General features: G+C 34.4%; 111 protein-coding genes and 3 pseudogenes (1 of these 114 only partly in view). 51 read left to right on the top strand and 63 right to left on the bottom strand.

Annotation, left to right across the window (positions count from 1 at the left end):
• The 6 genes from EKL95_RS10830 to EKL95_RS10855 all read left to right on the top strand — a co-directional run.
• Positions 1-168: the 3' portion of a LamG-like jellyroll fold domain-containing protein gene (locus EKL95_RS10830; protein WP_126462993.1), read on the top strand. It extends 735 nt beyond the left edge of the window; the window shows 168 of its 903 coding nt (coding positions 736-903); its start codon lies off the left edge, out of view; it ends in the stop codon at positions 166-168.
• Positions 169-241: 73 nt separating this feature from the next.
• A complete protein-coding gene (locus tag EKL95_RS10835) occupies positions 242-1,630 on the top strand; it encodes a glucoamylase family protein (protein ID WP_126462991.1) in 1,389 nt (462 codons plus the stop codon).
• Between the two features lie 3 nt (positions 1,631-1,633).
• Positions 1,634-1,894, top strand: a complete 261-nt coding sequence (locus tag EKL95_RS15230; protein WP_233584073.1) for a hypothetical protein — start codon at positions 1,634-1,636, stop codon at positions 1,892-1,894.
• Positions 1,884-4,184, top strand: a complete 2,301-nt coding sequence (gene bglX / locus EKL95_RS10845; protein ID WP_126564213.1) for a beta-glucosidase BglX — start codon at positions 1,884-1,886, stop codon at positions 4,182-4,184. The genes EKL95_RS15230 and bglX overlap by 11 nt, the downstream gene beginning before the upstream one ends.
• A 141-nt stretch (positions 4,185-4,325) precedes the next feature.
• The gene (locus tag EKL95_RS10850; RefSeq protein ID WP_126564214.1) at positions 4,326-6,422 is read left to right on the top strand and encodes a glycoside hydrolase family 97 protein; all 2,097 of its coding nucleotides are present in this window, start codon (positions 4,326-4,328) and stop codon (positions 6,420-6,422) included.
• A 140-nt stretch (positions 6,423-6,562) separates the two neighbouring features.
• A complete protein-coding gene (locus tag EKL95_RS10855; RefSeq protein WP_126564215.1) occupies positions 6,563-7,942 on the top strand; it encodes a M28 family peptidase in 1,380 nt (459 codons plus the stop codon).
• Between the two features lie 42 nt (positions 7,943-7,984).
• Here the strand turns inward: EKL95_RS10855 and EKL95_RS10860 are convergent, their stop codons facing one another.
• The 4 genes from EKL95_RS10860 to EKL95_RS10875 all read right to left on the bottom strand — a co-directional run bounded on the left by EKL95_RS10860 (position 7,985) and on the right by EKL95_RS10875 (position 12,268).
• Positions 7,985-9,061 carry a PAS domain-containing sensor histidine kinase gene (locus EKL95_RS10860; protein ID WP_233589417.1) on the bottom strand — a complete coding sequence of 359 codons (1,077 nt, stop codon included), beginning with the start codon at positions 9,059-9,061 and terminating at the stop codon, positions 7,985-7,987.
• Positions 9,062-9,939: 878 nt separating this feature from the next.
• A complete protein-coding gene (locus EKL95_RS10865; RefSeq protein WP_126553591.1) occupies positions 9,940-10,782 on the bottom strand; it encodes a hypothetical protein in 843 nt (280 codons plus the stop codon).
• Positions 10,783-10,800: 18 nt separating this feature from the next.
• Positions 10,801-11,619, bottom strand: a complete 819-nt coding sequence (gene kdsA / locus EKL95_RS10870) for a 3-deoxy-8-phosphooctulonate synthase (RefSeq protein WP_126564217.1) — start codon at positions 11,617-11,619, stop codon at positions 10,801-10,803.
• Between the two features lie 196 nt (positions 11,620-11,815).
• Entirely contained in the window at positions 11,816-12,268 is a 453-nt protein-coding gene (locus EKL95_RS10875) for a 2-dehydro-3-deoxyphosphooctonate aldolase (protein ID WP_126462977.1), read from the bottom strand.
• Positions 12,269-12,460: 192 nt separating this feature from the next.
• On the opposite strand from EKL95_RS10875, the gene EKL95_RS10880 reads away from it, so the two are divergent.
• Both EKL95_RS10880 and EKL95_RS10885 read left to right on the top strand, forming a co-directional pair.
• Entirely contained in the window at positions 12,461-13,021 is a 561-nt protein-coding gene (locus tag EKL95_RS10880; protein ID WP_126452492.1) for a YeeE/YedE family protein, read from the top strand.
• A 37-nt stretch (positions 13,022-13,058) separates the two neighbouring features.
• Positions 13,059-13,475, top strand: coding sequence for a DUF6691 family protein (locus EKL95_RS10885; RefSeq protein WP_126553595.1), 417 nt, complete (start codon positions 13,059-13,061; stop codon positions 13,473-13,475).
• A gap of 44 nt (positions 13,476-13,519) precedes the next feature.
• On the opposite strand, the gene EKL95_RS10890 is transcribed toward EKL95_RS10885, so the two are convergent.
• From EKL95_RS10890 to prmA, 4 genes are all read right to left on the bottom strand, one after another.
• The gene (locus EKL95_RS10890; RefSeq protein WP_126553597.1) at positions 13,520-14,191 is read right to left on the bottom strand and encodes a lysoplasmalogenase; all 672 of its coding nucleotides are present in this window, start codon (positions 14,189-14,191) and stop codon (positions 13,520-13,522) included.
• A 7-nt stretch (positions 14,192-14,198) separates the two neighbouring features.
• The gene (locus EKL95_RS10895; protein ID WP_126562431.1) at positions 14,199-15,470 is read right to left on the bottom strand and encodes a sterol desaturase family protein; all 1,272 of its coding nucleotides are present in this window, start codon (positions 15,468-15,470) and stop codon (positions 14,199-14,201) included.
• 92 nt (positions 15,471-15,562) lie between these two features.
• The gene (locus tag EKL95_RS10900) at positions 15,563-15,838 is read right to left on the bottom strand and encodes an ATP-dependent Clp protease adaptor ClpS (RefSeq protein ID WP_126564218.1); all 276 of its coding nucleotides are present in this window, start codon (positions 15,836-15,838) and stop codon (positions 15,563-15,565) included.
• A 42-nt stretch (positions 15,839-15,880) separates the two neighbouring features.
• Complete coding sequence (prmA, locus tag EKL95_RS10905; protein ID WP_126564219.1) at positions 15,881-16,714, bottom strand: 50S ribosomal protein L11 methyltransferase; 834 nt, start codon at positions 16,712-16,714, stop codon at positions 15,881-15,883.
• 95 nt (positions 16,715-16,809) lie between these two features.
• Here prmA and EKL95_RS10910 point away from each other — a divergent pair, with 95 nt between their 5' ends.
• Entirely contained in the window at positions 16,810-18,033 is a 1,224-nt protein-coding gene (locus tag EKL95_RS10910; protein ID WP_126562428.1) for a porin, read from the top strand.
• A gap of 51 nt (positions 18,034-18,084) precedes the next feature.
• Here EKL95_RS10910 and tpiA read toward each other — a convergent pair whose 3' ends face one another.
• From tpiA to EKL95_RS10935, 5 genes and pseudogenes are all read right to left on the bottom strand, one after another.
• A complete protein-coding gene (gene tpiA, locus EKL95_RS10915; RefSeq protein ID WP_126462964.1) occupies positions 18,085-18,837 on the bottom strand; it encodes a triose-phosphate isomerase in 753 nt (250 codons plus the stop codon).
• Between the two features lie 86 nt (positions 18,838-18,923).
• On the bottom strand, positions 18,924-19,418 hold the full coding sequence (locus EKL95_RS10920; RefSeq protein ID WP_126553605.1) for a TlpA family protein disulfide reductase: 495 nt from the start codon (positions 19,416-19,418) through the stop codon (positions 18,924-18,926).
• 264 nt (positions 19,419-19,682) lie between these two features.
• Positions 19,683-20,306, bottom strand: a pseudogene (locus EKL95_RS10925) (ABC transporter permease); the annotation flags it as partial.
• A gap of 72 nt (positions 20,307-20,378) precedes the next feature.
• Positions 20,379-21,479: a BT_3928 family protein gene (locus tag EKL95_RS10930; RefSeq protein ID WP_126553607.1), complete on the bottom strand. Its 1,101-nt coding sequence runs from the start codon at positions 21,477-21,479 to the stop codon at positions 20,379-20,381.
• 104 nt (positions 21,480-21,583) lie between these two features.
• The gene (locus tag EKL95_RS10935) at positions 21,584-22,129 is read right to left on the bottom strand and encodes a DUF1599 domain-containing protein (protein WP_126553609.1); all 546 of its coding nucleotides are present in this window, start codon (positions 22,127-22,129) and stop codon (positions 21,584-21,586) included.
• 109 nt (positions 22,130-22,238) lie between these two features.
• Here EKL95_RS10935 and folP point away from each other — a divergent pair, with 109 nt between their 5' ends.
• Both folP and EKL95_RS15065 read left to right on the top strand, forming a co-directional pair.
• Positions 22,239-23,063 (top strand): dihydropteroate synthase, encoded by an 825-nt coding sequence (gene folP, locus EKL95_RS10940; RefSeq protein ID WP_126564220.1) that lies wholly within the window; start codon positions 22,239-22,241, stop codon positions 23,061-23,063.
• A 2-nt stretch (positions 23,064-23,065) separates the two neighbouring features.
• The gene (locus EKL95_RS15065) at positions 23,066-23,254 is read left to right on the top strand and encodes a hypothetical protein (protein WP_199736827.1); all 189 of its coding nucleotides are present in this window, start codon (positions 23,066-23,068) and stop codon (positions 23,252-23,254) included.
• A 469-nt stretch (positions 23,255-23,723) separates the two neighbouring features.
• Here the strand turns inward: EKL95_RS15065 and rlmH are convergent, their stop codons facing one another.
• From rlmH to EKL95_RS10960, 3 genes and pseudogenes are all read right to left on the bottom strand, one after another.
• Positions 23,724-24,197, bottom strand: a complete 474-nt coding sequence (gene rlmH / locus EKL95_RS10950) for a 23S rRNA (pseudouridine(1915)-N(3))-methyltransferase RlmH (protein WP_126462955.1) — start codon at positions 24,195-24,197, stop codon at positions 23,724-23,726.
• Positions 24,198-24,408: 211 nt separating this feature from the next.
• Positions 24,409-24,831, bottom strand: a pseudogene (locus EKL95_RS15465) (CIA30 family protein).
• Positions 24,832-24,939: 108 nt separating this feature from the next.
• Positions 24,940-25,374: a hypothetical protein gene (locus EKL95_RS10960; protein ID WP_126553613.1), complete on the bottom strand. Its 435-nt coding sequence runs from the start codon at positions 25,372-25,374 to the stop codon at positions 24,940-24,942.
• A gap of 285 nt (positions 25,375-25,659) precedes the next feature.
• Here EKL95_RS10960 and nadC point away from each other — a divergent pair, with 285 nt between their 5' ends.
• From nadC to priA, 4 genes are all read left to right on the top strand, one after another.
• Positions 25,660-26,517, top strand: coding sequence for a carboxylating nicotinate-nucleotide diphosphorylase (nadC, locus tag EKL95_RS10965; RefSeq protein ID WP_126564221.1), 858 nt, complete (start codon positions 25,660-25,662; stop codon positions 26,515-26,517).
• Positions 26,514-27,422, top strand: a complete 909-nt coding sequence (locus EKL95_RS10970) for a YihY/virulence factor BrkB family protein (RefSeq protein WP_126462949.1) — start codon at positions 26,514-26,516, stop codon at positions 27,420-27,422. The genes nadC and EKL95_RS10970 overlap by 4 nt, the downstream gene beginning before the upstream one ends.
• Before the next feature lie 101 nt (positions 27,423-27,523).
• Positions 27,524-27,952 carry a DUF2147 domain-containing protein gene (locus EKL95_RS10975; protein WP_126553617.1) on the top strand — a complete coding sequence of 143 codons (429 nt, stop codon included), beginning with the start codon at positions 27,524-27,526 and terminating at the stop codon, positions 27,950-27,952.
• 77 nt (positions 27,953-28,029) lie between these two features.
• Complete coding sequence (gene priA, locus EKL95_RS10980) at positions 28,030-30,510, top strand: primosomal protein N' (RefSeq protein ID WP_126562413.1); 2,481 nt, start codon at positions 28,030-28,032, stop codon at positions 30,508-30,510.
• 10 nt (positions 30,511-30,520) lie between these two features.
• On the opposite strand, the gene EKL95_RS10985 is transcribed toward priA, so the two are convergent.
• The gene (locus EKL95_RS10985; RefSeq protein WP_126553621.1) at positions 30,521-31,216 is read right to left on the bottom strand and encodes a LytR/AlgR family response regulator transcription factor; all 696 of its coding nucleotides are present in this window, start codon (positions 31,214-31,216) and stop codon (positions 30,521-30,523) included.
• 166 nt (positions 31,217-31,382) lie between these two features.
• Between EKL95_RS10985 and rpsF the strand changes: the two genes are divergently transcribed.
• The 6 genes from rpsF to ligA all read left to right on the top strand — a co-directional run bounded on the left by rpsF (position 31,383) and on the right by ligA (position 38,471).
• Positions 31,383-31,724, top strand: a complete 342-nt coding sequence (gene rpsF, locus EKL95_RS10990; RefSeq protein WP_035671622.1) for a 30S ribosomal protein S6 — start codon at positions 31,383-31,385, stop codon at positions 31,722-31,724.
• 5 nt (positions 31,725-31,729) lie between these two features.
• Positions 31,730-32,026 carry a 30S ribosomal protein S18 gene (gene rpsR / locus EKL95_RS10995; RefSeq protein WP_007138295.1) on the top strand — a complete coding sequence of 99 codons (297 nt, stop codon included), beginning with the start codon at positions 31,730-31,732 and terminating at the stop codon, positions 32,024-32,026.
• A 66-nt stretch (positions 32,027-32,092) separates the two neighbouring features.
• Positions 32,093-32,536 carry a 50S ribosomal protein L9 gene (rplI, locus tag EKL95_RS11000; RefSeq protein WP_126462941.1) on the top strand — a complete coding sequence of 148 codons (444 nt, stop codon included), beginning with the start codon at positions 32,093-32,095 and terminating at the stop codon, positions 32,534-32,536.
• Positions 32,537-32,630: 94 nt separating this feature from the next.
• Positions 32,631-35,795, top strand: coding sequence for a carboxypeptidase regulatory-like domain-containing protein (locus tag EKL95_RS11005; protein WP_126564222.1), 3,165 nt, complete (start codon positions 32,631-32,633; stop codon positions 35,793-35,795).
• 110 nt (positions 35,796-35,905) lie between these two features.
• A complete protein-coding gene (locus tag EKL95_RS11010) occupies positions 35,906-36,379 on the top strand; it encodes a DUF6495 family protein (protein WP_126452452.1) in 474 nt (157 codons plus the stop codon).
• Positions 36,380-36,452: 73 nt separating this feature from the next.
• Positions 36,453-38,471: an NAD-dependent DNA ligase LigA gene (gene ligA / locus EKL95_RS11015; protein ID WP_126564259.1), complete on the top strand. Its 2,019-nt coding sequence runs from the start codon at positions 36,453-36,455 to the stop codon at positions 38,469-38,471.
• A 268-nt stretch (positions 38,472-38,739) separates the two neighbouring features.
• Here the strand turns inward: ligA and EKL95_RS11020 are convergent, their stop codons facing one another.
• Positions 38,740-39,651 (bottom strand): bifunctional metallophosphatase/5'-nucleotidase, encoded by a 912-nt coding sequence (locus EKL95_RS11020; protein WP_126462937.1) that lies wholly within the window; start codon positions 39,649-39,651, stop codon positions 38,740-38,742.
• Positions 39,652-39,790: 139 nt separating this feature from the next.
• Positions 39,791-40,600: a 5'-nucleotidase C-terminal domain-containing protein gene (locus EKL95_RS11025; RefSeq protein WP_126564223.1), complete on the bottom strand. Its 810-nt coding sequence runs from the start codon at positions 40,598-40,600 to the stop codon at positions 39,791-39,793.
• Positions 40,601-40,647: 47 nt separating this feature from the next.
• On the opposite strand from EKL95_RS11025, the gene EKL95_RS11030 reads away from it, so the two are divergent.
• The 12 genes from EKL95_RS11030 to EKL95_RS11085 all read left to right on the top strand — a co-directional run bounded on the left by EKL95_RS11030 (position 40,648) and on the right by EKL95_RS11085 (position 52,632).
• A complete protein-coding gene (locus tag EKL95_RS11030) occupies positions 40,648-41,166 on the top strand; it encodes a DUF6913 domain-containing protein (RefSeq protein ID WP_126452446.1) in 519 nt (172 codons plus the stop codon).
• Between the two features lie 6 nt (positions 41,167-41,172).
• A complete protein-coding gene (gene dapA / locus EKL95_RS11035; protein ID WP_126462933.1) occupies positions 41,173-42,054 on the top strand; it encodes a 4-hydroxy-tetrahydrodipicolinate synthase in 882 nt (293 codons plus the stop codon).
• Between the two features lie 175 nt (positions 42,055-42,229).
• Positions 42,230-43,030, top strand: coding sequence for an outer membrane protein assembly factor BamD (locus EKL95_RS11040; RefSeq protein ID WP_126462931.1), 801 nt, complete (start codon positions 42,230-42,232; stop codon positions 43,028-43,030).
• Positions 43,031-43,038: 8 nt separating this feature from the next.
• Positions 43,039-43,356, top strand: a complete 318-nt coding sequence (locus tag EKL95_RS11045) for a DNA-directed RNA polymerase subunit omega (RefSeq protein ID WP_026709525.1) — start codon at positions 43,039-43,041, stop codon at positions 43,354-43,356.
• 8 nt (positions 43,357-43,364) lie between these two features.
• Positions 43,365-44,582, top strand: coding sequence for a bifunctional phosphopantothenoylcysteine decarboxylase/phosphopantothenate--cysteine ligase CoaBC (gene coaBC, locus EKL95_RS11050; protein WP_126564224.1), 1,218 nt, complete (start codon positions 43,365-43,367; stop codon positions 44,580-44,582).
• A gap of 69 nt (positions 44,583-44,651) precedes the next feature.
• Entirely contained in the window at positions 44,652-45,536 is an 885-nt protein-coding gene (locus EKL95_RS11055; protein WP_126562406.1) for a DUF4835 family protein, read from the top strand.
• A 52-nt stretch (positions 45,537-45,588) separates the two neighbouring features.
• Entirely contained in the window at positions 45,589-47,241 is a 1,653-nt protein-coding gene (recN, locus tag EKL95_RS11060; protein ID WP_126562403.1) for a DNA repair protein RecN, read from the top strand.
• A 109-nt stretch (positions 47,242-47,350) separates the two neighbouring features.
• Entirely contained in the window at positions 47,351-48,541 is a 1,191-nt protein-coding gene (gene fabV / locus EKL95_RS11065) for an enoyl-ACP reductase FabV (protein WP_126462923.1), read from the top strand.
• Between the two features lie 128 nt (positions 48,542-48,669).
• Positions 48,670-49,671 (top strand): glycosyltransferase, encoded by a 1,002-nt coding sequence (locus EKL95_RS11070; protein WP_126452432.1) that lies wholly within the window; start codon positions 48,670-48,672, stop codon positions 49,669-49,671.
• A gap of 1 nt (position 49,672) precedes the next feature.
• Positions 49,673-50,257: a dephospho-CoA kinase gene (coaE, locus tag EKL95_RS11075; RefSeq protein ID WP_126462921.1), complete on the top strand. Its 585-nt coding sequence runs from the start codon at positions 49,673-49,675 to the stop codon at positions 50,255-50,257.
• Between the two features lie 71 nt (positions 50,258-50,328).
• Complete coding sequence (locus EKL95_RS11080; RefSeq protein ID WP_126462919.1) at positions 50,329-51,912, top strand: sensor histidine kinase; 1,584 nt, start codon at positions 50,329-50,331, stop codon at positions 51,910-51,912.
• Between the two features lie 3 nt (positions 51,913-51,915).
• Positions 51,916-52,632, top strand: coding sequence for a response regulator transcription factor (locus tag EKL95_RS11085; protein ID WP_126452426.1), 717 nt, complete (start codon positions 51,916-51,918; stop codon positions 52,630-52,632).
• 48 nt (positions 52,633-52,680) lie between these two features.
• Here the strand turns inward: EKL95_RS11085 and EKL95_RS11090 are convergent, their stop codons facing one another.
• The 8 genes from EKL95_RS11090 to EKL95_RS11125 all read right to left on the bottom strand — a co-directional run bounded on the left by EKL95_RS11090 (position 52,681) and on the right by EKL95_RS11125 (position 60,897).
• A complete protein-coding gene (locus tag EKL95_RS11090; RefSeq protein ID WP_126462918.1) occupies positions 52,681-53,421 on the bottom strand; it encodes an acyl-[acyl-carrier-protein] thioesterase in 741 nt (246 codons plus the stop codon).
• 191 nt (positions 53,422-53,612) lie between these two features.
• Positions 53,613-54,530 carry a tRNA (adenosine(37)-N6)-dimethylallyltransferase MiaA gene (miaA, locus tag EKL95_RS11095; protein WP_126462916.1) on the bottom strand — a complete coding sequence of 306 codons (918 nt, stop codon included), beginning with the start codon at positions 54,528-54,530 and terminating at the stop codon, positions 53,613-53,615.
• 158 nt (positions 54,531-54,688) lie between these two features.
• Positions 54,689-55,519, bottom strand: a complete 831-nt coding sequence (locus EKL95_RS11100) for an ion transporter (RefSeq protein ID WP_126553639.1) — start codon at positions 55,517-55,519, stop codon at positions 54,689-54,691.
• Between the two features lie 27 nt (positions 55,520-55,546).
• A complete protein-coding gene (locus EKL95_RS11105) occupies positions 55,547-56,908 on the bottom strand; it encodes an exonuclease domain-containing protein (protein ID WP_126564225.1) in 1,362 nt (453 codons plus the stop codon).
• Between the two features lie 118 nt (positions 56,909-57,026).
• Positions 57,027-57,680: a YggS family pyridoxal phosphate-dependent enzyme gene (locus EKL95_RS11110; protein WP_126553643.1), complete on the bottom strand. Its 654-nt coding sequence runs from the start codon at positions 57,678-57,680 to the stop codon at positions 57,027-57,029.
• 23 nt (positions 57,681-57,703) lie between these two features.
• Positions 57,704-58,924: a DUF1015 domain-containing protein gene (locus EKL95_RS11115; RefSeq protein WP_126462905.1), complete on the bottom strand. Its 1,221-nt coding sequence runs from the start codon at positions 58,922-58,924 to the stop codon at positions 57,704-57,706.
• A 79-nt stretch (positions 58,925-59,003) separates the two neighbouring features.
• On the bottom strand, positions 59,004-59,891 hold the full coding sequence (locus EKL95_RS11120; protein ID WP_126553648.1) for a 3-hydroxyacyl-CoA dehydrogenase family protein: 888 nt from the start codon (positions 59,889-59,891) through the stop codon (positions 59,004-59,006).
• Between the two features lie 40 nt (positions 59,892-59,931).
• Entirely contained in the window at positions 59,932-60,897 is a 966-nt protein-coding gene (locus EKL95_RS11125) for a Gfo/Idh/MocA family protein (RefSeq protein WP_126462899.1), read from the bottom strand.
• A 144-nt stretch (positions 60,898-61,041) separates the two neighbouring features.
• Here EKL95_RS11125 and EKL95_RS11130 point away from each other — a divergent pair, with 144 nt between their 5' ends.
• The gene (locus EKL95_RS11130; protein WP_126462896.1) at positions 61,042-61,683 is read left to right on the top strand and encodes a protein-L-isoaspartate(D-aspartate) O-methyltransferase; all 642 of its coding nucleotides are present in this window, start codon (positions 61,042-61,044) and stop codon (positions 61,681-61,683) included.
• Between the two features lie 27 nt (positions 61,684-61,710).
• Here the strand turns inward: EKL95_RS11130 and EKL95_RS11135 are convergent, their stop codons facing one another.
• The 3 genes from EKL95_RS11135 to EKL95_RS11145 all read right to left on the bottom strand — a co-directional run bounded on the left by EKL95_RS11135 (position 61,711) and on the right by EKL95_RS11145 (position 63,822).
• Positions 61,711-62,760: a Fic family protein gene (locus EKL95_RS11135; protein ID WP_126462893.1), complete on the bottom strand. Its 1,050-nt coding sequence runs from the start codon at positions 62,758-62,760 to the stop codon at positions 61,711-61,713.
• Positions 62,761-62,846: 86 nt separating this feature from the next.
• Positions 62,847-63,299 carry an SsrA-binding protein SmpB gene (gene smpB, locus EKL95_RS11140; protein ID WP_091204586.1) on the bottom strand — a complete coding sequence of 151 codons (453 nt, stop codon included), beginning with the start codon at positions 63,297-63,299 and terminating at the stop codon, positions 62,847-62,849.
• Positions 63,300-63,339: 40 nt separating this feature from the next.
• Entirely contained in the window at positions 63,340-63,822 is a 483-nt protein-coding gene (locus EKL95_RS11145; RefSeq protein WP_126462890.1) for a SixA phosphatase family protein, read from the bottom strand.
• A 49-nt stretch (positions 63,823-63,871) separates the two neighbouring features.
• Between EKL95_RS11145 and EKL95_RS11150 the strand changes: the two genes are divergently transcribed.
• Complete coding sequence (locus EKL95_RS11150) at positions 63,872-64,102, top strand: VF530 family DNA-binding protein (protein ID WP_126553652.1); 231 nt, start codon at positions 63,872-63,874, stop codon at positions 64,100-64,102.
• Between the two features lie 2 nt (positions 64,103-64,104).
• On the opposite strand, the gene EKL95_RS11155 is transcribed toward EKL95_RS11150, so the two are convergent.
• The 3 genes from EKL95_RS11155 to EKL95_RS11165 form a co-directional block, all read right to left on the bottom strand.
• Positions 64,105-64,656 carry a DUF3575 domain-containing protein gene (locus EKL95_RS11155; protein WP_126564226.1) on the bottom strand — a complete coding sequence of 184 codons (552 nt, stop codon included), beginning with the start codon at positions 64,654-64,656 and terminating at the stop codon, positions 64,105-64,107.
• A 139-nt stretch (positions 64,657-64,795) separates the two neighbouring features.
• Positions 64,796-65,347 (bottom strand): GNAT family N-acetyltransferase, encoded by a 552-nt coding sequence (locus EKL95_RS11160; protein WP_126564227.1) that lies wholly within the window; start codon positions 65,345-65,347, stop codon positions 64,796-64,798.
• Between the two features lie 10 nt (positions 65,348-65,357).
• Positions 65,358-66,209, bottom strand: a complete 852-nt coding sequence (locus EKL95_RS11165; protein ID WP_126553656.1) for an aldose 1-epimerase family protein — start codon at positions 66,207-66,209, stop codon at positions 65,358-65,360.
• Between the two features lie 173 nt (positions 66,210-66,382).
• Here EKL95_RS11165 and EKL95_RS11170 point away from each other — a divergent pair, with 173 nt between their 5' ends.
• A complete protein-coding gene (locus EKL95_RS11170) occupies positions 66,383-68,650 on the top strand; it encodes a M1 family metallopeptidase (protein WP_126564228.1) in 2,268 nt (755 codons plus the stop codon).
• Positions 68,651-68,860: 210 nt separating this feature from the next.
• Here EKL95_RS11170 and EKL95_RS11175 read toward each other — a convergent pair whose 3' ends face one another.
• Complete coding sequence (locus tag EKL95_RS11175; protein ID WP_126564229.1) at positions 68,861-69,901, bottom strand: agmatine/peptidylarginine deiminase; 1,041 nt, start codon at positions 69,899-69,901, stop codon at positions 68,861-68,863.
• Positions 69,902-70,086: 185 nt separating this feature from the next.
• On the opposite strand from EKL95_RS11175, the gene EKL95_RS11180 reads away from it, so the two are divergent.
• Positions 70,087-71,613, top strand: a complete 1,527-nt coding sequence (locus tag EKL95_RS11180) for a choice-of-anchor I family protein (protein WP_126564230.1) — start codon at positions 70,087-70,089, stop codon at positions 71,611-71,613.
• A gap of 74 nt (positions 71,614-71,687) precedes the next feature.
• Here the strand turns inward: EKL95_RS11180 and EKL95_RS11185 are convergent, their stop codons facing one another.
• Entirely contained in the window at positions 71,688-72,575 is an 888-nt protein-coding gene (locus EKL95_RS11185) for a carbon-nitrogen hydrolase (protein WP_126462866.1), read from the bottom strand.
• A gap of 327 nt (positions 72,576-72,902) precedes the next feature.
• Between EKL95_RS11185 and EKL95_RS11190 the strand changes: the two genes are divergently transcribed.
• Positions 72,903-73,184 carry a hypothetical protein gene (locus EKL95_RS11190; RefSeq protein WP_126452385.1) on the top strand — a complete coding sequence of 94 codons (282 nt, stop codon included), beginning with the start codon at positions 72,903-72,905 and terminating at the stop codon, positions 73,182-73,184.
• A gap of 133 nt (positions 73,185-73,317) precedes the next feature.
• Here EKL95_RS11190 and EKL95_RS11195 read toward each other — a convergent pair whose 3' ends face one another.
• Entirely contained in the window at positions 73,318-74,187 is an 870-nt protein-coding gene (locus EKL95_RS11195; protein ID WP_126564231.1) for a DUF808 domain-containing protein, read from the bottom strand.
• Between the two features lie 201 nt (positions 74,188-74,388).
• Between EKL95_RS11195 and EKL95_RS11200 the strand changes: the two genes are divergently transcribed.
• Positions 74,389-74,856, top strand: coding sequence for an OsmC family protein (locus EKL95_RS11200; RefSeq protein ID WP_126564232.1), 468 nt, complete (start codon positions 74,389-74,391; stop codon positions 74,854-74,856).
• A 155-nt stretch (positions 74,857-75,011) separates the two neighbouring features.
• Here the strand turns inward: EKL95_RS11200 and clpB are convergent, their stop codons facing one another.
• A complete protein-coding gene (clpB, locus tag EKL95_RS11205; RefSeq protein ID WP_126564233.1) occupies positions 75,012-77,606 on the bottom strand; it encodes an ATP-dependent chaperone ClpB in 2,595 nt (864 codons plus the stop codon).
• 143 nt (positions 77,607-77,749) lie between these two features.
• Here clpB and ytxJ point away from each other — a divergent pair, with 143 nt between their 5' ends.
• Positions 77,750-78,139: a bacillithiol system redox-active protein YtxJ gene (gene ytxJ / locus EKL95_RS11210; protein ID WP_126564234.1), complete on the top strand. Its 390-nt coding sequence runs from the start codon at positions 77,750-77,752 to the stop codon at positions 78,137-78,139.
• A 104-nt stretch (positions 78,140-78,243) separates the two neighbouring features.
• Here ytxJ and argH read toward each other — a convergent pair whose 3' ends face one another.
• From argH to fahA, 13 genes are all read right to left on the bottom strand, one after another.
• Positions 78,244-79,524, bottom strand: coding sequence for an argininosuccinate lyase (argH, locus tag EKL95_RS11215; protein ID WP_126564235.1), 1,281 nt, complete (start codon positions 79,522-79,524; stop codon positions 78,244-78,246).
• A 58-nt stretch (positions 79,525-79,582) separates the two neighbouring features.
• On the bottom strand, positions 79,583-80,650 hold the full coding sequence (locus tag EKL95_RS11220; RefSeq protein WP_126562372.1) for a M20 family metallo-hydrolase: 1,068 nt from the start codon (positions 80,648-80,650) through the stop codon (positions 79,583-79,585).
• 87 nt (positions 80,651-80,737) lie between these two features.
• Positions 80,738-81,541 (bottom strand): acetylglutamate kinase, encoded by an 804-nt coding sequence (gene argB, locus EKL95_RS11225; protein ID WP_126564236.1) that lies wholly within the window; start codon positions 81,539-81,541, stop codon positions 80,738-80,740.
• 25 nt (positions 81,542-81,566) lie between these two features.
• On the bottom strand, positions 81,567-82,514 hold the full coding sequence (locus tag EKL95_RS11230) for an N-acetylornithine carbamoyltransferase (protein WP_126564237.1): 948 nt from the start codon (positions 82,512-82,514) through the stop codon (positions 81,567-81,569).
• A gap of 95 nt (positions 82,515-82,609) precedes the next feature.
• Positions 82,610-83,371 (bottom strand): glutamate 5-kinase, encoded by a 762-nt coding sequence (gene proB / locus EKL95_RS11235; RefSeq protein WP_126564238.1) that lies wholly within the window; start codon positions 83,369-83,371, stop codon positions 82,610-82,612.
• A 45-nt stretch (positions 83,372-83,416) separates the two neighbouring features.
• Complete coding sequence (locus EKL95_RS11240; protein ID WP_126564239.1) at positions 83,417-84,613, bottom strand: glutamate-5-semialdehyde dehydrogenase; 1,197 nt, start codon at positions 84,611-84,613, stop codon at positions 83,417-83,419.
• 2 nt (positions 84,614-84,615) lie between these two features.
• The gene (locus EKL95_RS11245) at positions 84,616-85,755 is read right to left on the bottom strand and encodes an aspartate aminotransferase family protein (RefSeq protein ID WP_126564240.1); all 1,140 of its coding nucleotides are present in this window, start codon (positions 85,753-85,755) and stop codon (positions 84,616-84,618) included.
• 119 nt (positions 85,756-85,874) lie between these two features.
• Positions 85,875-86,852: an N-acetyl-gamma-glutamyl-phosphate reductase gene (gene argC, locus EKL95_RS11250; protein ID WP_126562359.1), complete on the bottom strand. Its 978-nt coding sequence runs from the start codon at positions 86,850-86,852 to the stop codon at positions 85,875-85,877.
• Between the two features lie 223 nt (positions 86,853-87,075).
• Entirely contained in the window at positions 87,076-88,269 is a 1,194-nt protein-coding gene (locus EKL95_RS11255; protein ID WP_126564241.1) for an argininosuccinate synthase, read from the bottom strand.
• 132 nt (positions 88,270-88,401) lie between these two features.
• Positions 88,402-89,019: a GNAT family N-acetyltransferase gene (locus EKL95_RS11260; protein ID WP_126462824.1), complete on the bottom strand. Its 618-nt coding sequence runs from the start codon at positions 89,017-89,019 to the stop codon at positions 88,402-88,404.
• 471 nt (positions 89,020-89,490) lie between these two features.
• A complete protein-coding gene (locus EKL95_RS15380; protein WP_143392182.1) occupies positions 89,491-89,679 on the bottom strand; it encodes a hypothetical protein in 189 nt (62 codons plus the stop codon).
• 125 nt (positions 89,680-89,804) lie between these two features.
• Positions 89,805-90,098, bottom strand: coding sequence for a hypothetical protein (locus EKL95_RS15385; RefSeq protein WP_317125164.1), 294 nt, complete (start codon positions 90,096-90,098; stop codon positions 89,805-89,807).
• Between the two features lie 219 nt (positions 90,099-90,317).
• Positions 90,318-91,601, bottom strand: a complete 1,284-nt coding sequence (gene fahA, locus EKL95_RS11270; protein ID WP_126462821.1) for a fumarylacetoacetase — start codon at positions 91,599-91,601, stop codon at positions 90,318-90,320.
• Positions 91,602-91,710: 109 nt separating this feature from the next.
• Here fahA and glyA point away from each other — a divergent pair, with 109 nt between their 5' ends.
• From glyA to EKL95_RS11305, 7 genes are all read left to right on the top strand, one after another.
• A complete protein-coding gene (glyA, locus tag EKL95_RS11275; protein WP_126553685.1) occupies positions 91,711-92,985 on the top strand; it encodes a serine hydroxymethyltransferase in 1,275 nt (424 codons plus the stop codon).
• A 124-nt stretch (positions 92,986-93,109) separates the two neighbouring features.
• The gene (locus EKL95_RS11280) at positions 93,110-93,703 is read left to right on the top strand and encodes a tRNA-(ms[2]io[6]A)-hydroxylase (protein WP_126462815.1); all 594 of its coding nucleotides are present in this window, start codon (positions 93,110-93,112) and stop codon (positions 93,701-93,703) included.
• Positions 93,704-93,899: 196 nt separating this feature from the next.
• Entirely contained in the window at positions 93,900-94,460 is a 561-nt protein-coding gene (locus EKL95_RS11285; protein ID WP_126462812.1) for a helix-turn-helix domain-containing protein, read from the top strand.
• Between the two features lie 29 nt (positions 94,461-94,489).
• Positions 94,490-94,942 carry a response regulator gene (locus EKL95_RS11290; protein WP_233588557.1) on the top strand — a complete coding sequence of 151 codons (453 nt, stop codon included), beginning with the start codon at positions 94,490-94,492 and terminating at the stop codon, positions 94,940-94,942.
• Positions 94,943-94,952: 10 nt separating this feature from the next.
• Positions 94,953-96,749 (top strand): ATP-binding protein, encoded by a 1,797-nt coding sequence (locus EKL95_RS11295; RefSeq protein ID WP_126564242.1) that lies wholly within the window; start codon positions 94,953-94,955, stop codon positions 96,747-96,749.
• Between the two features lie 20 nt (positions 96,750-96,769).
• Entirely contained in the window at positions 96,770-97,267 is a 498-nt protein-coding gene (locus tag EKL95_RS11300; RefSeq protein WP_126462807.1) for a GNAT family N-acetyltransferase, read from the top strand.
• Between the two features lie 319 nt (positions 97,268-97,586).
• Positions 97,587-98,015: a DoxX family protein gene (locus tag EKL95_RS11305; protein ID WP_126564243.1), complete on the top strand. Its 429-nt coding sequence runs from the start codon at positions 97,587-97,589 to the stop codon at positions 98,013-98,015.
• Between the two features lie 77 nt (positions 98,016-98,092).
• Here EKL95_RS11305 and katG read toward each other — a convergent pair whose 3' ends face one another.
• Positions 98,093-100,345, bottom strand: a complete 2,253-nt coding sequence (gene katG / locus EKL95_RS11310; RefSeq protein WP_126564244.1) for a catalase/peroxidase HPI — start codon at positions 100,343-100,345, stop codon at positions 98,093-98,095.
• Between the two features lie 400 nt (positions 100,346-100,745).
• Here katG and EKL95_RS11315 point away from each other — a divergent pair, with 400 nt between their 5' ends.
• The gene (locus EKL95_RS11315; RefSeq protein WP_126462796.1) at positions 100,746-101,192 is read left to right on the top strand and encodes a tellurite resistance TerB family protein; all 447 of its coding nucleotides are present in this window, start codon (positions 100,746-100,748) and stop codon (positions 101,190-101,192) included.
• Positions 101,193-101,626: 434 nt separating this feature from the next.
• Here EKL95_RS11315 and EKL95_RS11320 read toward each other — a convergent pair whose 3' ends face one another.
• The 12 genes from EKL95_RS11320 to EKL95_RS11375 all read right to left on the bottom strand — a co-directional run bounded on the left by EKL95_RS11320 (position 101,627) and on the right by EKL95_RS11375 (position 113,049).
• The gene (locus tag EKL95_RS11320; RefSeq protein WP_126564245.1) at positions 101,627-103,057 is read right to left on the bottom strand and encodes an OprD family outer membrane porin; all 1,431 of its coding nucleotides are present in this window, start codon (positions 103,055-103,057) and stop codon (positions 101,627-101,629) included.
• A gap of 136 nt (positions 103,058-103,193) precedes the next feature.
• The gene (locus EKL95_RS11325) at positions 103,194-104,888 is read right to left on the bottom strand and encodes a bifunctional metallophosphatase/5'-nucleotidase (protein WP_126564246.1); all 1,695 of its coding nucleotides are present in this window, start codon (positions 104,886-104,888) and stop codon (positions 103,194-103,196) included.
• 85 nt (positions 104,889-104,973) lie between these two features.
• Complete coding sequence (locus EKL95_RS11330) at positions 104,974-105,399, bottom strand: DsrE family protein (RefSeq protein WP_126462786.1); 426 nt, start codon at positions 105,397-105,399, stop codon at positions 104,974-104,976.
• Positions 105,396-106,487, bottom strand: coding sequence for a c-type cytochrome (locus EKL95_RS11335; RefSeq protein ID WP_199736829.1), 1,092 nt, complete (start codon positions 106,485-106,487; stop codon positions 105,396-105,398). The genes EKL95_RS11330 and EKL95_RS11335 overlap by 4 nt, the downstream gene beginning before the upstream one ends.
• Positions 106,488-106,493: 6 nt before the next feature.
• On the bottom strand, positions 106,494-106,991 hold the full coding sequence (locus EKL95_RS11340; RefSeq protein ID WP_126462783.1) for a DUF6691 family protein: 498 nt from the start codon (positions 106,989-106,991) through the stop codon (positions 106,494-106,496).
• 10 nt (positions 106,992-107,001) lie between these two features.
• Positions 107,002-107,565 carry a YeeE/YedE family protein gene (locus EKL95_RS11345; RefSeq protein WP_126463080.1) on the bottom strand — a complete coding sequence of 188 codons (564 nt, stop codon included), beginning with the start codon at positions 107,563-107,565 and terminating at the stop codon, positions 107,002-107,004.
• 102 nt (positions 107,566-107,667) lie between these two features.
• Positions 107,668-108,237, bottom strand: coding sequence for a TlpA family protein disulfide reductase (locus tag EKL95_RS11350; protein WP_126553699.1), 570 nt, complete (start codon positions 108,235-108,237; stop codon positions 107,668-107,670).
• Positions 108,238-108,297: 60 nt separating this feature from the next.
• A complete protein-coding gene (locus EKL95_RS11355; RefSeq protein ID WP_126564247.1) occupies positions 108,298-109,512 on the bottom strand; it encodes an MFS transporter in 1,215 nt (404 codons plus the stop codon).
• 67 nt (positions 109,513-109,579) lie between these two features.
• Entirely contained in the window at positions 109,580-109,888 is a 309-nt protein-coding gene (locus EKL95_RS11360) for a DUF202 domain-containing protein (protein WP_126462775.1), read from the bottom strand.
• A 276-nt stretch (positions 109,889-110,164) separates the two neighbouring features.
• Positions 110,165-110,482 (bottom strand): rhodanese-like domain-containing protein, encoded by a 318-nt coding sequence (locus tag EKL95_RS11365; RefSeq protein ID WP_126562570.1) that lies wholly within the window; start codon positions 110,480-110,482, stop codon positions 110,165-110,167.
• Between the two features lie 11 nt (positions 110,483-110,493).
• Positions 110,494-111,894 (bottom strand): MBL fold metallo-hydrolase, encoded by a 1,401-nt coding sequence (locus EKL95_RS11370; protein WP_126462769.1) that lies wholly within the window; start codon positions 111,892-111,894, stop codon positions 110,494-110,496.
• 357 nt (positions 111,895-112,251) lie between these two features.
• Entirely contained in the window at positions 112,252-113,049 is a 798-nt protein-coding gene (locus EKL95_RS11375) for a sulfite exporter TauE/SafE family protein (RefSeq protein WP_126564248.1), read from the bottom strand.
• Between the two features lie 965 nt (positions 113,050-114,014).
• On the opposite strand from EKL95_RS11375, the pseudogene EKL95_RS11385 reads away from it, so the two are divergent.
• From EKL95_RS11385 to EKL95_RS11395, 3 genes and pseudogenes are all read left to right on the top strand, one after another.
• Positions 114,015-114,257 (top strand): annotated as a pseudogene (locus EKL95_RS11385) (DUF6952 family protein); the annotation flags it as partial.
• A gap of 186 nt (positions 114,258-114,443) precedes the next feature.
• Positions 114,444-114,941 carry a thiol peroxidase gene (gene tpx, locus EKL95_RS11390; protein ID WP_126462763.1) on the top strand — a complete coding sequence of 166 codons (498 nt, stop codon included), beginning with the start codon at positions 114,444-114,446 and terminating at the stop codon, positions 114,939-114,941.
• Between the two features lie 10 nt (positions 114,942-114,951).
• Entirely contained in the window at positions 114,952-115,326 is a 375-nt protein-coding gene (locus EKL95_RS11395; protein WP_126462760.1) for a diacylglycerol kinase family protein, read from the top strand.
• The last annotated feature ends 17 nt before the right edge of the window (positions 115,327-115,343 follow it).

Below are 115,343 nucleotides of genomic sequence, written 5' to 3' on the forward strand. Positions count from 1 at the left end.
AAGTTCATTATTGGTGGATTCCAGCAACATTTAGGTGCTCCATGGAACGCTCCAGATGGTTGGATGTTGAATTACACCGGTTTAATGGATGAGTTTAGAATTTATAACGCAGCTCTTTCTGACAATGAAGTTGTCGCTTTATATAAATTAGAAAAAGACAACAGATAAAAGACTATTAACCCCTAGATTTCTAAAACTAGGGGTTTATTTTAAAACTATTAATCCTATTATTTTTATTAAAATGAAGATTTCCCTGAGTTTACTATTTTGTATTAGTTTTTTTATTTCCTGCTCTTCCTCAACTCCGGAGAGTAACGGAGGTACTGGAACTCCATTGCCAACAACTCCTGTTACTCCAACAGTTCCTTTGACGGATATTGAGGTTATGGATCAGGTTCAAAAAGATGCCATCAAGTATTTTTGGGAGTATGCAGAGCCTAATTCTAAACTGGCAAGAGAACGGTATTATACCAATGATCCTGGTTTTGAAGCTAATATTGTCACCACGGGAGGTTCCGGTTTTGGGTTAATGTCAATAATAGTAGGTATTGAACGCGGTTTTGTAAATCGGTCAGAAGCAGTTTCACGTCTTACAACTGCTATGAATTTTCTCGAAAAAGCAGAACGTTTTCACGGTGCTTGGCCCCATTGGATGGATGGTTCAACCGGAAAAGTAATTCCATTTGGAACAAAAGATAATGGAGGTGATTTAGTAGAGACATCTTTCCTTTGTCAAGGATTATTAAGCATCAGAGAATATTTTAAAAATGGTTCTGCCTCAGAAAAAGAATTAGCTGCAAAAGCCGATGCACTTTGGAAAGGAGTAGAATGGGATTGGTATACCAAAGGAGAAAACGCCCTTTACTGGCATTGGTCTCCGCAATACGGTTGGGAAATGAATTTTAAATTAGAAGGATACAACGAATGTTTGATTACCTATGTTTTGGGTGCTGCTTCGCCTACGCATCCTATTTCGGAACAGGCCTATCATCAGGCTTGGGCCAGAAATGGAGGCATTACAAATGGAGGATCACAATATGGAATTCCTGTGATTTTCAATTATAACGGAGCTTCAGGAAATGTAGGGCCTTTGTTCTGGGCGCAATATTCTTATTTAGGATTAGATCCCACTACATTGAAGGATCAATATGCCGATTATTGGGCATTGACCCAAAATCATTCTAAAATCATCAATCAATATTGCATTGCTAATCCACGTCAATGGAAAGGTTATTCAGATAAATGTTGGGGATTAACGGCTAGTTATTCCCGTAACAGTGATGGTTCTACAGGATATTCAGCACACCAGCCTAACAATGATTTAGGGGTAATTACGCCTACGGCTGCCCTGTCTTCGTTTCCTTTTACACCAGTAGAGTCCATGAAGTTTCTTCATTATTTATACGATGAAAAAAGAACAGAATATGTTGGAATAGCAGGGCCTTATGATGCCTTTTCCCCGCATTATAACTGGGTAACGCCAAGATATTTAGCCATTGATCAAGGTACAATTGCACCTATGATTGAAAATCACCGTTCCGGTTTATTATGGAAATTATTTATGAACGCTCCGGAAATTAAACCAGGTTTGACAAAATTGGGCTTTAATTCTACAAAATATAATTTTTAAAGAATGATGAAAGGTCTAATTTTAATGCTCGCCTTTTTAATGTCATGGAATTCTTTTTCTCAAACTGAGAGGAGGGGGAAAATTAAAACGGAAGTCGTTAAAAATTACGAACTAAATTACGTTTTGCACATTCCAAAGAACTCCAATGTGGAATTAACCATTTTTGATAATGCAAACCACGACAGTTGGTCGCGCGTGTATGACAACCAAGAAATTTATGATTGGATGTTCCAACAAACAAAAAACAGACAAAATGAAAATTAAACTTATTATATTACTTTTTGGAATTTCTCTTTTTGGCTACAGCCAAAAAAAGACAACTAAAAAGAACGTTAAAATTAAACCGAAAACAGAATTCGTTTCAGAGTTACTTTCTAAAATGACTTTGGAAGAAAAAATAGGGCAATTAAATTTACCTACTTCGGGAGATATTACCACGGGTCAGGCCAACAGTTCCAATGTCGCGAAGAATATCGAAGAAGGTAAAGTGGGTGGTTTATTCAACATCAAATCAGTTCAAAAAATATATGAAGTTCAAAAGATCTCGGTCGAAAAAAGCCGATTGAAAATTCCGTTGCTTTTTGGGATGGACGTCATTCACGGGTATGAAACGACCTTTCCTATTCCGCTTGGATTGTCTTGTACATGGGATATGAAACTGATAGAAAGAAGTGCCCAAATTGCGGCACAAGAAGCCAGTGCTGATGGAATCAACTGGACTTTCTCCCCAATGGTTGATATTTCCCGCGATCCTCGCTGGGGAAGAGTTTCCGAAGGTTCGGGTGAAGATCCGTTTTTGGGAAGCCAAATTGCAAAAGCAATGGTCCAAGGGTATCAGGGAGATGATTTGTCCCTTAATAATACCATTTTGGCTTGTGTCAAACATTTTGCTTTATACGGCGCGCCCGAAGCAGGACGTGATTACAATACGGTTGACATGAGTCGAATCAGGATGTACAATGATTATTTTCCACCTTACAAAGCCGCTGTTGATGCGGGTGTAGGTTCTGTAATGGCTTCTTTCAACGAAGTAGACGGGATTCCTGCTACCGGAAACAAATGGTTAATGACTGATGTGTTGCGTAAGCAATGGGGTTTCAAAGGATTTGTAGTAACTGATTTTACAGGAATTCCGGAAATGATAGATCATGGAATGGGGGATTTGCAAACGGTTTCAGCCTTGGCATTAAATGCTGGGATTGAAATGGATATGGTGGGTGAAGGCTTCCTTACGACTCTAAAGAAATCAGTGGAGGAAGGAAAAGTTAGCGTCGAACAAATCGATAACGCCGTGCGTCTTATTTTGAATGCCAAATATGATCTGGGATTGTTTGATGATCCGTATCGTTACACAGATGCTAAAAGAGCAAAAAAGGAAATTTTTACAGCAAGCAACAGAGCCGAAGCCAGAAAAACAGCTGCTCAATCTTTAGTTTTATTAAAAAATCAAAATCAGTTGCTTCCTTTGAAAAAGTCTGGGACGATTGCCTTAATCGGACCCTTGGCTGATGCCAAAGAAAATATGGCTGGAACCTGGAGTGTAGCCACAAATCAGGATAAATCCATTTCACTTTTGACAGGAATCAAAGAAGTGGTTGGGAATTCGACCAAAGTGCTTTACGCCAAAGGAAGCAATCTGGATTATGATGCCGCTTTCGAGGAAAAAGCAACTATGTTTGGCAAAACCTTACATCGCGATGACAGAACTACCGAAGAATTATTGGAGGAAGCCTTGAAAATTGCGAATCAATCGGATGTAATTGTTGCCGCACTTGGAGAATCAGCAGAAATGTCCGGAGAAAGCAGTAGCAGAACGAACTTAGAAATTCCACAAGCGCAAAAAGACTTATTACAAGCCTTATTGAAAACGGGAAAACCGGTGGTTTTGGTTTTATTTACTGGCCGTCCATTGGTTTTGGTTCAGGAAAACGAAACCGTTCCTGCTATTTTGAATACTTGGTTTGCCGGTAGTGAAGCAGGCAGTGCAATTGCTGATGTTTTGTTTGGCGATGAAAATCCTTCGGGAAAATTGACTACTACTTTCCCTAGAAGTGTAGGGCAGGTACCTATTTATTACAACCAAAAAAATACAGGAAGACCTTTAGGGAACAAAGAAGGGAAGTTCGAAAAATTCAGATCGAATTATATCGACGAAAGAAATGAACCTTTATATCCTTTTGGATTTGGATTGAGTTACACCACTTTTGAGTATTCGAATTTGAGGATATCAGCAGATAAAATGAGTTTCATCGAGAAATTAAATGTGACTGTTGATGTCACCAATACCGGAAATTTTGATGGTAAGGAAGTCGTTCAATTATATATAAGAGATTTAGTAGGTTCAGTTACAAGACCGCTAAAAGAATTGAAAGGATTCCAAAAAATAGCAATTAAAAAAGGAGAAAAGCAAACAGTTACTTTCGAAATTTCCCTAGAAGAATTGAAATTTTATAATTCGGATTTGAAGTTTATTGCAGAACCGGGAACTTTTCAAGTTTTTGTAGGAACAGATTCGAACACGGACCGGAAAGTTAGTTTTGAGTTGATTAAATAGATTTGGTTTATTTATTTATGATCGGCCCTTCAGTATTTGTACTGAAGGGTTTTTTTAAACAAAATAATGGTATTTGTTACATGTGAGACTGTGATACACGACTATTTTATTTACTTTTATCAATTCAAAAAATCATTCAAAATGAAATATTTCTTTTCTCTTTTTCTACTCTTTATGTTCAGTTTTGGACATGCCCAAACCGTTCAGTCTCCATCTGGCACTATAGCTCTAAATTTTAAATTAGCAGGAAATGGTCAACCGGCATATTCTGTAAATTACAAAAATAAAGCAGTTGTTTTAGAAAGTCTTTTAGGCATAAAATTAAAGGAAAAACCGGATCTCGACACTAATTTTGAAATTCTGACTTCAAAAACTTCAAGTTTCAGCGAATCTTGGAAACCCGTTTTAGGGGAACAAACTAGTATTCAAAATCAGTATAATGAGCTTAATGTTTCGCTGATTAACAAGGAAACTAAGGTGAAAATTAACATTATTTTTAGAGTTTTTGATGAAGGTGTAGCTTTCAGATACGATTTTCCAAGACAAGCGGAGTTGAATTATTTCATCATTTCGGATGAGGTTACGCAATTCAATTTGACCGAAAATAATAAAGTATTCTGGATTCCAGGAGATTTTGACAGTAATGAATACGAATACAATGAAACTAAGTTTTCTGAAATTGATAACAGCAAAATCAATATGAATAATGGAATTGGAGTAAAATCTATTCCGGGAAAATATATGGTTCAAACACCTTTGATGATGAAAGCACCATCAGGTTTGTATCTCAATATTTTTGAAGCTGCGGTTGTCAATTATCCGGTCATGCACCTGAATGCTGATGTGACAAATTACAAATTGAAAGCCGAATTAGTTCCTAACGCTATTGGTGACAAAGCGTATTTGCAAACACCCTGTGTGTCACCTTGGAGAACAATCATGATTAGCGATGATGCCAGAGATATTGTGGCTTCTAAAATGATTTTGAACCTCAATGAACCGTCAAAATTAGACGATACGTCTTGGATCAAACCTATGAAATATGTTGGAATTTGGTGGGAAATGCATGTTGGGAAATCAACTTGGGATTATGCTGGTTCTCAAAATGCCACTAATTTTGCAGATGCCCCAAAAGCTTCAGGAAAACATGGCGCTACCACGGAAAACACGAAAAGATACATTGATTTTGCCGCAAAAAATGGTTTCGGTGGGGTACTTGTTGAAGGTTGGAATGTAGGTTGGGAAGATTGGAACGGAAACTGGAAAGAGGAAGTTTTTGATTTTACCACTCCGTATCCGGATTTTGATATTGCTGCAATTTCGGCTTATGCCAAAGCAAAAAATGTACAGATGATCATGCATCATGAAACATCGGGTTCTGTCAGTAATTATGAAAGACACTTGGATCGTGCTTTTGATTTGATGAAAAAATACGAATATCCGGCGGTAAAAACCGGTTATGTGGGTAAAATTATTCCGCGTGGCGAATTTCATGACGGGCAATCTATGGTGAATCATTTCAATTTTGTTGTTAGACGTGCCGCGGATTACAAGATTATGATTAATTCCCACGAATCATCAAGACCTACCGGTTACGGAAGAACATATCCTAATTATATCGCTGCCGAAGCGGCTCGCGGGAATGAATTCAATGCTTGGAGCGTAGGAAATCCACCTATGCATGAAACTATTTTGCCGTTTACCAGACAACTGGGCGGACCTATGGATTATACACCGGGCATATTTGAAATTAAAATGAGTTATTATGATAAAAATAAAACGGAGCAGGTACACACGACTTTAGCCAAGCAACTGGCTTTGTATGTAACGATGTATTCTCCGTTGCAAATGGCGGCCGATTTATTAGAAAATTACGAGAAATATCCGGATGCTTTTCAGTTTGTCAAAGACGTTGAAACGGATTGGGATGAAAGTAAGTATTTAGAAGCTGAACCAGGCGATTACGTTACGGTTGCTCGAAAAACAAAAGGAAAGGAAACCTGGTTTTTGGGTGCAATAACAGATGAGAATGCCAGAAAATCAGAAATTAAATTAGATTTCCTGACCAAAGGAATGAAATACAAAGCCATCATTTATGAAGATGCTAAAGATGCCGATTGGAAAAAGAATCCTATCGCTTATAAAATAAGAACGATAACAGTAACCAGCAAATCAAAAATCAAATTGAATTTAGCTCCCGGAGGTGGAACGGCAATCAGTTTTGAACCAATAAAATAAATAGGATATCCTGCAAGAAAATATAACTTGCAGGATTTTTTTTGAATCTAGCATAAAATATTCAGTAAGAATTACGAAATTGCGACGGCAACCAAAACCAAAATTATAAAGAAGAATACCCAAAAAAGCCCAAATTTATTATGAAAAAATCAATTGTTTTAGCCGCACTTTTCTTTGGTGGAATTACTGCTTTTGCGCAAGCTAAGGAGGAACAAATGTTAAAAGAAATTTACAAATTATCCTTAACCAATGCCAAATGTTATCCTTGGCTGGACCATTTATCCAATACCATTGGATCCCGATTATCAGGTTCTATAGGAGCTGAAAAAGCAGTTTTGTATACCAAAGCACAATTAGAAACCCTGGGTTTAGATAAAGTCTATCTCCAGGAAGTAATGGTGCCAAAATGGGTTCGTGGCGAAAAAGAAATCGCATATTTACAAGTAGGAAAACAAAAAATTAATTTCCCCATTTGCGCGCTGGGAGGTTCAGTGGCCACTCCAAAAAAAGGAGTACAAGCAACTATAATTGAAGTAAACAGCCTGGAAGAATTAACCGTATTAGGGGAAGCAAAAGTAAAAGGAAAAATCATTTTCTTCAACAGAGCGATGAATCCTGAATTTATCGAAACTTTCAAAGCCTATGGGAGTTGTGTTGACCAAAGATCATCAGGAGCCAGAGAAGCTGGAAAACTCGGCGCTTTAGCTGTAATTGTAAGATCCATGAATTTGCGATTGGATGATTTACCGCATACCGGTGCAACTAATTATGGAGAAATTTCCAAAGAACAACGAATTCCAGCTGCTGCCATTAGTACAAATGGAGCCGAACTGTTGAGCAAAAGTTTAAAACAAAATCCAAATTCGCTATTCTATTTCAAACAATCTTGTGAAACATTTGATGATGTTTTATCCTACAATGTGGTTGGTGAAATAACGGGTTCTGAACATCCTGAAAGGATAATGGTCGTTGGCGGCCACCTTGATTCCTGGGATTTAGGAGACGGATCTCATGATGATGGTGCTGGATGTGTTCAAAGTATGGAGGTATTAAATATCTTCAAAAACATTGGGTATAAACCTAAAAATACGTTGCGTGTGGTATTGTTTATGAATGAAGAAAACGGAGTTCGAGGCGGCAAAGAATATGAAGTACAGTCCAATAAAAATAATGAAAACCATATTTTTGCTTTAGAAAGCGATTCGGGAGGATTTTCCCCAAGAGGATTTTCAATTGATGCTGATGAAGCAAATTTTAACAAAATCAGTAGTTGGGCAACGTTATTTGAACCATACCTAATCCACAAATTTGTAAAAGGACATTCCGGTGTTGATATTGGTCCGCTGCAATCCAATCATATCGTAAAGGTGGGATTGCAACCGGATTCACAACGTTATTTTGATTACCATCATGCCGCTAATGACACTTTTGATGCTGTCAATAAAAGAGAGTTAGAACTGGGAGCTGCAGCTATGGCTTCCTTACTTTATCTGGTGGATCAGAATGGTATAGTAAAATAAAAAAACTTTAATTTGAAGGTGCTAAAATCATTTTTATTTTTTTCAATATTTGAAGGAAATAGTGAATTTAGCGCCCTCATTTATTTTACTCTCAACCGCAATTCGGCCACCTAAGCTCGTAATGTGATTATAAACTAAATAGAGTCCTATGCCGTTACTGTCGCTATTGCTATGAAATTTTTCGTACAATCCAAAAATCTTATCCTGCACTTTATCCATATCAAAACCAAGTCCATTATCAGAAAAAATTAATTGATTTACTCCATTGACTTTTTTTGAGTGGATAGTTATAACTGGTACATGATGTAGTTTTGCATATTTAATCGAATTAGTCAATAAATTTAAAAAAATACTTTTGATGTACGCTTTGTTAAAAGTTACATTTTCAAAAGCTGAAAAGTCGATATTAATTTCTGCTTTTGAATCTTGGACTAAAGAATTTATCGAGATCAAGACTTCGTTGAGTGCTTCATTTAGGTTTATTTTTTCTATTTGAGTGTTAATGTTTTCATTATCAATTAATTCATCAATCGAATCGTTTAAAGTTTGTTTTAAATTTTCACTGGTCAATTTAAGAGTGCTGATCAATTCCAGTGTTTCCGGATCATGAATTTTAGTACTGTCTATCAAACTGAAGACCGAAAGCATATTGTTAATGGGAGACTTTAAATCATGGGATGTTTTATGTGACAAAACCGTGAGCTCCTTATTAATTTGGGTAAGATTGGCAAGAAGTAAATTGCGTTCTTCTTCGATTCTTTTTTTATGGGTAATGTTTTTGGCAATCGCATACACTAATCTTTCGGACTCGACAGGCATCGATGTCCAGGACAGCCATATAATTTCCCCGGTTTTTGTTAAATACCGATTTTCAAAATTCAAAAGAGGCTTGTTTTTATATACTTTTTCTCTGGTTTCAATAGTAATTTTAAGGTCAGATGCATACACAAAACTACTGATGGGTCTAGCATACAATTCCTCTTCTGAAAATCCTAATAATTTTGAAACAGCCGGATTTATTCTTCTAAAATAGCCGTCAAATCCCGCAATACATATAAAATCAGCAGATATATTAAAAAAATTATCAAAGTTATATGCCCCATGTGAATCAGTATTCATCTTTGTTACATTCATTATATTTATTAATCTAAAAAGTTTTTTTTAAAGCATCAGTGTCCAGACTCTTTTTGATTTTTGTTGTCTGATATAAAAAATTATATTATAAGAAAAGTCATATCTTTCCTAATTTTGCAGTTGATATAATTTCTTCTGATAAAGCGGCATAATAATTTTTTGAAACAATTGGTTGTGGTGTCTCCTGGTCTCGACTTAGCATCATAAAAGAAAATAATTAAAACTTAAAGTGTAAAAAAACAAGCACAATTAACAAATAAAATCCAATTTTTTTTAAAATAGTTTTAAAATTAAAATGGTTAGTGTTTTCCTCTGAATTTAGTGCTGAATTTTTCATTTAATGTAAATTAGGTTATACATGCAAATTTAGAAATAGTAATTAGTCTGGCTATAGGTGTTTTTACGTGATTTTAATTAAGTTTGAAGGGTATTTACTATTCAAGTTTTGGATAGATAAAATTTTTATTATTATGGAAGAAAATAGTACACCACATTTAGCTAATAATATGTTATAATTAACCCGTTGGGTGCAATTAATATTTGATGATAATTTTCGTCAGTTCGAGTGATCCCGCTTTTGGGCGGGATTATATCGAGAACTAGAAAATTAGTATTAAAAACGGTTCTCGATACACGTCACTTCGAGTGCGAAGCGTATTGAGAAGTTTTGTTCCGTTTTACTACACAAAAAACACTCGAACTGACGTTTTGAATAATTGCACCCAACGGCTTATAATTAAAGAAATACGCTAAACAATTTCAATTAAATCAAAACACATCACGATCATTCAAATAAAATTTTGGTAAACAAAAGAAGGCTGTCATATCCAGACAGCCTCGTTTTTTTATTGTGTGTAAAGTATTTATATTTTGAATATTCCTCCTACAGCAATAATTCTCTGAAAAAAGAAAAAATCTTGTGAAGCACTGTCTTCGGTGCTTTGTGTAGTTCGAATGTCTTGCATGTTAATATACCCTCCTTTGAGTTCTCCTTGGATATAAAAATGTTTAAAAAAAGTAACATTCAATCCTGCTTTCAAAGAAGTTCCATACCCTGAAACATGAAAATCATCATGACGATCTTTTCCTAATAAAGTGGTGTTAGTTTTTGGATATAAGAGACCAAAACCAACTCCTTCGGTTAAATTAACTTGAATTTTATCCGTATTTCTAATTTTGAATAATGACGAGATATCATCATGTCGAGAAAACTCAGTATTCACATAATTTAAACCATCGGTATGTTCATATTTGAGAAATTTTGCTGTCAAAAGAACTTGATTATTGGCTAATAGCTCATCATAAGATCCCGGATTGGGATAATGCCCATTGATCGTTACCGCCTTGTCTTGTAGCATTACATATTTCATGTGATCTACACCTATAGCAACGCTGTAGTGGTCACTTATGAAATACCCCATTCTGAAATTAGTTTGAGGAATAGTCATTTTTGCTGGATTGATATAATCTACATGCCACCCTTTTGGTTTGTCCTGCGCTTGGACATTTTCTAAGGTAAAATTGTAATCTTTACCTCGAAAGGTTATGTCCGACTTGGAGTAAGTATCTCTGTTTCCTCCCCATGAGATAAAAAATTTTCCTTTGTTATGAGTTGTATATTTAGTTTGAATTTCTGTAATTTCCTGTGCAATTATACTATTGGTAAATAAAATAATAAGGGATGCGTAATATAAAAGATATTTCAATATATATGGTGCCTAAATTTAAAATGTGTGTATTGTTTTTCTGATGGCAACTAACTTGGTCATTAAGGATTCAAAATAATCCAAATGCAACATATTAGCACCATCGCTTTTTGCATTGGCAGGATCAAAATGGGTTTCTATAAAGATTCCATCTACGCCTACAGCAATACCAGCTTTGGCAATGGTTTCAATCATATCAGGTCTTCCACCAGTTACACCAACCGTTTGGTTGGGTTGCTGTAGTGAGTGCGTCACATCAAGAACAGTTGTAGCATATTGTTGCATTGTAGGAATTCCTCTAAAATCAACAATCATGTCCTGGTAGCCAAACATCGTTCCTCTATCGGTAATCATCACTTTTTCATTGTTACAATCCAATACTTTTTGAACCGCATGTTTCATGCTTTCCGGACTCATGAATTGTCCTTTTTTCAAGTTGACTACTTTTCCGGTATTGGCAGCAGCCATTACTAAATCCGTTTGACGCACTAAAAAAGCTGGAATTTGCAATACATCAACATATTGAGAAGCCATATCCGCATCTTCATTTGTATGAATATCCGTAACGGTAGGAACTTTAAATGTTTCCGAAACTTTTCTGAGGATTTTCAATGCTTTTTCGTCACCGATTCCTGAAAAACTGTCAATTCTAGATCGGTTTGCTTTCTTGAAGGAACCTTTGAAAACGAAAGGAATTTGTAAATTATCAGTAATACCAACTAGTTTTTCGGCAATTCGCATCGCCATTTCTTCCCCCTCAATGGCGCAAGGCCCAGCTAACAAAAAGAAATTGCCACTACCAGTATATTTGATTTGTGGAATATGTTGTAAGTTCATAGTATGATTTTTTAAAGGTGCAAAGGTAGTTATGATTTACGATTTCCAATTTACGTTTTCCAATTAATTTATCGCATTAACTTTTTTTTGGGAGCTTTTTCCTGCTGTACGTTGCAATCTCCCTGAAAAACGGGAGGATTTTCACTTCCATCAGGGCTAAGGATTTGGTTTATAGGGACTTTTGGGATTTTAAAAACTATTTTTTTTTCAATGTAAGTCCCACCGGAACCATCAATATTCCTTTTTCATAGATGTTCAGGTAGAGTAGTAGCGGTTCTTTCTGACCGTTCCATTTTAATTCATAAATGTCCAGAAATCCAGCACCCATGTCACTTCTTTTGGTTGGAAACGGACAGCAACTTTCTTGTTTGGTATACGTTATTTTTTCACCATTTGGTCCCGCTAATGCGTTCAAAAACCGTTCTTGGTTGATCGTTTCGTTTTTAGTGTTATTAAAGAATATATTGATGGGATAATCCTTATCATATCCATATTTTTTGTTTGTACTGTACTGAGTAATCACAAAAGTATAGTCTTGTGAGAGCAATAAATCGGGAGCATTATCGTCCGTGTTTTTCAAAGTAGATTGTGTACTTATACAAGAAGTAGTACCTATTAGCAAAGCAATAAAAAGGATCGATTTTTTCATATTTAAGGTAGATTTATAATGTCAAAATTTAAACGGCACTTTTAATTGCAAGGAAGTACTTCGAGACAAATATAACCAGAACTTCAGACCTTATTGCGAGTTCCCTGAATAATTTACAAGTGTCTATTGTGGAATATAACATTTGTCTTAAAATCTCGTAAAATGCTTCTTATCTTTGTACAAAAAAACAATATGGATATTATTTTTAAAACCTGGTCTTGGTCTGTTTCCGGTTTTTTGATCGGCTTGATTATGCTGGCACTTATTTATTTCGGAAAGTCTTTTGGAATGTCTTCTAATTTGCGTTCGCTTTGTTCGATGGCTGGTTTAGGAAAACGAGTTTCTTTTTTTGATTTTGACTGGAAAGCACAACGCTGGAATTTAGTGGTTGTTCTTGGCGCAATGTTAGGTGGTTTTGTTGCCGTTCATTTTATGAGTGATGCTTCAAATGTAACTATTAATCCCAAAACAATTGAACAATTAGCACAACTTGGTATCGATGCCCCAAACGGAAAATTAATGCCGGATGCGCTTTTTGGAATCTCCATTTTAGAATCCCCAAAGCATATTTTTATACTGCTTATTGGTGGTGTTTTGGTAGGTTTTGGCTCTCGTTATGCAGGAGGTTGTACTTCCGGACATGCCATTTCAGGCTTGAGTAATTTACAAATTCCTTCGTTGAAAGCCGTAATTGGATTCTTCATTGGTGGATTGATAATGGCGCATTTTTTATTGCCATTAATTGTAAAGTAGATAAGCAATCATTGACTCATAATATAAAATAAAAAGAATGAAAAATATACTAAAATATCTATTGGTTGGATTTGTTTTCGGAATTGTTTTGACTAAATCTGAAGCCGTTTCCTGGTATCGCATTTATGAAATGTTTCAATTTCAGTCGTTTCACATGTACGGAATTATTTCGGTGGCTATCTTGACGGGAATTATTGGCATTCAAATCATTAAACGAAACAATATAAAAGACATCAAGGGAGAATCTATAGAAATTCCGGATAAAGAAAAAGGCTCTGCCAGATACTGGATTGGCGGATTGTTTTTTGGATTGGGTTGGGCATTGGTAGGTTCTTGTCCGGGACCAATATTCATCTTGCTTGGGGCTGGTTTTTGGACCATTTTGATAGTGCTTTTCGGGTCTCTTTTCGGGACCTATCTATATGGACTATTGAAAAATAAATTACCTCATTAATCGAAAAACACTTGACATCAAAATAGCATTCTCTTGTGGGAATGCTATTTTTTTTTGTTTAATTTTAAAATGCCGGAAACAATCAAATATTGCGCAAGTAAATAGGTTGCCATAATCAGAAAGGAGCTGTATTGCAATGGCGCATAGAATTTATCAAAGGCCAAAAGACTATCTGAAGCTACAAAAACAGTAGCGCCAATTAATATATAGCTGTTGGCAGGTTTTTGCCAGTTTAAAAAACCCTTGAGCGCAAATAACAACATAATTGAAATAGTAAGGGCATATAATAGAACAGGAATTTTTAAGTCCCCTAAACTTGGCAATAAAAGCAACATCATTACGATTAAATAAACTACGATTACTGTAACTCCTACCCAGAAAATAATTTTACTATTCTTTAAATAAATTTTCAATTGTTTGTTAAATAGTATGATATACGAAATGTGCGAAAGTAGAAAGGCAATCAGCCCTGCAATAAAATACAACTCTCCTTTGTCAGCAAACATCAAAATAATGTCCCCTATCCACGACAAAGTCAAAGCAGTTATAAGAACTTTTTTAGTACTAAATCTTTCGTGTAAATAAACTGTCAGAATTAAAAACGGCAATAAAAATGGTTTCAAAAACCAAGCTATAGTTTCCCAACCAAAAAGAATTAGCAATAGATAAACAAGACTAAACCCAATAAAACTCTTTACTTTAATGTTGTGTTTCATATTTTTTTTAAGATTGAACGGTAATCATGGCATCTTTTTCAAAATTAGTGCTGACAAAATATACCGTTACTGCCAAGGATAAAAGGAGATAACCACCAATAATATAACTCGCAAAAGGAAAAAGTTGATTCATTCCAAACCAATCGCCAAAATAGAAAATTAGTCCAATTCCAAAAACAAAACGGATACTTTCCCAGAAGATGGAAATTTTGCGGGTATCCATTAATTCCGTGTAACTGTAAACGGTCAGGAAGATGAATGCGCCGTAAATAAATACATTTGGCAACCCTATCACCACGATAGAATTATACATATAACTAATAAGTAACAACGTTATAATTGCTTGAAATAAGGACCAGTACATTAGTTTTTTAGAATGTTGAACGCCGTATTTTTCAAAATCATATACATTGGTAATTTTGACAACGGGATATTTTTCTTCAAAATTTTCCGGACGCCAGCCTGTTGGTTTAAACCAAATGATAAACTTATCTTTCCAGTTTTCGGCGCGCCAAGCATCTGTAATCAATAGCCATAAATGCTGAAAATTTATCCGGATCGGATTCCAGGTTCTGGCTGGTCTTGTGATTCCAAAAACAGGTGGAACGCTTTCTAATTCCGCTTGAAAAGTACCAAACAATTTATCCCAAATGATGAATATTTGCGAATGGTTCTTGTCCATGTATTCTGGATTGATGGCATGATGCACCCTATGATGGGATGGTGAAACCAATATCCTTTCCAGAAAACCAATTTTCTTGATGTGCTTAGTATGGTACCAAAATTGAAGGAATAAATGAATTGGTAAGGTTATCGCAATCACTTTGGAGGGAACTCCTAAAAGTGCGGCTGGAATCAATAAAAAGGTAAACAGATTTACAAAACTGGAAACGGGCTGGCGTAGGGCACAGGCCAAATTGAATTCTTCACTGCTATGATGTATAGCATGTTTGTTCCATAAAAAGTTAATTTGATGCGACAAACGATGACTCCAATAGCCATAAAAATCAATAGCTATAAATCCAATAAAATAGGTTAAAAAGGTAGCTTCAAGATTGAATAAAGCTATTTTAGATACGATCCAATCGTAAGAAACCAGTGTGATACTAAGTCCTAAAACATCTTTTAGGGAGTTGACCATTCCAGAGCTCACGCTTGAAACAGCATCCATATTAGGTGCGGTATCTTCCCCTTTGTAATGCCCATAAATTTTTTCGATGCTAATTAATATCAAAAAAATGGGCATTACAAAAACTAAAATTTTACCATATTCTTCCATAAGAACACTTTTTTTATTCAAATATAGAATAAAAGAGAATGTTTTTTAATTATTCACAGTAATTTATTTGTCAAAGGGAATTTTTATTATTCTTAAATTATTTCTGCATTTAATCCTGCTTCTAATAATTGCGTGCATTGTGGTTTTAATTTGTCGTAAGGTCCTGTTTTTACAGTACATTTTCCGTTATAATGTACGATTAATGAACATTGTTCTGCTTGTTCCGGTGTGTGATTGCATACGCGAATTAAGGTGTCAATGACATGGTCAAATGTATTTACATCGTCATTGTAAACGATGATTTCGCTGTCCAGTCGGGTGGCTTCTTTGACTAGGACTCTTTCTCTTACTTTTTCTTTAGTACTCATTTTGTAGGTTTTTGTACTTTCGTAATTAATAAAAAAATAATACTAATTTACATATTTTAAAGATACCCAATTGTTTCTTTCAAATTTTTTAACATAAGTTAGTCCTTTTTCGGTACAAGAAGTGTCTATAAATGGAATGTCTTCCTGATAGAAACCGCTTAAAAGTAGCGTTCCATTAGGGTTTAAACTGTCTACATAACTCTGTATATCGTTCAACAAAATATTCCTATTGATGTTGGCTATAATCAAATCGTATTTTTTACCTTCTAATAAAGAGGCTTCCCCTTCGTAAACGGTAATGTGTTTGCAGTTATTACGTGCTGCATTTTCTATAGAATTCAAGTAACACCAATTGTCAATATCAATAGCATCAATTGGTTGCGCTCCTTTCATTTCGGCAAGAATTGCTAATATTGCTGTCCCACATCCCATATCGAGCGTTTTCATCCCGGTTACATCTATTTCTAATAAATGTTGAATCATCATGTGAGTGGTCTCATGGTGCCCTGTTCCAAAACTCATTTTTGGTTCAATTATAATATCAAATTCGGCATCTGTTTTTGGATGGAATGGTGCTCGTACATGACAGTTTCCGTCGACATCAATGGCTTCAAAATTCTTTTCCCATTCCTCATTCCAGTTGACTTGTTCGATTTCTTCAAATGTATAATCAATCGTAAATTCTTCGGATTGTAAAATATGGATATCCGCTAAGATGGTTTCATTCCATAAATCCTTTTGCACAAAAGCTGAAATCCCGGTTTCAGTTTCTGTAAAACTCTCAAAAGCTCTTTCTCCCAATTCCGCGATTAAGATTTCAGACCCCAATTCTTTAGGTTCAATAGTAAAATGGTACGCTATATAAATATTTGACATGCTTGTTTTTTTTGCAAAGGTAACAATCGCATATTAAAGAGTATTTGTAAATCAAATTTTATTTTACATTTGTACCCAAAACACAGTAGTACACCATGAAAAAAATAATTTTATTTTGGATCTTTGTAAGTTGCATTTCCAGCAATGCGCAGGTGAATATCAAGCAAAGCAAACAAGATAATGACTTAAGATTATCGGCGCTTCCGTACTATAGTTTTGGTAAAGGAATTGGAATCACTTCTCCGGATAGTTTATACCAATTGAATATTCGGTTCCGAATGCAAAATAGGGTGACTTATATTGAAAATGAAGATGAAAAAAGGGGATATGACGGACAAATCCGAAGATTACGTTTGCGATTTGACGGATATGTGGGAAATCCAAAATTTTTATATGCAGTTCAATTGTCATTTGCTCCGGGCGATGTTGGTGAAATTAGAGAAGGTGAGAACATAAATATTATCAGAGATGCAGTTGTTTTTTACAGACCTAATAGACACTGGAATATCAGTTTTGGACAAACAAAATTACCAGGAAATCGCCAACGTGTGAATTCTTCAGGCGGATTACAGTTAACGGACCGATCGATTAACAATGCCAGATTTACAATTGACAGGGATTTTGGTTTTCAAGTTCACAATATGAATGAATTTCGGGATAAATTTTCCTATAATTTCAAAACAGCTATTTCAACAGGAGAAGGTCGAAATATCACGGGGAATACAGATGAAGGTGTTGCCTTAACAGGGAAGGTAGAGTTGTTACCGTTTGGGGCATTTTCAAGAGACGGAACCTATTTTGAAGGGGATATTGTAAGAGAAAAAAAGCCGAAATTAATGCTTTCGGGTGCTTTTCAGCAAAATAATCATGCCAAAAGAACCCAAGGTCAATTAGGAAATGATTTATTTGAAGCTCGCACTATGAAATCAGTGATGCTTGATGTTTTGATTAAATACAACGGATGGGCCGCTATGTCAAGTTATATGTCCAGAATTACTCCAAGAAATGCAGTTACAATAAATCCGGATGATATTTCACAATCTAATTTTGCTTACGTTGGTAACGGATTTGATCATCAATTGAGTTATAATTTGTTATCAAATTATGAGATTATCGGACGGTATTCTACTCAAAAAGTGGGCGAGGACATTAAGCTTTTAGCACCAAACACAAAACAGTATACCATTGGTTTGACGAAATATATTTGGGAACACACTTTTAAATTGCAAACGGAATTGACTTTTGATACCCTACATTATTTTGACGGTAATACAAAGAACAACTGGCACCTGCGTTTTCAGGTTGAAATAGGAATATAAAAAAAACGGTAAAATGAATCACCGCTTTTTTATGACGTTTAAAATTGAAATTTAGATAGCCTTTACAATTGCTACAAAATCATCAGCTTTTAGTGCGGCACCCCCAATGAGGCCTCCATCTACATCTGGTTTTGAGAAAATTTCTTTAGCATTATCCGGTTTCACGCTTCCTCCATATAGGATAGATACGTTTTCAGCAATATCGCTTCCAAAAGCTTTACGAACGGTTTCTCTTATAAATTCATGCATTTCCTGTGCTTGCTCCGGAGAAGCTGTTTCTCCTGTTCCTATTGCCCAAACTGGCTCATAGGCTAAAACGATACTGTCCCAGTCTTTAGCCTCAATATGAAATAAACCATCTCGCAATTGGTTTTCAACTACATTAAAATGATTTTTTGATTGGCGGTCTTTTAATTCTTCACCAAAACAAAAAATAACTCTTATGTCATGTTCCAAAGCCGTATTTACTTTATTCGCAATTAAAGCATCTGTTTCCTGAAAAATGGCTCTGCGTTCGGAGTGTCCTAAAATGACAATGTCTACACCTACACTTTTTAACATATCTGCCGAAATTTCACCCGTGAAAGCACCGCTTTCTGCTTGATGAACGTTTTGTGCAGCAACATCTATATTGGTAAATTCTAAATGATCTACAGCAGAAGCCAGGTTTACAAATGTTGGCGCTACAATTATTTGCACAGCAGTATCTGTAGGGATTTTTGCTATTAATTCATTTAATAAATCTTCTGTTTGCTCTGCATTTTTATGCATTTTCCAGTTTCCTGCAACAATCTTCTTTCTCATTTTGTCGTGTTATATTTAGTTTTTGGTTTCGTTTTTTGAAGTTTTTCAAATGATAAGAACTGCATCTCAAATGGTGTTTGAATGCTTTATTTTAAATTTTCTAAAGTCTCGTTAATCGTGTCAAAATCAGTTTCAATAGCGCGGTATAAAGCAATTTTTCCGGTTTTGTCCACAATGATATATCTTGGAATCCAATCTAGGTCAATGGCTTTTGCAAATACACCTCCCATTTGGTCATTTGCCATGAAATGATCTCCTTTCAATTCGTGTTTTTCAATTCCAACTTTCCATTTATCGGCAGTTTTGTCCATTGAAATAAATAAATAAGCAACATCAGGATTGTTCACTTGTAATTCTTTGATTTTTGGCATTGCTTTGACACAATCCCCACACCAAGAAGCCCAAACTTCAATTACTATGGTTTTGCCTTCGTGTTTTTTTAAAACATCCTGAAAAGCAACCTGACTTCCGTCAGTGGCTAGTAGGGTTTCAGACAAAGCCGTTTTAGAAAATTCAGTTTTTCCCTCTTTTGCGCAAGAAAAGGTTACAATAGATATTAGAAGTAATAGTATTTGTTTCATTATAGAGTTGTTTTTTAAACAAAGTTAAAACAAACAATTGGATTGAGTTGTGCAGAATACCATATTTTGAAAGCGGAATTCAAAAATGCTTCAGCAATATCGTTATAGTTGATGAGATTTAGACAACATCAAACCTGTTGTTACTTTGGAAATGCTATTTCTTGTCAAAATACAGTGATTATCCCAGTCTTATTTTGGGATCTAAATATGCATATACAAAATCCATTGAATATAACTTCCTTCATCGAAATTATGTACTTCTTATAGGCTTCCGGGCATATTAAACTGCGTTTATTTTTGTAATACAAATCCAAAGAGCCTGGCAAATAGGATTGCACTGAAAAAGGAAGGAATGCTCATCCCTAAAGTACTGATTAAAGCAATTAGGCGATCGATCCAGGTATCTTTGTATAAGGCAGAAATAATACCAAAAACAATTCCAAAAACAATAGCGATACCTATGGCAAATATGGCTAATACGGCTGTGCTTGGCAATGTATGTCCAATAATTTGAGAAATTTTTTTTCCGCTTTTTTGAAAACTTTCTCTTAAATAGGGGGTTTTCAAAACCAATTCATTTGTACCAATTCCCAAAAGGGGTACCACATTGTATTTTCCCTCGCTCAGAAAAGTATAATCGGATTGGGTATCACTGTGCAAAGAAATAGGCAACAGGTCATTCAGATAATACAAGTATTGAGTAGCAATAGGTTTATCAAAACCATATTTCTTTTTTACAATGGCCAGTTGTTCTGAATTTTCATTTTGATCCAGCATCATGCGTGCAGGATCCCCAGGCAAAACAGTAAACAAAAATAATATCACTGTAAACACTCCAAAAAGAGTAAGCAGTGCAGATCCAATTTTACTAAGAAAACATTTTAACATAAATGCTTTTAATGGGTAAAAATAATTAGCGGTTAAAGTTCTGTAATACCGTAAATCAGAACCGTCCTATTCTTATAATCTTAAGTCTTTGACGTCGTTATGATGAAGTTTTTGTGTGATTGTTCCTTTCTCGAGCAATACAATACTTGGATTGGCTCTTTCAATTGTTTTTAATGTGATTGCATCACAAAAATAAAAGTCAAATGTCAATCCATATTGTTTTTTTGCTGCAGCGATCTCTTCCGGTAAGGAAGATGTCATTCCAATTACCTTATATCCTTTTGTTTTTGCATCTAAATACAGTTTTTCCATTTTGCCCATTCCCGCTTTATCGGCATTCACTAAATTATAGGCTACAATCAACATCAATTTTGGCTCTCGCAAGAACTGATCTTTATAATCCGAACCGTCTTTTTCCATCGTGAAGTCATGAATAGGAGGAACATATCCTTCTGTGATGACTTTGTCTTTTCGGTCTACAAATACGGCGCCTTCAGGAATCGACATTAGGTCTTTTTCGGTAAATTCTTTGTCTACACCATTCACTTTGTATATAAACACCATTTCTACCACTGATTTATCAGCGCCATCAGGGATTTGCATTCCTTGTTGAATATTATTTCCTACCTTGAATGGTCTAAAATCTATTAATGGCAAATGGTTTAAAACGATAACGCCCATAAAGGCTGATAAAACGATACTGGCATAAATAATTATGTTTTGAACGGTAGTTCTAAATAAGGGTTGGATTAATTTTTTGTTAAAGAACAATACCAGAATAAAGAACAACAACACAATATCCTTTGTAAACGATTGCCATGGTGTTAGTTTTAGCGCATCGCCAAAACAGCCACAATCTTTTACTACATTGAAATAAGCGGAATAAAAAGTTAGGAAGGTAAACATTACAATCAAAACCAATAAACTCCAAACCGTGACTTTAGTCTTGTATCCAATGAGTAACATAATCCCCAAAACCACTTCAAGAATCACTAAAAACAGGGCGATTCCCAGTGCAAACGGAACAAAAAAGGGCATGTTGAATACGGGTTCACTGAAATACTCTGCCAATTTATAAGAAAAACCAACAGGGTCATTCAGTTTGATTAATCCGGAGATTATGAATAGGATTCCCACGAAAATTCTAGAAAATTGAGTAATTATATTTTTCATATGAAGATAATATTTGTTTTTTAATGGAATACGGTATCGCCATTCTGGATTACAGTTTGTGATTTTGGAATCCCAGTGATTTCATGTTTAGTTATTGCTTTTTATTATTTATTTCCAAAACCCATTAGAATCAAGGCAAAAACCGAATAATTTATCATGTCCTGATAATTAGCATCGATTCCTTCAGAAACTAATGTTTTTCCTTTGTTGTCTTCAATTTGTTTGACACGAAGTAATTTTTGCAAAATTAAATCTGTTAGTGAACTCACACGCATTTCGCGCCAAGCTTCCCCATAATCATGATTTTTGTCTTCCATTAATTCCTTGGTTAGTTTGATTTTGGCATCGTATAATTTGGTTGCCTTTTCCACACTTAAATCAGGCTGATCTGCAACGCCTAATTCCAATTGAATCAACGCCATGAGAGCATAATTGATGATCCCAATGAATTCACCCGTTTCATCTTCATCAATTTTGCGGATTTCATTTTCTTGTAAACTTCGGATTCTTTGGGCCTTAATATAGATTTGATCCGTTAATGAAGGCAGTCTCAAAATGCGCCAAGCACATCCGTAATCTTTCATTTTGTTGATATACAGTGCCCGACAAGTCGCAATCACAGCATCATATTCCTTTGAAGTATTCTTCATTATTGGTGTATATTTGTATTCAAATTTTTTCAAAAATAAGAATAATTTTTTTGAATGCAGAATGAAGGGTAAATAATGTTGAAAGTAGTAGTTTTAAAACTAAAAAAGAATGACAATTAATTGTAAAGGAATACTCATTGATCTATCAACTCCCAAAGTAATGGGAATTTTGAATGTGACACCCAACTCTTTTTTTGATGGAGGAAAGTATAAGAATGAAACCGAAATCCTTTCTCATACTGAAAAAATGCTGCTTGATGGCGCAACTTTTATAGATGTAGGTACTTATTCGAGCAAACCAAATGCAGAATTCGTTTCGGAACAAGATGAAATTTCCAGAATTGTTCCTGTTATTGATTTGATTCTAAAGCAGTTTCCAGAAACAATAATCTCTATTGATACCTTTAGAAGCGAAGTAGCAAAAGCATCGATTGAAAGTGGTGCGGCTATCATCAATGATATTGCAGCCGGAAATCTAGACGACAAAATGCTGGAGATAATTGCAAAATACAATGTTCCGTATATTATGATGCACATGCGAGGCAATCCGCAAACGATGCAAACACTTACGGATTACGATGATATTGTAAAAGAAATGGTGTTCTATTTTTCTGAAAAAGTAGCTATGGCCAGAAGTTTTGGAATCAATGATTTAATTATCGATCCGGGCTTTGGCTTTGCCAAAACAATAGCACAAAATTATGAAGTTTTTCAAAAAATGGACTTGTTTAACATCTTGAAATTACCACTTCTTGTGGGAGTTTCCAGAAAATCCATGATTTATAAAACCCTAGATACTTCAATCGAAAATGCATTAAATGGAACTACAGTTTTAAATACTTTGGCATTGACCAAAGGCGCAAAAATCCTTCGTGTTCACGATGTAAAAGAAGCTGTGGAATGCGTTACATTATTCAATAAAATCAATTTATAACGATGAAATATTTTATGTTGATTGTTCTTTTTACTCTTTTTTCCTGTGGAAATAAAGAAGCGGTTTTATTGCCAAAATCAAATATTTCAATTGTCAAAGTGGTAGAGGATCTTTCGCCAATCTATATTTTTTTTAGAACAAAAGACTTGGATACGCTGGCTGAAGTAAACCGTAAAAACAGTATTATTTAGACCAATTGGATTCTCAATGTAGACAAACGTTAACCGTTACGACTTGCAATTCCGGATATTATGAGGTTGCAGCAAAAAAGCGTGAAGAAAAAGCACACAAGAATGAAAAAGCCGAGAATTATTATTCATATGCTAATACAATCGGAAAAAATTTAGTTTTTATACCTTTTACCAATGTGTTTTATAAACTGGAAAAACCAATTGGAACCATCATATTTTCAATAAGAATAATGAGATTTTAATTGAGAATCAAGTTTTCAAAAAAGAAAAGCTTCAAGATTTAATTAATACTGTTTTACCCAAAGACGTTGCAACTACTTTTTTATTTAGGTTTGATGAAAATTTAAGCTTTGGAAGTTATATACAAAACAAAATTTTTATTGAAAGTTTAAAAGTACAAATGAAAAGTAATCAAGAATTTATTTACTAAACTTTAAACTTTAAAAAAAGAACACTTCAAACGAAATAATTACTGATGATGATACGGTTCGTTTTTCAAGATCGTGAATCCACGATACAATTGTTCGATAAAGAACAACCGAACCATCTGATGCGAAAAAGTCATTAAAGACAACGATATTTTTCCTTGTGCTTTAGCATAAACCGTATCCGAAAACCCATAAGGACCGCCAATAACAAAAACTAAAGTCTTTACTCCGGAATTCATTTTCTTTTGTAATTCTTCTGAGAAGCCAACGCTGGAAAAATTTTTCCCGTTTTCATCCAACAAAATAAGTTGGTCCGTTGGTGTGATTTTTGCTAAAATTAATTCGCCTTCCTTCTCTTTTTGTTGACTTTCCGATAAGTTTTTTACGTTCTTGATATCAGGAATAATATCTAAATCGAATTTAATGTAAAAAGACAAACGCTTGGTGTAATCGTCGATCAAGGATTGTAGCGCTTTGTTATCAGTTTTACCGATAGCAATCAATTTGATGTTCATTTTTGTTAGATTTCAGAGATGCAAAGATAGAAAAATTAGCAGTTTTAAATTACATTCTCTTTAATGGAAATTAATAATCTGATTTTTAAATTTATAAAATTACGAAAGCTAAGATGCTATTTATTTTACCTCAATGCGATCAATTAGCAATTGAAATGACTCTTCTTTCTTATTGCCTATCAGGAAAGCATTTTCCTCTAATTTAGAACCGTCAATGATTAGGCTGATCTAATTTTCGTCCTCTGAAAGCTGGATACAACTGGGTGAATGGAATTTCAATTGTTTGCCAATCAGTGGTAGTTTGAAAAGGGAATACACACGAATGTGGGTCTGTACGATTTATCTTCACTCTAAATTGGTATTGTTTGCCGTCTCCTTTAATGTGGATGCAATATGTTTAGCAGGTTTTAGATACATTGGTTCAAAAACATATTTCACAGCACAAAATCCGCCATTGTTTTCTAATGAAACAGTACCTTCAAAGGTTCCCTTTCCATTTGAGTTCTAAATAAGATGTACTTTTGGATATTCCTCCCATCACAGCATCATTTACAATTTTCCAATTGCTTAGATCGCTATTTAAATTAAAATCAAAAATTAGTACAGGTGTCATTGTTGGTTGGTATTGTAACATCTTTTCGCTGAACAAATTACTATCACGCGGTAGGATTCAAAAACTAAAACGGGCCTAAACACTTGGGGATTTGCGCCCATTTTTTATTTTTGAGGAGCATTCAAATTCCTATTTAGGCAACGGAGCACCCACAGCAATATCACAGCGGTGATTGGTTTGTCCGTGTGGCGGATTCATTCCTTCAGCCGTAGGAGTTCCCTGGTCTTGCGTTGTTGCAGTTGAGACTGTATTAGCCTGAACAGGCGCGTTTTGTTGTGGCGTAGCAGAAGCATTTGTAGCAGCCGGGGAGTTCAAAGGAGCACCAACGGCTATATCACATCGGTGACCAGGTTGACCATGAGCTGGATTTGCGCCAGTGGCAACAGCAGTAGGATCCGTATTTTGTTGTTGCTGAGTGGTAGTTTGCGATTGGTTCTGCATTTGTCTGCCAACTTCAGTAAAAGGAACGATATTTGTCGGAGTAGTATTTTGTATGTCTACTTCCTTTTTACAAGAAATAAAAAGTAGTGACGATACAAAAAGCAGGCTAAAATAAGATTTCATAAAATAGTGATTTAGTTACTAAATCCAAATATAGGATTTTAAATAGTACTGCCCTAAATAAACAATTGATTTATGGGTTTAAATAGCTAGAGCGCCTAAAGTCAATGTGTAAAGCTGTAATTGCGTATGGTAACTGTGTTGTTTTCTACAATTAGATCTTTAATATGTCTAGTTTTTTTCTTGATAAAATAGATTCATTTGTTTCTTTATCCAAAGAAGCCAACTCTCAAATTTTCAAATCCACAAAATATATGCTACTTTAGCATTCCATAAATTTTCTATAAAATGATTAGCGAAGCACAATTCAATAACGAGTTACAAATACTAATACAAAACGCCATTAGGGAGGATGTGGGCCCTGGAGATTATAGCTCTTTGGCTTGTATTCCGGCATCGGCCACAGGAAAAGCAAAATTATTGGTAAAAGAAGACGGTATTATTGCAGGCGTGGCTTTTGCCAAAATGATTTTTGAGTATGTAGACCCTAATTTACAAATAGAGACTTTTATTAAGGACGGAACTTCAGTAAAAAAAGGAGATGTTGTTTTTCATGTTTCGGGAAGTTCACAATCTATTTTAAAATCAGAACGTGTAGTTTTGAATTCAATGCAAAGAATGTCAGCTATAGCAACTAAAACCAAAGAATACGTTCGTTTAGTAACAGGGCTAAATACAAAAATTCTCGATACCCGCAAAACAACACCGGGATTCAGGGCCTGTGAGAAATGGGCAGTCAAAATTGGTGGCGGTGAAAACCACCGGTATGCTTTGTATGATATGATAATGCTCAAGGACAATCATAATGATTTTGCAGGCGGAATTACCTTGGCCATTGCCAAAACCAAAGCCTACCTCAAGGAAAATAATCTGGATCTTAAAATCATTGTCGAAGCCAGAAGTTTAGCTGAAATAAAAGAAATTCTCGAAAGTGAAGGAATATCCCGGATTTTGATTGATAATTTTAATTATGAGGATACGATAAAAGCAGTAGCTTTGATTGGGGATAAATGCCGGACTGAATCTTCCGGAAATATAAATGAAAATACCATTCGCAAGTATGCAGAATGTGGAGTAGATTATATTTCGTCAGGTTCCTTGACGCATTCCGTTTACAACATGGATTTGAGTTTAAAAGCAATATGAGTAAAGAGATAGAGGTTAAGCTCGAAAAAATCCCGATAATTCGCAATCTGGTTCATGTGCTAAAAAAGATCAAGCTTCCTTGGCTAGAAGGCTTGTCCTTATACGATTTGTTAGAACTTTACGGACTTGGGATTGTGGAGAGTGCGGTAACCTATCATGCCAGTGCAATTGCATTTAGTTTTTTCATGGCCTTATTTCCTTTTGCGCTGTTCATCTTAAATCTTATTCCTTACATACCTATTGAAGGTTTTCAGAATGATTTTCTTCAATTTGTAAAGGATGGAGTTCCGCCCAATACCTATGATGCTATTTATAAAATCATCAATGATATTCTTAATAACAGCCACTCAGGATTAGTTTCCTATGGGTTTTTGCTCTCCATTTTATTAATGGCAAATGGATTAAATGGAATTCTGGGAGGTTTTGAATCTTCCCGACACGTCCTGATCAAACGAGGGTTTATCCGTCAGTATTTAGTCGCATTAGGAATGTCATTATTGCTGTCTTTACTTTTAATTGTAACGGTTGCAATAATTGTTGTTTTTGAGGTATTTATACAGAAAACAGTATTTAGCGATCAGCTGCAACTAATTATTTTAGGACGCTATGCATTCGTGATTTTGATGATTTTAGCTACTACTTCTATACTTTTTAAGTTTGGAACTAAGTATTATAAAAACAGAGCTTTTATCTCTATTGGCTCTGTATTTACAACAATATTGATTCTGCTGGATTCATACGGTTTTGGAATTTGGGTCACAAAATTTTCACAATACAATGAATTATATGGCTCAATAGGAACATTATTGGTTTTGATGTTTTATATTTGGATCAACTGCATGATATTACTGTTGGGTTTTGAATTGAATGCCACAGTAAATAAACTGAAAGCAAAAAAAATATAATTTTTAAACCAAAATAGTCTCAAAATCAAGGGTTATTTCCTGCTATTCGTTTCTTGCCATGACAGGATTTTCAAGGCTATCAGGGCTCTAAAAAGAAAAAGATGAAAAATACAATTACAATTCTGGTATTATTTATTTCGATGGCCTTTTATGGACAAACGCATAGCGTTATCGGAAAATGGAAAACCATTGATGACGAAACAGGCAAAGCCAAATCAATAGTCGAAATCTACGAACGTTCCGGTAAAATTTACGGAAAAATCGTTGACATATTAGATACCGAAAAGAAAAAAAGTGTATGTACAGCATGTTCCGGTGATGAAAAAAATAAGCCTATTATGGGGCTTGTGATTATCAAAGGCCTTACTAAAGATGGTAAAGAATACAATTCAGGAAAAATTTTGGATCCAACTACGGGGAAGCTCTACAAATGTTCTTTGGTTTTGAATGGTACTGATAAACTGAACGTTCGAGGATATATTGGTGTGGCCTTATTTGGAAGAACACAAACTTGGAACAGAGTAAAATAAGTGTGAAATTAGGAGTTATGGGTTCAAAGTAAAAATTCAACACATCACTCAAATTGATAACTCATAATTGATTATAAATGTATTTTGCAGAAGTAATTTTACCTCTTTCCTTAGCTAAAACATTCACGTATAGCGTTTCCGAAACGGAGTTTTTATACATCAAAAAAGGAATGCGGGTAGCTGTTCCTTTTGGGAAAAGTAAAATTTTTACGGCTTTAGTTATTGAAACTCATCAAAACAAACCAGAGTTGTATGATGCGAAGGAAATCCATCAAATTCTGGATGAAAAGCCCATCGTAACTGAAATCCAGATTGCACATTGGCAGTGGATCGCTTCCTATTATATGTGTGCCATTGGAGATGTGTATCGTGGTGCCATGCCAAGTGCTCTTTTGCTGGAAAGCGAAACCCTGATTTCTCAAAAAACGAATTTATTTGTGGATACCAATCTTCTTTCGGATGATGAGTTCCTGGTTTACGAAGCTTTGCAACAGCAGAATTCGCTAAAAATTCAAGATATTATTGCTATTTTAAACAAGAAAAATATCTTTCCTGTTATTCAAAAACTAGTTGATAAGAACATCTTGGTGCTTCAGGAAGAAATACAGGAAAGCTACAAACCTAAATTAGTTCGCTACGTGCGGCTGCACCCTAAATACGAATCCAATCAAGGCTTAAGCGAATTACTTGAGACGCTGAAAAATGCCAACAAACAAAAGGAAATCGTAATGCACTATTTTCAATTGAGCGCAACGCAAAAGTCCCAAGGCGAGGCCGAAAGGAACGGAGCTAAACCCATTACCGTAAAAAAATTAGTTGAGCAAGCTAATTCTTCTTCGGCAATTGTTAAAGCTTTAATCGAGAAAGAAATATTCGAAGATTATTTTTTGCAGGAAGACAGAGTACATTTCAACGGAAAAATTCGTGATGAAGAATTACAGTTGAGTCAGGCGCAACAAGCTGCTTTCGAAGAAATTAAAGATCGTTTTATTCTAAAAGAAGTCTGTTTATTACACGGAGTAACATCCAGTGGAAAAACGGAAATTTACATCAAACTCATCGAAGAATATTTGGCAACGGGAAAACAAATCCTGTATTTACTGCCTGAAATTGCCTTGACGACTCAATTAGTAGGTCGATTAAGAAGTTATTTTGGAAATAAAGTAGCGGTTTTTCATTCGAAATATAACAATAATGAACGGATTGAGGTGTGGAATCAAGTTTTGCAAAATTCTGAGAAAGCGCAAGTGGTAATTGGAGCGAGGTCCGCTTTGTTTTTGCCTTTTCATAATTTAGGGTTCATAATTGTAGATGAAGAACACGAGCAAACCTTCAAGCAGGCAGATCCGGCTCCGCGGTATCACGCCCGGGATGCGGCTATAGTTTTAGCACATTCCCACAAGGCAAAAGTGCTTTTGGGTTCGGCTACGCCAAGTATAGAAACGTATTTTAATGCCAAATCAGATAAATTTGGTCTGGTCGAAATTTCGGAACGTTTCGGGAATGTCAGGATGCCCAATATTGAATTGGTGGATTTGAAAGACAAATACTTTCGAAAAAAAATGACAGGACATTTTAGTGACGTTTTAATTGAAGAAATTACAAACGCGTTGTCTTTAGGAGAGCAAGTGATTTTGTTTCAAAACCGCAGAGGATATTCTCCTGTAATTGAATGTATCACTTGCGGTCATGTACCTCAATGCCAACAGTGCGACGTAAGTTTGACCTATCACAAGCATAAAAACCAGTTGCGTTGTCATTATTGTGGATACACCATGGCTAAACCTACACATTGTCACGAATGTTCTAGTGTTGATTTGACTACAAAAGGCTTTGGAACCGAACAAATTGAACAAGAATTACTGTCTATTTTTCCAAATTCAAAAATAGGGAGAATGGATCAGGATACGACCCGAGGAAAATTTGGTTTCGAAAAAATCATTGATAGTTTTAAGAACAGAGAAATGGACATATTAGTAGGAACCCAAATGCTGGCCAAAGGGTTGGATTTTGACAACGTGAGTTTAGTGGGAATCATGAATGCGGACAATATGTTGTATCATCCTGATTTTAGAGCTTTTGAGAGAAGTTTTCAGATGATGACTCAAGTTGCCGGTAGAGCAGGACGTTCTCAAAAACAAGGGAAAGTGATCATACAAACCTACAATCCCAATCACAATACAATACAACAAGTGACTAAGAACGATTATTTTGGAATGTATAACGAACAATTGTATGACCGACAAATTTATAAATATCCACCGTATTTCAGGCTTATAAAACTAACGCTAAAACAACGTGATTTTGATAAGTTAAAGGAAGGTGCTATGTGGCTGTATCAAGTGATAAGTCAAAACTTAAATATGCCAGTATTGGGTCCGGAAGAACCAGCTATCAGCAGGATTAGAAACGAATACATTCGTATGATTATTATCAAAATACCTCAAAATGTGTCTATTGGGAACACAAAAAAAACGATTCAGAAAATGCTAAATAGTTTTGAGGCTGTTGCTCAGTTCAGAGCTATAAAAGTAACTTCAAATGTAGATTTTTATTGATAAATGGAAATTAAGAAAAGGAAAGGGCTCGTACTAAATCTTCTTTTTTGTGTCGGCTTAAAGGAATTTTTGTCATCCCAATTTCGGCATATTTGCTATTGAAGCGCTCTACTTTATCGATATTAATAATATAGGACTTATGAACTCTGATAAATTTATCTTTTGACAGATCATTTTCAAAAGATTTCATTGTAGAGAGTACCAGATTAGTGTCCTCTTCAGTAACGACTCTGACATAATCTCCAAAGGCTTCAATCCATTTTATTTTAGAAGTGAAAATTTTCAATTTTTTCAAATTACTTTTAATGAAAATATGCTCGCCTTCATTTTCTTTATTTTCTTTTTTAAGTAAATGAAAATCAATAGCTCTTTTTACAGAGGCGTTAAATCGATCAATTGCGATTGGTTTTTGAAGGTAGTCTGTTGCGTCATAATCAAACGCTTTCATGGCGTATTCTGCCTTGGAAGTAATGAAAATAATTTGGGGTTTTACTTTTAAGCCATCTAGAAAATCAAAACCACTGATGACAGGCATTTCTATGTCTAGAAATATTAAGTCTACATTGTGAATAGCCATGCAACTTTTTGCTTCTATAGCGTTAGAAAAATCCCCTATTAGGTGTAAATTTTGATTATTATTAACTAACTTTGCAATAATTATCCTCTGGATAGAACTATCATCAACTACAACACAGTTTAGTTTCATAAAATTTCAGTATTAGATATGGTTGAGTAAATTTACTACTTTTTTATTTAGAAATAAAAATAATATCATCGATTTTTTTAAATTTAGAGCAAAAAAACGAAATAAGGTTTGTGAGATAAGAAATATTGATTACTTTTGCACCCAAATAACAAATAAATATATATTTATGAATCATTATGAAACTGTTTTCATTTTAAATCCCGTTTTATCTGAAGTTCAGGTAAAGGAAACAGTAAGCAAATTTGAAGATTTTCTTACTAGTAGAGGAGCAGAAATGGTGTCGAAAGAAGACTGGGGCCTTAAAAAAATGGCGTACGAAATTCAAAACAAAAAAAGTGGTTTTTACCATTTATTCGAATTCAAAGTAGCAGGAGAAGTCCTTATTGCTTTTGAAACTGAATTTAGACGTGATGAAAGAGTAATGCGTTTCTTGACTGTAAGTCTTGACAAACACGCTATTTCTTGGGCTGAAAGAAGAAGAACTAAATTAAAATCTACAAAAGCTTAATTATCATGGCTACACTACAACAATCGGCTTCAGGAAAAAAAGACGGAGATATCAGATATCTTACGCCTTTAAATATAGAAACAAACAAAACTAAAAAGTATTGTCGTTTCAAAAAATCAGGTATCAAATATATTGATTATAAAGATGCTGATTTCTTATTGAAATTTGTTAATGAGCAAGGAAAAATACTTCCTCGTCGTTTAACAGGAACTTCATTGAAGTACCAAAGAAAAGTGTCTGTTGCTGTAAAAAGAGCACGTCACTTAGCATTAATGCCATATGTGGCTGATTTACTAAAATAATAAAAAATTAACAGTTGTTGGTTTTCTGAAATACGAAACCTAACTTCTATATAAAAGGACAACAACATGGAACTTATTTTAAGACAAGACGTTCAAAATTTAGGATTTAAAGATGATATCGTTTCTGTAAAAAACGGATACGGACGTAATTTTCTAATTCCACAAGGACACGCTCATTTAGCAACATCTTCTGCAAAGAAAGTATTAGCTGAAAACCTAAAACAAAGAGCTCATAAAGAAGCTAAAGTAGTTAATGATGCAAAAACATTGGCTGAAGCATTGAAAGCTATCGAAATTAAAATCTTTGCAAAAGCAGGTGGTGAAAAATTATTCGGTTCAATCACGAATATTGATATCGCTGAAGCTTTAGCTAAAGGTGGACAACAAATTGATAGAAAATTCATCACAAGCGGAATTGTTAAACGTACTGGTAAATATACTGCCAACGTTCGTTTGCACAGAGATGTAATAGTTGAATTGGATTATGAAATTGTTGCTGAAAAAGCATAAATTTGTTAACATATTGTTAATAAATCATTAAAATCACTCTTAGGAGTGATTTTTTTTTGTTTATTTTTGCACCCAAAATAACACATTTACACAAATGAAAAAAATCATTACTTTATTATTAATTTTATGTAGTTTCAGTGCTGTCATTGGGCAAACTACAACTTCTAGCATCAAAGGGATTGTGCGAGGTTCAGGCAATGAGACGCTTCCTGGAGCGACGGTTCAGGCAATACATATTCCAACAGGTTCTAAGTATTCTGCGTTATCTAATGCGGATGGAAGAATCAGTATGTTGAATATGAGAATTGGTGGTCCTTACAAAATTGTCGTATCCTATGTAGGATATAGAAGTGAAGAATATAATGATGTTTACCTTGATTTAGGTAAAGTATTCAGTTTAGATGTTGTCTTGAAAGATGAAAGTCAGAAATTAGCGGAAGTAAAAGTAGTTGGTTCTAAAAATAGAGTTTTTCAAAGTGGAAGAACTGGTGCAGAAACCACTATCGGTAGAAGAGAATTATCAGCGCTGCCTTCAATTTCTAGATCAGCTGATGATTTTACCCGTTTAGAACCAACAGCAAGTGGAGGCTCTTTTGGAGGTAGAAACGATCAATACAATAGTTACTCGCTTAATGGTGCAGTTTTTAATAATCCTTTTGGATTAGATGCAGCAACTCCGGGTGGACAAACTGGCTCTCAGCCTATTTCATTGGATGCAATCGAACAAATTCAAGTTGCCACTGCTCCTTATGATGTTACATTATCTGGTTTTACTGGAGCTTCTGTAAATGCAGTCACTAAATCAGGGTCAAATGAATTCCATGGTACTGCCTATAGTTTTTATAGAAATCAGGATATGACAGGTAATAAAATTAAAGGAGAAAAAATATTTGTGCCCTCATTAGAGCAAACACAAACCGGTTTTAGTCTTGGTGGTCCAATTGTTAAAAACAAATTGTTTTTCTTTACCAATTTTGAAATTGATAAAAGAAGCGATTCAGGATCAAATTTTGTTGCTAATGATGGAAATGGAACTACTGGAGTGAATGAATCCAGAGTATTAGAAACTGATTTAATGCATGTATCTACTGAGTTAGGAAAGCTAGGTTATAATACGGGAGCTTATCAAGGATTTACACATAATTCTAATTCAAGTAAAGGAATTGTAAAGTTGGATTGGAATATTAATGACAACCATAAACTAGCTGTTATTTATAATTTTTTAGATGCTTCAAAAGATAAGCCTGCACATCCTACCGCTATTATTCGTAGAGGAATTGATGTAAATACGTTACAATTTGAAAATTCAGGGTACCAAATTAACAACCAAATTAGCTCTTTTTTAGTAGAATTAAATTCTAAATTTAGTGAGACGGTTTCTAATAAATTACAAGCAGGTTATACTCATTTTAATGATTTTAGAAATCCTTTTTCTACTCCTGCGCCTGTAATTACAATTACTAAAGATGGTTCGCCTTACATTATAGCAGGTCATGAGCCTTTCTCTATCAATAATAAATTAGATCAAAAAGTAATTCAAATTACTGATAATTTAAATATTGTCAGAGGAAATCATACCTATACAGTAGGCTTCTCATTCGAAAAGTTCATTTTCAAAAATTCATTTAACCTAAAAGGGTATGGTTTTGATGTTTTTGGAAGTACAAATATGGCAGGTTTTGATGCGAATATTGCAAATGGTTATTACAGCACTGCAATAAAAAACGCACAAACAACTTTTGATACAAAAAATGCATTGAAAGACGGTGTTGATGGGGGTTGGAATTTAGCTGAAACGACAGTAGGACAATTAGCTTTTTACGTTCAGGATGAATGGAATATCAGTGATAATTTCAAATTAATCTATGGATTAAGAGCTGATAAACCATTGTATTTCAATACATCTGAATTAGCTCAAAAATTTATTGACACAGATAATTCAGAAGGATATTTGCCAAATATTGATTATTACAACCCAGCTGATGGAAGTATAAAGAATTTTGATTCAACTAAATTACCTAATAATAATTTACTTTGGTCGCCAAGAGTTGGCTTCAATTGGGATATTAATGGAGATAAAAAACAACAGTTACGCGGAGGTACTGGAATCTTTACCGGTAAGCTTCCTTTTGTATGGATTGGAAATCAAGTAGGTGGTATAGACCCATTTTTCTATCAAGTAGTAGACGAAGATTTTAAATTTCCACAGGTTTGGAGAACGAGTTTAGGATTTGATCACAAATTCGAAAATGATTATATTGTAACCATAGACATGTCTTATAATAAAGATTTAAATGGGGTTCATATACAAAATTGGGGATTAAAAAGACCAACAAGTCAATTGACAGGTGTTGATAATAGAGCAATATACGGTAGTGCGGATTATGGTACTTGGACAGATTATGGTTTTCCGGCGAGAACTAATGGATATGTATTGACGAATACCAATAAAGGAAGTGCATTCAACTCTTCTATCAAAGTACAAAAGACTTTTGACAATGGATTGTTCGCAAGTTTAGCTTACAACTATTTGAAGTCACAGGATGTTAATTCTATTGAAGCAGAAATTACGGGTGATGCTTTTGCTTTTAATCCGGCTTTGGGGAATGTGAATGATGCGGTTTTATCTGATTCTAAGTATGGCGATACGCACCGTTTTATAGGCGTAGCTTCAAAAAAATGGAAGTACGGTACTAATGACAAATGGGCCACTACTGTATCGACTTTCTTTGAATACGCACAAGGAGGCCGTTTTAATTATACGTATGGTGGAGATATTAACAATGATGGGGCAACTGGAAATGATTTAATTTATATACCAACTTCAGCCGAAATAAGTACTATGCTATTTACAGGAGGAGTTAGTCAAGGTGCCGCATTTGATGCCTTTATCAAGCAGGATAACTATTTGAGTGATAGAAGAGGTCAGTACGCAGCGCGTTATGGTGCGCTGTCTCCATGGAGAGGAAAATGGGATTTTAAAATAATGCAAGATTATAATTTTAAAATTTCTTCAGCTTCTAATAAAACGAATACCATTCAATTTAGTATTGATGTACTGAACTTGGGTAATTTTATTAATTCGGATTGGGGATTGGTTCAAGTACCAACAAGTGTACAGCCAATTGGAGTATCTGTTGATAAAACTACAAAAATACCAACCTATACTTTTAACGGTACTCAAACCAAAACCTTCAACTATGATGCAAGTTTATTATCAAGATGGCAGGCACAGTTTGGAATTAGATATATTTTCTAAAAAAAGATAAAAATATAGATTAAATTTGCCCTCTCGTTTGAGAGGGCTTTTTTTGTTTTATAAATTCAAAAAACAGCTAAAAAACAAAAGTTAAATATTAAAACGCAATAATGAAATACTCAAGATTAACAAAAGAACAATTTGAGGAATTGAATCAGGAATTCAGTACTTTTTTAGCAACGCAGACTATCGATAAAGCCGAGTGGGATAAAATAAAAGCAGAAAAACCGGAAGTTGCCGAACAAGAATTAGATGTGTTTTCTGATTTGGTTTGGGAAGGAGTACTTTCAAAAGCAACCTACTTAGAACATTTTTCTAAAAATCATATTTTCCTTTTTCATTGTTTTGATACTCATGTGCAATCAATTGTCTTGAAATCTTTAGTTCCAGAAACTGATTTCTTGACCAAACAAGGATTGCAATGGCTTAGCGATAATATGTTTACGGATACTATTGAAATGAAAGTGGGTAAAAAAGAGTTTACAGAAGAACGAAATTCTTCAATTTTTGAATTAATACAGCAAGGTTCGTTTTTGAGTGATGGTCTATTGTACCAACAAATAAATACTATTATAGCATCGTAATTGTATTGCTATTTATTTTTAATTGGTTATTTTAGTACACTTTTTCAAAACTAAAATGGCCAATTTATTTTCTATGGATATTCAGAATACAATTCAAAAATTAAGGGAGGAATTAAATCAGCACAACTATAATTATTATGTGTTAGATAATGCAATAATTTCTGATTATGACTTTGATTTGAAATTAAAAAAACTACAAGAACTTGAAGGCCAGTATCCGGAATATTTTGATGAGAATTCACCTTCGCAACGAGTTGGGGGAACAATAACAAAAAACTTCCAAACCGTTCCGCATGAATATAGAATGTATTCTTTGGATAATTCCTATTCCAAAGAAGAATTAATCGATTGGGAAAAACGTGTTCAGAAGGTTTTAGGAGATGTTCCATTAGAATATACCTGTGAATTAAAATATGATGGAGCTTCTATCAGTATTACTTATGAAAACGGAAAATTAAAACGCGCCGTTACTCGTGGCGATGGTTTTCAAGGGGATGATGTGACTAATAATATTAAAACCATAAAATCAATTCCGCTTAAGTTGAAAGGAAATTTCCCTGCTACATTTGACGTTCGCGGTGAAATCATTTTGCCTTTTGCCGGTTTCGAAAAAATGAATCAGGAACTAATAGAAATTGGAGAAACTCCCTATTCAAATCCTCGAAATACGGCTTCAGGAAGTCTAAAATTGCAAGATAGTGCTGAAGTGGCAAAACGACCTTTGGATTGTTTGTTGTATTTTTTAATTGGCAATAATTTGCCTTTTAAATCGCAATTTGAAGGATTAGAAACGGCAAGAAATTGGGGTTTTAAAGCACCCAAAGAAGCAAAACTGGCTCATAATCTAGAAGAAGTTTTTGAATTCATTAATCATTGGGACACTCATAGACATACTCTTCCTTATGAAACGGATGGCGTAGTAGTTAAAATAAATTCTTTTCATTATCAAGAGGAACTGGGTTTTACTGCTAAATCGCCTCGTTGGGCCATCGCTTATAAATTCAAATCAGAACAAGTTTCAACAAAATTAAATTCTATTTCGTATCAGGTAGGACGCACTGGTTCTATAACTCCCGTGGCTAACCTTGAACCCGTTCAATTAGCTGGAACCATTGTAAAAAGGGCTTCTTTACACAATGCAGATCAAATAGAAAAGCTAGATATTCGTGAAGGAGATACTGTTTTTGTAGAAAAAGGAGGAGAGATTATTCCCAAAATTATAGCAGTCGATTTAACAAAACGATCCGATGTCTCGGAGCCTACAAAATACATTAGCCATTGCCCGGAATGCAATACAAAATTAGTGAGAAGTGAAGGTGAAGCCAATCATTATTGTCCAAATTTTTATGGTTGCCCACCGCAGATCATTGGAAGAATTCAGCATTTTATTTCTAGAAAAGCCATGGATATTGAAGGTCTTGGCGGAGAAACGATAGCTTTACTTTTTAATAATGGATTAGTGCATAATTATGCCGATTTGTATGAATTGACGGTAGATCAGATTTTACCATTGGAGCGAATGGCACAAAAATCGGCTGAAAATTTAGTGAATGGTGTTGCTAATTCGAAAAATATTCCTTTCGAACGCGTTTTGTTCGCACTTGGAATTCGCTTTGTAGGAGAAACAGTAGCGAAGAAATTGGCTAAACATTATAAAAACATTGATACCTTGGGTCAGGCGACTTTGATGGATTTGATTTTAGTGGATGAAATTGGAGACCGAATTGCACAAAGCGTAATTGATTTTTTCGAAAATCAAGAAAATAGAAGTATCATTGAGAGAATAAAAAAACATGGTGTACAATTTGAAATTTTTGAAAAAATAAATCCAAATGCTACCGAAAAACTTTCGGGCAAAACGTTTGTTGTTTCAGGAGTATTTGAGAAATTTTCCAGAGACGATTTGAAAAAAGCAATTGAAGATAATGGAGGAAAAGTGGGAAGTTCCATTTCGGCAAAAACGGATTATGTTATAGCTGGCGATAATATGGGACCCGCTAAATTAGACAAAGCCAATAAATTAAATGTTTCAATAATTTCGGAAGATGATTTTATCACTTTAATTCATAGTTCTACTACAGAGACTGATTAAAAATATATTTTTTTGCATGAATATTAATTGTCTGTTTTTTGATGTATTGTTTGAAATTCTTGTAAAGGTGTTTTTACACAGTAATGTTCTATGTTATTAAATAATTGGTCTTATTTATAGCACGCTAATCTGTTTTTATAAATTTGGAATTAATGCCCAAAGTTTAAATCCGGACTTAAAAATAAACAATGAATAGAATAACGGTTGGTTTTGTTCAAAAAATAATTGGTATAAAATGGTTTAATTTCATCGAAAAAATCGATTACAGTTACACTATGATCGATTTTCCTTCAAAAGCTTTTGCTTTATTGTTATCCAAATAAAAATCAATTCTACCCAGATTTATACCATAGCAACCTACCTGATTTACTAAAACTTCTTTGCCTACAAGATTTTTTATAACCGTTGGTTTGTCCAGAAAAGTATGGGTATGTCCACCAATAATCAAATCTATATCCTGAGTCAGCTCGGCCAATTTTAAATCAGATATTTTGGCAGGTTCGTCTCTGTATTTATACCCTAAATGAGACAAACAAATTATGATATCACATTGCTGTTCTTTCTTTAAAATCCGAACCATATCTTGAGCCGTTTCAATCGGATCATTGTACACCGTTTCCTTATACATTGCCTTGTCTACTAAGCCAGCAAGCTCTATCCCGAGTCCAAAAACACCTACTTTTATTCCGTTTTTGTTGAATATTTTATAGGGTTTTACAAAACCATCCATCACCGTGTTTTTAAAATCATAATTGGCAGATAGGAACTCAAATTTAGCGTGTGGCATTTGCGCATGCAAACCTTCTACACCATTGTCAAAATCATGATTCCCTATTGCAGAAGCGTCGTACTCCATCATGCTCATCAATTTGAATTCTAATTCACCTCCGTAATAATTAAAATAAGGGGTTCCCTGAAAAATATCGCCTGCATCCAGCAATAATACATTTGGATTTTCTTTCCGAATCGTTTCAATCAAAGCGGCTCTTCGGGCCACACCGCCCATATTAGCATTTCTGGGATGATCTGCTGGGAAAGGATCAATATAACTGTGTACATCATTGGTGTGTAAAATTGTTAGTTGTTTGGTTTTAGACCACTCAAAACTGCTCAAGGATACACCTAAACCTAATAAAGCTGATCCAGCAGCTGTTTTCTCAATAAATTCTCTTCTTTTCATTTTATATTTTTTTGGAGCTATTTCCCGCTTTTCGTTGCAATCTTTTTTATCGTTAAAAAACGATAAAAAAGGATTTTCACTTTAATCGGGGCTATGCTTTATGTTTTCAAAATTACTTTGGATTGTTTATTACCCTTTTTTATTCAACCGTAATCCGAACATCATTTATCACAGGAATAGTATCCACTTCTTTAAAATAATCAATCAGTATATTTCGTAGTTTGTACTCTAAATCAAATTTTTGAACTCCTTTTTTAAAGAAATTCATATTGTCACCACCATTTGATAAATAATCATTGGTTCCTACATAATAAATAGTTTCTTGCTGAACAGGGTTTCCTTGAACCAATATATTTTTTGGAAGATTGTTTTTGTCAATAGTAAAGGTTAATCCAGCTAATGGATGCGGTTTTTTTTCAGCAATAAGATAGGAAACGATTTCAAGGATTTGTTCTCCTTTTAGCGCAATAACGACCAGACTGTTTTCAAAAGGCATAATTTCAAAAGCCGTTCGGGCGGTGACATTCCCTTTTGGAAGTATAGAGCGAATCCCTCCGCTATTCAGTAAACAAATGTCGATATTCTTTTTTTCTCTAGCTTGAAACACAACATTACCTCGTTTTAACGAGACATCGGCCATCAGATTACCAATTGTAGTTTGCCATTTTCCAGAACTCTTGTCTAATGTTTCCGGACAATACGCAAGGACACTATCTAAATCTTTATTGATGTGTTCCCGATACGGTTTGATGAAATTTTCAATTTGCAGGGCTTGTTTTCCTATGGGGTCTGTAGTAGAGACTTGATTTTCTTTTTCAGTGACAGGAATTCGTTTTCCTTCAATTTTAGTAACATAGTAATTTTGTTTGCTGCACGAAGCAACAAATAAAAATGTTAAGAATATAACAAAAAGTTTAGAAACGTCGTTATACTTTTTTAGATTTACCATTTTAAATGCAACTTAATTAATTAATTTTGTAATCAAGTAAAAGTACTATGTTTTTAAATTATATAAAGAATTTTTTTGTAAAAAAAACATTAAAAAACAGCTTTCAGAATTTAAAAAGTAATGGATCTGTGGCTGGTGTGCAAACAATTGGTTTAGTCGTTGATACTACTGGTTTTGCTGAGACTGAATTGCTGGTAAAGGAAATTTTATCCTATGGAATTTTGCCTGAAAACATCAAAATTATTGTTTATAACGATAAATTAAAACAAATTAGCGAAAAAAAATATCCTATATTTAGTGCTCGAGATCTCAATTGGAAAGGACAAATTGCATCCACGGAGGTTAATGCTTTTAGCAATGAAAAATTCGATTTATTAATAAGCTATTACGATATAGAAAAAGCAATTTTATTGCAAGTTACCCATAATTCAAAAGCACAATTCAAGGTTGGTTTTTCATCCATAGACCAAAGATTAAATCATTTCATGATTAAAACAGAGGTTAATAGTTACCGTATTTTTTCAAGTGAGTTATTCAAATATTTAAAATTATTAAACAAAATATAAAATAATATGCAATTATTAATAGGAACAGGTGTTGCTCTTGTAACTCCTTTTAAACAAGATTTTTCAATAGATACCGAAGCTTTAAAAAGAATTGTACATTTTTCTATCGATGGAGGAATTGAATATTTGGTAGTATTGGGTACCACTGCAGAAAATGCAACTTTGTCTCCAGAGGAAAAAGAATTGGTCATCCGTACTGTAATCGAAGCTAATAATGGCACTTTGCCCTTAGTGCTTGGAGTAGGAGGTAATAATACCTTAAAAGTTGTTGAAGAGTTAAAAACAAGAGATTTAACTGCGTTTACGGCAATACTTTCCGTTTCTCCGTACTATAACAAACCGACTCAGGAAGGGATTTACCAGCATTTCAAGGCTGTTGCTGAAGCCTCTCCCATTCCAGTGATTTTATATAATGTTCCGGGAAGAACGGCAAGTAATATGTTGCCTTCGACTGTTTTGCGTTTGGCAAATGATTTCGAAAATATCGTAGCCATAAAGGAAGCAGCAGGAGATCTTGTTCAGGCAATGCAATTATTGAAAAACAAACCAAAAGATTTTCTTGTAATTTCTGGTGATGATATGATAGCTTTACCAATGGTTTTAGCAGGTGGAGCAGGTGTGATATCAGTTATTGGTCAAGGTTTCCCTAAAGAATTTTCTGAAATGATTCGATTGGGCTTAAACAGAAAGACAGATGAAGCGTTCAAAACACAGTATCTTTTATCAGATTGTATTGACATGATTTTTGAGCAGGGAAATCCAGCAGGAATCAAACAAGTCTTTCTGTCACTAGGGATTTCTGAAAATACAGTGCGTTTGCCACTGGTAAAAGTAGATGATTCACTAGCAAATAGAATTGATCAGTTTGTAAAAAAAATGAATAAATAAGGATGAAAAAGTAGCATTTTTTTAAACAAAAAATATATTTTGAAGTCGCTAAATTAATAACTAAATTTGCCACCGAAACTTCGGTATGATTTGGTAGGTTGTTTCAGCCAAAGGAATCATGAAAAAAGTAAAAAAATGAAATCAAAGATTCACGAAATCTAAAAAACAATATTAAATGTTGAGTAAAAAAATAATATCTCTATTGCTTCTTGTAGTTTTTTTTAGTTCTTGTAACGAATACCAAAGAGCACTAAAAACCGAAGATGTAGCTGTCAAGTTTGAAATGGCGACTAAATTATACGATACAGGAAAATTTTCTAAAGCAATTCGTATTTTTGAGCAGATTGGCCCAGCATACAGAGGAAAGCCTCAAGCAGAAAAATTGTTTTATATGTTTGCGCAATCCTATTACAAGACAAAGCAATATTATTTAGCAGGATATCAATTTGAAAGCTTTGTTTCAGGATATCCTAAAAGTGAAAAAATACAAGAAGCAGCTTATTTAGGGGCAAAAAGTTACTCTATGCTTTCTCCTTCTTATAGTCTAGATCAAACGGACACGAACAAAGCATTGGATAAATTACAACTGTTTATTGATAGTTATCCAAACTCAGAATATATGGCTGACGCCAATAGTTCCGTTAAAGTGCTTAGCGAGAAAATACAAAAAAAAGTATTTGAAAATGCTAAAGGATACCATACGATTTCTGATTTCAAATCAGCGATAATTGCTTTAGATAATTTTGTTGCAGATTATCCAGGAACACCACTAAAAGAGGACGCATTGTTTTTTAAATTAGATTCAGCTTACCAACTGGCAATAAATAGTGTTCCTGCAAAAATGGAAGAACGTTTGAATGTTGCAAAAACAGCGCAAGCAAATTTGATAAAATTTAATGCTGAAACGAAATATATAAAAGTAGCGAACCAAATGTTAGCTCAAATAGAAAAAGATTTACAAAAATTTACTAAATAAATAAAGTCATGGATTTAAAAAAGACGAATGCTCCAGTAAATACAATAACATATAATAAAACTGTTATTGAAGAACCTACTGGTAATGTGTATGAAGCAATAACCATTATGGCTAAAAGAGCAAACCAAATCAATTCAGAAATTAAAAAAGAATTGACAGAGAAATTAGAAGAGTTTGCAACATATAATGATAGTCTTGAAGAAGTTTTTGAAAACAAAGAACAAATTGAGGTTTCAAAATTTTACGAAAAACTGCCTAAACCACACGCTTTAGCAGTTCAAGAATGGTTAGATGGTAAAATTTACCACAGAGACTCTAATAAATAATAAATGCTATGTCAGTTTTAAACGGTAAGAAAATTTTACTAGGAATTTCTGGTGGAATTGCAGCCTATAAAACCGCTTCATTAGTACGACTTTTCATAAAAGCAGGTGCACATGTCCAAGTGATAATGACACCTGCTTCTAAGGATTTTGTAACCTCTCTTACATTATCTACGTTATCCAAAAATCCGGTTTATTCTAGTTTTTATAACCAAGACAATGAAGATGAAAAATGGAACAATCATGTTGAATTGGCACTTTGGGCTGATTTGATGATTATTGCGCCAGCTACAGCAAATACATTGTCTAAAATGACAAATGGTATTTGTGATAATCTATTGATTGCAGCCTATTTATCCGCAAAATGTCCCGTGTATTTTGCTCCTGCAATGGATTTAGATATGTACAAACATCCTTCAACTATTGCTAATTTTTCCTCTTTGACACAATTTGGTAATACAATAATTCCTGCCGAAACAGGCGAATTGGCAAGTGGATTGTCCGGAGAAGGTAGAATGGCGGAACCAGAGAATATCGTGGCTTTTATTGAGGCGGATTTAAACAATAAATTACCTCTTAAAGGGAAAAAAATATTAATTACTGCGGGTCCTACTTATGAAGCAATCGATCCCGTGCGTTTTATAGGAAATCATTCTTCGGGTAAAATGGGTTTTGATATAGCAATTAGCGCTGCTAATCTAGGTGCTTCAGTAATTTTAGTAAGTGGACCAACACATTTTACAGTTTCAAATTCCTTGATTGAAGTTATTAATGTAGTCTCTGCCGAAGAGATGTATCTAGCCTGCCACCAGAGGTACGCTGATGTAGATGTTGCCATTGCAGCAGCAGCAGTTGCGGATTATAAGCCCAAGAATGTAGCTAAACAAAAAATTAAAAAGGCAGCTGATAATTTTGTAATTGAACTCGAGAAAACCAAGGATATTTTAGCTTCTTTGGGAACGCTGAAGAAAAATCAGTTTCTGATTGGTTTTGCTTTAGAAACAGAAAATGAAATCGAAAATGCAAAGCTGAAAATTCAGAAAAAAAACTTAGATTTGATCGTTTTGAATTCCCTTCAAGATCAGGGTGCCGGTTTTGGAAAACCAACGAATAAAGTTACTTTTATAGACCAGTTTTTTAATCTTGAACCAATGGAATTAAAATCGAAAGAGGCTGTTGCGGATGATATACTAAATAAAGTAATAGCGCATTTTGAAAAACTAAGGTAGTGCATGACAATCTATAAGTAAATAACGGTTGTGATTTATAGTGATAGATAAAAAAACAGAAATCTACAGATGAATAAAATATTTACTTTTGTGCTGCTTTTTATTTTTGGAGGTGTCCAAGCACAACAATTGAATTGTACTGTAACGGTTGATGCACAGCGATTGAGTGTTACCAATCAACAAGTTTTTAAAACCTTGCAAACCTCGATCAGTGAGTTTGTAAACAAAACAGATTGGACTGGTCAAACAGTGAAGCAAAATGAAAAAATTAATTGCTCAATTTATATTACTGTTTCTGCTAATAATTCCGATCAATTTATAGCCACCATCCAGGTACAATCATCCCGTCCGGTTTTTAATTCATCGTACACTTCACCAGTTTTAAATTATAACGACAAAGATTTTAGTTTTCGGTATACTGAGTTTGAAAATTTAATTTTTAACCCTACCAGTTTTGATTCTAATTTAGTTTCGGTTCTTTCTTTTTACAGTTATGTCATTTTAGGAATGGATGCGGATACTTTTGTGATGGAATCCGGAAATCCTTATTTTGAAACTGCTCAGAATATTTTAAATGTAGCACAGCAAGGAGGATCAAAAGGATGGAGTCAGGCCGATGGAAATCAAAACCGTTATTTTTTGATAAATGATATTTTATCCCCGGCATTCAAACAAGTTCGGCAAACGATGTTTGAGTACCATTCCGGATTAGATTTGATGAATCAGGATTTAAAAGAGGCTAAAGAAAAAATAAAAGGATCTTTAATTGATTTAGCTAAGTTAAATGCTTCAAGACCTAATGCGTTTTTAACCCGTGTCTTTTTTGATGCTAAATCAGATGAAATTGTAGCTGTATTTTCAGGTGGTCCTAGTATCACAATTTCAGATTTAGTTGATAATCTAAATAAAATTTCTCCTTTGAATTCTAGCAAATGGGCACTGATACACTATTAATTAGCGGCCAGATTTTAATTTAATCCCCGGTTCCAATAAAAAAAACAAATAAATGATAACGTCACTTTCGATAAAAAACTATGCTTTAATAGAAAAATTGACAATCGATTTTTCAAAAGGTTTCTCAACAATCACTGGAGAAACTGGTGCAGGAAAATCAATAATTTTAGGTGCATTGGGGCTTGTTTTAGGAAAAAGAGCCGATTTGACTTCTCTAAAAAACAAAGAAGAAAAGTGTATTATTGAGGCTCATTTTGAAATTTCTAAGTATAATTTACTTCCTTTTTTTGAAACAAATGATTTAGACTATGAAAATGACACTATAATTAGACGCGAAATCCTGCCTTCAGGAAAATCAAGAGCGTTTGTTAATGACAGCCCCGTAAATCTTCAGGAATTGCAGGAATTGAGCTTATTCTTGATTGATATTCATTCGCAACAACAAACTCAAGAACTTTCGGATGAAAATGTACAGTTTGAAATTATAGATGCTATTGCCACAAATAAAAATATAATTCTGGAGTATCAGTCGCTTTTAAAAAAATATAAATCGGATAGATCCAAATTAAATTCGTTACTGAAAAGACAAAGCGAATCTAAGAAAGAGCAGGAATACAATACTTTTTTATTGGAAGAATTGGTAGCAGCGCAATTAAAATCAGGTGAACAAGAATCTCTTGAGGCTGATTTTGAAAAATTAAATAATGTTGAAATTATCAAGGAATCTATTGATAAATCTTTGGCTATAGCCAATGAAGAACAAATGGGTGTGATGCATAATTTGAATGAAATTAAGGTTTCATTACAAAAAATTGCTGTTTTTTCAGCGGATTACCAATCTTTGTTAGAAAGAATTACAAGCGTAACGATTGAATTTGAAGATGTTTTGGAAGAAATGAATCGTTGTTCTGAAAAATTGATCAATGATCCGGAACAATTGGATTTAATTAGTCAAAAGCTTCAGGTGATTTTTACCTTGCAAAAGAAACATCAGGTGTCATCTGTGGATGAACTACTTCAAATTCAGATGAATCTAGAAAATTCAGTATTAGAATTAGGAAATATGGAAGAAGAGATCGCTGCACTGACGCTTTCTCTAAAGCAAAAAACCGTTGAATTAGATGTTTTTTCAACTACAATTCATACGAATAGATTGAATTCGATTCCAGTTTTATCCCAAAAGTTGATTGCGATTTTAGAAACTTTAGGAATGCCTAATGTGCGCTTTAAAATGGATGTAAAATCAACTGAAACCTATTTTCAAAACGGAAAAGATGAGCTTCAGTTTTTATTTTCGGCCAATAAAGGGACGGATTTTGGTTTGTTAAAAAAAGTAGCTTCTGGTGGAGAAATGTCAAGGATTATGCTTGCTGTTAAGGCGATATTGGCACACTATTCAAAATTACCAACATTAATTTTTGATGAAATTGACACTGGTGTTTCCGGAGAAATAGCCATTAGAATGGGGGAAATTATGAAAGAAATGAGTCAGCAAATGCAAATTTTTGCAATTACGCATTTACCCCAAATTGCGGCAAAAGGGAATGCTCATTTCAAAGTGTTTAAATCGACTGTTGGCGAGGATACGCAATCTGAATTGAAGCTTTTAAATAACGATGAAAGAATTGTTGAAATCGCGCAAATGTTATCTGGAACAATCGTTTCCGACTCAGCCTTAAATCATGCCAAAGCCTTGTTGAACTAAAGAAATGCCTTATATTTGTCAACTTAAAAAGATAAATAAATAAAGATAAACTTAGTTATGTGTTTAATCTATTACCGATTAAACGTTTAACCAAATAAACAATAGAATTATGATTATAGAACCTAGAATGAGAGGATTTATTTGTACGACATCACACCCAAAAGGATGCGAGCAAAATGTAAAAAATCAAATAGAATACATACAATCAAAAGGCGCAATCAACGGAGCTAAAAATGTATTAGTAATTGGGGCTTCAACCGGTTTTGGTTTGGCTTCCAGAATTACAAGTGCTTTTGGTTCTAATGCAGCAACTATTGGTGTATTTTTTGAAAAAGCTCCTTCTGAAGGAAAAACAGCTTCACCAGGTTGGTACAACTCTGCAGCTTTTGAAAATGAAGCGCATAAAGCAGGTTTGTATGCAAAAAGTATCAATGGAGATGCTTTTTCGAATGAAGTAAAGCAACAAACATTAGATCTTATAAAAGCTGATTTAGGTCAAGTGGACTTAATAATCTACAGTTTAGCTTCTCCCGTTCGTATGCATCCTGTAACAGGAATATTGCATCGTTCTGTTTTGAAACCAATTGGTGGTACTTTTACCAATAAAACAGTTGATTTTCATTCTGGTAAAGTTTCTGAAATTTCAATTGAGCCTTGCACTGGTGATGATATAGAAAACACAGTCGCCGTTATGGGCGGGGAAGATTGGGAGATGTGGATTGATGCTCTAAAAGCTCAAAATCTATTAGCTCCAGGCGCTACAACTGTTGCTTATTCCTATATTGGGCCATCATTGACTGAAGCCGTTTATAGAAAAGGTACAATTGGTCGGGCCAAAGATCATCTTGAATCGACTGCATTTGCAATCACGGACAGTTTAGCAGCTATTGATGGAAAAGCATTTGTTTCTGTAAATAAGGCATTGGTTACACAAGCAAGTTCTGCAATTCCGGTTATTCCATTGTATATTTCTTTATTATATCGAATAATGAAGGAAGAAGGTATACACGAAGGATGTATTGAGCAAATTCAGCGTTTGTATCAAGAACGATTGTTTACCGGCAATGAAGTTCCTGTTGACGAAAAAGGAAGAATTAGGATTGATGATTTAGAGATGCGTCCTGATGTTCAGGAAAAAGTAGCTAAATTGTGGATGGAGGCTGTAACTGAAAATTTATCCGAAATAGGAGATTTAGTAGGATACAGAAAAGATTTTTACAATTTATTTGGTTTTGACGTGGATGGTGTAGATTACAAAGCGGATACAAACGAAGTGGTAAACATTAAAAGTATTTCTTAATTATTGTACCTTAAAATAGTATTTATAAAACCATCAATTAATAGTTGATGGTTTTTTTATGGATAACCATTATATTTGTTAAAATTTTAAAGACCTAAAAACAGACTACTAATACCTCATTTTGATTTATGTTATTTTCCTTAATAATCCCAGTTTACAATCGCCCAGACGAAGTAGATGAACTTTTAGAAAGTTTGTCTCATACAACCTATAAAGAGATATTTGAAATTGTAATCGTAGAAGACGGTTCTGCTTTAGTGTGTCAGGATGTTGCTCAAAAATATGGAGACAGACTTGATATTTCCTATTATTACAAAGAGAATTCAGGACCTGGCGATTCCAGAAATTATGGAATGAAAAAAGCCAGAGGGGATTACTTTATCATTTTTGATTCGGATTGTATTATACCTGAGCAGTACTTGTCTGAAGTTGATACGGCTTTAAAGCAAAATTATGTAGACTGTTTTGGAGGACCGGACAAGGCTTTAGATAGTTTTTCAGACATCCAAAAAGCAATTAATTTTGCAATGACTTCTTTTTTAACCACAGGAGGAATTAGAGGCGGTTCTGAAAAAATCGATAAGTTTCAGCCCCGAAGTTTTAACATGGGGCTGTCTCGCAAAGCTTTTGAAGCGTCCAAAGGTTTTGGAAATATTCATCCAGGAGAAGATCCTGATTTGTCAATTCGTTTGTGGAACTTAGGTTTTGAAACCACACTTTTCCCACAAGCATTTGTATATCACAAACGAAGAATCGACTGGGATAAGTTTTCAACTCAGGTAAATAAATTTGGAAAAGCACGACCAATTCTTAACAGTTGGTATCCAAAATACAATAAGCTTACTTTTTTCTTTCCTTCGGTTTTCATCATTGGATTTTTCTTTTCAATTGTATTGTTGTTAATTTTTAATTTTGATTATCTGCTTCAGTTGTATTTTATTTACTTTTTGGTATTGTTCTTGGTCTCTTCTTACCAGAATAAGAGCCTTAAAATAGGTTATTTATCATTAATAGCGGTTTGGAAACAGTTTTATGGTTACGGTTTAGGTTTCATAAAATCCTATTATAAAGTTATTATTTTAAGGCAAAAACCACAAGAGGCTTTTCCCGAATTATTTTTTAAAGTGTAAGATGACAAAAATCATTGGTTTAACCGGAGGCATAGGAAGTGGCAAAACTACCCTTGCAAAATATTTTGAATCATTTGGGATTCCCGTTTATATTGCGGATGAGGAGGCCAGAAAAATGATGGAATCTGCTGTAATTTTAAAAGCCATAAAAAACGAATTTGGGAGCTCTGTTTTTGAAATTAACCTGTTAAATAGAGAAAAATTAGCTAAAATCGTATTTGAGGAACCTGAAAAATTAGAAAAACTCAATGCTATTATTCATCCGGCAGTAAAAAAACATTTTGATCAATGGATTTTACAACAAGAGACGGCGCCGTTTATTATCTATGAAGCGGCTATTTTATTTGAAAGTGGGCGTGATAAAGAATGTGATTTTATTATAACGGTTACAGTACCGTTAGAATTGAGAATTCAAAGGGTAATTGCCAGAGATAAATCAAACCGAGATCTTGTTTTGAAACGAATAAATTCACAATGGACTGATAAACAGAGAATTGACAAAAGTGATTTTGTTATTCATAATGTTTCACTTGAAACAGCAAAGCAGGAGGCAAATGAAATTCTTAAAATATTAAAGATTGTATAAAAACAAGCATAGTTGTTAATGTTTGGTTAATCTATTATTTAATATATTGTTAAAATACTAAATTTGTTTTGATGAATAAACTTTTTTTTAGATTACTTGTTTTATTAATGAGCTTGTCCTTAATAGGGATAATTTTAGTTCAGGTATATTGGTTCAATACCTCGTTTAAAAATAATGATGAGCAATTTAAGTTTCATGTTAAGCAAGTTATTGGTAATGTGGCGAATAATCTTCAAAAACAAGAAGAGTATAATTTTTATGACAAAATAAATCATTACAAGGATAGTACCGGAAAAGTTCCTAAAAAGGACGATATATTAGAGTTTTATTACGTTCAGAAAAATCCAAGAACAAACGAAACTATTATATACTCAAACAGTATAATTTCTGAGAATTACAATATTTCTCCTACGTTCTTTGATAAGAAATTTGATAGTGAAAAATTCAAGAATTTTAGTTCTAAACGCGTTACAGAAGTGTATAACAATAATTCTATTGACAAATTAGGTGGGAATCAAAGTTTGATTCCAGATATTAGAATTGAAAAAGAAGGAAATTTAGATATTTTAGACAATGCTCTTTTTAAAATTTCAGCAAAAGATGTATTGTCAGCAATGCCGCTTGAGGAACGTGTTTCGAGCAGTGTTTTACAAAAATTAATCAAGAAAGAATTAGAAGAACACGGTATTGAAACAAAATTTGAATTTGGTATTTACAGCAATAATTTAGCGACTAAAATCAAATCAAGCGAGTTTAAATATGATAAAGATGCTACCTATTCTATTCCGGTATTTATTGATAATGAAGGAAGCAGTAAGTATGATTTGTTGGTTACATTTCCGCTTAAAAAGAAATTTTTATTGTCGGAACTCGTAAGTATTACCGTACTTTCAATTGTTTTTACTCTAATTATTTTGATTGCGTATTCAAGTGCATTGAATCAATTGATCCGGCAACGTCAAATTTCTGAAATTAAAAATGATTTTATTAATAACATGACGCACGAGTTTAAAACTCCAATAGCCACAATTAATTTAGCATTAGATGCGATACGAAATCCAAAAATAATAGATGATAAGGAGAAGGTTTTACGATACCTTCAGATGATTAAAGACGAGAATAAACGCATGCACGCCCAGGTAGAGAATGTATTAAGAATTTCTAAACTAGAAAAGAAAGAACTGGACATTATCAAAGAGACGCTCAATGTACATGACATTATAAATGATGCTATTGAACATGTAAATCTAATTTTAGAAGATAGAGAAGGAACCATTAGAAGTCACTTTGGCGCTTTAAGAACTACCGTATTACTCAACGATGTTCATTTTACCAATGTGATTGTCAATATTTTAGAAAATGCTATAAAATATTCACCTAATGTGCCAGAAATAGACATTTTTACTGAAAATGTAAAAGATATGGTTATTATCAAAGTTAAAGATAACGGTTTAGGAATGAGTAAAATAGCTCAAAAAAGAATTTTTGAAAAATTTTATAGAGAACATACCGGCGACATTCATAATGTCAAAGGGCATGGATTAGGTTTAGCGTATGTAAAAAGAATTGTAGATGACCACAACGGTCAAGTATATGTAGAAAGTGAAAAGGGAAAAGGGAGTACCTTCATAATAAAATTACCATTAATAAATTAGAATATGGAAAATGTAAATAAGAAAATACTTTTAGTGGAAGATGACCTGAATTTTGGTGCGGTTTTGAAAGATTATTTAATGCTAAATGATTTTGACGTCACTTTAGCCAAAAATGGAATGGAAGGTTTCGAAAAATTTAAAAAAGATACTTATGATTTGTGTATTCTGGATGTAATGATGCCTTACAAAGATGGTTATACTTTAGCAAAAGAAATCAGAGAAAAAAACAACGAAGTTCCAATTATCTTTTTAACTGCAAAATCGATGAAAGAGGATGTGTTGAAAGGCTACAAAGCGGGTGCGGATGATTACTTAAATAAACCTTTTGATTCAGAAGTATTGTTGATGAAAATCAAAGCGATAATTCAAAGAAAATCATCAGATACCAGAGCAGAACAAGTACAATTTGAATTTAATATTGGGAAGTTTTATTTAAATTCAAAACTTCGTTTTTTAACTTTTAATACTGAAGAGCCAATTAAATTATCTCCAAAAGAAAATGATTTGTTGAAGATGTTGATTCTTCATGAAAATGATTTGATGCCAAGAGAATTAGCCTTGACAAAAATATGGAGAGATGATAATTACTTTACATCCAGAAGTATGGATGTTTATATAGCAAAACTGAGGAAATACCTTAAACTGGATGAAGATGTTGAAATTTTGAATATCCACGGAGAAGGATTTAGATTAGTTGTAAAAAATAAAGTAGCAGAATAAGTAGCTATAAGCCTCAAGAAATTGAGGCTTTTTTTATTTTAAAAATATTTATTTCCAGTTTAATTGCAAAGCGAAATTGGTTTTTTCTTCTTTTGTAATACTAAAAATAGTTTCATTTTTAGAAATAGTTTCATGAATAATTACGTTATCCTTTAGAGATAATTCTTTTAGGAAATTCATTTCGAAACTAATAATTTCCTGATTCAGGATTAGTTTTTCATCAACCAGATCCAAACACCATTCCAGATATTTGACATTATTAACATGATTTACAATGTCTAAATCCGATAAGAAAATGGTTTTTTCAAAAACTATTTCTTTCTCCTGATTGAAATTAATTTTAGAAAAACCTTCATGAGTAGCTTTTTTTTCTGGATATACTTCAAAATGCTCGAACGGCAACGCCAATGCTTCCGGCCGTCTTTTTTTAGTATTGAATACAGCCCAGAAAGTCTCTGAGCCCACAATTTTTTCTCCATTTACATGCATTTCCAGCGCCCGTACTGAACGGGAATTCTCTAAGGAATTGATCCAGGTTTTTACCGTTACGACATCTCCGGATTTAGGTAATTTAGTAACTTCAACACGCATTCTGCTCAAAACCCACGCTTGATTAAATTCCTGCATGTCCGTAAAACTGATTCCACCAATTTCTGAATGTGCAGCTGCTGTTAATTGTAATATAGAACACAAATCAGTGTATTTTAAAAACCCGTTTGGAGCACATTGTGTAAAATTGATTTCCCAGTCTTTGCTAAGAATAGATGTGAAGTTAGGTGAAATGGGCATATTTATAGATTGTAATTATTAGTAATGGGTTTAAAAAGGCTTTTTTGTTGTACTTCTTTTGTTTATAGGGATTGTTAAAACAAAACATTTTATAAATAATAATAATGACCGCTAATTATATTCGAAGTATAGGTTTTTTATTAGCGAATTAGTGGTTAAATTTTTTTGATCGTCGTCAAATAATGATATTTTTATTTTTTTGAATTGATGTACTTCACAATCGTTTCATAAGGAGTTTCAAAATCAAACCATTTGGTGTTTTCATTTTTTTTGAACCAAGTGAGTTGACGTTTTGAGAATCGGCGGGTATTTTTCTTTATTTCTTCAATGGCAAATTCTAATGAAATTTCCCTGTCAAAATAACGGAATAGTTCTCTGTAACCCACTGTTTGCAAGGCGTTCAATTCTTTATTCTGGAATAACGTTTTTGCTTCCGCTAATAAACCCTCGTTCATCATGGCATCTACACGTTGATTAATTCGGTTATAGATACCCTTTCTGTCGGCTTCTAAACCAATTAAAATAGGAGTGAAGTTGCGACTGTTTTGCTTTTGATTTAAAAAAGAAGAATATGGTTTTCCGGCACCAATACATACTTCTACGAAACGCATCATACGTTGTGGATTTTGTAAGGTTTGAGAATTCTCGACAGTCAAAGTTTTGTAATAATTAGGATCTAAAACTTCGAGTTTTTGTTGCAAATACCCAATTCCCAGTTTTTCATAATTCAGTGTTATTGCTGAGCGAACTGTAGGGTCTATTTCTGGAAATTCATCAAAACCTTTTAGGATTGCGTCTACATATAATCCCGAACCACCAACTAGTATAGCATAATCATTGGTCAGAAATAATTCGTCCAGTTTTGCAATGGCTTCTTTCTCGAAATCACCTACGGTATAATTCTCGAATATGGATTTGTTTTGGATGAAATGATGGGTAGCTGTTGCTAGCTCGGCTTGGTTTGGAACTGCGGTTCCGATGGTCATTTCCTTGAAAAACTGTCGGCTGTCACATGACAGGATATCGCATTTAAAATAATTAGCCAAAATGATGCTCAAGGAAGTTTTTCCTATCGCTGTGGGTCCGATAATGGTGATTAGGTATTTCATAGTTTTTAGCCCAGATGGAAACGGAAACCCCAGAGGTATTGCAGTTTTTTTTCTTGGTGTAAAAGAGCGACCGGAGGAAGCTCCTTTTAAGCCTTAGAAAAACAACTGGAATAACGAGGAGTTGCAGTGTACAGCTGGAATTGCTTCAAATTAATAAATTATAATTCGGTGCCACAATGGTAGCAGTATTTTGCATTATATTCATGACCGTCAGTTCCGCAAACGGTGCATGGATTAATTCTTTCGGCTCTTGGTTTTTTACGGTTGCTGTTTGCAAATTCAGCTGAAACGATACCCGTAGGAACGGCTATTATTCCATATCCCATGATCATTACTACTGATGCTATAGCTTGGCCTAATGGTGTGATGGGCGATATGTCACCGTAGCCAACGGTTGTGAGTGTTACAATGGTCCAATAAATGCTGGTGGGAATGCTGGTAAAGCCGCTTTCTTTACCCTCTACCACATACATAACGGAGCCTATCAGGATGCTGCTGATCAACATGAAATAGATAAAAATTAATATTTTTCCTCTACTGGCAATTAGCGCTTCTTTTAGGTGAGTGGATTGACTGGAGAATTTTGGATGTTTCAATATTTTGAACAATCGCAGTAATCTCAAAGCCCTTACCACAGTTAAAACGCTTGTTCCAAAATAAAACAAGGACAAATACATAGGTAAAGTGGCAATCAAATCAATGATTCCATAGAAACTGAGAACGTATTTGACAGGTTTTTTTATAGATATAATTCGAAGAATGTATTCTAAGGTAAAGAAAATCGTAATGACCCACTCTAGGATAATGAGTTCTTGGTGGTATTTTGTATCGAAACCTTTTACGGTTTCAAGCATCACAATTACAACACTTAACAAAATTACTCCTAAAAGTACTAGGTCAAACATGCGCCCGGAAGCCGTATTTGTGCCATAAATAATGACATTGGTTTTTTGTCTGAAAGTGTCAAATTTTGACTTTATTCGGTGCATAATTATGGATGGATTGATAGCATACGATTAGAATTTTAACGTTTTCAAGGTTTTATTGCTTCGTATGTGCCCTTGGATAATATTTTTAGTGTCCCGGTTATTTTGCATCGGAATGAGGATGTTTCTCAGTATTTCGATATTGTTGATTTGATAATTTAAATCATAAAAAGCATAGCCTTTGTAAATTCCGTTTTCGATCAAAACGGCAGATCTTTCGCTGATGGTTCTGCCTTTGTCAATCAATATCATATTTTGATTTTCGAAACTATTTTTATCGACAAAAGTAAGAACTCTGATATTGTATTCTTCAGGTGAAACTTTGCTAATACAAGCGCCGTCACATTCTTTTATAGTGTATTGAAAACAGTTGGTTTTAGAAACATACAAACCAGTTAGTTTTTGACATAAATTATAATGAGAAGTAATTCTGAATAATGCGTTTTTACCCTCTTGCAGGGAGGAAAAGGATGTGATTTCTTTTTTGCGTCCATCTGCTTTTTGAAGCTTTAGGTTGAGATACCCATTTTTATCTTTTTCAGCATAGAGTGCCAGTTGAAAAATACTTTTTCGCTGTGCTCTGTTATATATGGGTTTGTTGATTTTTATTTCCTCGCTTTCTTTTAATAATGCGATCAATTCACTTCCGGTTTCATCATAGGTTACGGAAAACACTTCTGCTTGAATTTTCTTGCATTTTGTAGAAGTTCCTGTAAAATGCTGATTGATTCGTTTTTTTATGTTTCGGCTTTTGCCAATGTAAATTAGATTTCCTTTCTCATTATGAATGTAATAGACACCTGTTTTTGCTGGTAATCCGGACACAATATCCAGTAATTTTGGAGCGATTCCTTTTTCGATTTCCAGCTTTATAAAATCTTTTACAATTTCTTTCTCTAAATCTTTTTCTAAAAGAATTTTGAATAATTTGACTGTTGCTAAAGCATCACCACTGGCTCTGTGGCGGTCTGCCATTGGGATTCCAAGCGCACGAACGAGTTTTCCTAGGCTATGGGACGGTTGTTCCGGCAATAATTTTTTTGATAATTCAACCGTACAAAGTGTTCTGGCTTCAAAATCGTATCCTAATCGTCTGAATTCGGTTCGTAAGATTCTGTAATCAAAAGAAGCATTATGAGCCACGATAATACAATCGTTTGTCATTTCGATGATGCGTTTTGCTACTTCAAAAAACTTGGGAGCAGATTGCAACATGGCATTATTAATACCGGTAAGTTTAACTACAAAAGGTTGAATTGGGATTTCCGGATTTACCAAACTAATGAACTGATCCACGACCTCATGTCCATCAAATTTATAGATAGCGATTTCAGTGATTCCCTCTTCGTTGAATTGTCCTCCAGTGGTTTCTATGTCTAGTATTGCGTACAAAATAAGTATTCAGTGTTCAGTTTTTAGTATTCAGTTTTGAAGTAGAGATTTTTAAATCTGAAATGCTTCGCCAGTTCGCTACCGCTCGGGTCAATATTCGTTAATCTCAAATCAAAAGTCAATTTCTTCCTCCAAAGATACTACTTCCAATGCGAACCATCGTACTTCCACATTCAATTGCAAGTTGATAATCACCGGACATTCCCATAGAAAGAATGGTAAATTGTGAATTTTGAATTTTGAATTGATCAAAAATAGATTTCAGATGGGTGAATTCTTTCTTGATTTGATCTTTCTTGTCTGTAAAAGTTGCCATTCCCATTAATCCAACGATTCTAATGTTTTTTAATTCCTGGAATTCGTTTGAGGATAGGAGTGAAGCAAGTTCTTCTTGGTCAAGACCAAATTTAGTTTCTTCTTCGGCAATATGCATTTGTAATAAACAATCAATAATTCTATTGCTTTTTAGTGCTTGTTTGTTGATTTCCTGTAGCAATTTCAAACTATCCACACCGTGAATCAAGCTCACAAATGGCGCCATAAATTTGACTTTATTGGTCTGAACATGGCCTATCATGTGCCATTGAATGTCTTTTGGCATTTGTTCCCATTTCTCCGCCATTTCCTGGATTTTATTTTCTCCAAAAATGCGTTGACCGGCCTCATACCCTTCCATTAAATCCGAAACAGGTTTGGTCTTTGAAACCGCAACTAAGGTTATATGTTCCGGTAAAGTGGATTTTATTTGGAGTAAATTATTTTTTATTGGCATTTTAATGTTTAAATTTTAATGTGTTAAAGTTCATACACGACTAATCCGCTTCTAAACTTTGGTTCAATATACGTACTTTTTGGAGGCATTATTAAATTGGCATCGGCCAAGGCTTTTATTTCTCCAATATTGGATGGAAATAATATGAAACCGATTTCAAATTCTCCTTGATCAATTTTGTTTTTTACTTCCAATACGGATTGTTTTCCTGAAAGGTATTCTATTCGCTCATCATTGCGTAAATCTTCGATGGCAAGAATAGGCAATAACACTTTTTTGTATAAAATTTGTGTGTCTAAACTATCCAAAGCCGTTAAGAAAACTTCATTTTCTTTTCGTAAAATTAAGCTATAAAATTCATTGTCCAGATACATTCCGAATTGATGCTTTTGAGAAGGCTGAAAAGGCTGCTGAAATTTGTTTGTAACAATGAAATTCTTTTCTAATTCCTTTATCAAATTTTCTTTCGAGAAACCGTTTAAATCTTTTACCAAGCGATTGAATTCATATATTTTGACATTGTTTTCAGAAATTAAATAGCTCAGAATATGATTTTTGGCTGCGTTGTCTGGATCATCATTTTCCTCGGATAATAATTTTAAGGCTTCGGTACGGTGATGGCCATCTGCAATATAAAGACTATCTGTTTTTTCAAAAATGTTCTGAAGCCAATTGATTTCTAACGCATCTTCAATTTTCCATAAGTAGTGAATTTCTTTTTTGGTGGTTGAAAACTCAAAATCGGCTAATTTTTGGGTACAATTAAAAATCCAGTTTTCAATCGTTTTATTATCCGGATAGGTCATCAAAACCGGTTCCGTATTGAACTCAGAATATTTCATGTAGTCTTTTAATAATCGGACTCTGAAAGCGATAATATCTTCGTGTTTTTTGATGATATTGTTGCAATAATCAGCTACACTAGTACCTACGATAATTCCGGTAAAAGAGTGCTTTTTAGTTACAATTTTATGAATATAAATCGCGGGTTTTTTGTCTTTTACTAAAATTATTTCATTTTTGAAATCCTCATATTTTTGATGTACTTGGCGGTATCTTTTTTCAAAAGAAACAGTTTCCTGATTGGTGTAAGCAGGTTTTAGTATGTGCAAAAAAGACAACGGATTGAAATCCAATTGCGCCGCTAATTCCGCATTTACATATTCTTCATACGAACGGCAAGTAACAAGGCAAACCTTATCACGAGTGGGACGAACAGCTTTGAAAGGGACAATTTTAGCCATAATAATATAAAAAGTGAAAAGTGAAAATCTGAGAATTTAAAGGTATTAACTTTAGGCCCTCAATTTTTAAACATTACAATTATATAAATTGTTTAGAAATCTTCTCGGCTTTTTTGCTTCCAGAATAATCGTAAAAACCTTCCCCTGATTTCACACCCATTTTTCCGGCACGAACCATATTTACCAATAACGGACAAGGTGCATATTTTGGGTTTTTAAAACCGTCGTACATCACGTTCAAAATGGCTAAACATACATCAAGACCAATAAAATCTGCTAGTTGCAAAGGTCCCATCGGGTGTCCCATTCCAAGTTTCATCACCGTGTCAATTTCATAAACACCAGCCACTTTGTTGTATAAAGTTTCGACAGCTTCGTTAATCATGGGCATCAAGATTCTATTGGCAACAAAACCAGGATAATCGTTGACTTCAACAGGCGTTTTTCCTAACTTCTCGGAAAGATTCATGATGATTTTTGTCACTTCATCAGAAGTATTATAACCACGAATAATTTCCACCAGTTTCATTATTGGCACCGGATTCATAAAGTGCATACCGATAACGCGTTCCGGATGTGCCACAACGGCTCCAATTTGAGTAATTGAGATAGAAGAAGTATTAGTTGCCAAAATTGTATTATGAGAACAAGCTTCGTTCAATTGCTTGAAGATATTCAGTTTTAATGCTACATTTTCAGTGGCCGCTTCAATCACTAAATCAACCCCTACAACGCCATCTTTGATATCCGTATAGGTGATTATGTTAGTAATCGTCTTAGCCTTGTCTTCTTGGGTGATACTTCCTTTTGCAATCATTCGGTCTAAATTAGCGGCGATAGTGGCCATTCCTTTATCCAATGATTGTTCTGAAACATCTATTAATTTTACGGTAAAACCACTTTGTGCAAAGGTGTGAGCAATTCCATTCCCCATTGTTCCTGCTCCGATTACGGCAATTGTTTTCATTCTTATTTTGGATTAAAATAGTTTAATATTTATGTAAAAATTATTTTTTAAAACAATCAATAATTTGATACGCAACACGAAGCGCTTCAGAGGCTTGTTCCAATGTCACAATTGGTGTTGAATCAGTATTTATGGCATCTGCAAATGATTCCAGTTCATCCAGAATAGCATTGTTTTGTTCTACATCTGGATTGGAAAAGTAGATTTGTTTTTTTACACCTTCCGCATTTTGTAAAATCATATCAAAATCGCCTGGAACTTCCGGAGCATCTTTCATTTTTACAACCTCACATTTCTTTTCTAAGAAATCTACGGAGATGTAAGCGTCTTTCTGGAAAAAACGAGATTTACGCATGTTTTTCATCGAAATTCGGCTCGCTGTTAAATTAGCAACACAACCGTTTTCGAATTCGATTCTTGCATTAGCAATATCGGGTGTATCACTGATAACTGAAACACCGCTAGCACTAATATTTTTTACTTTTGATTGTACAACACTCAAAATGGCATCAATATCATGAATCATCAAATCTAAGACTACAGGAACATCAGTTCCGCGAGGATTGAATTCAGCCAGACGATGCGATTCAATAAACATAGGGTTTTCGATCATGTTTTTGGTAGCGATGAATGCTGGATTGAAACGTTCCACATGCCCCACCTGACCTTTAACATTATATTCTTTTGATAAAGCGATAATTTCTTCGGCCTCTTCGACCGTATTTGAAATAGGTTTTTCAATAAAAACATGCTTACCGGATTTGATGGCTACTTTGGCACATTTGTAGTGAGAAAGAGTTGGGGTAACAATATCGATTACATCAACGGCATGAATAAGGGTGGCAATTGTGCTAAAATGTTTGTATCCAAATTCTTTAGAAACCTTTTCGGCGTTCTCTTGATTTGGATCATAAAATCCCACTAATTCATATTTTTTAGATTGTTGTAATAAACGCAAATGTATTTTTCCTAGATGGCCAGCACCTAATACTCCAATTTTCAGCATAATGATGTAATTTTTACAAAAATAACAATAAAATGATTAATCTATTATTGATACCGGACAATTCTTCAGTTAATTTAAAATTTAAAATCCAACATTTGAATTCAGAAATTGTTTTCTATTTTTACCAAAATAAAACAATAAACTTTGAAAGACACAGGCAAACATCAAGGACTTCGGAATCAATTAGTAAGCGTTTTAGAGCAAAAAGGAATTACTGACAAAAGTGTTTTGGAGGCGATAAAAAAGATTCCAAGACATTTATTTTTAAATTCCAGTTTTGAAGATTATGCCTATCAAGACAAAGCATTTCCTATTGCTGCAGGCCAAACGATATCGCAACCGTACACTGTTGCTTTTCAATCCCAATTATTAGAAGTCAAAAAAGAACACAAAATTTTAGAAATAGGAACAGGTTCAGGGTATCAAACAGCTGTTCTATGCCTTTTAGGTGCCAAAGTATTTAGTGTAGAAAGACAGAAAGAATTGTTTAAGCAAACCTCAATTTTATTTCCAAAACTGAATATTAGGCCCAAATATCTCTCTTTTGGAGATGGATACAAAGGATTACCAAATTACGCTCCTTTTGATAGTATTATAGTAACTGCAGGCGCTCCGTTTATTCCGCAACCGTTGATGGCGCAACTCAAAATAGGAGGAAGGCTAGTTATTCCACTAGGTACAGAGGTGCAGATTATGACCTTATTAATCAGAAAAAATGAAACTCAATTTGAGAAACATGAGTTTGGAGAGTTTCGATTTGTTCCTTTATTAGAAGATAAAAATTAAAACAAAACCCCGCCAAGCAGCGGGTTTTTATTGACCAATAATGGTTAAATACCGCTCTAAACTTTCTTTTTCTATTTGAGCAATGAATAACAAAAAATCTTCTTTGTTGTTTTTAGTTTGTGCAGTTTCCAGTGTTTGATAATAGCGCATTCTACTTTCATAATCCCCTTTTATATTGGCAATTATGTAACCATGCTGCAATAAAACCAAGTTCATGACTAAGCGCGAAGTCCTGCCATTTCCATCAATAAAGGGATGAATAGTAACCAAGCGTTCATGCATTTCGGCAGCTAAAATTATCGGATGTAAGGTTGATTTATTAGTTTCATACCAAATAAAAAAATCTTCCATTGCTTTGGCGACTAAAAAAGGTTGTGGAGGCACGTAACTGCTTCCTTGAATCATCACCTGGACTTTTCTATAGCTACCTGCATCTTCGGGTTGAATTCCTCTCAAAATAAGATTGTGGATAGAAAGAACTTCTCGTTCCTTTATAGCAGTATTTTTTTGCATTAAATCTTTGATATAAGCAATGGCTTCCTGATGATTAATGACTTCCAGATGTTCCCGCATACTTTTTCCAGAAATCGTCAAACCTTCATTGATAACTAAATCCGTTTCGCGTAAAGTCATTGTGTTTCCCTCGATGCGATTACTTTCAAACGTATATTCTAGCTCTAATGCTTGTGCAATCCGATAGCTGTCAAATTGGCGAAACCCATCCAGTTGTATCTTCAAAGTATCTATTTCATCTAAAATTTTCTGAAGAGTTACCGATAATTTTTTCTTTATTGGTTTGCTTTGATATCTAATTTCTTGCTCTGCAACCAATAATGCTTTTAGAGCAAATTCATCCTGACCAATTTCATAAAGAATTTTTTCTTTAAGCCAAGCGACCATGATTGTTTCTAAATCTATTTCTAGTAAAGATGCTAATTTTACGACTTGGTCTCTTGTAGGTTTTCTAGTTCCACTTTCAAACTTACTAATTAAGGCTTGATCAATTGCTAAAAGTTGTGCGACTTCTCTAGTTTTGAGTCCTTTTTGTTCTCTTGCGTTTTTGAGTAGTGTTTTCATTTTAAAAAAAAATGCTTTAAATTGTCTTGACAAATTTAGTCATTTTTTATAAATAAAAATAATAATTAATACATTACTTTCTTAATTTAAAATGATTTTTTGATTCGGTCTAGATCCCGTTTCGTATCTTGTTCTTTGAGAGATTCACGTTTGTCATAGGTTTTCTTTCCTTTGCAAAGACCAATTTGGAGTTTGGCCAATCCTTTTTCATTAGTAAACAATTTCAAAGGAACTATTGTCAATCCTTTTGCTTGAACACTTTTCAGCAAACCTTTTAATTCCTTTTTTTTTAAAAGTAATTTGCGCTCGCTTCTTGCCTTGTGGTTGAACTGATTACCAAAAGTATATTCTTCAATATAGGTGTTTATCGCAAAAAGTTCGTTATTGCTAAATTCACAAAAACTTTCTGTGATGTTTGCTTTTCCTAATCTAATGGATTTGATTTCCGTTCCAGCCAAAACAATTCCTGCATTGAAGGTTTCGATTATTTCATAGTCAAATCGGGCTCTCTTATTGAATATATTTATTGTTTTTAACATAGCGTGCAAAGGTAACAAAAATTAAAGGTTTAGCAATTATTTAGTCCAATTTCAGCAATTGGAATGTGATTGCTTCATCAACCATAGTTACGATATAAAGATTACCAAAAGTTTTATCTTGAATGTCAGTAAATGAGTTTTGATTTATCATTTGATTGACAAATTTTGGTATTGTGTTACTATGTCCCACAATTAAAATTTTTTTTCCTATCGTTTCTTTTTTGAAAACTTCAATAGGTATATTTTTAGGATCATACAGCTTAACCTTCATCTTCTTTGTTGTCGCGGTTGGACTTGCAGTTTGTAAAGTTCTTTTGTAATCCGTTGAATAGATTTCATCAAAACTAATTTCTGAGAATATTGTATTCCATTTTTCAGCTCTTTTCAACCCTTTTTCAGATAAATCTGGATTTTGAGAATTATCTACTTTCTCGGCATGACGAATAAAGTAATAGGTAGTGGTGCTTTGTCCAAAACTGATATTTAAAAATAACAGTGTAAACAGTGCGAGAAATTTTTTCATTTGAATCAATTTTAAAAAAAAGTATTTGGGATTTTAATATCTTTGCAAAATGGAACACTTAAAATCGAAAGATCCGCTTCACGGAATTACACTCCAAAAAATAGTAGAGCAACTAGTGGATCATTACGGATTTGATACTTTGGGGGAACTCATTAAAGTAAAATGCTTTACAGATAAACCAAGTGTAAAATCCAGTTTGACTTTTTTACGAAAAACAGATTGGGCACGAAAACAAGTGGAAGATTTGTATATAAAATCAGAAGCTAAATTGCCCAAATAAATCTAGTTTAATTTATAGGAAACCATAAAACCGCCTCTGTAGGGCAACCACTCGCCACTTTTATTGTACCCTTTCGCCGATTCATATCGTTCTCCCGTAGCTAAGTCATATCCTTTATAAAAACCTTGATGCGAACCACCGCCTAAGAAACAATCTAACATAAATTTATCATTTATTTTTATTTGATATCCAATTGTTGCACCTATAAAATATCCAACACCTTTTTCATACAAAGTAGTATTTATATAATTCCATTTTTGGAAATTAAATATACTTGCCCCAATATGTGCTCCTGCATAAAAACCATTGTATTTTTCTTTGAAATGATAACGATATTCAGGTGTGAAAGTATAAAACTCTCTAGGTTTACCATTTATTGATTTCCATAAAGAGGCTGTAATATCAAATTGAAAAGTAGATTTTTTTCCAATGCTGGTTTCAATACCTACATTAGGAATGGTCAATAAAGTAGTCATAGCATTTGCTTTTATATACGTTTGACTTTGGGATACAATACTGAAGAGAAAAAAAGAAACAATAAATAATTTTTTCATAAAAAGTGTTTTCTATTATTTAGACCAATAGCTTATTGGAGAAAATCAAATACAAATGTAAAATATTTATCTGTAAGGTTTTTATGTTTTTAATTTATATTAGTCACGCAACTAAATTTTAAATAAAAAGGACATAAAATTAGTATTTGTTCAAAAGAGAATAAATTAGAGTATCAAAAAAACGACCATCAAAAAATTCATTTTCTTTTAAATGTCCTTCTCTGACAAACCCATTTTTTTCTAAAACTTTTGCAGATGCATCGTTATCAGGATCAATCATCGCTTCAATGGAATGCAATTTCATGATTTGAAAACCATAATTAACAGCTTCTTTCACTGCTTCAGATACAATTCCTTTTCCATGATATTCAGGTAATAACATATAGCCAATTTCGGCACGATAATGTTCGGGTTTTATTCTGTAATGACCAATAACTCCAATAAGTTTTGGGTTGTCTTTCAACGTAATAGCCCAATTGATACCTTCATTAGCTTCAATTTTTGTATCGATCATTGCAATGTGTTCCAAGGCATCTTCGTTCGTTTTTACTAAAGGTCTTGGAATATATTTCATAGTTTCTGGATTGGATCGCAATTCGAAAATTTCTTTAATGTCATTCGTGTTTACTCTTCTCAAAAGCAAGCGTTCGGTTTCTAAATCAGGAAATGGACTAAAATTTATAGCTAACATATCTTAGTAATTAAAGGATTTCGATACTGTATTTTGATTGGAACGTTTCCTTGGTTTCTAGAATTTGAATGCCTTCTTTTTCAAATAGATTTTCGGAACTTTCATTGGTATCCGAATAACCAAACCAAGGTTCAATACAAATAAATGCCGCATTTATTTTGGTCCAAATTCCTAAGCTTGGAAAATCATCAAAATGTATTTTTAGAATTGGATTTTTATTTTCTAAAATAGTCAACGAGTTGGATTTTAATGTTTTGAAAATCAAAGCATCGTTTTCAAACAACTCATACGTCAGCGGAATATATTTATTAAGAACGTCTAATTTCTTCGTTTTATTTGAAATTAAATCATCCTCCAAAAGATAATATTTCAATGGTTCTTCTTTTTCAAAAGCTATAGCATAACTCTCGAATTGATTTGGCAAAGCAAAAGCAGGATGTGCGCCAATAGCAAACGGCATTGCAGTTTTTCCGTTGTTGATTACTTTATATGCAATCGATAAATTATGCCCGTGTAATGTGTAAATGATTTGCAATTCAAAGTCAAACGGATATGCTTTTAAAGTTTCTTCAGAAGAGTGTAGGGAGAAAACAGCACTGTTTTCTGTTGCATTGATCAATTCAAACTCCATATCTCTGGCAAAGCCGTGTCGCGATAAATGATATTCCATTGCATTATAGTGAAAGGAATTATTTTTTAAAGTCCCAACAATTGGGAATAAAACAGGAGCGTGCTTGCCCCAAAATACCGGATTTCCTTCCCAGATGTATTCTCTATCGTGGTTTGTTTTTAAAGAAATTAATTCAGCTCCAAAATGTTTAATTTCTGCAGTGAGATTCGAGTTTTTAATTAGAGTTGTCAAAATTATTTTTTCGGGTTACTTTAAAAATGGTTTTCTGGCGTAAATATATTTTATAATTTTTAATTCTGATACGCTTTAAACATGATTTTATTGATTTATAATGGAATCAATTCGATCTCAATAGTTCAAAATCCTCTTTTTTTTCATTAATTTGTGATATAAACAATTAGAAAATGAAAAAAATTCGTCGCGGAGTCATGCTGCATTTGGCTTTATTATTGGGATTTACATCTATTTGGGCACAGCAAACCCCAGCAAATGCATCCGGTAATACAGTTTCTAACTACGATTATCATGATGCTTTTGCTCCGTTTTTTTATTCCAAAAACGGAACAAGTACACGATCTGCGAGTGGTCAGCCTGGAGCTGAATATTGGCAAAATAGCGCTGATTATAAATTAACGGCAAAACTGGATGAAAAAAACAACGAAATTTCTGGCACAGGAATCATCACCTATACGAACAACAGTCCGGATAAAATGGCTTTTGTTTGGATGAATGTAGACCAGAATTTATTCAAAGCGGATTCCCGTGGAAATGCAGTTGTTCCAATTACAGGAAGTAGAAATGGGGCTCAAGGCCAAATTTTTGATGGCGGACATAAAATAAAATCAGTCAAAGTAATTACTACTGTAAAAGGAAAATCAACTGAAGCAGAAGTTAAGTACATTATTACGGATACTAGAATGCAGGTATTTCTCCCGCAAGTATTAAATGCTAAAGGCGGTTCTGTTAAAATAAAAATCGACTTTTCGTTTATAGCTCCTTTTGAAGGATCAGACAGAATGGGGATTTTGGAAACTAAAAACGGAAAAATTTTCACCATAGCACAGTGGTATCCGCGTATGTGTGTGTATGATGATGTACGAGGCTGGAATACGAATCCGTATCTTGGAGCGTCGGAATTTTATTTAGAATATGGTGATTTTGATGTCAGTATTACAGCACCATCCAATCATATTGTGGTGGCTTCCGGCGAATTACTGAATCCTACCACAGTCTATTCTGCCGAAGAGCAAAAGCGTTTAGCGCAAGCAAAACAAAGTGATAAAACAGTTTTTATCCGTACTGCTGCCGAAGTTAAAAATTCATCAAAAATGATTACTGCAACTACTAAAACGTGGAATTACAAAATCACAAATGCCCGTGATTTCTCTTGGTCCTCTTCAGCAGCATTTATTTTAGACGCAGCAAAAATCAATTTACCTAGCGGTAAAAAATCATTGGCAATTTCCGTTTATCCGATAGAAAGTGCCGGAGATGCCGCATGGGGACGTTCCACAGAATATACAAAGGCTACTATAGAAAATTATTCAAAAAGATGGTTAGAATATCCGTATCCAGCGGCTACAAATGTTGCCGGAAATGAAGGCGGAATGGAATATCCAGGAATTGTTTTTTGTAGCTGGGAGTCAAAAGGAGCAGATTTATGGGGTGTTACAGATCATGAATTTGGTCATATTTGGTTTCCTATGATTGTAGGATCCAATGAAAGACTGTTTGCCTGGATGGATGAGGGTTTCAATACTTTTATTAATTCATTGAGTTCAGTAGATTTTAATAATGGGGAATATAAAGAGCCGCGTGCGGATATGCATCAAAGGGCAGAAGTGTACACGAGTCCAAATCTGGAAACCATAATGAGTTCTCCGGATAACATGAAAGAGTCTAATATAGGTCTTTTGGCGTATTCGAAACCAAGTTCAGGATTAGTGATTTTAAGAGAGCAAGTTCTTGGGCCGGAACGATTTGATCGGGCTTTGAAAACTTATATTGAGCGTTGGGCATACAAACATCCGCAACCGGACGATTTCTTTCGAACAATAGAAAATGTTGCTGGAGAAGATTTGAGTTGGTTCTGGCGTGGTTGGTTTCAATACAATTGGCGTTTAGACCAAGGGATTAATTCAATCAAATACGTGAAAAACGACCCAAAACAAGGAGTTGTAATTTCGATTGAAAACTTCGAAAAAATGACTATGCCGGTAAGTTTAGACGTAAAAACGAAAAGCGGAAAAATAACGCGCGTTCAATTGCCGGTAGAAGTTTGGCAAAAAAATAAAGCGTGGTCTTTTAAACACAATTCGACGGAAGAAATCGAAAGTATCACACTAGATCCGGATCATGTTTTACCGGACAGCAACACAGCAAATAACACCTGGACAGCAGACAAAGGATTGATTGAAAAAGATGTGATTCTGGATGGGTATTTAGGAACTTTTTCTACATCAATGGCGCCTATAAAAATTGTTTTTTCAGAGAAAAATGGGTTGTTAAATGTTTTGATTACCAATTATCCAAGCTTTTCCGTGGAGCCAACTGGAAAAAATACGTTTGCATCGAAACTTGCGGGACTTAAATTTGAATTTAATGACAGTCTAATGGGATTTGATATGTTGATTCCTGATGGGCAAAAAATACCGTTTACAAGAGATAAGTAAGTCGAAAGTTTAAAAGTCGTAAAGTCAAAAGAATTAACTTTAAGTAAAATAGCTTTAAATCAGATTGTTACATAATTTTATCCTGATTTTAAAATACGACATTATACCATGGTTATTACATAAATAGTCATAAAATATTAAAAAAAGAAAAGACTTGTAGGAATTAAATCCACAAGTCTTTTTTATGTGTTATATTTTTTTGTTCTAAATTTACTCAGGAATTTGCTGGCTTAGGCAATGCAATGTTCCAAAACCCCAAATAAAATCAGTAGCACTGATCCCAATGATTTCTCGATCAGGAAAACATTCTGCAAGGATGTTCAATGCTTTTCGGTCGTTACTGTCGTTAAAAGTAGGTACCAAAACACAATTGTTCAAAATTAGAAAATTGGCATAACTTGCTGGTAATCGCAAGCCGTCAAATTCCAAACGTTTTGGCATTGGTAAAACTACAATTACTGGAGATTTACCATTTTCCAGTTTGGCATTTTGCAAGCGTTTTAAATTGTCTTGCAATGGTTTGTAATTGTTGTCTTTAGGATCGGTTTCCACAATAGTCACAATAGTATCTTCATTCACAAATCGACATAAATCATCAATATGGCCGTGCGTATCATCACCTTCAATTCCATTGCCTAACCAAATTACATTGGTTATCCCAAGATACTCCTTGAAGACGGCTTCATAATCGGCTTTAGTGAAATTGGGATTCCGAACCTGAATATCCGGATGCATCAAGCATTCTTCTGAAGTCAATAAAGTTCCTCTTCCGTTAGTATCAATCGCGCCACCTTCTAAAATTACCGGTTTTCCTTTGTATAAAACTTGAGTAATAGGAATATTCAGAAATTCTCCTACTTTGGCAGGAACAAATTTATCTAATTGAATGTTTTTATATTTTGCCCAACCATTAAAATTAAAGTTCAAAGCTTCTCTTTCGGCTCCGTTTTTGACAATTATCGGACCTGAATCACGCATCCAACTTCTGTTGGTTTTATGAATGATGTAGGAAACATTTGTTAGCACAACATGAGCTGTTTCCAGCATCATATTGACTTTCTCTTTTTGGTTTTCATCAGCAACTACTAAATAGACTTGCTCAAAAGAAGCTGCTTTTTTAATGAATTCTACAAAAGCCCATTGAACAGTCTCGTATTTCCCAGGCCAGTCTTTACCGTTATGCGGAAAACAAAGTAAAATACCTTGTTGCTTTTCCCATTCAGCTGGAAATCTTCTATTATTTGTAGTCATACAGCGTATCTAATTTTAAAGTTTGCAAATATAAACATTCAGTAGGATTTTAAAATAGTTTGCAACCATTCATTTCCGATATTTCATGAATTTATAAGAATAGTTTTGGTAATGATTATATAATATTTAGTTAATTCTTGTTGGGCTTCAGCTAGTTATTTTTGATAAAAATTAAAAATACACTTATGAAGAAATATGGTATTACACTATTAGCGGCAATTATGGTATTGTCAAGTTGCGAAAAGGACTCTGATAAAGAGGGATCTCCTGAGTTGGTGATCAATGAAAACGCTGCCACTTTCAAAGAAATTGGTTCAATTGTGATTGGTGGTGCCGGAGCTGCTGAAATAAGTTCGTATGATGAGGTTTCTAAAAAGTTATTTACCGTAAACAACAGTAATACGAATAGAATTGATGTTATCGACTTATCTAATCCATCAAGTCCGGTTTTTGTAGCAAGTATCGATTTAACGCCGTTTAATGGAACTTCAAATAGCGTTGCAACTTTTAATGGTAAATTAGCAGTTGCATTAGAAGCAAAACCAAATAAGCAAGATGCAGGAAAGGTGGTCGTTTTTGATACGGCTAAGTACAGTGTCATCAAAGAAATTACGGTTGGTGCTTTACCGGATATGATTACTTTCTCTCCTGACGGAAATTATATCATGACTGCCAATGAAGGTGAGCCAAATGATACGTATTCTATAGATCCCGACGGTTCTGTTTCGATTATCGCAGTCAATAATAATTATGCAGTGACGACTTTAAATTTCGGAAGTTTTAGCAATCAATTGAGTACATTGAAAACCAAAGGATTCAGAATTGCAAGTCCAACTAATAATTTTGCCTCAGATATTGAACCGGAATACATCACGATTTCTGCTGATTCAAAAACGGCTTGGGTAACTTTACAGGAAAATAACGGAGTAGCTAAAATTGATTTGGCAACCAAAACGATCACTACTATTTTTCCTTTAGGTTTTAAAGACTACAATCTTGCCGAAAATGCTATTGATATTAGTGATAAAGATGGAGGTGTTTTGGCTAATACATGGAAAGTTAAAGGACTGTTTCAACCCGATGCAATTAGTAATTTTGAAATAAATAATATTCCTTATTTTGTTACTGCAAATGAAGGAGATGCTAGAGAATATAGTGCTTTTGTTGATGTAAAAAGAATTAGCAGCTCTTCGGTTGTTCTGGATCCATTAGCGTTTCCTAATGCGGCGGCTTTAAAAGCTGAGGCAAGTATGGGAAGATTGAATATCAATACCAAAATGGGTGATACGGATGGCGATGGTGATTTTGATGAATTAGTTTCTTTTGGAGCCCGTTCGTTCTCTATTTGGAATGGAAACACAGGAGAAATGGTTTATGATAGTAAAAATGAATTAGACAAGAAAGTGCAGGAGTTTGGTGTCTATGATGACAATCGAAGTGATGATAAATCAGTAGAACCAGAATCAGTTGTTGTTGCTAAAATGGGACAAAAAACTATTCTTTTCGTAGGATTGGAAAGAGCAGATGCTCTTATGGTGTATGATGTCACTATTCCAGCAACTCCAAAATTTTTACAGATTTTAAAAACAGGTGATGCACCAGAAGGGTTACTTTTTATTCCAGCTTCGAAAAGTCCAACCAAAAGAAGTTTAGTAGTGGTGAGCAGTGAAGGTGACGGTACCGTTAAAATATTTCAACCAGATTTAAATTAAAAGTAGAAGTTTTAAATAAAATCCCTGCTTAGAATAATTTCTTAGCAGGGATTTTTTAATTATATAATGACGATTTAGTCGATGGCTCTTTTTGTAATATCACCAAAAGCATCAATTCTTCTGTCTCTGAAAAATGGCCAGTTCTGACGCACATTTTCCTGTAAGTCTAAATCTACTTCAGCAATCAGGATTTCTTCTTTGTCGTGTGAGGCTTGCGCCAAAATTTCGCCTTGTGGTCCCGCAATAAATGAAGATCCCCAAAACTGAATTCCCGCCGTATCAGGCAAGTACTGTTCTAAGCCAATTCTATTTGCAGCAGCAACATAAACGCCATTCGCAACCGCATGTCCTTTCATTACACTCATCCAGGCGCCATGTTGGTTTTCACCGTATTGTTCTTTTTCTTGTGGATGCCATCCAATTGCGGTTGGGTAAAACAATACTTCAGCACCTTGTAGAGCCGTCAAACGAGCTGCTTCCGGATACCATTGATCCCAACAAATCAGCGTTCCAACCTTACCTTTTTTAGTTGGAATCGTTTTAAAGCCCAAATCACCGGGGGTGAAATAGAATTTTTCATAAAAATGAGGATCGTCCGGAATGTGCATTTTGCGGTATAATCCTGCTTCGGAACCATCAGTATCAATAATGTAGGCGCTATTGTGGTATATTCCTGCCATTCTTTTTTCGAAGAAAGGAACAATAATTACTACTCCTAATTCTTTTGCCAAAGCACTAAAAGCGATAAAAGAAGTACTATACAAAGGTTCTGCTAAAGCAAAGTTATCTACATCTTCACTTTGACAAAAATAATGACTGCTATATAATTCTGGCAACGAAATAACTTCGGCACCTTGATTTGCTGCATCACGAACCCAACTTAAACATTTTTTTAGATTGTTTTCGGCAATATCATTAAGGTTTAATTGGATGACTGCTATTTTGTATTTCTTGTTTGGCATGACTAAAATTTTAGACTGCAAAAATAGTGAATTTTATAAAGAGTAGAAAATAGAGATAATGTGTTTTTTTTAGGATTTTAATTAGTCGTTGTTCATATTTATTGGTTTTTTTAGATTTACACTTACTTTTAAAGAATTTGTACATGGATATAGAGAACATTTACTTTAAACATCCAGATTTTGAGCCATAGAAAAAATTAATATAAAATTGGCACTAACAAAACAAGGAGGTTTTATTTTTGTAGGTAGTATTACAGCAAATAAAAGGGGTCAAGTTTTTACTTTACCAAAATACTGTAATTTAGTATTTATTAAATTTTTACAATTATGAAAGAAGAATTCAAAATCATCGATAAAGAAGACATAACTCTTCTTAAATTTCCACAAACAGACGTCCTTAACGATGTTGACGAAATAAAAACTAGAATAAGTGAGATCAACAGGGCTTTAGCATTGGGTAATTTAGAACATTCAAAAATTAAAATTTACTTTGAGGATAACGAATCAAAAAAAATAGTTGACACAACGGTTTGGGGTGTTACAGACAAAAATGTGATCTTAAAGCAAGGTGTGATGATTCCAATTCACAGAATATATAAGTTGTTTTAGTATATTGGTATTCTTTAATTCTTTGGTGCAGTTCTTTAGATCACTTTCTGTGCAAGCAAGTGTTCTGCTCTTGCCGTTACAAATTTATAGTAGTCAGTTTTTGTTGATATTCATGAGTGAGACTAAAGTGTCTTTACTTTTTGCCAATTATCTTTTTAAACAGGGTTACAATTCCCAAGACAATAGCACCAAATACAAGGCCGATTATAAATTCAGTTATTATGGACGGTATTTGTGGTAGTATGTCGTGCAGGAACGGAATTTCATGTACAAATATGCCGCCAGCCACTAATAATAAAGCGATTGTACCTATTACGGATAAACTTTTGATGACTTTTGGCAAGGCTTGTACCAGAATATTTCCTAACGTTTTTGAAAAATTTTTCTCTTTGGAACTCAGTTGCATCAGTTTTAAACCTGCTTCATCCATTCGGACAATTAGGGCCACAATGCCGTAAACACCAACGGTTGCTATGATTGCAATGATGGAAACTACCATTATTTGTGATGAAATGGGTTTACCAATTACAGTTCCCAATGCAATAATTACGATTTCTACTGATAAAATAAAATCGGTTACTATAGCTGATTTGATTTTTTCTTTTTCGAAAGCTAAAATTTGTTCCTCGGTCAACAGTTCCATTAAAATTTCGTGTTTTGCATGTTCGTGCGGGAAGAAGTATTCGTATATTTTTTCGGCGCCTTCGTAAGCTAAATAAAGTCCGCCAAGTACTAAAATTATGATAACAGCTACCGGTAAAAATGCACTCAATAAAAAAGCGATGGGTAAAATGATTAATTTATTAATGAAGGAACCTTTTGTAATGGCCCATAATACGGGCAGTTCTCTTGATGAAACAAATCCGGAAGCTTTCTCCGCATTTACGGCTAAATCATCGCCTAATATGCCCGCCGTTTTTTTTGCTGCAATTTTACTCATTACCGCAACATCATCCATAATTGCTGCGATATCATCTAATAATGCGAAAAAACCTGATGCCATTTTGATTGTTTTTTAAACAGCGCGGATTTTGGTATTGTAGTACCCAAATCTAATCTACGCATATTGATTGTTTAGTGATGCGAAGCTACTACTTTTTGATTTACTCTATTTATAAAACGGGTAAATTTTTAGTTAATATTCACCCAGAATCTTTCTGTAGTAGCGATACTGTTTTTAATTACATTTGAAATAAAAATAAGTATGGAATTCAAACATATATTTAAAGCTAAATTAGATTGGCTTTTTTCCAAGAAGGAAGCGGCGACGTATACTAAAAGTCATACCATAACTATTGATGGTAAGGCTGTTTTAAATGTTTCGGCTGCTAAAGCTTTCAAAGGAGATCCTGCTTTGTACAATCCTGAAGACCTGTTATTGAGTAGCGTAGTATCCTGTCACATGATGTCTTACTTGTATGTTTGTAAACAAAATGGTATCGACGTGATAACCTATACGGACGAGGCAGAGGCAACTCTGGAGGTTTCGGACGACGGTAGCGGGCGCTTTATTGTGATTAAACTGAATCCAAAAGTTCGTATTACTAACAAAGAAAAAGTAGAAGAGGCACTTAGCTTGCATAAAAAAGCAAACAAACTCTGTTTTATAGCCAATTCGTGTAATTTTCCAATTGTACACTTTCCAACTTGTGAAGTTGCAGGTATAAATTAAAGTTGGAATGTCGTTTTTACTTTTTTGTGGATTTTAATTATAAAATGGCAAGCAAATCAGCGGGTTTACTTCAAAAAAATTATAAGGTATAAAAAAACACTAGCCTTTCGACCAGTGTTTTCATAAGTTTAAATGTTTCTAGAAACTTAAGAAACTCACTCACTTTGATTTCTAAAAACCAGTTTTCCATCAAAAGCATCTATCAACACAATGCTGTCGGTTGTTATTTTTCCGGATAGAATTTCTTTGGATAATTCATTGAGCACGTCTCTTTGAATCACTCTTTTCACGGGTCTGGCTCCAAATTGTGGATCGTATCCTTTCTCTGATAAGTAGGCAATAGCTTCCGGAGTCGCGTCCATCGTGATGCCTTGTTGTGCCAACATTTTGCTTACGCTTTTTAGTTGTAAACCTACAATTTGAGCTATATTTTTAGTAGTCAATGGCGTGAACATTACGATTTCATCAATACGATTGATAAATTCAGGACGCACCGTTTGTTTTAGCAACCCTAGAACTTCTATCTTGGCCAATTCGGTTGCCGCTTCCACACTTCCTTTTAGATTTTCGAATTTCTCCTGAATAATCTGGCTTCCCATGTTTGAAGTCATGATGATAATCGTGTTTTTAAAATCGGCTAAACGCCCTTTGTTATCTGTCAAACGTCCTTCATCCAAGACTTGTAGCAAGATATTAAACGTGTCCGGATGGGCTTTTTCAATCTCATCCAATAAGATTACAGAATACGGTTTTCTACGTACGGCTTCGGTCAATTGTCCGCCTTCATCATAACCTACATATCCCGGCGGCGCACCCACCAAACGACTTACGCTGTGGCGTTCTTGATATTCACTCATGTCAATACGGGTCATCGCATTTTCATCGTCGAACAGGTATTCGGCCAAGGCTTTCGCCAATTCGGTTTTACCAACTCCCGTAGTTCCAAGGAAAAGAAAGGTTCCCACCGGTTTTTTCATGTCCTGCAATCCGGCACGGCTTCTGCGCACGGCATCACTTACGGCTTCAATGGCTTCTTCCTGTCCTACGACTCTGTGATGCAATTCATCTTCCAGTTTCAGTAGTTTTTCTCGTTCGCCTTGAAGCATTTTCATTACTGGAATTCCGGTCCATTTAGCCACTACTTCGGCAATGTCCTCACGAGTGACTTCTTCTTTTATCAACGAAGTTCCGGATTGGTTTTCTTGTAATTCCTTGAGTAAAATGGCTAAACGTTCTTGCGCTTCCTTGATTTTACCATACCGAATTTCAGCTACTTTTCCATAATCGCCTTCACGTTCTGCACGTTCTGCTTCGTATTTAAAGTCTTCAATCTCCGTTTTTACGGCTTGAATATTATCGACAACGTCTTTCTCTGATTTCCATTTGGCGTAGATTTCGTTGCGATCTTCTTTGAGATTGGCCAAATCCATTCCCAAAATTTTAAGTTTGCTTTCGTCTTTTTCTCGTTTAATGGCTTCAATTTCAATTTCCAATTGCATGATTTTTCGATCCAAAACATCCAGTTCTTCGGGTTTCGAATTGATTTCCATACGCAGTTTTGAAGCGGCTTCATCCATTAAATCAATAGCTTTATCTGGAAGAAAACGGTTGGTAATATACCGTTGCGATAGTTCGACAGCGGCAATAATAGCATCGTCTTTGATTTGGACTTTATGATGCGTTTCGTATTTTTCTTTAATTCCGCGCAAAATAGAAATAGCACTTTCGGTATCCGGTTCTTCGACCACAATTTTTTGGAAACGTCTTTCGAGTGCTTTGTCTTTTTCAAAATATTTTTGATATTCGTCCAATGTTGTGGCTCCAATGGCGCGAAGTTCTCCACGAGCCAAAGCCGGTTTCAGAATATTAGCCGCATCCATAGCGCCTTCGCCACCGCCAGCTCCCACAAGGGTATGGATTTCGTCAATGAATAAAACTATATCGCCTTCGGCAGAAGTCACTTCTTTCACCACGGATTTTAATCGTTCTTCAAATTCTCCTTTGTATTTGGCGCCAGCAATCAAAGCTCCCATATCAAGCGAATAAACGATTTTATCTTTCAAATTATCTGGAACATCTCCATCTACAATTCGGTGTGCCAATCCTTCAGCAATGGCGGTTTTTCCCACTCCTGGTTCTCCCACGAGCATTGGGTTGTTTTTAGTTCTTCGGGTTAGAATTTGTAATACCCTGCGTATTTCCTCGTCACGACCAATTACTGGATCGAGTTTCCCTGCTCGAGCTAATTCGTTAAGATTTTTGGCATATTTATTTAAGGAATTATAGGTTTCTTCAGCAGATGCCGAAGTTACCCGTTCTCCTTTTCGCAATTCATCGATAGCAGCTTTTAGCCCTTTTTCGGTAACGCCTTGATCTTTTAATATTTGGGATACTTTATTTTTAGAATCAAAAATTGCTAAAATTAAATGCTCCACAGAAACGAATTCATCATTCATTTTTTTTGCAATAATTTCGGCTTCGTTAAGCGTGGTGTTTGCAGTTCTGGAAAGCATAATTTCGCCACCAGAAACTTTTGGAAAACTCTGGATTGTACTGTTTAATATTTGAAGAAACAAGGGCACATTTACATTCAGTTTTTTTAAAATAAAAGGTGCCACATTTTCGTCGACTTCAAAAATAGCTTTAAAAATATGTTCATTTTCTATTTGTTGTTGCCCATAGCTTTGTGCCAATTGTTGGGAAAGCTGAATGGCTTCCTGGGATTTGATTGTAAATTTATTTATGTTCATGATGGTACATTGTTTTGTATCTTTTACTTAACTTTACGAACTATATTCAATATATATTCCAATACAATAATACAGACAAATTGACGGAAAATTTATGATTGGTATCATACTTTAAAGTCAAAATGTCTTAAAAAAAGACAATTATGAGTTTTTTCAAAAATATTTTTAGTAGTTCAGACGACAAGGATTTTAAAGAAAACAAAATCAACTGGAATGAATTAACTGATTTGGTACAACTGGATGAAATTATCGCTATTTCAAATGAAAAACCGGTAGCCATTTTTAAACACAGTACTCGATGCAGTATAAGTAGAATGGCGCTAAAACAGTTTGAAAATGAGTTCAATAGTTCAGATAAAGTTGCACCTTATTTTTTAGATTTAATAGCGCATCGCGATATTTCTAATGAAATTGTGAATCGTTTTGGTGTGACCCATCAATCTCCACAATTGATTTTAATTAAAGACGGAAAAGCCATTTATAATGTTTCGCACAGTGATATTGATGCGGAGGAGTTAGGAAGAAAAGTATAGTAAATAGGATTGTTTTAAATAGTTTACCGCAAATTCGCTAATTAATCACTGTATTAAATTAGCGAATTTGCGGTTTTATTTTTTAGACAAACCGGTAAAAATAATTAGTAGGAATCGTCCATTTTTTTCTTAATTTGATCTAAACACAAATTATTAATACTTCCTTCGTGTGTATGTTTGGTTTCTTTTGGAGATTGGAAAGTACCATTTTCTAATTGCTCAGCAACGGCTTTATACGCATCTCTAAAAGGCATTCCTGCAACAACCATTTCGTTTAAGGAATCTACCGTAAACAAATAATCGTATTTTTTATCGTCTAAAATGTGTTCTTTTACCTTAATGTCTTTAATCGCAAAAATAGCGATATCTAAACATGCTTTCAGGTTTTGAATTGCTGGAAATAAACCTTCTTTCAACAATTGTAAATCTCTGTGATAACCACTAGGAAGGTTGTTGGTAATTAAAGTAATTTCGTATGGCAATGCTTGAATCTTGTTGCATTTTCCACGAATCAATTCAAAAACATCCGGATTTTTCTTATGCGGCATGATACTCGAGCCTGTTGTAAGATGGGCAGGCAAAGTGATGAAATCAAAATTCTGACTCATATACAAACAAACATCCATAGAAAATTTAGCTAGAGTAGCTGCTACACTACTCATGGCAAAAGCAACCGTTTTTTCTGATTTTCCACGGCTCATTTGTGCCGCTACAGAATTGAATTTTAAGGTTTCAAACCCTAATTCTTTAGTCGTAAATGTTCTATCGATAGGAAACGAACTTCCGTAACCTGCGGCCGAACCTAATGGGTTTTGGTCTACAATTTTCAAAGCAGCATTTAGCATCGTAATATCATCAATCAAAGTTTCGGCATAGGCAGAAAACCACATTCCAAAAGAAGAAGGCATCGCAATTTGAAGGTGAGTATATCCTGGCAATAAAATATTTTGATGTTTTTCGGCCGACTCCATTAGCAAATCAAAAAGACTTTTTACTTGTTGCTTTAGTTCTTTAACCACGTCTTTTAGATACAAATTAACGTCTACCAAAACTTGATCGTTACGAGAACGAGCAGTATGAATTTTTTTTCCGGCATCGCCTAATTTTACCGTTAATAGATACTCGATTTTAGAATGTACGTCCTCGAAACTGTCTTCGATTTCGAATTTACCGTTTTCAACGTCTCTTATAATTTCTTCCAAAGCCAAAACCAGAGAAACGGTTTCGGAGTCTGTTAGAAGACCAATTTGTCCCAGCATTTTTGCATGTGCTATAGAAGCTAAAGCATCGTATTTTGCCAGCACTAAATCCAGTTCTCTGTCGTTACCAACGGTGAAATGTTCTATTTGTTTATCTGTTGGTATTCCTTTTTCCCAAAGTTTCATGATTTTTATTTTTTTTTCGTAGGGACAAGTCGCGACTTGTCCCTACAGATTATTATTATTATTTAAAAAAATCAGTTAGTATTTTGATATACAATTGAATTCCTTCTTCTATTTCGTTTATAAATATAAATTCGTCTGCCGAGTGTGACCGCAGGGTTTCACCAGGTCCTAATTTCAAGGATTGACAACTCAAAACCGATTGATCCGAAAGGGTAGGCGATCCATACGTGGTTCTTCCCAATGTTATTCCTGCTTGTACTAATTCGTGTGCAACAGGAATTGATGACGCATTCAAATGCATCGAACGTGGATTGACTTCGGCAGTCAAATGTTTTTTTACAATATCTAATATTTCTTGATTATTATAACGATCATTCACTCTGATATCGACAACCAAATGACATTCGGCGGGAACTACGTTGTGTTGTTTACCTGCAGTGACTTGTGTTACGGTCATTTTTACAGGACCTAAAACCTCCGATATTTTTTCGAATTGATAGCTGTTAAACCATTCGATAACGGGTATCGCATTGTAAATAGGATTATCAGGATTGTTGTGTGCAGCGTGACTTGCAGTGCCTTTTACGATGACATCGAGTACCAATAATCCTTTTTCGGCTACGGCCAATTGCATCAATGTAGGTTCTCCAACAATGGCACATTCCAATTCCGGTAAATGTTTCAATACGCTGTTTAATCCATTTTTCCCGCTGCTTTCTTCTTCGGCTGAAGCTACCATCACAATATTGTAAGGCAGATTCTCATTCGAATAAAAATGTACAAAAGTGGCTAAAAGTGAAACCAGACAACCTCCCGCATCATTGCTTCCCAGTCCAAATAATTTGCCGTCTTTTACGATAGCTTCAAATGGATCATTAGTATAACCTTGGTTTGGTTTTACAGTATCGTGGTGCGAATTGAGTAATAGCGTAGGTTTGGTGGTATCAAAATGTTTATTGAAAGCCCAAATATTGTTATTCTCTCTTTCGAAAGGAATACTATTTTGTGTAAACCAATTTTCGATTAAAAGTGCAGTTTGGTCTTCTTCACTTGAAAATGAAGGCGTTTCAATCAGTGCTTTTAATAGCGAAATGGCTTCTTGTGTAAGGATTTCTATATTTTTCATACTTATTTTAGCCACGGATTCACAGATTTTTTTTTAATTGAAATAAAAAATTTTGTGCAAATCTGTGAAATTTGTGTTCAACTTTTTTTATAATTTGATGCGTGTGCAAATTGCCTTTGAATCTTTCAACATTCGGTGATGACCAATTTTTATTTTTTGAACTCCCTTGGATAAACTGTTGAAACAGTTGTCTAATTTAGGGATCATGCCAGAATGTATGGCGCCTTCGACTTTTAATTTAGAATATAATTCTTGATTTATGTTCTCAATTACGGAAGAATCATCTTCGGCATCATGTAAAACGCCGGGTTTTTCGAAGCAATAATTCAAAGTTACATCAAAAAATTCTGATAAAGCAATTGCCAATTCGCTAGCAATGGTATCGGCATTCGTGTTTAATAATTGTCCTTTTCCATCGTGTGTTATTGCGCAAAATACAGGAACTATTCCAGTTGAAAGTAATGTTTCTAACAATTCCGTATTCACTTTTTTTACATCGCCCACAAAACCATAATTGATTGTAGGATGGTTTCTTTTATCCGATAGAATTAAATTTCCATCAGCACCAGAGAACCCCATCGCATTAGTTGATTTTGATTGTAATTGGGTAACAATATTTTTGTTGATTTGACCTGCATAAATCATCACAACTACATCAAGCATAGCGGCATCGGTGATGCGTCTTCCATCAATCATTTGTGGAATTAAACCAATACTTTCAGCCATTTTGGTAGCTGATTTTCCACCACCATGAACGAGTATTTTGTAGCCTTCAATCTTAGAAAAATCGGATAAAAATTGTGACAATTCCGTTGGGTTATCAATGATGTTTCCACCAATTTTTATGATTGAAAGGGATTTTAGGTTCTGGGTTTTGGGTTTTGGACTCATTTTTAATATTTTAAAAATCTTTTCTCTATTTTCCACTTTCTAAAATCTTCTGCAACACTAATTGCGCGGCATAGGTTCTATTATTGGCTTGTTCGATAACAATTGAATTTTCACTGTCAATCACTTCATCCGTTACAATTACGTTACGTCTTACTGGCAAACAGTGCATGAATTTAGCATTATTGGTCAGCTTCATTTTATCGGCAGTTACGGTCCAGTTTGGGTCGGAATTTGTAATCTGACCATACTCGTTATAATTGCTCCAGTTTTTGGCATAGATAAAATCGGCGTTTTCGAAAGCTTTGTCTTGGTCGTATTCAATCTTGGAGTCTTTCGTGATTTCAGGATTCAATTCGTAGCCTTCAGGATGCGTAATTACAAAATCAGCCTCTTGTAATTGCATCATTTCCACAAAGGAATTGGGTACCGCTTGAGGTAAAGCTTTAGGATGTGGTGCCCAAGTCAAAACTACTTTTGGACGGTGTTCCGTTTTGTGTTCAGCCATTGTAATTGCATCGGCTAGTGATTGTAATGGATGTCCTGTAGCACTTTCCATATTGACAACCGGTACCGTGGCGTATTTTAAGAAACCCATAAGAACGGTTTCGGCATTGTCTTTTTCTTTGTCTACCAATCCGGCAAAAGCCCTGATGGCAATAATATCGCAATATTGAGAAACTACTGCAGCCGCTTCTTTAATATGTTCCGAAGCACCGGAGTTCATGATGGCTCCATCTTCAAATTCTAATGTCCAACCTTCGCTGGTGAAATTCATTACCATGACGTTCATTCCCAAATTTAAAGCTGCTTTTTGTGTACTCAAACGTGTTCTTAAACTGGAATTAAAAAACAACATTCCTAAGGTTTTGTTCTTACCAAGTTTTTTATTTTTAAGTGGTTTTTTTTTGATTTTTAAGGCTTGTTTCACCCATTCGTCGAGCGAATCTATGTTTTGTATGGATATGTAGTTCATTATCTTAATTTGTTTAATCGGTTATTTACTTCGTCAGTTCGCTTTGCTCGTGTGTTTAATAAATTAACCGAATTAACGATTAACCGCATCAACATTTATACAATTTTAGTAAATGGTATTTCGTTTTTTAAAGCTTTCAAAATAAAATTGTCTTCCAAGCCATTTACAATCCAGGTTTCGATAGTAGCGGCTTTGGCGATTGCCGATGCTTCAATTTTAGACTGCATTCCGCCAGTTCCATGTGAGGATTTTGAATCGCCGATTTCTTTTTCCAATACTTTTAAATCAGTTACCAAAGAAATGGTTTCAGGAACGGCATCATGGATGGATGCTTTGGTATAAATCCCATTCGTATTGGTGGCGATAATCAGAAGGTCAACATTTAATAAAACGGCTGTCAGCGCAGCTAATTTATCATTATCACCAAACTGGATCTCATCCGTTGCTACGGTATCATTTTCATTGATAATTGGGATATAATTATTTTTGACTAACACATTGATGGTGTTTACGATATTTACTTTAGATTGTTCTTTTTCAAAATCAGAATAAGAAAGTAAACATTGCGAAATCAGCAATCCTAAATCACGGAAATTTTCATGATAAATCCGCATTAAATGTGGCTGACCAATCGAAGCTAGTGCTTGTTTTACAAAAACATCTTTGTCGTGGTTGTCCAGTTTTACAAATTGTTTGGCCGCAGCAATCGCGCCCGAACTCACAATGATAAATTCGTACTCGTCTTGTAAAACCGCTATTTGCATTCCAATATCTTCAATCTTTCCTCTCGAAATGTGATTGGTTTCTTTGGTTAATGTATTGCTTCCTAACTTTAATAAAATTCTTTTTTTGGCCATTTTTATTTTTTGTTTAGACAAGTCGCAACTTGTCTCTACTAATTTTTACCTGATTTGTCCATTTCCGTAAATATACCACTTATTAGTAACTAGATGTTGCAAGCCGATTGGCCCACGTTGGTGTAATTTGTCCGTGCTTATCGCCAATTCGCCACCTAAACCAAACTGTCCTCCATCCGTGAATCGGGTAGAGGCGTTTTGATATACGGCTGCCGTATCTACATTTTCCATGAATTTCTGGGCAATTGCATCATTTTTTGTGATTATCGAAGCGGAATGTCCACCACAATATTTATTTATTTTGTCAATCGCTTCCTGATCCGAATTGGTTGTTCCAATAACAATTTTATAATCCAAAAACTCTTCGTACCAAATTAAATCCGATTCAATCTGAGGAACAGCTGTTGCTCTGGAAATGCTTTCATCTCCCAAAATCGTAACGTTTCTTTGTTGTAATTCGGTAGTTATTTTTTTTGCAAAAGCTTCCCAGTTTTCAAGATTAGTATCAATTAAAACTTTATCTAAAGCATTGCAAACAGATATGTTAGAGGTTTTTCCGTTAATAATAATGTCTAGCGCTTTTTTTAAATCGGCTTCTTTATTTACATACACAAAATTATTACCTCGACCACTAATTATTACGGGACAAGTAGCGTGTTTTTTTACAAAAGCGATTAAGTTTTCGCCACCACGAGGAACGATTAAGTCCACTTTTTGTGTGGGTTTTTCTAAAAATGCCTGCGTGTCTTCCCGATTGTAATTCAAGTATTCCACCCATTCCTTTGATACATTGTTTGTTATTAAAGCCTGATGCCACAATTCCACAATTTTCAAGTTGGATTGCAAAGATTCTTTTCCGCCTTTCAATAGAATTTTATTTCCGGATTTAAAAGCGATTCCGCCAGCTTCAACAGTAACATCGGGTCTGGATTCATAAATAATCATTATGGTTCCAAAAGCCGCTGTTTTATTGATTATTTTCATTCCGTTTTCATGGTCGAAATTAAAACGCTCTACGCCAATAGGATCTTCTTGACTGGCCAATTGTACCATGGATAAAATCATGCCGTCAATTTTGACATCATCAACGAGTAAACGTTTTTCCATAGCCAAATCATCCCCAGAATAATTATTGATATCCTGTTGATTCACCGTTTTAAGGTTGGCTCTTTCTAGTTCAAGAAGTTCAGCCATATGGCTTAAAACGGCATTTCGTTTTTCTATTGGTAGTAACGCATTCATAATTAAGACTGTATTTCTTTCAACGTTTCTTTTAAAGCTATTATAAAGGTATCAATAGCTGCTTTCTTGATTGTCAATGGAGGAAGGATTCTTAATAAGTTTTTATTGTTCGCATTTCCGGTAAAAATATGCTTGTCCATAATCATTTTTTTACGAAGTGCACTTACGTCAAAATCAAATTCTACTCCTAGCATTAATCCCCTTCCTTTTACTTGGATAACTTCAGGAACTTGTTTAATTGCTTCTAAAAAATAGGCGTAAACGTCATTTACGTTATCCATTAATTTTTGGCTTTCAATCACATCCAAAACAGCAATTCCAGCGGCGCAAGCCAAATGGTTTCCACCGAAAGTAGTTCCCAATAATCCATAACTCGCTGTGAATTTTGGAGAAATCAAGATTCCGCCAATAGGAAATCCGTTACCCATTCCTTTGGCCAGACAAATAATATCTGGTTTGATGTCATGATGTTGGTGTGCAAAAAACTTTCCGCTTCTTCCGTATCCTGATTGCACTTCGTCCAAAATCAAAACTACATCGTAAGCCTTGCACATTTTTTCTAATGCCTGAAAAAATTCAGTAGTTCCTTGGTCTAAACCGCCAACGCCTTGAATTCCCTCGATAATAATAGAAGAAACATCGCCTTTTTTTAGTTCGTTTTCTACCAACTCAATATTATTCAATGGCAAGAAAGTAACAATTTGTTGCGCATTGATTGGCGCAACAATTTTTTTATTATCTGTCACTGCAACTGCCGCCGAAGTTCTTCCATGAAAGGAATTATCAAAAGCGATTACTCTGGTTTTAGTGTTGTGAAAAGAGGCTAATTTCAATGCGTTTTCATTGGCTTCAGCACCAGAACTGCACAAGAATAAAGAGTAGTCTTCCAATCCGGAGAGTTTCCCTAATTTCTCTGCTAATTCTACTTGCAATGGATTCTGAATCGCATTCGAATAGAAACCAATGTTATCCAATTGATTTTTTAATTTGGCTACATAATCCGGTTGTGTGTGTCCAATGGAAATTACACCATGACCGCCATATAAATCTAAATATTCCACACCTTTTTCATCTGTAATAGTACAATCTAGTGCTTTAACAGGTGTGATATTGTATAATGGGTAAACGTCAAATAAGTTCATAATAAATATTTTTACCCACCCCGGTCCTCCCCGAAGGGGAGGGTGACGAGATAGAATTTGATTATTTTATTTTTTTTGCATATTGGCTCCCTCCCCTTCGGGGAGGGTTGGGGAGGGGATTAAAATCCGCTTGGTTTCAAATGCAATCCTGTGGTTTCATCCAGTCCAAACATTAAATTCATGTTTTGAATGGCTTGTCCTGAAGCTCCTTTTGTTAAATTATCAATTACTGAAGTAATCAATAGCCGGTTTCCTTTTTTCATCAAACTAATAATACATTTATTCGTTTGAACTACTTGTTTCATATTGATTCCAGTGGTGGTAACCGTTACAAAAGGTTGGTATTTGTAAAAAGCCTCATATTTTGCAACTACATCTTCCAGATTTTCTTCAATTGTTGTGTATAATGTAGCGAAAATTCCTCTGGCAAAATCCCCTCTGTTGGGTACAAAAATCAATTCGTTTTTATAGTCCGCCTGCAATTGGTTGACACTTTGATTTATTTCGCCCAAATGTTGGTGTTCAAAAGCTTTATAATGTGACATATTGTTCGATCTCCAACTAAAATGCGTCGTTTCCGAAGGTGAAACTCCAGCTCCTGTACTTCCGGTTGTGGCATTGATATGAACATCAGTCGTAAGCATTTCGTTTTTAGCCAAAGGCAATAACGCTAATTGAATTGCTGTTGCAAAACAACCTGGATTAGCGATAAATTGGGCATTTTTTATATTCGCTTTGTTTAATTCTGGCAAACCGTAGATGAAAGATTTTCCGTTGAAATCTTTGTCTTTTGTTAATCTGAAATCGTTTCCCAAATCGATGATTTTGGTATGACTCGCAAATTGATTGTTCTCTAAAAACGATTTTGATTTACCATGACCTAAACACAAGAAAACTACATTCACATTTGGATTTACAGTATCGGTAAAATTCATTTCGATATCACCCATCAAATCGTGATGCGCGACATGAAGTGGTTTTCCGGCGTTTGTCGTGCTGTACACAAAATCAAGTGTTGCATTGGGATGAAACATTAATATTCTGATAAGTTCCCCCGCTGTGTAACCTGAACCGCCAATTATTCCAATATTAATCATAATCTTATTTTTTAAACGTACTAGAATTAATCCTTATTGGAGTAATTCGATTTGTATTATTTTTTAACCACATAGATACATAGATTTTATTAATTTTATATAGCGTTTCACTTATTGGAGTAAAATATAGCTTTGTGTAACCAAGAATTGGTCTATATAAGTTCTTTTTTCTATGTTTCTATGTGGTTAAATTTTATATTTATTGATTAATTCAGAATTTCAATTAATCATGGGTCAGTTTATTTACAGATGAAAATATGTTTTGGGCATTCCCCAGAATTTTGATAAATCCTTTGGCATCGTCAGATGTCCAAGCGTTGTTCATTTCACCGTATTGACCAAACGTAGTATTCATTAAATCATTTTCAGATTCAATTCCGTCCAATGTAAAGTGATATGGTTTTAGAGAAACGATAACCGTTCCATTTACAGTCGTTTGAGTGTCTTCTAGGAAAGCCTCGATGTTTCTCATTACAGGGTCCAAGAATTGTCCTTCATGAAACAACATTCCGTACCAGTTTCCCAGTTGTTCTTTCCAGTATTGTTGCCATTTACCTAGCGTATGTTTCTCTAACAAATGGTGTGCTTTGATGATGATTAAAGGGGCAGCGGCTTCAAAACCAACTCTTCCTTTAATTCCAATAATGGTGTCGCCTACGTGCGTGTCTCTACCTATAGCGTAAGCGTTTGCTAGTTTTTCTAAGGTGACGATGTTTTTTGTTGGGGTATCCAATGTTCCGTTGATGCCTACTAATTGTCCTTTTTCAAATTGTAGAGTCACTTTTTCTTCACCCGTTTTTTGCAATTGAGAAGGGTACGCTTCACTTGGTAAAGTTTGATTTGACGTCAATGTTTCTTTACCGCCTACGCTTGTTCCCCACAATCCTTTATTGATGGAATATTGTGCTTTTTCCCAAGAATAATGAACTCCATTTTTAGATAAATAATCCACTTCTTCCTGTCTTGATAATTTTAAATCCCTGATCGGAGTTATAATTTCAATTTCGGGAGCAATGGTTTGGAAAATTAAATCAAAACGAATTTGGTCATTTCCTGCACCAGTACTTCCGTGAGCAATCGCTTCGGCACCCACAGATTTCGCATATTTAATCGCTTCGATAGCTTGAAAAACACGCTCTGCACTTACTGATAATGGATACGTATTATTTTTTAATACATTTCCATAAATCAAATATTTAATGGCTTTATCGTAATATTTATCTACAATGGTAAGATTTGCATGTTGCGCACTTCCTAATTCGTAGGCTCTTTCTTCTATAGCGGCTAGTTCCTCTTTATCAAATCCGCCTGTATTTATAAGAACGGTATGAACTTCATATCCTTTTTCGTTTTTTAAATATTTTAGGCAATAGGAGGTATCTAATCCTCCGCTATAAGCTAATACAACTTTTTTCATAATTATTATTTTTTCTTCCCCCCAGCCCCTCCGAAGGAGGGGGAGCCGAAACTGGCAAAGGGGAATTTTTTGTTATGATTATTTTATTTTTCTCTTTGGCTCCCTCCCCTTCTGGGAGGGCTGGGGAGGGGGTTATTTTTTTAAGAAAAGCGCTTCTTTAATTGATTTTAATCGGTTTGATATTTTGACATTAAAGGGGTGCTTAGGCGGATCTTTAGGCTTTTCTTTTGGGTCATAAAGCATTCCGGTGCATAAACACATTTTGTTGTCTTTACTTTTTAGAATTTCATAATTGGTACAGGTTTGACATCCTTTCCAAAAACTTTGATCGCTCGTCAATTCTGAAAAAGGAACAGGTTTGTACCCCAAATCGGAATTGATTTTCATTACCGCTAAACCAGTGGTGATTCCAAAAACTTTAGCCTCTGGATATTTTTTTAACGAATAGTCAAAAACAAATGATTTAATTTTTTTTGCTAAGCCTAGATTTCTGTAATCCGGATGTACAATCAACCCGGAATGTGCTACAAATTTTCCGTGTTGCCAACTTTCGATATAGCAAAAACCGGCAAATTTCCCGTTGTCTAATGCGATAATGGCGTCTTTGTTTTCCATTTTTTTCTGGATGTATTCAGGAGTTCTTTTAGCAATTCCCGTACCTCTCAATAGTGCGGATAATTCTATGGTTTCGCATATTTCCTGCGAATATTTATAATGTTCTTCCTGAGTTGTTATGATAGAAATGTTCATGTCAAAAGCTGGATTTTTGAGTTATAAAATGATTTAGGGGTCTTTTTTGAAATGCATTTTTTCTAAAATCTATTGTTTTTTCAAAACGGGTCAGGGCAGTACAATAAAATGAATTAAAGTGCACTAATGATGCCTTAGTTTTAATTTGTGGATAGATTGATCCAGTGAAAAATAGCGGTAATTTCAAAACAAAAAAATAAAATGAATAAAGATACGAAACAGCTTTTGGGTACTATATCGATAGCATCCGTACTTCGGGAGAAGTAGAAGGTCTGTTTTTCCGTGACAAAGAAGTTATATGTACACTTATTGTATTCATTGATACAAAAGTACACATATTTTTATAACACAACGCTACTTTTGTCTTTTGTAACAAAGTTTTAATAGATTGTTGTTTTTTTTAATCCAAGAAAAACGCATTTACAGGCATAAGTATCAAGGCGTTTATCGAATAGTAAAGTCTTTAAAACATCAGTTTCTAAACTTGTTTTGGTTGATAATTTCTTTAATTTTAGATTTTAAATCTTCTCCAGTGTCATAAACCATTTGTTCGCTACTAGGAAAAGGAATTGGACTTCTGTCAAAATAAGAATAATTATCATCAGTGGCGAGTCGGTCTCCTTTGTAAGTGGCATTTATAGTTTTGAGGTTATCCACCATAACAACTTTCCTTTTTCGTCTAAAACTTCTTTCCCATTAGTATCAATCAGTTTTTTGACACTGTCTTTGATGATGCGTTCTTTTACAAATTATCTTTCTTTAATTTGCTCTGGCGAAATATAAATTTATCTAAAATGGATTGCCATTCCATAATCATACCCAATTCCTTTTTGTTTGTTGCTGAGGTAAACAGTCCATTTATCGTTTAATCCCAATGTGCAGAAGTCCAACAAATCATTTTGAAGACGAACCGGAATAATCATGTTCGTTTCGTTTTTAGTGAAAACCGAAACATAATCAGAACCTTTAAATTCAGCCTCATCCAGCAAATAAACATATTCCTGCTTGCTTTTTTTGTCTTTATTGATATTCAAATTCGAATTATCAATTGTCTGATCGTAATTTCCGGAGCTTAACAAGTTTTGGGTTTGCTTTACGCCACATGAGGAGAGTAGTACAAAAAAGGAGAATAAAAAGGTGATTTTTCCCCTGTGGTTTAGTATTAAATAATGGTGTTGTTCCGGCAGTTTATTTTAAGTGGATTTTTTTTTGTTTTTAGTTTAATGCTTAAAAAAAGCCATAAAAAAACCCAACAAAAAGAGTACAATTGTTAGGTTTTTGAAGGAGTATTTTATTTTTTATTTGCGAACAAAAGGAGGGAGCAGTTTGCTGGAAACTTCACCAAAGCCAATGCGTACTTGTCCGTTTAGACAATATCCTTTCATAATAACAGTATCATTATCATTGATGAATTTACGTTCAGTTCCATCCTTTAGTTTTATAGGATTTTTCCCGCCCCACGATAATTCTAACATGGAACCGTAACTGTCCGGTGTAGGGCCTGAAATGGTGCCAGAGCCCATCATATCGCCAGAATTTACACGGCAACCATTAGAGGTATGGTGTGCTAATTGCTGGCTCATGGTCCAATACATATATTTGAAATTCGAACGTGAAATCACAGTTGCTTCTGATTTTTCAGGTTGTATGGCTACTTCTAAATTAATGTCAAAAGAATGTTTTCCTTTTTGTTGCAAATAGGGAAGTGGCGTCGGTTCTTGTTTGGGTCCTCTTGTTCTAAAGGGTTCCAAAGCATCCATAGTAACAATCCAGGGTGAAATAGAAGTGGCAAAGTTTTTTGCTAAGAAGGGGCCTAGCGGCACGTATTCCCATTTTTGAATATCGCGAGCACTCCAGTCATTCAATAAAACCATTCCGAAAATATAATCTTCGGCTTCGGATACTGCAATATTTTCTCCCATGATATTGACATCCGTAGTGATAAAAGCGGTTTCCAGTTCAAAATCAACAGAACGGGAAGGCCCAAAAACAGGTGTGGTTTCACCATTAGGTAAGGTTTGTCCCATAGGTCTGTGTACAGGAATTCCGGAAGGAATAATGGTAGAACTTCGCCCATGATATCCTACAGGAATGTGAAGCCAGTTGGGCAATAATGCGTTTTCAGGATCGCGAAACATTTTCCCTACATTTGTAGCGTGTTCCTTGCTTGAATAAAAATCCGTATAATCGCCAATTAATACGGGTAACTGCATTTCTATATCTTCCATTTCAAAGATGATTATATCTCTGTCTTTGGTATTATCTTGTAATTTCAGATTTTTTTCGTCAAAAATTTCAGCAATTCGGTTTCGAACCAAACGCCAGGTTTTTTGGCCGTCTGAAATAAAATCATTTAAAGTGTCCTGCATGAACATATCATCGGTCAGTTCTATACCTTCAAAATAATTTAATTGTTGTAAAGCACCCAAATCGATTGCGAAATCTCCAATTCTAGTTCCAACTGTTACGATGTTTTCTTTGGTTAAAAAAACACCAAAAGGAATATTTTGAATGGGAAAATCACTATTGAATGGTACTTCTAGCCAGGACTTTCTATTGGTATCGTTAGCTGTTATCGGCATATTTTGTTAATTATTTTGTTAAAAAATTACTCATCAAATATATTATAATCTAACTATTAACCAAACGTTTTTTTGTATTTTTGCATCAAAATTAACGAAAATCAAAGAAATGCAACGCGACGAACAAATTTTCGACCTTATTCTGGAAGAACAAGAAAGACAAATTCACGGATTAGAACTTATCGCTTCGGAAAACTTCGTAAGTGATGAAGTAATGGAAGCAGCTGGTTCTGTTTTAACTAACAAATATGCTGAAGGGTATCCTGGCAAAAGATACTACGGCGGTTGTGAAGTAGTTGATGTTGTGGAACAAATTGCTATTGATCGAGCTAAAGAATTATTTGGTGCTGCATATGCAAATGTACAACCACATTCTGGTTCTCAAGCCAATACAGCGGTTTACCACGCTTGTATCAAACCAGGAGATAAAATTTTAGGTTTTGACTTGTCTCATGGTGGGCACTTAACGCATGGTTCTCCTGTAAACTTCTCTGGACGTTTGTATACTCCGTCTTTTTATGGTGTAGACAAAGAAACTGGACGGTTAAATTACGATAAAATTCAAGAAATAGCCACTAAAGAGCAACCAAAACTAATCATCGCAGGCGCTTCGGCTTATTCTCGTGATATGGATTTTGAGCGATTCAGAGTAATTGCTGATAGTGTTGGCGCTATTTTATTAGCAGATATTTCTCACCCTGCCGGGCTTATCGCCAAAGGCTTGATGAATGATCCATTGCCCCATTGCCATATTGTAACTACTACAACTCACAAAACATTGCGTGGCCCTCGTGGAGGATTAATTTTGATGGGTAAAGATTTCGAAAATCCATTTGGTTTAACCACTCCAAAAGGAGAAATCAGAATGATGTCTTCCTTATTAGACTTGGCCGTTTTCCCAGGAAATCAAGGTGGTCCGTTAATGCATATTATTGCTGCAAAAGCAGTCGCGTTTGGCGAAGCTTTGAAAGATGAATTTTTTACCTATGCGTTACAATTGCAAAAAAACGCAAATGCAATGGCAGATGCTTTTGTAAAAAGAGGGTACGAAATCATTTCTGGCGGCACGGACAATCACATGATGCTAATTGATTTAAGAAATAAAAATATTTCTGGAAAAGATGCTGAAAATGCATTGGTAAAAGCAGAAATTACTGTGAATAAAAACATGGTACCTTTTGATGATAAATCACCATTTGTAACCTCAGGTATTCGTGTAGGAACTCCAGCTATTACCACTCGTGGTCTGGTTGAGGAAGATATGGAAACCATTGTGGCATTAATAGACCGGGTATTAATGAACCATACGGATGAAGATATTATCGAAGAAGTAGCCAATAAAGTAAACGAAATGATGAGCGAAAGAGCTATCTTCGTATACTAAAAAATACGTCTTAAAGGTTTTAAAGTCGAAAGTCGAAAGTCTTTGATTAGAATTTAATATTCTGTCTTAGTTTTTGGCTTTCGACTTTATGACTTTATGACTTTCTAACTTTAAGACTAAAAAAATGTCCGTACTACGATTAAAATTACCAACAGATCCCAGATGGGTCAATATTGTAGAAAAAAATATCGAGGAAATCCTCACAGATCACGCTTGGTGCGAACAGAAAGCAGCCACAAATGCGATCACAATAATCACCAATAACTCCGAGCATCAGGATCTAGTGAAGGATTTATTGGCTTTGGCCAAAGAAGAACTTGATCATTTTGAGCAAGTACATGATATTATCATTAAACGCGGCCTAAAGCTGGGACGCGAGCGTAAGGATGATTATGTCAATGAACTGTATCTGTACATGAAAAAAAACGCTACCGGAAACAGGATTTCTGCTTTAGTGGAACGGTTATTGTTTTCAGCTATGATAGAGGCCAGAAGCTGTGAGCGTTTCAAGGTGCTTTCAGAGAATATCAACGATGAAGAATTAGCTATTTTTTATAGGAATTTAATGGAAAGCGAAGCAGGACATTATACCACTTTTATAACCTATGCACGTAAATATGGGGTAGGAATCGATGTTGAAAAACGATGGAGAGAATGGCTGGAATTTGAGGAGAATGTTATAACAAATTATGGAAATAAAGAAACAATTCATGGATAAAATCTATTTTCTGTGTTTGTGTTTTTATTTTAAATAAATTTATATTCGCGTAATTATACTAGTAATCAGTAATTTGTGTTTTATTTCTTTTTAAAGAATGCTGTTTTAATTCTAAACTAATTTTTTTTGCTGTAAATTTATATTTTTTGATTTATATTTATGTTTTTAAATTTAATTCTAACGATCATCTATTGCTATGAAGCTCAATTTTAATTATGATGGAAACATAGCTTGCAGGGCTATATTGCAAGAGCAATTAGAAAAATTAGAGATTAATTATCAACTTTTAGACTTAGGGCAAATTGAAATTGTGGATGCTATTTCAGAAGAGAGTTTGAACGCACTTCAGGATGTTTTAAAAAAATATGGGATTCAAATTATCAATAATCCAAAAGCACAATTAATCCAAAAAATTAAAGATGCTATTATAGAAATAGTGTACGATAAAGATAAATTTCCGGACGTAACGATATCTCAATATTTAGCAGACAAACTGAACTTCAGATATGGGTATATCACTAATGTTTTTTCAGAATATACCCATACCTCTATTGAGAATTTCATTATTATTCAAAAGATTGAAAGAGCAAAAAAATTAATAATTGAAGAGAAACTGACTTTAACGGAGATTTCGTATGAGTTAAACTATAGCAGTGTAGCCTATTTGTCTACGCAATTTAAAAAAGTAACCGGATTAACTCCTTCCTTGTTTAAAAGAATTGTAGGTAAAAGAAGGAAATTATCAAACAAAGAATAAATAAAATTTAAAAAATAATTCCCTATTTTATGATTGCACACCAAGATTCAATGCATATTCTTCTGGCTGATGATGACGAAGATGATCGCACTTTTTTTAGTGAAGCTTTGCAAGAACTCAAAATGAACAATGATTTAACGCTGTTTAAAGATGGTAAAGATCTGATGGATTATTTAGAAAATCCATTAAGTAAGTTGCCTCATGTTTTATTCTTGGATTTGAATATGCCCGGAAAAACAGGACTGGATTGTTTGAATGAGATTAGAGCCAATAGTCGATTTAAAGAGATTTCAATTGCAATATATTCTACTTCTTCCTCAGAGAAAGATATTGAAGATACTTTTGTCAAAGGAGCCAATATTTATATTAAAAAACCAAATGACTTTATAATGTTGAAAAAAGTAATCAAGGAAGTTGTACACATGAATTGGCAATTTCATTCTTCAGGACTAAACATAGAAACTTTTTTCTTTAGCATATAAAAAAGAATAAATGAAAATTTTAGGACTATATAAAAATTCTCAAGTCTTTAAAATAGCTTTGGCCATTGCAATTGTTGTGGTTTGTTATATTGCTTCAATGTTTTATTCTCAAATGGAAAAACTGGATTCAACAGTTGAATTAATTGCAAATTCAAATGAAACCCAAATCGAATTAGAGAAACTTTTGTCGATTATCAGTATTTACGAAACGAGTTTGCGGAGTTATATCATAACAAAAGAAGATAGCTATATTGAAAATCGGTTTTTGAGCAGAGGAAAAATAGAGGAAAGCATCAAAAAGTTAAAAGAGTTGACCGCTAATAACGCTTTGAGAAATAAAGATATTGAACAGCTCGAAAAAATCATCGATTACCGCTTTAAGTTATTCAGACAAACCTACATTATTGCTAAAAGTAAAAATTCCGGCCCGATTGATTTAAATGCAAAGTTACTCGAAAGTAGTAAAGTCACTGAAGAAATGAAATCCTTTGTGACCGAAATTATATTTTCGGAAAGTAGAAAAACAAAATTTCAAAATGACAACCATCAATTTGAATTGCAGGACTCCTTAATTACGGCTTTTTTATTAGTCATCCTCTCGCTTTTGATTTTATTGCTTTCCTTTCAAAAAATGAATGTTGATATTGACGAACTTAAAAAAGCAAATGACGCATTAAATTTACTAAACGAATCCTACAACGCTGCAGAAAAAACAGCAGGTTTTGGACATTGGATGGTTAATATAGAAACAAAAAAGTATACTTTTTCAGATAATTTATTCCGTTTAATGGGAGTTGAGCCTAAAGCTTTCGAACCTAATATTGAAAATTCGATTCCGTACATACATCCCGATGATTTAGAATATGTAACTAAAGTACACCAGGATTCTTTGATAAATCACCAGTCGACTTCCATGATATTCCGATTTTTAACACCAAACGGCGATATCAAATATATTATGGGTGTTGGAAGTTTTACTACTAATGGAAAAGGAGATTTAATAAAAATTGGGGTAAATTATGATATCACTAATCAATATAAAAAAACACTTGAATTAGAAGAAAGTAATAAAGAACTAAAATATATTAATACAGAACTGGAAGCTTTTAATGACATTGTAAGCCATGATTTGCAAGAACCGCTTCGTAAGATTCAAATGTTCATTTCCAGACTGGAAGAAAAAGAATTGGACTTGATTTCACGACAAGGGAAGGAATATTTTTCTAAAGTACGCGTGGCAGCTAACAGAATGCAAACGTTATTAATTGATTTAGTCAATTATTCCAGAACTATAAAAGGCGATAAAGTTTTTGTAACAACGGATTTGAATGTAGTTTTGGGCGAAATACTCCAGGATTTATCATCAAATATTGAAGAGAAAAAAGCCGAAATTCAAATAGGTAAATTACCAACCATTACTGCAATACCTTTTCAAATTAAACAGCTCTTTATTAATTTGATTTCCAATTCACTTAAATACAGCAAGGAAGATACAGCTCCTGAAATCAGTATCACCTCTAAAAACATTACGGATAAAGAAGTCCGTGAGTATAAAATAAGCAACAAAGACGAGTATTATAAGATTGTTGTTGCTGATAACGGAATAGGTTTCAAACAGGAATATGCCGAAAAAATATTTCTTTTGTTCAAGCGTTTGGAAACTGATTCTAAATATTCAGGAACCGGGTTGGGATTGGCTATTTGCAGTAGAATTGTAGACAACCACAATGGTTTTATACAAGTAAAAGGGAAGCCAAATGTAGGGGCTAAATTTTATATTTTTATTCCAAAAGGGGAAGTGATTTAATTAAATTACAAAAAAATAGAATGGTAACAATATCAGAAGCTACTACGAAAGATTTAAAAACCATTCAGGAGATTGCCTATAAAACTTGGCCTCAAACCTATGGAGCCATATTGTCAAAAGAACAAATTGACTATATGCTTGAACTCTTTTATTCAGAACACGCATTACTTGAAAATTTGATCCAAAAAGGACATCGTTTTCTTTTGGTACATCAGGATGAATTTTGCCTTGGTTTTGCCTCTTATTCACATAATTATTTAGCGCAAAACCTAACGCGGCTGCACAAGATTTATTTGCTTCCAGAAGCACAAGGAAAAGGAGCAGGGAAGCTATTGATTGATACAATTGAAAATTTGGCTAGAGAAAATAATTCGGTGGCGGTCTCTTTGAACGTAAATAAATTCAACAACGCATTGTCTTTTTATAAAAAAATAGGGTTTGAAATTGTTTCCGAAGAGGATATTGAACTAAAGCACGGGTATAAAATGGAAGACTACAGAATGGAAAAAAAGCTATAATCACCAAAAATTGCTTATTGAACAACAGCAGGAGAAGTTAGGAAGAGTGCGTATACTTCCGGAGTTATAAAAGTAGATGACAGTACACCACCATAAAAAATGGACTTGAGCGGAGTCCCAAAAGAGCAGCATCAGCCGACCATTTTTTGACGGTTATTTTACCCGAAATGAAAAAAAGTATTCAAAGTAAGGACACCTTGATCTTTAATAAAGAATTTGAGAATATAACAATCAACTGTAACCGATGTCATGCAATGGAAAACGCACCTTTTTTTACGATCAAGACACCCACAGACAGAATCACCAATAAGAAAATAATATGTTAGAAAAAATCATTAATACAGACAATTCAAAAACCACAATAATCATTCGTTTCATAGTAGGAGCAGTGTTTTTATCGGAAGGTATTCAAAAGTTTTTGTTTCCAGCAATTCGCGGAGCTGGGAGATTTGAAAAAATAGGTTTGCCTTCACCTGATTTATTAGGAAGTTTTGTTGGTGCATTTGAAATTATTTGTGGCGTCTTACTTTTAATTGGGTTGTGTTCGCGCTTAGCAAGTATTCCTTTACTTATAGTTATGCTAGTAGCATTTGCAACAACAAAATCAGATGTTTATTTAGAAAACGGATTTTGGGAACTGCTTCATGGTAGCAGAACTGATTGGGCAATGCTTTTAGGTAGTTTTTATTTACTAATAAAAGGGAGTGGATTTTGGTCTTTGGATAAAGCTTTGATGAAGAATGAATGAACTTGTAAATCCAATTACAAATAAAAAAAGATGGTCTGTTGCCAGACCACCTTTTTAAACAAATTATAAAATCTAAATTAAAGTAAGTCAAAACGGTCTAGGTTCATCACCTTAGTCCATGCTGCTACAAAGTCCTTTACAAATTTTTCTTGACCGTTTTTATACCCGTAAACTTCAGCTATGGCTCTTAGTTCCGTATTAGAACCAAAAATAAGATCTACACGAGTTCCTATCCACTTCAATCCGCCTGTTGTACGATCACTTCCTACGAATGCGTCATCTGACTCAGAAACTGCTTTCCAGGTGGTACTTAAATCAAGTAGGTTTACAAAGAAATCGTTTGTAAGGGTTTCTGGATGTTTCGTGAAAACACCATTTTGAGACTGATCGAAGTTTGAATTCAATGCACGCATACCGCCTACAAGAACAGTCATTTCTGGAGCTGTTAAGGTCAATAATTGCGCTTTGTCAATCAGCATTTCTTCTGCTGATATCGTATATTTTGTTTTAACATAGTTACGGAAACCATCTGCTTGAGGCTCAAGAACGTCAAATGATTCTATATCTGTTTGTTCTTGTGATGCATCTGTACGTCCAGGTGTAAATGGTACTGAGATAGTTTGACCTGCTATTGATGTCGCTTTCTCTATCGCTGCACTACCACCTAAAACAATTAAATCAGCAATTGAAACTTGTTTACTATCAGATTGAGCACTATTGAACTCTTTTTTGATATTCTCAAGTTTGTTAAGCACTTTTTCCAGTTGTGCTGGGTTGTTCACTTTCCAGTCTTTTTGTGGAGCAAGACGAATGCGACCCCCATTAGCTCCCCCACGTTTGTCAGAACCACGGAAAGTAGAGGCAGATGCCCACGCAGTTGAAACTAATTCTGAAACAGACAATCCTGAAGCAAGAATAATAGTTTTAAGGTTAACTATATCTTGATCATTAACCAATGGATGTGTAACCGCAGGAATTGGATCTTGCCAAATTAGTTCTTCAGCAGGAACTTCTGGTCCCAGATAACGTACTTTTGGTCCCATATCTCTGTGAGTAAGCTTGAACCATGCTCTGGCAAATACATCATTAAATTCTGCCGGATTTTCTAGAAAGCGTCTTGATATTTTTTCATAAGCAGGATCAAAACGTAATGAAAGATCTGTAGTCAGCATAAACGGTTGATGACTTTTGGAAGGATCATGAGCATCTGGCACCGTGCCAGCGCCTGCATCCCCTTTTGGTTTCCACTGATGGGCACCAGCTGGACTTTTGGTCAATTCCCATTCGTATCCAAAGAGATTTTCAAAATAGTTATTACTCCATTTTGCAGGTGTTGTTGTCCATGCTCCTTCAAGACCGCTGGTTATTGTATCTCCTGCATTTCCGGTACCGAAGTTGTTTTTCCAGCCTTTACTTTGCTCCTCAATAGGGGCTGAAGCCGGTTCTCGTCCTACATATTTATTTGGATCTGCAGCACCGTGGGTTTTACCTAATGTATGTCCACCTGCACTTAACGCTACGGTTTCTTCATCATTCATTGCCATACGAGCAAACGTTTCACGAATATCATGAGCGGCCAATACTGGATCTGGATTTCCATTAGGCCCTTCTGGATTTACATAGATTAATCCCATTTGAACTGCGGCTAGCGGTTGTTCTAATTCGCGTTCTTCATTGTAACGATTGTCACCTAACCATTCCCGTTCTGAACCCCAATAAATATCTTCATTTGGTTCCCAAACATCCTCACGACCTCCAGCAAAACCGAAAGTTTTAAATCCTGCGGATTCAAATGCACAGTTACCACTTAAAATTAATAAATCAGCCCAAGAAATTTTTCTGCCATATTTTTGTTTGATGGGCCATAGTAACAAACGAGCCTTGTCTAGATTCGCATTATCAGGCCAACTGTTTAGTGGTGCAAATCGTTGTGTACCAGCTCCAGAACCACCGCGTCCATCAGCAATACGATAAGTTCCTGCACTATGCCATGCCATTCTAATAAAGAATCCTCCGTAAAAACCATAATCTGCCGGCCACCAATCTTGTGAAGTATTCAATAAATCCATAATATCTTGCTTTAAGGCAGCATAATCTAAAGACTTGAACTCTTCCGCATAATTGAACGAATCCCCCATTGGGTTTGACAGTTCAGAGTGTTGGCGTAAAATGTTTAATTTTAACTGATTTGGCCACCAGTCTCGATTTGAGGAAGCTGAACCAGCACCATGCTTTGCAGGAGTACCAGCACTCGCACCATGATTAAATGGACATTTGTTTTCTCCGTTGACATCGTAAGATTTGGAGCTCGGGTTTGTGTTATTTTCCATAGTATGATTTGTTTTTTATTTTCTTTAAAGCAAAGTTACATACAAATTACTTTTCCTAAATTAATTTTTAATAGATAAAAACTATAGTGGTTGTCATTAATTCTGAATTTATCAATTTATTAAGAATAATCAATTAAAAAGTCATCTGCATTTGTGTCTTGGTATTCTTTTGGTTTTAAGTGCACTAGTTTACTAGAATTGGGCTCCACTTTTTTTTAGTTCTGATTTATGTTTAAATAAAGGAAATGGAATAGCAAAGGTGGTTATGGAATATCTCAATTGAGATAACACTTCTTATACTGATAAATTTAGTGCGAACTAAAAAATAAATGATAATTTAATCCCAAACTAAGCCATCCTTGGTGCTGTTAGCTGTAACTTTAATCCAAAAAACAAAAAAATGAGTTTATTTGACGATAAAAAAAGTAAGGATCAAAATCCGATAGTATCAGCTCATGAAGCTTGGGTTGGAATTTTATATTCTTGCATTTCTGCGGACAATCAAATTACTGATTCGGAAACAGCAGCATTATCAAGAGTATTGCATTCTAAAGAACAATTTATAGGAATCGATATTGCGCCTCTTTATGCAAAATCCTATACTTTAAGAATTGAAATGGGGCAATTAAAATATCTTTCTGCCTGTTGTGAATGGATCCAGAAAGAAGATAAAGAAACCGTTTTTGCACTTGCATTAGAAGTACTACTTGCGGATGGAAAATTGGAGAAGGAAGAAAAAAACATAATTGAAGTATTGTCTAATCGACTCCAAATAAAGGCAGCAATGACCAGTAAAATAATTGAAGTGATATTCTTGAAAAATAAAGGAAATAACAAAGAGATATAAACAGGCCAATGTAAACCGTGTCATAATATAAAAGAGGTTTGATCTACACTGATTTTGTAAGACTAACAATTAGAAGAGTATTTTGAATTGCAATACTCTTTTTTGGTTTGATGCGTTATTTATGTTGAATTTATTATGTACTTTAGAATACTGTAATTACGGAACCAAAAACAACAAGAATTATTCGCGACTGTTGTTTTAAAAAAAACTATTGACCATCAAAAAGAAAATCAAAATAGCAAAGGAAAGTATTCACAAAAAACTTCATAGGGAACCCATAATCACGCATCCCAGACTGAAGTTTATCCCTAATGTTGTACTCAATTTGATCAGTTGTCTAGTTACATTAATCATAGTGGGAACTTTACTGTATTTAGTGCTGCACTATCTGATCATGAAATTTTATTATTTGGATTAAAAAAAAAAGCCATATTTTAAAAATTGAAATTGAGTATAAAACTAATAGTACTCATATTCGTTTTATTTAAAATATAATTTTTGTTAGCATAGGTTTCACCCGCATTGAACTTGTGTACATACAATAATTGCGCATCAAACCCTTTTAACATCCCCTGAAATTGGTAGCGAACATCAGCATTGGTCTGCACATAAGAAGGCAATTCGTATTTATTTAAGGAAACATTTTTCACGTCTGGCAAATCAAAATAACCTACAGCCAAATGCGATTTGAATATTTTTTTAGGATTCGTATATTGTATTTTGGTCATTACCGCATGCACATCTCCAAAACCTTCATTCCGTTCTCTGGCCATAAAGGTGTAAAACGGGTCTCGTCCCCATTCTCGTGGCATTAAATACCTTCCTTTAGCAGTTATTCGATTGTAATTTAAAGTAATTTCTATTTTTTTATTCTGCCAGCCTAATCTTCCACCAAAAGTTTGTGAATTGCCATTTTTTTCAAAATAGGTTTTGCGTGGATTTTTATTTCCGCCGAAATTCAATGCATTTTGGTAAATCGTCTGAAAACCAAAAAGCAGTTTCGAGTTTGGATTTAAATTGTATTTGTAGTCCATTTGCAATAGCGCCGAATTGAATATATTCTCAGCATATTGGTTCCATATAAGTGTTTTTAAATTCTTTATCGATTCATTTTGTATGCCTACAATATAAATTCCGTTACTGTCTAAATTCCCTGCATAATCGGATTTTGTTCCATCGGGATTCACGCCAGTTGGGTAAATCCCTATGGATTCTGCAATTCTGAAATATTTCATGGTACTTCGTGGCGAAATTCCGTATAGGTACCCTACATTTATTTTAGTTTTTTTGAGTTCATTAAAATCGATCCATATTCCATCGACTTCAGTAGGCCGCATTCTGCCGTCCTGCAGATTTATGAACGACGTATTCAGTAGTTGTTTTCCAAGGGTTACATTAGAATTTTTGTAGTTGTATTTTAAAAATAATTCTTCTAACCGGCTTAAATTGTCTTTACTTGATACGTTTTGAAAATCAAAAAGCGCTACTTCATATCTATTGGATAAATTTGTTACCGGATCTTTTTTAGAAAAATCAGAAGAACCGATATCATAAATGTAATAGCCACTGACCCCAAATTGAAAATTATGAAATTTAGCCGTTTCAAACTTTACACCGCCACCAACAGCATTGGCATAATAATCAGATAAGCCACTTTCATTGTTGGTACTCATAAAAAAATAGCGAAAATGGCCGATGAAGTTTCCGTTTTTGAAAGCATTTAAAATCGAGGTGGAATCAATTTTTTTATTATTTTTCTCTTTCCAAACGGCTGGCTTATTCGAAACTTCCTGATATTGTGCCGAGGAATGGAAACTAATTAAAAGTAAAAAAGTTGAGATTAATATAGCGAAAAAAGATTTCATTTGTAAGTCTTTAATTTTTTTACAAAAATAATCGGAGTCCTATAAATGGGAGGTAACTTTTATCACATTGGCCCAAAAAATAAAGCCGAATGTTTAAACATTCAACTTTATGACTTTTGACTTTACGACTTAATTATTATCTGAAAGTATAATCAACACCGGTAACTTGAGTTAAGAGTGTTTCAGGAGCATCAAGAATTATTGCGTTTTTTTGCGGTGTAGGTGTAACAGGAGAATTTTGTTTTAAATAATCTCTCATCACCGAATGCAAGGTTTTATTAGTGTTTTTAGCATCCATGATGCCTTTCATCCTGCAAAGCATGTCCACAGGATCTCCGTCACGCTCACAGGCCATGATTGAATACAATTTATCAGGATCTAATGGCGTATTTTTCATCGTAATACTTTGAACTCTTTTGTCCATTTCGGCAAAAGCATTAAAGCGGACTTCCATTCCTTTGAACTTAACTACCCATCCACCAAAGCGTTTAGAAGCGTCATCAGCAAAAACATTGTTTAATTCTTTTTCCAGCCAGTTTTTCAATTGCTTTCCGGTAACTTTGGCTGTTCTTACTGTGCTGTCAACTGGTAACATATCAAAGATAAATCCGTTTGTAATAGGAATGTTTCCGGTTTGATCCGGTGTTGTTTTTGGTGGACAAAAGCGAAATCCATTCGAAAGATTAATATCAATATCTGGAAATTTCCAGTGTAAGGCATTCAGGATCATTGTGTCAATTGGATTTTCTACTACAAAATAGCGGTACAAAGGAATCGTGCTGTATCCAATAATGGTATTGATTTGTTCCTGATAAACGAATTCTTTTTCTATTAATAATTTTTCTATTGTTGCATCCGGTTTTATTTTTGGAGAGTCAACTTCCAGTAGTTCATAGTTGTCCTCAATGACTTTTCCGTTGAGAATGGTTAAATCTAATTTTCCAATAAACGAACCAAAAGCTCCCGGTTCAACCACTTTTGAATACTTACAAACAATTGGTTTGCGCACTCTTTCATGTGTGTCGCCACCCAAAATGTAGTTTACACCCTCACATTCCGGTCGGTTTGCCAATGCTATTTGCTGCGATAAACCTAAATGTGCAATTATAAGTACATAGCTACATTGTTCCTGATTTCTAAGGACATCCACATAATGCGCCAGATTTTCTTCAGGATCAGTATAGATAATACCTTTGCTGTAATTGGGACTTTGTCTTAGCGGTACTAATGGATCGGTATATCCTAAAAAACCAATTTTTGCTCTGGCAACATGCCAAATAGTATACGGTTGAAAAATAAGTTCCCCACGTTTTCCATTGCCCAGGTCATGATACATATTGGTACAAATTTTTGGTGCATCAAGGGAACCTAATAACGTTTGCATCTTTCTTTTTCCATAAATCACCTCCCAATTTCCGGGAAGATATAAGTCGTAATTCAATGCATTTAAAATGGGAACAAAAGCTTCACCGGTAGTTTCTATGCTTAATTCGCTACCTTGAAACATGTCGCCGGTGTCAATGGTATACGTATTTGGATTTTTCTTTTTGAGTTGTTTCAGTAAAGTTGCTATGTAGGCATAACCGCCCGTTTTTCTAAAAACAGCTTTCCCATTTTCCCAAAATAACTCATCATGCGGATGAATCTGACAATGCACATCAGTGGTTTGAAGAATAGTAATTGTTTGCGGTTTAGTACCATCGATTGCTATATTCAAGTTTTTTTCTGTGGGCTCAGTTGTATTTGCAATAACGGAAATAGGTGAAATAATCACTGCGCCTAGACTTAAAGTTCCTACTGATTTCAGGAAATTTCTTCGGTTATTGCTCATCTTTTTTAGGTTTTTAGGTTTGTTTTTTAACAGATTTTGATACGGTAGTTCATTTTATTTTGCTAAAAATAATCGGTACTGGTATTTAAAATCCTCCCTTTATATAGCTCCAGCCTTGCTCTTGTTTTTCTACAATTTCAGCAATTCCAACCGGCACATATTCTACTTCGGAGATTAATTGGTCTTTGGTTACTTTCTGACTTTTCATGGTGTTTTCGCATACTAAAAAACGAACTCCTTTTGCCCGTAGCGCTTTTATGGATTCTAATTGTTTTGATTTTGCAGTCATTACAAATGGTAAACCCATACTGTGAATTACTACTTCGTATTTGGCATTTGGCCAATATGTCGTTAGATTTTTTAGTTGGTTTACAATTGCTTTTTGTTGCAAAGTATCAGTAGCATTGGTAAACTGAAAAACGATTTTGTGGTTTTGCGCTTTTTTTTGTGCCAATGTGCCAATGGAAATCATGATAAATACCAGGATAAATGAAAGCGTTAGGTTTTTCATAATGGAGTTTTAAGATTGTTTTTTTTGTTTTTCGTTTTTTCGGCTTTTATTGGTTTGAAAGGTCCAAATTTATGTTGGGTTTCCGTAAATGAATCTGAAAATGGACCAAAAGGATGATCCACCGGTTTTTTGGTAATATTGGGCCAGTCTTGACTTAAATCTTTCGACGGTCTTTCCAGATTTCCTACATAAGCAGCAATATCCCAAGATTCTTCATCTGATAATTGAGGGCTTTCATAAGATGCACCCAATGGCATATTGTATTTTATATAGCCGGCAAACCGACTGATTCTAAACAATCCTGCGCCGCTATTATATGAATTTTTGCCCCAAAGTGGCGGATAGGTGTATTCCTTTTTATCTTCGGCCAAAATTCCCTGACCATTCATTTGATGGCAACTGGCACATTTTTTATTATACAATGCGCTTCCTTTTAGGGGATCGGCAGCACGATTTAAATATTCCAGATCATAAATTCCCGAGGCATTCGATTCTTTCCCTTTAGGTACATTACTGCCAATATATTCAATGTACGCGATCATGGCTTTCATTTCCTTTTCATCTCTTTCCAGAGGCTGACCATTCAAACTTCTCTCGATGCAATCGTTGACTCTTTTATAAAGATCTTCTACTTGCCCGCTTCGGGATCTCATTTTTGGATACATCGAATATACGGAACCATAATTGTTTCCCCAAGGCTTTGTACCGGCATCCAGATGGCAATTGTTGCAATTCATTCCATTAGTAATTGGTTTGACACTGCCATTTGGACCCAAATATTTTGCCGTATGCGCAATTAGATCTTTGCCATATTCTACTTCCTGTTTTAAAGTTGAATCTTTAATCAGAGCGATGTCAGCCGCTTTCCAGAATTTTGCCGTTTCATTTTGCAAAATCACTTTTTTCTTTGCATCGATATAAAGAGAATCGAGATTTGAATCATTATTTTGAAACGAAGCGGTAATTGTGGTATTGAAAAACAAACCGACGAAGAAAACCATTACCAGGAAGATAATGGTTATAAACAGATAGATTAGCCTTTTTACGAGCGATTTAAATGGAATGATATTTTGTTTTTCTGGATTCATAGGGTATTAATGAGGCAGTTTGTCTCTAAAATAACCATATACCCAAGTTCCCACTATTGCAAAAAACAGAGTAACAATCATCACTGTGGCACCCGTTCCAATTTGTGCAAATAATGGTCCAGGACAAGCTCCTGTTACTGCCCAACCCAATCCAAAGATAAGGCCACCATAAATTTGGCCTTTGTTGAAAGTTTTGTCATGAAATTCAATTTTTTCGCCATAAATGGTTTTAATATTGAATTTTTTTATCATGAAAACGGAAATTATCCCCACCACTACAGCACTTCCTATGATGCCATACATGTGAAAAGATTGGAAACGAAACATTTCCTGGATGCGATACCAGCTGATTACCTCGGATTTTATAAATACAATACCAAACAAAACACCTATGATTAAGTATTTCAAATTGTGATGCCATTTGTGTTCTAATTGGCTCTCGTTGATACAAACCGTATCTAAAGAACGCGTTTCGAAATCTGTATTTTGATCTTTAATGTTCATAATTTGTAATTTAAAGTGAAAGAATAAATGGTAAAATAACATTTGCCATAATCAATCCGCCAATGAAGAAACAACATGTTGCTATAAGCGATGGCATTTGTAAATTAGACAAACCAGAAATAGAATGACCGCTGGTGCAACCTCCCGCATAGCGAGAACCAAAACCAATAAAAAAGCCACCAATAACCATCATAAAAAAGCCTTTGAGTGTAAATAAACTTTCCCACGAGAACAATTGTTCCGGTAACATTCCATAAATTTCAGTTATACCGTAGCCTGCCAATTCGGTTTTTAGATTTCCATCAATAGTAATTGGATTTGGATTTGACAAAAAGCTGTACGCGATCACACCACCTAATATAATACCGAAAACGAAAAACATATTCCAAATTTCTTTTTTCCAGTCATATTTGAAAAACGTAATATTTGCCGGTAAGCACATGGCGCAAGTGTGGCGTAGAGAGGCGCTAATACCAAATGATTTGTTTCCAATGATTAACAAAGCCGGAACCGTAAGTCCAACTAATGGACCTGCAATGTACCAAGGCCAAGGTTCTTTGATTAATTCTAAAATTTCCATATTTATTTTTTTATTACAACAAAGGTTATATTTATAAATGAGTAGTTGTGTTACTTTTGTCACACAAGAAAAAAAAAGTAAAAAATGACAATAATTTTATTTTTTTAATAACTCGTCTAGCATTTCTCGGAACGAATCACTATTCCAATTTGCTGTTCCAATTTTGGCTACGATTACATTTCCTGATTGATTAATAATATAGGTTGCCGGAATTGTCGCCGATTCCATTTCTAATGGAGGATTGGTTACCGATTGATACACAGGAAGCGTCAGATTTTCTTTAATCATAAAAGCATTTGCCTTTTCGAAGGAATCCGTTGTCACAAACAAAAAGACTATTTTGTCTTGATAATCAACATATAATTTTTGAATGCTTGGCATTTCGGCAATACAAGGTGGACACCAGGTGGCCCAGAAATTAATGAATACTATTTTACCTTTGTATGCGTCCAATGACACCGTCTTTCCGGTGGCGTCTTTTAATTGCCATTGATAAGTTGACAGTTCTTTTTGATCCATAACGGCAATTGTTTTAGGCGAAAAAGCAATTAATCGATTCAGTTCTACTTTTACAAAAGTGCCCAACGGACTGAACAGAAGTAGTGCTATTAATACGATAAAAACAATATTTTGAACAGTCGATTTTTTTAATTTTTTTGGCTCCATTTTTTTAATTATTATTCTCTAAAAAGAGATGATTTTAGATTAAAATTAGCGGGTTGTTTTTTATAAAGAGTCTTTCGGCATTCGGATTTCAATAATTAGTGATGATACAATGGTGATGACACCGATTAGAACAATAGCATAATTTACACCAAATAAATCGGCTGTTATTCCTGAAATAATGGCGCCTATCGCATATCCTAAATCCCTCCAAAGTCTGAATGTACCAATGCTTTCGGCTCTCTGATGCGGATTTGTCGCCTGTGCAATGGCGGATAAAAAAGTAGGATAAACTAACGCCGTTCCTAAACCCAAAAATGCTGAAATTGCGGCCAACTGATAGAATGCTGCAGCAAAAGGAATAAAAAGTATCGCTATTCCCTGAAGTAACATTCCCCAAAACAACATCTTTTTTTTCGAATAAACATCAGACATTTTTCCGGTTACCAATTGTCCAAAACCCCAAACAGTAGGATAAATGGCGGTTATAATTCCAATATTCTGTGAATCATAATTCAAAGAAAGCAACACAATAGGTAAAAGTCCCCAAATCATGCCGTCATTCAGGTTATTGACTAATCCTGCTTGTGTTATGGTGCTTAATGTTTTGTTTTTGAAAGTGGTTTCGAGAAAAATATTATCTAATTTTTCAGTTTTATTCGTTGTGTTTTCTTGGTGAGCAAATACTCGGGTATCTTTCACAAAAAACAAAGTCAATAAAAAACCAATTATCGAAATCCCAATTCCCAAGTAAAAAGGGTAGGGCGTAATGCCATATTTTTGTGCAATGTAGCCTGACAGAAAAGCAACTAATCCAACGGCAAAATAACCGGCAAACTCGTTGAGTCCCATCGCAAGTCCACGATCTTTTTCCCCAACCAAATCAATTTTCATCACCACTGTACTGCTCCAGGTAAGTCCTTGACTAATTCCCAATAAAATATTGGCAAAAATCACCCAGTTCCAAGATTCTGCATAAATTAAAATAAAAGGAATTGGAATGGCTAGAATCCAACCGAATAAAAGCAAATTTTTTCTTCCGAAACGGTTCGCCAGTTTGCCCGTAAAATAATTGGTAATGGCTTTTGTAATTCCAAAGGCAATGATGAAAGAGAGAATAGCCGTTTTTGAAGCAATGCCAAATTCAATCTCAGCAAATTTTGGAATAATGGTTCGTTCCATGCCTATCATCCCGCCGACAAAGGCATTGACAATAACCAAAATAGTAAATTGTTTCCAATTTTCTTTCAGTCCAAGTTTGGTTGTATTTGTTTTCAATTGATGTAATTTATGAATTTAAAATCTTCGTTTGAAAAAGAAGTTAGGAATAAAAAAGTGTAAGTTCTTATAATTTGTAATATTCTAATTGGTAGTCACCTATGTGTTTTTTATTTTCTAGGATGGATTTTTTATGCTTGAAATAGTTGATTGTCCCAAAAACAAAAATGATAAATGAAGTGATAAAAAGTGCGATTTCAATCAGTAAACTATTTTCAATTTTGAGCAGATTTCTCAAACTTAAACCTGCAATCAAAAAATACATTGACGTTCTCAAAAAGGCAAGAAAAGTAGATTGGTTGGCCAATACAGTCCGTTGCAATGCTAATTTTTCTCTTAAAATTAAGTCTTTGTTTGCTGCTTTTTTTGTTTCCATATTATTTTATAATTAAGTGCAAAAAGTAGTTTAGTTGTATTTGTTTCGTAGAAGAGTAAAAATGAAAATTTTTTCTAAAAGCACTATCAAATTTACTTCTTTATTTAAATGAATTTGAAAAATCAAATGTTTTTTCAGTATTTATAAGTAGAATAAAATCAAAGTGTTTTTATTGTCCTCTAATTTTCATTGCTGAATAAATAAATAAATATGCAGTTTAAAACAACTACTTTTCTTGTTTTAAACTGCATACACGATTTTTAAAACAACAGCTGTTTATTTGCTTATCGCTTCGTTTACATCTTGCCAAGTACCACCATTGGTCACGTTTTTGAAACCATTTTGTTCCAAAATCATTTTGGCTTGACCGCTGCGATTACCGCTACGGCAGAAAACAATAATATGCTCTCTTTCTTTGAATTCTTCTAATTGGCTCGCCACTTGATCCAAAGGAATATTGGTTGAACCTTTTACGTGACCTTCTGCGAATTCTGACGGTGTGCGAACATCTACTAAGAAAGCACCTTCGTTTATTAATTTTTCCATTTGTGTGGTGTCTTTTTTTGAAAACAGATTTTTAAAAATTCCGAACATAGTTGAGGTTTTTAGTATTCAATAGGATTATTTTGGCTCATCCACTCATTCATTCCAGGAGAATAGTTGAGCACATTTTTATACCCATTTCGCGCTAATAATGAATAGGCAATTGCTGCCCTGTCACCACCTTGGCAATGGATTAATACTTTTTTATCCTTACTTATTTTGTCCAGATTATTTACTAAAGTACCTACAAATACATTATCAGCTTCTTTGATATGACCTGCATTGTATTCTGCAACACCACGAAGGTCAACAACTTGAACATCTTTTTCTTGTTGTAAGGCTTTAAATTCTTCTATTGTAATTTGATTTACTTTCTCCAAAGAACCGCCATTTTCTTCCCATATTTTCGTAGAAGGAATGTACCCGTGAATGTTGTCTAATCCAATTCGCATTAGTTTTCTAGTCAAATCATCTAATTGTGATTCATCGGCAAGCAACATAAAAGGTTCTTCATACGTAAGAAACCATCCTGCCCAAGTGGCAAATGAATTATTCCCTTGAATGTTGATGCTTCCCGGAATAAATCCTGTAGAAAATTCCGTTTTATCTCTTGCATCAATCAATTTGATTCCTTTTTCTAAAGCTGCTGTTAACTCGCTATAATCCAGTTGTTTTAATTTTGGAACAGTTGTAAGAAGCGGACGATCTACTTTATTTAGTTTTTTCATCATCGCGAAATATTTTGGCGGTTCCGGTTGGTCTTCCAATAAATATTTTACAAATCCAGTTTCATCATTTTTATGCTGAAAAGCCCAGTTTCTTATTTTTTCATATCCTACAGTGGTGCTTGGAACGGCTCCTAGTGCTTTTCCACAAGCAGAACCTGCTCCATGACCTGGCCATACTTGAATATAATCAGGTAATGCATCGAATTTAGTAATGGATTGATACATTTGTTTAGCACCAATGTCCTGTGTTCCTTTCATTCCTGCTGCTTTTTCAAGCAAATCAGGTCTTCCTACATCTCCCACAAATACAAAGTCACCGGTGAACAACATGACAGGCTCATCGCTGGCAGGCGTATCGGTTAGCAGAAAACTGATGCTTTCCGGAGTATGTCCTGGTGTATGAACTACTTCTATTTTTAAGTTTCCTACTTTCAGAACATCACCATCTTTAATGCCAACATGAGGGAATTCATATTTCCAATCGGATCCGCCTTCCGCTGAAAGGTACATTTCTGCTCCCGTCAAAGCTGCTAATTCTCTGGAACCAGCGAGGAAATCAGCATGAATGTGTGTTTCTAAAACATGAGTAATTTTCATATTGTTCTGCTTGGCAATTTCAAGGTAGGTGTCAACATCCCTTTTAGGATCGATAACTGCGGCTACACCTGCTTTTTGACAGCCAATAAAATAACTTGCCTGAGCAAGACTCTTGTCGTAAATGTGTTGAAAATACATATCGTTTATTTTTAAGTTTATTATTCATTTGAAACCAAAATTACAGATTACATTTATTAAAAATGGTGACATATGTTACACAAGTATTTTATAACTGTAATTGTAGTATTTTATTAATATGAATGTTGTGGCTCGTAGATACAATTTTTGCCGCTTCTCTTGTACAATTTGATTTTGGTTGATTAAATTTTTTTAATAAGCAATTGTGGAGTAACAAAAAGTACTGAATTACCTCGACCTTTGATTATTAATATTTGATATTGATTAGCCATTTGTTTTTGGATTTGTTTTAGTAATAAGAAGATAAATTTATTTAAATTGCTTCTGTATCAACGTGACTTTTGTTATACAATAATTTTATTTTAGAAATAACTCCTTAGTAATAATATAAATCCCCATCACTAAAACAAACCAGCCAAAAGCGGGTTTCAGTTTGTTGCCATTAATTTTTTTGGATAATGCTGTGCCAATAGAAATTCCAACAATTGCAAATGCTGAAATGGTAAATAAGAATTGCCAATCAATAACGTTTTCTCCACCTTCTCCGAAAAAACCGATTAAAGATTTTGCAGCAATGATTACTAATGAAGTCCCAACCGCTTCTTTCATAGGAAGTTTACTCAAAATAACCAAAGCCGGTATAATTAAAAAACCACCGCCAGCTCCTACAAGTCCGGTAATTATTCCTATAAGTGTTCCTTCTATAAGTATAAGCGGATAATTGAATTTTTGTTCGTGTGGTTCTTCAGAAGCGAGTTTTTTGTCTTTTTTAATCATGCTATAAGAAGCAATAATCATTATAACAGCGAAAAACAGCATTAAAAAAAGGTCTTTAGTCAAGATAAAATTTCCCACAGAAAACAGCTCTTTAGGAATTGCAGGAACTATTATTGCTCTTGTTGTAAAAACGGAGATAATTGATGGGATACCAAAAACAATAGCTGTTTTTATGCTAACCAAACCTTTTTTGAAATAGCCAACACTTCCTACCGCACTTGTCAAGCCAACAATAAATAATGAATATGCAGTTGCAATCACGGGTTCAACTGTAAATAAATAGACTAAAACAGGTACGGTAAGAATGCTGCCTCCACCGCCAATGAGCCCTAATGCAACTCCAATGAGTATTGACGAAAAATAACCAATATATTCCATAATTGTAAAATTTATGATTGCAAAGATTGTCTGTTAAATTTTTGCATTCAGTAACATTTATCACATATAAAAAATTTTTTTCTAAAATTCAAATTCCTTTAGGGTAATTATAATGACAATTTCTTATGGATTGTTTACAGTTCCGGAACGGGAGAGTATCAACAGGCTACAGACGAAATAAAAGCATAGCTGTCTTTATTCTTGAGCAATTTTTTTCTTGTTTTCTATGTAGGTAGCGCTCTGAATGATTCAAATAGGAGAAAATAAAAACAGTTTAGCAAATGGTATTATTTATAAAGTAAATAAAAGAGATAAATTTGATCTTAAGGGTTCTACCACATCTGAAATCAAGAATCATTAATCAAAAATCCGAACTTCCAATTGGTTCTATCTAGCACCAATACCAAATCGGATTTAGCTGGTAATAAATTGAATATCAAAGAAGAAACTATTTTCATGGGAAAAAAAATTCCTTCAGGAATCATTGCACTCTTCTATAAGAGCTATTTTTAGTAGCAGTTGTCGCAAATCCAGATGCTAACTTATCATAATTGATTGTCTTTATTTTGCATAAAGCCGTAATGAATAAACAAATGAGCTTGACCCTTGCTAAATTGAGTTCTCCTTTGAAATGATCTTGTAAAACTGAAATAAGCTCTGTGTCTTTACCCTCAAGACTGGTATTCTTCACTATAAAAATTATGTGGTGATAATTCTATAACGTACGAAATATCAGTATTTTTTAGCAAATTACAGGACCTTTATTTGGTTGAATTTCAATAATATATGTTTTTGTTGTGTACTAAATTAATTCAAATAAAGATATAAAGGTTCAGAGATTCAGAGCAACAAAGGTTTTTTGTTGCACAAATTCATGCATTGTCGCTTTGAACCTTTGCCTCTTTCAACCTTAAAAAACAAACTTATTTTAATCGAATTAACCGAAGATACATTACAGGATTTAATTACCAAAATTTAAAAAATTAGCTTCAGAAAATGATGAAGATTATATCATTGAAACTATAGAAGTTCTTGAGGCAATGACTGAAATTTCATCCTTGAAATACAAAGAACTAGATGTGATAGGCGAATTAATTTCTACTATGTAAGGTGCTTTAGAGATGAGCAAACTGGTAAAAACCGGAACTGATAAAAAAGAAGCTTTAAATACTTTCATGAAACGAGTACTAGATTCTATCGACAAATAAAATAAATCATATTCAATATTTTAAAAACGTACTTAACAATGTGTGTGTGTTTTATTCAATAAAAGAGAATACAGCAGTACCTGCGGGTTTATCATAAGAGGTAAAAATGGAAACTTTAAACACCTGTTTGAGGTCTTATTCTTAAATAATTTTCATACTTTTGAACCTTATTAAAAAAACAAAATTATGGCATTAATAACATTAGGAGGAAATCCAATACACACTTCAGGAGAATTACCAAAAATAGGGACTAAATTAGCTGATTTTAAATTAGTTAAAACAGATCTTTCTGTAGCTTCGCTTAGTGATTTTCAAGGTAAAAAACTAGTTTTAAATATTTTTCCAAGTATAGATACAGGAACGTGTGCAGCCTCCGTGAGAAAATTTAACGAAAGTGCCAGTACTTTAGAAAATACAACTGTATTATGTGTTTCTAGAGATTTGCCTTTTGCCCAAAAACGTTTTTGTGGTGCTGAAGGACTTGAAAATGTCATTAATTTATCTGATTTTCAAGGTGGTGAATTTGGCAAAGTAAATGGTTTAGAAATCACTGATGGCCCTCTGGCCGGATTGCATTCCAGAGTAATCATTGTTGTTGATCAAAACGGAATAGTTACCCATACGGAACAAGTGGCTGAAATTGCAGACGAGCCAAATTATGAAGCGGCTTTAGCTGTACTTTAATTTCATCTTAATGGAGTTTCAAAAAGATACCACTTTCATTACGGGAAGATTAAAAAGCGTCACTTATGCATTTAAGGGCGCTTTAAAATTGATCCGCACAGAACACAGTATAATGGTTCAGGTTTCAATAGCCATACTGTTGACTATTGCTGGATTTTATTTTAGTATTACTAAAACAGAATGGCTGTTTCAAACTCTGGCAATAGGATTAATTCTTAGCATTGAGGGATTGAATACGGCTGTAGAAAAAGTAGCTGATTTTATCCATCCCAATTATAATGAAAAAATTGGGTTTATTAAAGATATTGCCGCAGGAGCGGTCTTTTTTGCTGCTTTAACAGCAATAACAATCGGTTTAATTATTTATACACCAAAATTCCTGTAAGAATTAGTACAACTCGA

Source organism: Flavobacterium sp. LB2P53 (assembly GCF_003970305.1).
In the GTDB taxonomy this organism is placed as follows: Bacteria; Bacteroidota; Bacteroidia; order Flavobacteriales; family Flavobacteriaceae; genus Flavobacterium.

Excerpts from the sequence above, each read along its gene's own strand:
- EKL95_RS10835 (WP_126462991.1), top strand. The coding sequence starts at position 242 with ATGAAGATTTCCCTGAGTTTACTATTTTGTATTAGTTTTTTTATTTCC.
- EKL95_RS15230 (WP_233584073.1), top strand. The coding sequence starts at position 1,634 with ATGATGAAAGGTCTAATTTTAATGCTCGCCTTTTTAATGTCATGGAAT.
- bglX (WP_126564213.1), top strand. The coding sequence starts at position 1,884 with ATGAAAATTAAACTTATTATATTACTTTTTGGAATTTCTCTTTTTGGC.
- EKL95_RS10850 (WP_126564214.1), top strand. The coding sequence starts at position 4,326 with ATGAAATATTTCTTTTCTCTTTTTCTACTCTTTATGTTCAGTTTTGGA.
- EKL95_RS10855 (WP_126564215.1), top strand. The coding sequence starts at position 6,563 with ATGAAAAAATCAATTGTTTTAGCCGCACTTTTCTTTGGTGGAATTACT.
- EKL95_RS10860 (WP_233589417.1), bottom strand. The coding sequence starts at position 9,061 with ATGAATACTGATTCACATGGGGCATATAACTTTGATAATTTTTTTAAT.
- kdsA (WP_126564217.1), bottom strand. The coding sequence starts at position 11,619 with ATGAACTTACAACATATTCCACAAATCAAATATACTGGTAGTGGCAAT.
- EKL95_RS10875 (WP_126462977.1), bottom strand. The coding sequence starts at position 12,268 with ATGAAAAAATCGATCCTTTTTATTGCTTTGCTAATAGGTACTACTTCT.
- EKL95_RS10880 (WP_126452492.1), top strand. The coding sequence starts at position 12,461 with ATGGATATTATTTTTAAAACCTGGTCTTGGTCTGTTTCCGGTTTTTTG.
- EKL95_RS10885 (WP_126553595.1), top strand. The coding sequence starts at position 13,059 with ATGAAAAATATACTAAAATATCTATTGGTTGGATTTGTTTTCGGAATT.
- EKL95_RS10890 (WP_126553597.1), bottom strand. The coding sequence starts at position 14,191 with ATGAAACACAACATTAAAGTAAAGAGTTTTATTGGGTTTAGTCTTGTT.
- EKL95_RS10895 (WP_126562431.1), bottom strand. The coding sequence starts at position 15,470 with ATGGAAGAATATGGTAAAATTTTAGTTTTTGTAATGCCCATTTTTTTG.
- EKL95_RS10900 (WP_126564218.1), bottom strand. The coding sequence starts at position 15,838 with ATGAGTACTAAAGAAAAAGTAAGAGAAAGAGTCCTAGTCAAAGAAGCC.
- prmA (WP_126564219.1), bottom strand. The coding sequence starts at position 16,714 with ATGTCAAATATTTATATAGCGTACCATTTTACTATTGAACCTAAAGAA.
- EKL95_RS10910 (WP_126562428.1), top strand. The coding sequence starts at position 16,810 with ATGAAAAAAATAATTTTATTTTGGATCTTTGTAAGTTGCATTTCCAGC.
- tpiA (WP_126462964.1), bottom strand. The coding sequence starts at position 18,837 with ATGAGAAAGAAGATTGTTGCAGGAAACTGGAAAATGCATAAAAATGCA.
- EKL95_RS10920 (WP_126553605.1), bottom strand. The coding sequence starts at position 19,418 with ATGAAACAAATACTATTACTTCTAATATCTATTGTAACCTTTTCTTGC.
- EKL95_RS10930 (WP_126553607.1), bottom strand. The coding sequence starts at position 21,479 with ATGAAAAATATAATTACTCAATTTTCTAGAATTTTCGTGGGAATCCTA.
- EKL95_RS10935 (WP_126553609.1), bottom strand. The coding sequence starts at position 22,129 with ATGAAGAATACTTCAAAGGAATATGATGCTGTGATTGCGACTTGTCGG.
- folP (WP_126564220.1), top strand. The coding sequence starts at position 22,239 with ATGACAATTAATTGTAAAGGAATACTCATTGATCTATCAACTCCCAAA.
- EKL95_RS15065 (WP_199736827.1), top strand. The coding sequence starts at position 23,066 with ATGAAATATTTTATGTTGATTGTTCTTTTTACTCTTTTTTCCTGTGGA.
- rlmH (WP_126462955.1), bottom strand. The coding sequence starts at position 24,197 with ATGAACATCAAATTGATTGCTATCGGTAAAACTGATAACAAAGCGCTA.
- EKL95_RS10960 (WP_126553613.1), bottom strand. The coding sequence starts at position 25,374 with ATGAAATCTTATTTTAGCCTGCTTTTTGTATCGTCACTACTTTTTATT.
- nadC (WP_126564221.1), top strand. The coding sequence starts at position 25,660 with ATGATTAGCGAAGCACAATTCAATAACGAGTTACAAATACTAATACAA.
- EKL95_RS10970 (WP_126462949.1), top strand. The coding sequence starts at position 26,514 with ATGAGTAAAGAGATAGAGGTTAAGCTCGAAAAAATCCCGATAATTCGC.
- EKL95_RS10975 (WP_126553617.1), top strand. The coding sequence starts at position 27,524 with ATGAAAAATACAATTACAATTCTGGTATTATTTATTTCGATGGCCTTT.
- priA (WP_126562413.1), top strand. The coding sequence starts at position 28,030 with ATGTATTTTGCAGAAGTAATTTTACCTCTTTCCTTAGCTAAAACATTC.
- EKL95_RS10985 (WP_126553621.1), bottom strand. The coding sequence starts at position 31,216 with ATGAAACTAAACTGTGTTGTAGTTGATGATAGTTCTATCCAGAGGATA.
- rpsF (WP_035671622.1), top strand. The coding sequence starts at position 31,383 with ATGAATCATTATGAAACTGTTTTCATTTTAAATCCCGTTTTATCTGAA.
- rpsR (WP_007138295.1), top strand. The coding sequence starts at position 31,730 with ATGGCTACACTACAACAATCGGCTTCAGGAAAAAAAGACGGAGATATC.
- rplI (WP_126462941.1), top strand. The coding sequence starts at position 32,093 with ATGGAACTTATTTTAAGACAAGACGTTCAAAATTTAGGATTTAAAGAT.
- EKL95_RS11005 (WP_126564222.1), top strand. The coding sequence starts at position 32,631 with ATGAAAAAAATCATTACTTTATTATTAATTTTATGTAGTTTCAGTGCT.
- EKL95_RS11010 (WP_126452452.1), top strand. The coding sequence starts at position 35,906 with ATGAAATACTCAAGATTAACAAAAGAACAATTTGAGGAATTGAATCAG.
- ligA (WP_126564259.1), top strand. The coding sequence starts at position 36,453 with ATGGATATTCAGAATACAATTCAAAAATTAAGGGAGGAATTAAATCAG.
- EKL95_RS11020 (WP_126462937.1), bottom strand. The coding sequence starts at position 39,651 with ATGAAAAGAAGAGAATTTATTGAGAAAACAGCTGCTGGATCAGCTTTA.
- EKL95_RS11025 (WP_126564223.1), bottom strand. The coding sequence starts at position 40,600 with ATGGTAAATCTAAAAAAGTATAACGACGTTTCTAAACTTTTTGTTATA.
- EKL95_RS11030 (WP_126452446.1), top strand. The coding sequence starts at position 40,648 with ATGTTTTTAAATTATATAAAGAATTTTTTTGTAAAAAAAACATTAAAA.
- dapA (WP_126462933.1), top strand. The coding sequence starts at position 41,173 with ATGCAATTATTAATAGGAACAGGTGTTGCTCTTGTAACTCCTTTTAAA.
- EKL95_RS11040 (WP_126462931.1), top strand. The coding sequence starts at position 42,230 with ATGTTGAGTAAAAAAATAATATCTCTATTGCTTCTTGTAGTTTTTTTT.
- EKL95_RS11045 (WP_026709525.1), top strand. The coding sequence starts at position 43,039 with ATGGATTTAAAAAAGACGAATGCTCCAGTAAATACAATAACATATAAT.
- coaBC (WP_126564224.1), top strand. The coding sequence starts at position 43,365 with ATGTCAGTTTTAAACGGTAAGAAAATTTTACTAGGAATTTCTGGTGGA.
- EKL95_RS11055 (WP_126562406.1), top strand. The coding sequence starts at position 44,652 with ATGAATAAAATATTTACTTTTGTGCTGCTTTTTATTTTTGGAGGTGTC.
- recN (WP_126562403.1), top strand. The coding sequence starts at position 45,589 with ATGATAACGTCACTTTCGATAAAAAACTATGCTTTAATAGAAAAATTG.
- fabV (WP_126462923.1), top strand. The coding sequence starts at position 47,351 with ATGATTATAGAACCTAGAATGAGAGGATTTATTTGTACGACATCACAC.
- EKL95_RS11070 (WP_126452432.1), top strand. The coding sequence starts at position 48,670 with ATGTTATTTTCCTTAATAATCCCAGTTTACAATCGCCCAGACGAAGTA.
- coaE (WP_126462921.1), top strand. The coding sequence starts at position 49,673 with ATGACAAAAATCATTGGTTTAACCGGAGGCATAGGAAGTGGCAAAACT.
- EKL95_RS11080 (WP_126462919.1), top strand. The coding sequence starts at position 50,329 with ATGAATAAACTTTTTTTTAGATTACTTGTTTTATTAATGAGCTTGTCC.
- EKL95_RS11085 (WP_126452426.1), top strand. The coding sequence starts at position 51,916 with ATGGAAAATGTAAATAAGAAAATACTTTTAGTGGAAGATGACCTGAAT.
- EKL95_RS11090 (WP_126462918.1), bottom strand. The coding sequence starts at position 53,421 with ATGCCCATTTCACCTAACTTCACATCTATTCTTAGCAAAGACTGGGAA.
- miaA (WP_126462916.1), bottom strand. The coding sequence starts at position 54,530 with ATGAAATACCTAATCACCATTATCGGACCCACAGCGATAGGAAAAACT.
- EKL95_RS11100 (WP_126553639.1), bottom strand. The coding sequence starts at position 55,519 with ATGCACCGAATAAAGTCAAAATTTGACACTTTCAGACAAAAAACCAAT.
- EKL95_RS11110 (WP_126553643.1), bottom strand. The coding sequence starts at position 57,680 with ATGCCAATAAAAAATAATTTACTCCAAATAAAATCCACTTTACCGGAA.
- EKL95_RS11115 (WP_126462905.1), bottom strand. The coding sequence starts at position 58,924 with ATGGCTAAAATTGTCCCTTTCAAAGCTGTTCGTCCCACTCGTGATAAG.
- EKL95_RS11120 (WP_126553648.1), bottom strand. The coding sequence starts at position 59,891 with ATGAAAACAATTGCCGTAATCGGAGCAGGAACAATGGGGAATGGAATT.
- EKL95_RS11125 (WP_126462899.1), bottom strand. The coding sequence starts at position 60,897 with ATGCTGAAAATTGGAGTATTAGGTGCTGGCCATCTAGGAAAAATACAT.
- EKL95_RS11135 (WP_126462893.1), bottom strand. The coding sequence starts at position 62,760 with ATGAAAACACTACTCAAAAACGCAAGAGAACAAAAAGGACTCAAAACT.
- smpB (WP_091204586.1), bottom strand. The coding sequence starts at position 63,299 with ATGTTAAAAACAATAAATATATTCAATAAGAGAGCCCGATTTGACTAT.
- EKL95_RS11145 (WP_126462890.1), bottom strand. The coding sequence starts at position 63,822 with ATGAAAAAATTTCTCGCACTGTTTACACTGTTATTTTTAAATATCAGT.
- EKL95_RS11150 (WP_126553652.1), top strand. The coding sequence starts at position 63,872 with ATGGAACACTTAAAATCGAAAGATCCGCTTCACGGAATTACACTCCAA.
- EKL95_RS11155 (WP_126564226.1), bottom strand. The coding sequence starts at position 64,656 with ATGAAAAAATTATTTATTGTTTCTTTTTTTCTCTTCAGTATTGTATCC.
- EKL95_RS11160 (WP_126564227.1), bottom strand. The coding sequence starts at position 65,347 with ATGTTAGCTATAAATTTTAGTCCATTTCCTGATTTAGAAACCGAACGC.
- EKL95_RS11170 (WP_126564228.1), top strand. The coding sequence starts at position 66,383 with ATGAAAAAAATTCGTCGCGGAGTCATGCTGCATTTGGCTTTATTATTG.
- EKL95_RS11175 (WP_126564229.1), bottom strand. The coding sequence starts at position 69,901 with ATGACTACAAATAATAGAAGATTTCCAGCTGAATGGGAAAAGCAACAA.
- EKL95_RS11180 (WP_126564230.1), top strand. The coding sequence starts at position 70,087 with ATGAAGAAATATGGTATTACACTATTAGCGGCAATTATGGTATTGTCA.
- EKL95_RS11185 (WP_126462866.1), bottom strand. The coding sequence starts at position 72,575 with ATGCCAAACAAGAAATACAAAATAGCAGTCATCCAATTAAACCTTAAT.
- EKL95_RS11190 (WP_126452385.1), top strand. The coding sequence starts at position 72,903 with ATGAAAGAAGAATTCAAAATCATCGATAAAGAAGACATAACTCTTCTT.
- EKL95_RS11195 (WP_126564231.1), bottom strand. The coding sequence starts at position 74,187 with ATGGCATCAGGTTTTTTCGCATTATTAGATGATATCGCAGCAATTATG.
- EKL95_RS11200 (WP_126564232.1), top strand. The coding sequence starts at position 74,389 with ATGGAATTCAAACATATATTTAAAGCTAAATTAGATTGGCTTTTTTCC.
- clpB (WP_126564233.1), bottom strand. The coding sequence starts at position 77,606 with ATGAACATAAATAAATTTACAATCAAATCCCAGGAAGCCATTCAGCTT.
- ytxJ (WP_126564234.1), top strand. The coding sequence starts at position 77,750 with ATGAGTTTTTTCAAAAATATTTTTAGTAGTTCAGACGACAAGGATTTT.
- argH (WP_126564235.1), bottom strand. The coding sequence starts at position 79,524 with ATGAAACTTTGGGAAAAAGGAATACCAACAGATAAACAAATAGAACAT.
- EKL95_RS11220 (WP_126562372.1), bottom strand. The coding sequence starts at position 80,650 with ATGAAAAATATAGAAATCCTTACACAAGAAGCCATTTCGCTATTAAAA.
- argB (WP_126564236.1), bottom strand. The coding sequence starts at position 81,541 with ATGAGTCCAAAACCCAAAACCCAGAACCTAAAATCCCTTTCAATCATA.
- EKL95_RS11230 (WP_126564237.1), bottom strand. The coding sequence starts at position 82,514 with ATGAACTACATATCCATACAAAACATAGATTCGCTCGACGAATGGGTG.
- proB (WP_126564238.1), bottom strand. The coding sequence starts at position 83,371 with ATGGCCAAAAAAAGAATTTTATTAAAGTTAGGAAGCAATACATTAACC.
- EKL95_RS11240 (WP_126564239.1), bottom strand. The coding sequence starts at position 84,613 with ATGAATGCGTTACTACCAATAGAAAAACGAAATGCCGTTTTAAGCCAT.
- EKL95_RS11245 (WP_126564240.1), bottom strand. The coding sequence starts at position 85,755 with ATGAACTTATTTGACGTTTACCCATTATACAATATCACACCTGTTAAA.
- argC (WP_126562359.1), bottom strand. The coding sequence starts at position 86,852 with ATGATTAATATTGGAATAATTGGCGGTTCAGGTTACACAGCGGGGGAA.
- EKL95_RS11255 (WP_126564241.1), bottom strand. The coding sequence starts at position 88,269 with ATGAAAAAAGTTGTATTAGCTTATAGCGGAGGATTAGATACCTCCTAT.
- EKL95_RS11260 (WP_126462824.1), bottom strand. The coding sequence starts at position 89,019 with ATGAACATTTCTATCATAACAACTCAGGAAGAACATTATAAATATTCG.
- EKL95_RS15380 (WP_143392182.1), bottom strand. The coding sequence starts at position 89,679 with ATGGTGGATAACCTCAAAACTATAAATGCCACTTACAAAGGAGACCGA.
- fahA (WP_126462821.1), bottom strand. The coding sequence starts at position 91,601 with ATGCCGATAACAGCTAACGATACCAATAGAAAGTCCTGGCTAGAAGTA.
- glyA (WP_126553685.1), top strand. The coding sequence starts at position 91,711 with ATGCAACGCGACGAACAAATTTTCGACCTTATTCTGGAAGAACAAGAA.
- EKL95_RS11280 (WP_126462815.1), top strand. The coding sequence starts at position 93,110 with ATGTCCGTACTACGATTAAAATTACCAACAGATCCCAGATGGGTCAAT.
- EKL95_RS11285 (WP_126462812.1), top strand. The coding sequence starts at position 93,900 with ATGAAGCTCAATTTTAATTATGATGGAAACATAGCTTGCAGGGCTATA.
- EKL95_RS11290 (WP_233588557.1), top strand. The coding sequence starts at position 94,490 with ATGATTGCACACCAAGATTCAATGCATATTCTTCTGGCTGATGATGAC.
- EKL95_RS11295 (WP_126564242.1), top strand. The coding sequence starts at position 94,953 with ATGAAAATTTTAGGACTATATAAAAATTCTCAAGTCTTTAAAATAGCT.
- EKL95_RS11300 (WP_126462807.1), top strand. The coding sequence starts at position 96,770 with ATGGTAACAATATCAGAAGCTACTACGAAAGATTTAAAAACCATTCAG.
- EKL95_RS11305 (WP_126564243.1), top strand. The coding sequence starts at position 97,587 with ATGTTAGAAAAAATCATTAATACAGACAATTCAAAAACCACAATAATC.
- katG (WP_126564244.1), bottom strand. The coding sequence starts at position 100,345 with ATGGAAAATAACACAAACCCGAGCTCCAAATCTTACGATGTCAACGGA.
- EKL95_RS11315 (WP_126462796.1), top strand. The coding sequence starts at position 100,746 with ATGAGTTTATTTGACGATAAAAAAAGTAAGGATCAAAATCCGATAGTA.
- EKL95_RS11320 (WP_126564245.1), bottom strand. The coding sequence starts at position 103,057 with ATGAAATCTTTTTTCGCTATATTAATCTCAACTTTTTTACTTTTAATT.
- EKL95_RS11325 (WP_126564246.1), bottom strand. The coding sequence starts at position 104,888 with ATGAGCAATAACCGAAGAAATTTCCTGAAATCAGTAGGAACTTTAAGT.
- EKL95_RS11330 (WP_126462786.1), bottom strand. The coding sequence starts at position 105,399 with ATGAAAAACCTAACGCTTTCATTTATCCTGGTATTTATCATGATTTCC.
- EKL95_RS11335 (WP_199736829.1), bottom strand. The coding sequence starts at position 106,487 with ATGAATCCAGAAAAACAAAATATCATTCCATTTAAATCGCTCGTAAAA.
- EKL95_RS11340 (WP_126462783.1), bottom strand. The coding sequence starts at position 106,991 with ATGAACATTAAAGATCAAAATACAGATTTCGAAACGCGTTCTTTAGAT.
- EKL95_RS11350 (WP_126553699.1), bottom strand. The coding sequence starts at position 108,237 with ATGGAGCCAAAAAAATTAAAAAAATCGACTGTTCAAAATATTGTTTTT.
- EKL95_RS11360 (WP_126462775.1), bottom strand. The coding sequence starts at position 109,888 with ATGGAAACAAAAAAAGCAGCAAACAAAGACTTAATTTTAAGAGAAAAA.
- EKL95_RS11365 (WP_126562570.1), bottom strand. The coding sequence starts at position 110,482 with ATGTTCGGAATTTTTAAAAATCTGTTTTCAAAAAAAGACACCACACAA.
- EKL95_RS11370 (WP_126462769.1), bottom strand. The coding sequence starts at position 111,894 with ATGTATTTTCAACACATTTACGACAAGAGTCTTGCTCAGGCAAGTTAT.
- EKL95_RS11375 (WP_126564248.1), bottom strand. The coding sequence starts at position 113,049 with ATGGAATATATTGGTTATTTTTCGTCAATACTCATTGGAGTTGCATTA.
- tpx (WP_126462763.1), top strand. The coding sequence starts at position 114,444 with ATGGCATTAATAACATTAGGAGGAAATCCAATACACACTTCAGGAGAA.
- EKL95_RS11395 (WP_126462760.1), top strand. The coding sequence starts at position 114,952 with ATGGAGTTTCAAAAAGATACCACTTTCATTACGGGAAGATTAAAAAGC.